Origin of the sequence: Mycobacterium hippophais, from assembly GCF_027529605.1 — a bacterium.
Classification (GTDB): domain Bacteria; phylum Actinomycetota; class Actinomycetes; order Mycobacteriales; family Mycobacteriaceae; genus Mycobacterium; species Mycobacterium arseniciresistens.
This window is the reverse complement of sequence record NZ_JAPZPY010000002.1, coordinates 286,923-402,265: the sequence shown is the minus strand read 5'-3', so window position 1 is coordinate 402,265 and position 115,343 is coordinate 286,923. Positions and strand designations below refer to the sequence as shown.

General features: G+C 69.1%; 94 protein-coding genes, 5 tRNA genes and 1 pseudogene (2 of these 100 cut by a window edge). 60 read left to right on the top strand and 40 right to left on the bottom strand.

The annotated features are described in order from the left end of the window. Together O6P37_RS07490 and O6P37_RS07485 are read left to right on the top strand one after the other, a co-directional pair. On the top strand, positions 1-1,189 hold the 3' portion of the coding sequence (locus O6P37_RS07490; RefSeq protein WP_269893658.1) for a low temperature requirement protein A. 20 nt of this gene lie to the left of the window's left edge; only the last 1,189 of its 1,209 coding nucleotides appear in the window; its start codon lies beyond the left edge, outside the window; the stop codon is at positions 1,187-1,189. 61 nt (positions 1,190-1,250) lie between these two features. Further along, positions 1,251-1,670 carry a ChaB family protein gene (locus O6P37_RS07485; protein WP_269893456.1) on the top strand — a complete coding sequence of 140 codons (420 nt, stop codon included), beginning with the start codon at positions 1,251-1,253 and terminating at the stop codon, positions 1,668-1,670. Here the strand turns inward: O6P37_RS07485 and O6P37_RS07480 are convergent, their stop codons facing one another. Further along, complete coding sequence (locus O6P37_RS07480; RefSeq protein ID WP_269893455.1) at positions 1,671-2,945, bottom strand: MFS transporter; 1,275 nt, start codon at positions 2,943-2,945, stop codon at positions 1,671-1,673. It lies immediately after the preceding gene. A gap of 340 nt (positions 2,946-3,285) precedes the next feature. On the opposite strand from O6P37_RS07480, the gene O6P37_RS07475 reads away from it, so the two are divergent. Beyond that, positions 3,286-4,032: a MerR family transcriptional regulator gene (locus tag O6P37_RS07475; RefSeq protein WP_269893454.1), complete on the top strand. Its 747-nt coding sequence runs from the start codon at positions 3,286-3,288 to the stop codon at positions 4,030-4,032. 15 nt (positions 4,033-4,047) lie between these two features. On the opposite strand, the gene O6P37_RS07470 is transcribed toward O6P37_RS07475, so the two are convergent. Beyond that, a complete protein-coding gene (locus O6P37_RS07470; RefSeq protein ID WP_408633131.1) occupies positions 4,048-5,226 on the bottom strand; it encodes an ABC transporter substrate-binding protein in 1,179 nt (392 codons plus the stop codon). A 97-nt stretch (positions 5,227-5,323) separates the two neighbouring features. On the opposite strand from O6P37_RS07470, the pseudogene O6P37_RS07465 reads away from it, so the two are divergent. The 4 genes and pseudogenes from O6P37_RS07465 (at position 5,324) to O6P37_RS07450 (ending at position 17,353) form a co-directional block, all read left to right on the top strand. Next, positions 5,324-5,813: pseudogene (locus tag O6P37_RS07465) on the top strand (glycoside hydrolase domain-containing protein). A gap of 486 nt (positions 5,814-6,299) precedes the next feature. After that, entirely contained in the window at positions 6,300-15,515 is a 9,216-nt protein-coding gene (locus tag O6P37_RS07460) for a type I polyketide synthase (RefSeq protein WP_269893453.1), read from the top strand. Between the two features lie 60 nt (positions 15,516-15,575). Continuing rightward, complete coding sequence (gene acpS / locus O6P37_RS07455; RefSeq protein WP_264015503.1) at positions 15,576-15,971, top strand: holo-ACP synthase AcpS; 396 nt, start codon at positions 15,576-15,578, stop codon at positions 15,969-15,971. A gap of 35 nt (positions 15,972-16,006) precedes the next feature. Next, entirely contained in the window at positions 16,007-17,353 is a 1,347-nt protein-coding gene (locus O6P37_RS07450) for a dipeptidase (RefSeq protein ID WP_269893452.1), read from the top strand. On the opposite strand, the gene bcp is transcribed toward O6P37_RS07450, so the two are convergent. After that, positions 17,350-17,823 carry a thioredoxin-dependent thiol peroxidase gene (gene bcp, locus O6P37_RS07445; RefSeq protein ID WP_269893451.1) on the bottom strand — a complete coding sequence of 158 codons (474 nt, stop codon included), beginning with the start codon at positions 17,821-17,823 and terminating at the stop codon, positions 17,350-17,352. The genes O6P37_RS07450 and bcp overlap by 4 nt on opposite strands. A 95-nt stretch (positions 17,824-17,918) precedes the next feature. On the opposite strand from bcp, the gene O6P37_RS07440 reads away from it, so the two are divergent. Continuing rightward, positions 17,919-18,143 (top strand): DUF3618 domain-containing protein, encoded by a 225-nt coding sequence (locus O6P37_RS07440; protein ID WP_269893450.1) that lies wholly within the window; start codon positions 17,919-17,921, stop codon positions 18,141-18,143. An 8-nt stretch (positions 18,144-18,151) separates the two neighbouring features. Here the strand turns inward: O6P37_RS07440 and O6P37_RS07435 are convergent, their stop codons facing one another. Together O6P37_RS07435 and O6P37_RS07430 are read right to left on the bottom strand one after the other, a co-directional pair. Beyond that, positions 18,152-18,316 carry a hypothetical protein gene (locus O6P37_RS07435; RefSeq protein ID WP_269893449.1) on the bottom strand — a complete coding sequence of 55 codons (165 nt, stop codon included), beginning with the start codon at positions 18,314-18,316 and terminating at the stop codon, positions 18,152-18,154. A gap of 398 nt (positions 18,317-18,714) precedes the next feature. Beyond that, positions 18,715-18,787, bottom strand: a tRNA-Lys gene (locus O6P37_RS07430). A gap of 155 nt (positions 18,788-18,942) precedes the next feature. On the opposite strand from O6P37_RS07430, the gene O6P37_RS07425 reads away from it, so the two are divergent. After that, positions 18,943-20,163 carry a L,D-transpeptidase gene (locus O6P37_RS07425; protein ID WP_269893448.1) on the top strand — a complete coding sequence of 407 codons (1,221 nt, stop codon included), beginning with the start codon at positions 18,943-18,945 and terminating at the stop codon, positions 20,161-20,163. 109 nt (positions 20,164-20,272) lie between these two features. Further along, complete coding sequence (locus O6P37_RS07420) at positions 20,273-22,519, top strand: fused MFS/spermidine synthase (RefSeq protein WP_269893447.1); 2,247 nt, start codon at positions 20,273-20,275, stop codon at positions 22,517-22,519. Between the two features lie 66 nt (positions 22,520-22,585). Here O6P37_RS07420 and O6P37_RS07415 read toward each other — a convergent pair. Together O6P37_RS07415 and orn are read right to left on the bottom strand one after the other, a co-directional pair. After that, positions 22,586-22,658 (bottom strand) — tRNA-His (locus O6P37_RS07415). 52 nt (positions 22,659-22,710) lie between these two features. Further along, a complete protein-coding gene (gene orn, locus O6P37_RS07410) occupies positions 22,711-23,358 on the bottom strand; it encodes an oligoribonuclease (protein WP_269893446.1) in 648 nt (215 codons plus the stop codon). Between the two features lie 82 nt (positions 23,359-23,440). Between orn and O6P37_RS07405 the strand changes: the two genes are divergently transcribed. Then, a complete protein-coding gene (locus O6P37_RS07405; RefSeq protein ID WP_269893445.1) occupies positions 23,441-25,021 on the top strand; it encodes a helicase HerA-like domain-containing protein in 1,581 nt (526 codons plus the stop codon). A 52-nt stretch (positions 25,022-25,073) separates the two neighbouring features. Here the strand turns inward: O6P37_RS07405 and cmrA are convergent, their stop codons facing one another. Next, positions 25,074-25,880 carry a mycolate reductase gene (gene cmrA / locus O6P37_RS07400; protein WP_269893444.1) on the bottom strand — a complete coding sequence of 269 codons (807 nt, stop codon included), beginning with the start codon at positions 25,878-25,880 and terminating at the stop codon, positions 25,074-25,076. Positions 25,881-25,967: 87 nt separating this feature from the next. Between cmrA and O6P37_RS07395 the strand changes: the two genes are divergently transcribed. Next, positions 25,968-27,284 (top strand): MFS transporter, encoded by a 1,317-nt coding sequence (locus O6P37_RS07395; RefSeq protein ID WP_269893443.1) that lies wholly within the window; start codon positions 25,968-25,970, stop codon positions 27,282-27,284. Here the strand turns inward: O6P37_RS07395 and O6P37_RS07390 are convergent. Beyond that, positions 27,281-28,003, bottom strand: a complete 723-nt coding sequence (locus tag O6P37_RS07390) for an MmpS family transport accessory protein (protein ID WP_269893442.1) — start codon at positions 28,001-28,003, stop codon at positions 27,281-27,283. The two genes, O6P37_RS07395 and O6P37_RS07390, sit on opposite strands and share 4 nt — an antisense overlap. Positions 28,004-28,090: 87 nt before the next feature. On the opposite strand from O6P37_RS07390, the gene O6P37_RS07385 reads away from it, so the two are divergent. The 3 genes from O6P37_RS07385 (at position 28,091) to O6P37_RS07375 (ending at position 30,492) form a co-directional block, all read left to right on the top strand. Next, entirely contained in the window at positions 28,091-29,983 is a 1,893-nt protein-coding gene (locus tag O6P37_RS07385; protein ID WP_269893441.1) for an alpha/beta hydrolase family protein, read from the top strand. 90 nt (positions 29,984-30,073) lie between these two features. Next, positions 30,074-30,340: a hypothetical protein gene (locus O6P37_RS07380; RefSeq protein WP_269893440.1), complete on the top strand. Its 267-nt coding sequence runs from the start codon at positions 30,074-30,076 to the stop codon at positions 30,338-30,340. Then, on the top strand, positions 30,337-30,492 hold the full coding sequence (locus O6P37_RS07375; protein ID WP_269893439.1) for a DUF6131 family protein: 156 nt from the start codon (positions 30,337-30,339) through the stop codon (positions 30,490-30,492). Before O6P37_RS07380 ends, O6P37_RS07375 begins: the two co-directional genes overlap by 4 nt. 12 nt (positions 30,493-30,504) lie before the next feature. Here the strand turns inward: O6P37_RS07375 and O6P37_RS07370 are convergent, their stop codons facing one another. Next, entirely contained in the window at positions 30,505-31,122 is a 618-nt protein-coding gene (locus O6P37_RS07370) for an SACE_7040 family transcriptional regulator (protein WP_269893438.1), read from the bottom strand. Between the two features lie 95 nt (positions 31,123-31,217). On the opposite strand from O6P37_RS07370, the gene O6P37_RS07365 reads away from it, so the two are divergent. The 8 genes from O6P37_RS07365 to O6P37_RS07330 all read left to right on the top strand — a co-directional run bounded on the left by O6P37_RS07365 (position 31,218) and on the right by O6P37_RS07330 (position 40,776). Then, complete coding sequence (locus tag O6P37_RS07365) at positions 31,218-32,822, top strand: carboxyl transferase domain-containing protein (protein WP_269893437.1); 1,605 nt, start codon at positions 31,218-31,220, stop codon at positions 32,820-32,822. Between the two features lie 8 nt (positions 32,823-32,830). Beyond that, entirely contained in the window at positions 32,831-34,813 is a 1,983-nt protein-coding gene (locus O6P37_RS07360; protein WP_269893436.1) for an acetyl/propionyl/methylcrotonyl-CoA carboxylase subunit alpha, read from the top strand. A 2-nt stretch (positions 34,814-34,815) separates the two neighbouring features. Then, a complete protein-coding gene (locus tag O6P37_RS07355; protein ID WP_269893435.1) occupies positions 34,816-35,976 on the top strand; it encodes an acyl-CoA dehydrogenase family protein in 1,161 nt (386 codons plus the stop codon). Continuing rightward, entirely contained in the window at positions 35,973-36,464 is a 492-nt protein-coding gene (locus tag O6P37_RS07350) for a MaoC family dehydratase (RefSeq protein WP_264015484.1), read from the top strand. Before O6P37_RS07355 ends, O6P37_RS07350 begins: the two co-directional genes overlap by 4 nt. Further along, entirely contained in the window at positions 36,464-37,276 is an 813-nt protein-coding gene (locus O6P37_RS07345; RefSeq protein ID WP_269893434.1) for an HpcH/HpaI aldolase/citrate lyase family protein, read from the top strand. The genes O6P37_RS07350 and O6P37_RS07345 overlap by 1 nt, the downstream gene beginning before the upstream one ends. A gap of 221 nt (positions 37,277-37,497) precedes the next feature. After that, a complete protein-coding gene (pdhA, locus tag O6P37_RS07340; RefSeq protein ID WP_269893433.1) occupies positions 37,498-38,565 on the top strand; it encodes a pyruvate dehydrogenase (acetyl-transferring) E1 component subunit alpha in 1,068 nt (355 codons plus the stop codon). A 1-nt stretch (position 38,566) separates the two neighbouring features. Beyond that, on the top strand, positions 38,567-39,625 hold the full coding sequence (locus O6P37_RS07335) for an alpha-ketoacid dehydrogenase subunit beta (protein ID WP_408633125.1): 1,059 nt from the start codon (positions 38,567-38,569) through the stop codon (positions 39,623-39,625). Then, positions 39,622-40,776 (top strand): dihydrolipoamide acetyltransferase family protein, encoded by a 1,155-nt coding sequence (locus O6P37_RS07330; protein ID WP_269893432.1) that lies wholly within the window; start codon positions 39,622-39,624, stop codon positions 40,774-40,776. Before O6P37_RS07335 ends, O6P37_RS07330 begins: the two co-directional genes overlap by 4 nt. Before the next feature lie 13 nt (positions 40,777-40,789). Here the strand turns inward: O6P37_RS07330 and O6P37_RS07325 are convergent, their stop codons facing one another. Beyond that, the gene (locus tag O6P37_RS07325) at positions 40,790-41,542 is read right to left on the bottom strand and encodes an enoyl-CoA hydratase (protein ID WP_269893431.1); all 753 of its coding nucleotides are present in this window, start codon (positions 41,540-41,542) and stop codon (positions 40,790-40,792) included. An 80-nt stretch (positions 41,543-41,622) separates the two neighbouring features. On the opposite strand from O6P37_RS07325, the gene O6P37_RS07320 reads away from it, so the two are divergent. Both O6P37_RS07320 and O6P37_RS07315 read left to right on the top strand, forming a co-directional pair. Next, positions 41,623-42,030 (top strand): DUF732 domain-containing protein, encoded by a 408-nt coding sequence (locus O6P37_RS07320; protein ID WP_269893430.1) that lies wholly within the window; start codon positions 41,623-41,625, stop codon positions 42,028-42,030. A gap of 42 nt (positions 42,031-42,072) precedes the next feature. Then, positions 42,073-42,510, top strand: coding sequence for a DUF5078 domain-containing protein (locus tag O6P37_RS07315; RefSeq protein ID WP_408633130.1), 438 nt, complete (start codon positions 42,073-42,075; stop codon positions 42,508-42,510). 147 nt (positions 42,511-42,657) lie between these two features. Here the strand turns inward: O6P37_RS07315 and O6P37_RS07310 are convergent, their stop codons facing one another. The 4 genes from O6P37_RS07310 to O6P37_RS07295 form a co-directional block, all read right to left on the bottom strand. Then, positions 42,658-45,543: an MMPL/RND family transporter gene (locus O6P37_RS07310; protein WP_269893428.1), complete on the bottom strand. Its 2,886-nt coding sequence runs from the start codon at positions 45,541-45,543 to the stop codon at positions 42,658-42,660. Continuing rightward, positions 45,540-45,926, bottom strand: a complete 387-nt coding sequence (locus O6P37_RS07305) for an MmpS family protein (RefSeq protein WP_264015602.1) — start codon at positions 45,924-45,926, stop codon at positions 45,540-45,542. The genes O6P37_RS07310 and O6P37_RS07305 overlap by 4 nt, the downstream gene beginning before the upstream one ends. A gap of 445 nt (positions 45,927-46,371) precedes the next feature. Further along, entirely contained in the window at positions 46,372-48,357 is a 1,986-nt protein-coding gene (locus tag O6P37_RS07300; RefSeq protein ID WP_269893427.1) for a molybdopterin-containing oxidoreductase family protein, read from the bottom strand. Between the two features lie 105 nt (positions 48,358-48,462). Next, positions 48,463-48,535 (bottom strand) — tRNA-Arg (locus tag O6P37_RS07295). 150 nt (positions 48,536-48,685) lie between these two features. Here O6P37_RS07295 and O6P37_RS07290 point away from each other — a divergent pair. From O6P37_RS07290 to O6P37_RS07250, 9 genes are all read left to right on the top strand, one after another. Next, positions 48,686-50,164 (top strand): wax ester/triacylglycerol synthase family O-acyltransferase, encoded by a 1,479-nt coding sequence (locus O6P37_RS07290; RefSeq protein WP_269893426.1) that lies wholly within the window; start codon positions 48,686-48,688, stop codon positions 50,162-50,164. Between the two features lie 62 nt (positions 50,165-50,226). Next, positions 50,227-51,858, top strand: a complete 1,632-nt coding sequence (locus tag O6P37_RS07285; protein WP_408633129.1) for an HAD-IB family hydrolase — start codon at positions 50,227-50,229, stop codon at positions 51,856-51,858. Continuing rightward, positions 51,855-54,200, top strand: a complete 2,346-nt coding sequence (locus O6P37_RS07280; RefSeq protein ID WP_269893424.1) for a glycerol-3-phosphate 1-O-acyltransferase — start codon at positions 51,855-51,857, stop codon at positions 54,198-54,200. Before O6P37_RS07285 ends, O6P37_RS07280 begins: the two co-directional genes overlap by 4 nt. A 33-nt stretch (positions 54,201-54,233) precedes the next feature. After that, positions 54,234-56,228 carry a cytochrome c oxidase assembly protein gene (locus tag O6P37_RS07275; protein WP_269893423.1) on the top strand — a complete coding sequence of 665 codons (1,995 nt, stop codon included), beginning with the start codon at positions 54,234-54,236 and terminating at the stop codon, positions 56,226-56,228. A 153-nt stretch (positions 56,229-56,381) separates the two neighbouring features. Then, on the top strand, positions 56,382-56,852 hold the full coding sequence (gene ssb / locus O6P37_RS07270; RefSeq protein ID WP_269893422.1) for a single-stranded DNA-binding protein: 471 nt from the start codon (positions 56,382-56,384) through the stop codon (positions 56,850-56,852). Between the two features lie 66 nt (positions 56,853-56,918). Then, entirely contained in the window at positions 56,919-58,592 is a 1,674-nt protein-coding gene (gene ettA / locus O6P37_RS07265) for an energy-dependent translational throttle protein EttA (RefSeq protein WP_269893421.1), read from the top strand. Between the two features lie 94 nt (positions 58,593-58,686). Continuing rightward, complete coding sequence (locus O6P37_RS07260) at positions 58,687-63,564, top strand: NAD-glutamate dehydrogenase (protein WP_269893420.1); 4,878 nt, start codon at positions 58,687-58,689, stop codon at positions 63,562-63,564. Then, positions 63,561-63,977, top strand: coding sequence for an acyl-CoA thioesterase (locus tag O6P37_RS07255; protein WP_269893419.1), 417 nt, complete (start codon positions 63,561-63,563; stop codon positions 63,975-63,977). Before O6P37_RS07260 ends, O6P37_RS07255 begins: the two co-directional genes overlap by 4 nt. Beyond that, positions 63,974-64,633: a hypothetical protein gene (locus tag O6P37_RS07250; RefSeq protein ID WP_269893418.1), complete on the top strand. Its 660-nt coding sequence runs from the start codon at positions 63,974-63,976 to the stop codon at positions 64,631-64,633. Before O6P37_RS07255 ends, O6P37_RS07250 begins: the two co-directional genes overlap by 4 nt. Positions 64,634-64,642: 9 nt before the next feature. Here O6P37_RS07250 and O6P37_RS07245 read toward each other — a convergent pair whose 3' ends face one another. Both O6P37_RS07245 and O6P37_RS07240 read right to left on the bottom strand, forming a co-directional pair. Then, positions 64,643-66,226, bottom strand: a complete 1,584-nt coding sequence (locus O6P37_RS07245) for a glycoside hydrolase family 13 protein (RefSeq protein WP_269893417.1) — start codon at positions 66,224-66,226, stop codon at positions 64,643-64,645. Positions 66,227-66,260: 34 nt separating this feature from the next. After that, positions 66,261-66,656 (bottom strand): globin, encoded by a 396-nt coding sequence (locus O6P37_RS07240; protein WP_269893416.1) that lies wholly within the window; start codon positions 66,654-66,656, stop codon positions 66,261-66,263. A 140-nt stretch (positions 66,657-66,796) separates the two neighbouring features. Here O6P37_RS07240 and O6P37_RS07235 point away from each other — a divergent pair, with 140 nt between their 5' ends. From O6P37_RS07235 to O6P37_RS07220, 4 genes are all read left to right on the top strand, one after another. Continuing rightward, positions 66,797-67,453 (top strand): HNH endonuclease, encoded by a 657-nt coding sequence (locus tag O6P37_RS07235; RefSeq protein WP_269893415.1) that lies wholly within the window; start codon positions 66,797-66,799, stop codon positions 67,451-67,453. Positions 67,454-67,493: 40 nt separating this feature from the next. Next, entirely contained in the window at positions 67,494-67,709 is a 216-nt protein-coding gene (gene ctaJ / locus O6P37_RS07230) for an aa3-type cytochrome oxidase subunit CtaJ (protein ID WP_269893655.1), read from the top strand. Beyond that, positions 67,696-68,169 (top strand): DUF5130 domain-containing protein, encoded by a 474-nt coding sequence (locus tag O6P37_RS07225; RefSeq protein WP_269893414.1) that lies wholly within the window; start codon positions 67,696-67,698, stop codon positions 68,167-68,169. Before ctaJ ends, O6P37_RS07225 begins: the two co-directional genes overlap by 14 nt. 112 nt (positions 68,170-68,281) lie before the next feature. Further along, positions 68,282-69,076, top strand: a complete 795-nt coding sequence (locus O6P37_RS07220; RefSeq protein ID WP_269893413.1) for a DUF1206 domain-containing protein — start codon at positions 68,282-68,284, stop codon at positions 69,074-69,076. 20 nt (positions 69,077-69,096) lie between these two features. Here O6P37_RS07220 and pepN read toward each other — a convergent pair whose 3' ends face one another. Both pepN and O6P37_RS07210 read right to left on the bottom strand, forming a co-directional pair. Next, the gene (gene pepN / locus O6P37_RS07215; RefSeq protein WP_269893412.1) at positions 69,097-71,682 is read right to left on the bottom strand and encodes an aminopeptidase N; all 2,586 of its coding nucleotides are present in this window, start codon (positions 71,680-71,682) and stop codon (positions 69,097-69,099) included. Between the two features lie 74 nt (positions 71,683-71,756). Then, complete coding sequence (locus O6P37_RS07210) at positions 71,757-72,128, bottom strand: DUF732 domain-containing protein (protein ID WP_269893411.1); 372 nt, start codon at positions 72,126-72,128, stop codon at positions 71,757-71,759. Positions 72,129-72,360: 232 nt separating this feature from the next. Here O6P37_RS07210 and O6P37_RS07205 point away from each other — a divergent pair, with 232 nt between their 5' ends. Continuing rightward, entirely contained in the window at positions 72,361-72,969 is a 609-nt protein-coding gene (locus O6P37_RS07205) for a mycothiol-dependent nitroreductase Rv2466c family protein (protein WP_269893410.1), read from the top strand. A 3-nt stretch (positions 72,970-72,972) separates the two neighbouring features. On the opposite strand, the gene O6P37_RS07200 is transcribed toward O6P37_RS07205, so the two are convergent. Continuing rightward, positions 72,973-73,461, bottom strand: a complete 489-nt coding sequence (locus tag O6P37_RS07200) for a glycine-rich domain-containing protein (RefSeq protein WP_269893409.1) — start codon at positions 73,459-73,461, stop codon at positions 72,973-72,975. A 45-nt stretch (positions 73,462-73,506) separates the two neighbouring features. Here O6P37_RS07200 and O6P37_RS07195 point away from each other — a divergent pair, with 45 nt between their 5' ends. The 7 genes from O6P37_RS07195 to O6P37_RS07165 all read left to right on the top strand — a co-directional run bounded on the left by O6P37_RS07195 (position 73,507) and on the right by O6P37_RS07165 (position 79,823). Beyond that, entirely contained in the window at positions 73,507-73,884 is a 378-nt protein-coding gene (locus O6P37_RS07195; RefSeq protein ID WP_269893408.1) for a hypothetical protein, read from the top strand. A 77-nt stretch (positions 73,885-73,961) separates the two neighbouring features. After that, positions 73,962-75,374, top strand: coding sequence for a purine-cytosine permease family protein (locus O6P37_RS07190; protein ID WP_269893407.1), 1,413 nt, complete (start codon positions 73,962-73,964; stop codon positions 75,372-75,374). Next, positions 75,371-75,820: a nucleoside deaminase gene (locus tag O6P37_RS07185; protein ID WP_269893406.1), complete on the top strand. Its 450-nt coding sequence runs from the start codon at positions 75,371-75,373 to the stop codon at positions 75,818-75,820. Before O6P37_RS07190 ends, O6P37_RS07185 begins: the two co-directional genes overlap by 4 nt. Beyond that, entirely contained in the window at positions 75,817-76,776 is a 960-nt protein-coding gene (locus O6P37_RS07180) for an isopenicillin N synthase family dioxygenase (protein ID WP_269893405.1), read from the top strand. The genes O6P37_RS07185 and O6P37_RS07180 overlap by 4 nt, the downstream gene beginning before the upstream one ends. 26 nt (positions 76,777-76,802) lie before the next feature. Then, positions 76,803-77,282 carry a ribose-5-phosphate isomerase gene (locus O6P37_RS07175; protein ID WP_264015453.1) on the top strand — a complete coding sequence of 160 codons (480 nt, stop codon included), beginning with the start codon at positions 76,803-76,805 and terminating at the stop codon, positions 77,280-77,282. Positions 77,283-77,284: 2 nt separating this feature from the next. Beyond that, positions 77,285-78,091: an Fpg/Nei family DNA glycosylase gene (locus O6P37_RS07170; protein WP_269893404.1), complete on the top strand. Its 807-nt coding sequence runs from the start codon at positions 77,285-77,287 to the stop codon at positions 78,089-78,091. Between the two features lie 43 nt (positions 78,092-78,134). Continuing rightward, entirely contained in the window at positions 78,135-79,823 is a 1,689-nt protein-coding gene (locus tag O6P37_RS07165; protein WP_264015451.1) for a cation:proton antiporter, read from the top strand. A 74-nt stretch (positions 79,824-79,897) separates the two neighbouring features. On the opposite strand, the gene O6P37_RS07160 is transcribed toward O6P37_RS07165, so the two are convergent. Both O6P37_RS07160 and O6P37_RS07155 read right to left on the bottom strand, forming a co-directional pair. Further along, a complete protein-coding gene (locus O6P37_RS07160; RefSeq protein ID WP_269893403.1) occupies positions 79,898-80,683 on the bottom strand; it encodes a DUF1542 domain-containing protein in 786 nt (261 codons plus the stop codon). 47 nt (positions 80,684-80,730) lie between these two features. Further along, positions 80,731-81,915: a serine hydrolase domain-containing protein gene (locus O6P37_RS07155; RefSeq protein WP_269893402.1), complete on the bottom strand. Its 1,185-nt coding sequence runs from the start codon at positions 81,913-81,915 to the stop codon at positions 80,731-80,733. Between the two features lie 251 nt (positions 81,916-82,166). On the opposite strand from O6P37_RS07155, the gene O6P37_RS07150 reads away from it, so the two are divergent. Further along, a complete protein-coding gene (locus O6P37_RS07150) occupies positions 82,167-82,553 on the top strand; it encodes a hypothetical protein (RefSeq protein ID WP_269893401.1) in 387 nt (128 codons plus the stop codon). 76 nt (positions 82,554-82,629) lie between these two features. Further along, positions 82,630-83,037, top strand: coding sequence for a hypothetical protein (locus O6P37_RS07145; RefSeq protein WP_269893400.1), 408 nt, complete (start codon positions 82,630-82,632; stop codon positions 83,035-83,037). Between the two features lie 65 nt (positions 83,038-83,102). On the opposite strand, the gene O6P37_RS07140 is transcribed toward O6P37_RS07145, so the two are convergent. Further along, positions 83,103-83,176, bottom strand: a tRNA-Gly gene (locus O6P37_RS07140). Between the two features lie 135 nt (positions 83,177-83,311). Here O6P37_RS07140 and O6P37_RS07135 point away from each other — a divergent pair. The 5 genes from O6P37_RS07135 (at position 83,312) to clpX (ending at position 87,933) form a co-directional block, all read left to right on the top strand. Next, a tRNA-Pro gene (locus O6P37_RS07135) sits at positions 83,312-83,385 on the top strand. Positions 83,386-83,424: 39 nt separating this feature from the next. Next, positions 83,425-84,861: a trigger factor gene (gene tig / locus O6P37_RS07130; protein ID WP_269893399.1), complete on the top strand. Its 1,437-nt coding sequence runs from the start codon at positions 83,425-83,427 to the stop codon at positions 84,859-84,861. 157 nt (positions 84,862-85,018) lie between these two features. Next, the gene (locus tag O6P37_RS07125; protein WP_264015442.1) at positions 85,019-85,615 is read left to right on the top strand and encodes an ATP-dependent Clp protease proteolytic subunit; all 597 of its coding nucleotides are present in this window, start codon (positions 85,019-85,021) and stop codon (positions 85,613-85,615) included. Next, the gene (locus O6P37_RS07120; RefSeq protein WP_269893398.1) at positions 85,615-86,262 is read left to right on the top strand and encodes an ATP-dependent Clp protease proteolytic subunit; all 648 of its coding nucleotides are present in this window, start codon (positions 85,615-85,617) and stop codon (positions 86,260-86,262) included. The genes O6P37_RS07125 and O6P37_RS07120 overlap by 1 nt, the downstream gene beginning before the upstream one ends. Before the next feature lie 390 nt (positions 86,263-86,652). Next, positions 86,653-87,933 (top strand): ATP-dependent Clp protease ATP-binding subunit ClpX, encoded by a 1,281-nt coding sequence (gene clpX, locus O6P37_RS07115; RefSeq protein ID WP_264015439.1) that lies wholly within the window; start codon positions 86,653-86,655, stop codon positions 87,931-87,933. A gap of 72 nt (positions 87,934-88,005) precedes the next feature. Here clpX and O6P37_RS07110 read toward each other — a convergent pair whose 3' ends face one another. The 6 genes from O6P37_RS07110 to O6P37_RS07085 form a co-directional block, all read right to left on the bottom strand. Continuing rightward, positions 88,006-88,410 carry a hypothetical protein gene (locus O6P37_RS07110; protein WP_269893397.1) on the bottom strand — a complete coding sequence of 135 codons (405 nt, stop codon included), beginning with the start codon at positions 88,408-88,410 and terminating at the stop codon, positions 88,006-88,008. Positions 88,411-88,455: 45 nt separating this feature from the next. Then, the gene (locus O6P37_RS07105) at positions 88,456-89,772 is read right to left on the bottom strand and encodes a nucleotide disphospho-sugar-binding domain-containing protein (protein WP_269893396.1); all 1,317 of its coding nucleotides are present in this window, start codon (positions 89,770-89,772) and stop codon (positions 88,456-88,458) included. A gap of 65 nt (positions 89,773-89,837) precedes the next feature. Next, the gene (locus O6P37_RS07100; protein WP_269893395.1) at positions 89,838-90,293 is read right to left on the bottom strand and encodes a DUF5994 family protein; all 456 of its coding nucleotides are present in this window, start codon (positions 90,291-90,293) and stop codon (positions 89,838-89,840) included. A 97-nt stretch (positions 90,294-90,390) separates the two neighbouring features. Then, complete coding sequence (locus O6P37_RS07095; RefSeq protein ID WP_269893394.1) at positions 90,391-91,623, bottom strand: fatty acid desaturase family protein; 1,233 nt, start codon at positions 91,621-91,623, stop codon at positions 90,391-90,393. Positions 91,624-91,850: 227 nt separating this feature from the next. After that, on the bottom strand, positions 91,851-92,675 hold the full coding sequence (fdhD, locus tag O6P37_RS07090; protein WP_269893393.1) for a formate dehydrogenase accessory sulfurtransferase FdhD: 825 nt from the start codon (positions 92,673-92,675) through the stop codon (positions 91,851-91,853). After that, a complete protein-coding gene (locus O6P37_RS07085; RefSeq protein ID WP_269893392.1) occupies positions 92,663-95,032 on the bottom strand; it encodes an FdhF/YdeP family oxidoreductase in 2,370 nt (789 codons plus the stop codon). Before O6P37_RS07085 ends, fdhD begins: the two co-directional genes overlap by 13 nt. A gap of 189 nt (positions 95,033-95,221) precedes the next feature. Here O6P37_RS07085 and O6P37_RS07080 point away from each other — a divergent pair, with 189 nt between their 5' ends. Continuing rightward, on the top strand, positions 95,222-97,396 hold the full coding sequence (locus tag O6P37_RS07080) for a glutamine synthetase III family protein (RefSeq protein WP_269893391.1): 2,175 nt from the start codon (positions 95,222-95,224) through the stop codon (positions 97,394-97,396). Between the two features lie 94 nt (positions 97,397-97,490). On the opposite strand, the gene O6P37_RS07075 is transcribed toward O6P37_RS07080, so the two are convergent. Then, the gene (locus O6P37_RS07075) at positions 97,491-98,579 is read right to left on the bottom strand and encodes a YncE family protein (RefSeq protein ID WP_269893390.1); all 1,089 of its coding nucleotides are present in this window, start codon (positions 98,577-98,579) and stop codon (positions 97,491-97,493) included. Between the two features lie 141 nt (positions 98,580-98,720). On the opposite strand from O6P37_RS07075, the gene O6P37_RS07070 reads away from it, so the two are divergent. Then, entirely contained in the window at positions 98,721-100,280 is a 1,560-nt protein-coding gene (locus O6P37_RS07070) for a Na+/H+ antiporter (RefSeq protein WP_269893389.1), read from the top strand. A 66-nt stretch (positions 100,281-100,346) separates the two neighbouring features. On the opposite strand, the gene O6P37_RS07065 is transcribed toward O6P37_RS07070, so the two are convergent. From O6P37_RS07065 to iolC, 8 genes are read right to left on the bottom strand one after another with little or no spacing between them, the layout of a single operon-like run. Beyond that, complete coding sequence (locus tag O6P37_RS07065; protein WP_269893388.1) at positions 100,347-101,837, bottom strand: CoA-acylating methylmalonate-semialdehyde dehydrogenase; 1,491 nt, start codon at positions 101,835-101,837, stop codon at positions 100,347-100,349. Next, entirely contained in the window at positions 101,834-102,715 is an 882-nt protein-coding gene (locus tag O6P37_RS07060; protein WP_269893387.1) for a sugar phosphate isomerase/epimerase family protein, read from the bottom strand. Before O6P37_RS07060 ends, O6P37_RS07065 begins: the two co-directional genes overlap by 4 nt. 1 nt (position 102,716) lies before the next feature. Then, positions 102,717-103,736, bottom strand: a complete 1,020-nt coding sequence (locus O6P37_RS07055; RefSeq protein WP_269893386.1) for a Gfo/Idh/MocA family protein — start codon at positions 103,734-103,736, stop codon at positions 102,717-102,719. A 6-nt stretch (positions 103,737-103,742) separates the two neighbouring features. Then, positions 103,743-104,660 (bottom strand): sugar phosphate isomerase/epimerase family protein, encoded by a 918-nt coding sequence (locus O6P37_RS07050; protein WP_269893385.1) that lies wholly within the window; start codon positions 104,658-104,660, stop codon positions 103,743-103,745. Between the two features lie 16 nt (positions 104,661-104,676). Continuing rightward, positions 104,677-106,620 carry a 3D-(3,5/4)-trihydroxycyclohexane-1,2-dione acylhydrolase (decyclizing) gene (iolD, locus tag O6P37_RS07045; RefSeq protein ID WP_269893384.1) on the bottom strand — a complete coding sequence of 648 codons (1,944 nt, stop codon included), beginning with the start codon at positions 106,618-106,620 and terminating at the stop codon, positions 104,677-104,679. Between the two features lie 2 nt (positions 106,621-106,622). Next, entirely contained in the window at positions 106,623-107,492 is an 870-nt protein-coding gene (gene iolB / locus O6P37_RS07040) for a 5-deoxy-glucuronate isomerase (RefSeq protein WP_269893654.1), read from the bottom strand. Between the two features lie 2 nt (positions 107,493-107,494). Further along, entirely contained in the window at positions 107,495-108,367 is an 873-nt protein-coding gene (locus O6P37_RS07035) for a Cgl0159 family (beta/alpha)8-fold protein (protein ID WP_269893383.1), read from the bottom strand. Beyond that, complete coding sequence (gene iolC, locus O6P37_RS07030) at positions 108,360-109,331, bottom strand: 5-dehydro-2-deoxygluconokinase (RefSeq protein ID WP_269893382.1); 972 nt, start codon at positions 109,329-109,331, stop codon at positions 108,360-108,362. The genes O6P37_RS07035 and iolC overlap by 8 nt, the downstream gene beginning before the upstream one ends. A 150-nt stretch (positions 109,332-109,481) precedes the next feature. On the opposite strand from iolC, the gene O6P37_RS07025 reads away from it, so the two are divergent. Then, positions 109,482-110,219, top strand: coding sequence for a GntR family transcriptional regulator (locus O6P37_RS07025; protein ID WP_269893381.1), 738 nt, complete (start codon positions 109,482-109,484; stop codon positions 110,217-110,219). Positions 110,220-110,276: 57 nt separating this feature from the next. Here O6P37_RS07025 and O6P37_RS07020 read toward each other — a convergent pair whose 3' ends face one another. Then, positions 110,277-111,050 carry a TIM barrel protein gene (locus O6P37_RS07020; RefSeq protein ID WP_269893380.1) on the bottom strand — a complete coding sequence of 258 codons (774 nt, stop codon included), beginning with the start codon at positions 111,048-111,050 and terminating at the stop codon, positions 110,277-110,279. Continuing rightward, complete coding sequence (locus O6P37_RS07015) at positions 111,047-112,033, bottom strand: Gfo/Idh/MocA family oxidoreductase (protein ID WP_269893379.1); 987 nt, start codon at positions 112,031-112,033, stop codon at positions 111,047-111,049. Before O6P37_RS07015 ends, O6P37_RS07020 begins: the two co-directional genes overlap by 4 nt. A gap of 93 nt (positions 112,034-112,126) precedes the next feature. On the opposite strand from O6P37_RS07015, the gene O6P37_RS07010 reads away from it, so the two are divergent. From O6P37_RS07010 to O6P37_RS06995, 4 genes are all read left to right on the top strand, one after another. Beyond that, entirely contained in the window at positions 112,127-113,134 is a 1,008-nt protein-coding gene (locus tag O6P37_RS07010; RefSeq protein ID WP_269893378.1) for a LacI family DNA-binding transcriptional regulator, read from the top strand. Positions 113,135-113,257: 123 nt separating this feature from the next. Then, a complete protein-coding gene (locus tag O6P37_RS07005; RefSeq protein ID WP_269893377.1) occupies positions 113,258-114,247 on the top strand; it encodes a substrate-binding domain-containing protein in 990 nt (329 codons plus the stop codon). A gap of 17 nt (positions 114,248-114,264) precedes the next feature. Beyond that, entirely contained in the window at positions 114,265-115,323 is a 1,059-nt protein-coding gene (locus O6P37_RS07000; protein ID WP_269893376.1) for an ABC transporter permease, read from the top strand. A 4-nt stretch (positions 115,324-115,327) separates the two neighbouring features. Further along, positions 115,328-115,343: the beginning of an ATP-binding cassette domain-containing protein gene (locus O6P37_RS06995; protein ID WP_269893375.1), read on the top strand. The gene runs 806 nt beyond the window's last position; only the first 16 of its 822 coding nucleotides appear in the window; it begins with the start codon at positions 115,328-115,330; its stop codon lies beyond the right edge, outside the window.

Genomic DNA, 115,343 nt, shown 5'->3' with positions numbered 1-115,343 from the left:
TCAGGAGAACCGGGCGGCCACCCCGCTGGAGTTGCTGTTCGACCTCACGTTCGTGGTGGCGTTCGGGATCGCCGCGTCCCAGTTCGCCCACCTGCTCGCCGAGGACCACGTCGCCGCGGGCCTGACCGGCTTCGCGTTCGCGACGTTCGCGATCTGCTGGGCGTGGATCAACTTCAGCTGGTTCGCCTCGGCGTTCGACACCGATGACTGGATCTACCGGCTGATGACGATGCTGCAGATGGTCGGCGTCATCGTCCTGGCCCTCGGCCTTCCGCAGATGTTCGCCTCGATCGAGCACGGCGGTCACGTGGACAACGCGGTCCTGGTCGCCGGATACATCGTGATGCGGATCGCGCTGGTGGGGCAGTGGTTGCGCGCGGCCTCCCAGGATCCCGCGCGGCGTCAGGCCTGCCTGACGTATGCGGTGGCCGTGACTGTGGCCCAGATCGGTTGGGCCGCACAGATCTTCGTACAGACCTCGGTAGCGGTGTTCTTCCTGTGCACCGTGGTGCTGATCGCGGTGGAGCTGTCCGGCCCGTTCATCGCCGAGCGGCGGATGGGCGGAACCCCCTGGCACGTCCACCACATCGTCGAGCGCTACGGCCTGCTGGCGATCATCGCGCTGGGCGAGGGGGTGGTGGGCACCGTCGCGTCGATCTCGGCGGCCGTCGAGATCCAGGGCTGGTCCACCGACGCGGTGCTCGTCGCGGTCGCCGGCATCGGGCTGACCTTCGGCATGTGGTGGGTGTACTTCCTGGTGCCGCACGCCGATCTGCTGCACGCCGACCGCGGCACGTCGTTCTGGTTCGGTTACCTGCACATTCCGGTGTTCGGCGCCATCGTCGCCACCGGCGCGGGCCTGCACGCCGCCGCGTACTACATCGAGCACCACTCGGAACTCGGCGCCGCGCCGACGGTGGCCACCGTCGCGGTGCCCGTCGCCATCTACCTGGTCGGCCTGTACGCCATCTACGGGCTGGTGGCACGCACGTGGGACCTGTTCCACGGCGCCCTCGTCACGGGCGCAGTCGCGGTGCTGGCCGTGGCGGTGTGGCTGGCGATGACCGACGTGCCGATGGCGGTGTGCCTGCTGGCGGTGACGCTGGCGCCGGTGGTCGTGGTGGTCGGCTACGAGGTCACCGGGCACCGGCGCGTGCCTGCGGCGGCAAGGACAGCCGGCGAGGCATGACCACCGGTTTGACCCCGTCGCCGACGGGCTAGTCCACCCGGACACGGCGAAAGGAGTCACCATGCCGAAGACGGGTAAGGGCGGACAGGCCAAGAAGAGTGAACTGCCCAGCACGCTGAAGAAGTCGGAAGCCAAGGCGCAGCGCACCTTCGCGAAGGCGCACGACTCGGCGGCCGAGGAGTACGGCGAGGGCGAGCGCGCCCACCGGGTGGCCTACAGCGCACTGAAGCACAGTTACGAGAAGGTCGGCGACCACTGGGAGGCCAAGTCGGCCAAGGGACCGTCGGATCAGCGTGCCCGCAGCGGCGGCCCGAACGCCAAGGGCGAGACCGCGGAAGGCGTCGACGCCAACGCGTCGAAGAAGCATCTCGTCGAGCTGGCGCGGCGCCTCGACATCTCCGGCCGGTCGACGATGAGCAAGGACGAACTGGTGTCGGCGATCAAGAAGGCCAACCGGCGGGAGTCCGCGCGCAACCGCTGATCACCGGTCCGGCGCGGGATCCGCCTCGAAACTCTCGAGGAGCATCCGCTCCTGTTCCAGGCGCATCCTGCGCCGAGTCTTGCTGCGCGTGATGAGGATGCCGGTGGTGGCCAGCGCCCAGATCACGTACTGCGCCGTCCACGCCCACCGGAACGATTCGAACGAGTAGCCGCCGGTGGCGTCGAGAATGATCCCCATCGCCTGCATCACGAGCAGCGATGCGATGAACCCGCCCATGTTGACCATGCCCTGTGCGGTGCCCAGCGTGGCGCTCGGATTGAAGGTCCGCGCGAAGTCGAAGCCGACCATCGAGCCCGGTCCGCCGACCGAGATGACCACGACCAGCAGTATCAGCAGCCACAAGGGAGCCGGGCCGGGCAACGCGAGCACCACCGTCCAGGCCAGCGCGTTGCTGCCGATGATGGCGAGCACCAGGCGGGACCGGCGATGCGGGTGGCGGCCGGTGAAGATGCCGATGACCACGCCCGCCGAGATCGCCGCGACCACCGAGAGGCTCAGCAGCGTCCCGGCCATGCCGGCCGACAGGCCCTGCGCCACCGTCAGGTACGGCACCCCCCACATCAGCGCGAAGACCGTCACGGAGAACTGCGTGCCCATGTGGGTGAAGAAGCCGAGCCGCGTGCCCGGCCGCAGCCACACCGTCTTGACGCTGCCCACCAACTCGCTCAGGGTGGCGGTCTTCGCCGGCCCGGCGCGTCCCGACGGAGTGTCCTTGACGACGAGCAGCGTGAGCACCATCGACAGCACACCGAATGCGGCGACCGACGTATAGGCCGCGGTCCAGCCTGTGCCGGTGAGCACGGCCAGGAACGGCACCGCCGAGAGCACCTGCCCGAGCTGGCCGCAGATGCCGGTGAGCTGGGTGACCAGCGGAACCTGTCGCGGTGCGAACCAGTGCGGTACCAGGCGCAGCACCGAGATGAACGTCAGCGCGTCCCCGAGGCCGAGAACCGCCCTGGCGGCGATCGCCGACGGCAGGGACTCGCAGAACGCCAGCACCAATTGACCGGACGCCATCAGCGCCGCGCCGCAGAGGATCAGCACCTTGGAGCCGTACCGGTCCAGCAGCACACCGGCGGGCACCTGGGCGCCCGCGTAGACGACCACCTGCAGCACGACGAACGTGGACAGCACGCCGGGGCTCACGGTGAACCGGTCCGCGGCGTCGAGTCCGGAGACGCCGAGAGTGGTGCGGTCCAGCACCGCGACGATGTAGGCCAGGAGTCCGGTGGCCCACACGATCCAGGGGCGCACACCAAACCCTTCGTCGTGGCTCTCGGTCGAGCCGATCCTCGATATCCGCCTTCCATGGTGGCCACCGCCGGCCGGGGAATCCAATCCCGGTGCGGTGACGTCACTCACGGTGAATCGCTCGTCGACCTAGAGAGTTGGCTGAAACTGCACGTCGATGTGCAGTAAATCGCAGCTATTTTGACAAATGTGCAGATTAAGGACAGAAAGCGGCGCCATGATCGAGGTTTCAGTGGAACGCACGTGGGTTCGCTCAGCACCGGTCTCACGGGTACAGTGTCGGCATGACGAACCGCGATGCCGGCTACCACCTGCCGCATGGCCGGCACGAAGGTGCGACGCGTTGAGCGAATACCGGCTCGAGGAACTCGCCGAACAGTCGGGGGTGAGTGCCCGCAACATCCGTGCCTACCGGGAGCGCGGGCTGCTCGACCCGCCTCGCCGATCGGGCCGTTCGGCGTTGTACGACGACTCCCACCTCGCGCAGCTGGACACCATCAATCAGCTCCTGCGGCGGGGCTTCAACTCCGCCCACATCGCCGAGTTCTTCGCCGGCATGCGCGACGGCGCCGATCTCGCCGACATCCTCGGACTGCAGCGTGCGGTGCCTGCGCCGCGAACCGACGCGCCCACCGCCGCCCCGGTCCCGTCCGTCCCGCGGAAGGACGGGCCGCTCGACATCGGTGTGGGTTCCGACGAGGCGCGACGGCTGATCGAGCTGGGCCTGGCCCGGCGGGTCGACGGCGCCGTCGCGCTCACCGACCCCGTGCTCAGCGAGATCGTCGCCCGCGCGGCGGACCAGATGCTCTACATCCGCGCGCTGCTGCGGATCGTCGAATCGACCCGACAGGACATCGACGTGCTGGCCGCGGCCGTCGTCACCGCACTGGAGGAATGCCTGACGGCGAGGTTCGGACCCGCGCACCAACCCGGGCCCGGCCAGCTCCCGGAGTACAGGCAGATCGTCCGGGACTTTCGCGAGCTGGCCACCCGGCTCGTGGTCGGCCACCTCGACGCGGTGCTGCACCGTCAGATGGTGTCCACGGCGCCGGGCGCCCTGCAAGACGGGCAGTGGCCGCCGCACGGCTGAGCAAGGCGTGCCGGTTCAGCGTCTGATGCGCTGCCAGCGCTCCACCCACTGGTCGTAGGTGGTGCAGTCGTCGCCACTGCCGTCCACACATTCCTTCTGCGGTGTGGTCCAGTAGTGGATCTTCGCGGCGAACTGCTCATCGGTGGCGTGGTAGAGGTCGCAGAAGTCGTATGCGGTGGTGTGGTCGCAGGCCAGGGATTGCGCGGGTGCCTCGCCGAAGTGCTCGGCGGCCTGGGCGTTGACCTCGGGTGAGGCGATCCAGTCCATCCACTTGTACATGCAGTTGGGATGCGCGGCCTTCGACGAGATCATCCAGGTGTCCGACCAGCCGGTCGAGCCCTCCTTGGGTAGCACGGTGTTGACCTGGACCCGGTTGTTGGCGCCGATGGTGTTGGCGATCACCTGCCAGGTGGTGCCGATCACGGCGGCGCCCGACTCGAACGCCTGCACCTCGGTGGTGTAGTCCGACCAGTACAGCCCGACGTTCTCGCGTTGCGCCTCGAGCAGCTCGGCGGCTGCGTCGAGTTGCGGGACGGTCAGCGAGTACGGATCGCCGATGCCGAGTTCCGGCCGGGACTTGGACAGGTAGAGCGCCGCGTCGGCGATGTAGATGGGGGAGTCGTACGCGGTCACCCGGCCGCGATACTCCGCCGCGTCGTCGAACACCGCCGCCCAGGAGTTCGGCGCATCGCGCACGACGCCGATGTTGTACATCAGCAGGTTCGCGCCCCACCCGTGCGGGATGCCGTACATCCGGCCGTCCACCGAGTTCCACGGCTGATCCTTGAGGAACGGCGAGATGGTCTCGTAGTGGGGTACCAGCGCGGTGTTGACCGGCGCCACGTCTCCGGCGTGGATCAGCCGCAGCGTGGCGTCGCCGGAGGCCGACACTCCGTCGTAGCGGCCGGTCCGCATCAGGTCGACCATCTCGTCGGAGGTGTGTCCGATCGTGACGGTGGTGCGGCAGCCGGTCTGCTGCTCGAACGGCGTCACCCAGTCGACCGCGCTGTCGCTGCTGCCGTCCTCGGCGTAGCCGGCCCAGGCAATGAGGTCGAGTTCGCCCTCGCCGTCGCCGACGGCGGACAACGGTTCCAGATCAGGCGCTCGCAGGCCGTCGGTGGCGTCCGGTGACGATCCCGAGCAGGCGACCAGCAGCGCCGCGCACGCCGTCAGCGCGAATCCGGCGCGAAGCAGAGTCGATACGGGCACGGTGAGAAAGGCCCTGGCGAAGGCACCGGAAGCGGCGGCGTTCACGTCGGATCCTCGCCGACCCGACCAACGGGCATGGTTCATGGTAGGAAACCGGCGCGCCGCACCGCAGGCCACTCGCCGTGGGACCGAGCAGGGAATTCCACAGGTTGTGCCACTCCGATCAGCAATCCTGCTCGATCACGCGGAAGGAGTGATCCGCGCGGCCGACATCCGCGCTTCCGAAGCGCTCGGAGCTATCCGGTGTGTGTCCGACCGCAGGACCGGCGGCGCGTCGATGCTGGAGTACAAACAGCAGGTCGTGCCGTTCCTGCGGGACTGGGAGGCGGTGCTCGGCCATCAGCTCGTCGGCGTCTACACGAACTCGAAGACCATCGAGTGGGCACTGCAGGACGGCCCCGGCGCCTGCTGCTGGCAGCACAACTGGGGGTTCGCCCGGGCGGGTCGCACACTCGGCGACACATCTGCACCGGGTGGAGATCGACACGCGTCAGGCCGGCGGTGTCGGCGTCGACCTCTACCACGTTCTCGAGCCGCAATTCGGTCAGTGGGACCGGAACCTTACTGACTAGTAATATTTCTAGCAAACTTCTGCGCGCCATCGCGAGGCGCGGGTGGACACTTTGGCGCCGAGTGTCGTCCCATCCATCAGCGGATCGGCCGCCCCGGCGGCCCGAAATTCTTAGATAACGATTGCATAACAATGCTGCTTTGAACAGCGCAGTTGTAGCTACTCGACCGTAACCACCTGCATGCAGGACGTTTGTCCCGCTTGCTGTCGCACGGCGAAGGGCGTCGCGTTATCTGGCGGTGGGTTACCCGGGCGTAGAACTCGCCAGTAACCAATTGCGGGCCGAAAGCACCCCTTCTTCTTATGCCACTCTTAGTGGGGTTGGACCGCCCGGACACGGACGGCCGCCAGCCCGGATTCGACGCAGAATCTTCCGCCGGCCCGACGCAGGGGAGCGCAGCCGGCGAGCCGACCACAGTCGGTCACGACCGCCAGTTCGACGAGCGAGACGACAAGCGCGCAGGCAGCGCCGAGGGAGATAGCAAGAGTGACGATTCACGAGCACGACCGGATGTCCACCGACCGCAGCGGCGATGTCGAGGCCACCAGATCCGCGCACGCGCTCGTCGATCGCCTCAACGCCGGCGAACCCTACGCGGTGGCCTTCGGCGGCCAGGGCAGCGCATGGCTCGAGACGCTCGAGGAGCTGGTCTCCTCCGCAGGCATCGAGGGCGAACTCGCGACACTCGCCGGCGAGGCCGAACTGCTGCTCGAACCCGTCGCCAAGGAACTCGTCGTCGTCCGGCCGATCGGCTTCGAGCCGCTGGCCTGGGTCCGCGCGCTGGCCTCCGAGGAGCCGCTGCCCACCGCCAAGCAGCTGACGTCGGCCGCGGTCTCCGTGCCCGGCGTGCTGCTCACCCAGATCGCCGCGGTGCGGGCGCTGGCCCGTCAGGGCATGGACCTCTACGCCACCCCGCCTGTCGCCGTCGCAGGGCACTCTCAGGGCGTCCTCGCCGTGGAGGCGCTCGCCGCCCGTGGCGCGAAGGACGTCGAGCTGCTCGCACTGGCTCAGCTGATCGGTGCGGCCGGCACGCTCGTCGCCCGCCGCCGTGGCATCACCGTCCTCGGCGACCGTCCGCCCATGGTGTCGGTCACCAACGCCGATCCCGAGCGCATCTACGAACTCATCGAGGAATTCGCCCAGGACGTGCGCACCGTGCTGCCGCCGGTGCTGTCCATCCGCAACGGCAGGCGCTCGGTCGTCATCACCGGCACCCCCGAACAGCTCTCCCGCTTCGAGCTGTACTGCGCCCAGATCTCGGAGAAGGAAGAGGCCGACCGCAAGAACAAGGTCCGCGGCGGCGCCGTGTTCGCACCGTCCTTCGACCCCGTGCAGGTCGAGGTCGGCTTCCACACGCCGCGGCTGTCGGACGGCGTCGACATCGTCGGCCGGTGGGCAGAGGCCGTCGGCATCGACGTCGACCTCGCCCGCGCCATGACCGAGGCGATCCTCGTCACCCAGGTCGACTGGGTCGACGAGATCACCGACCTGCACGAGGCCGGCGCCCGCTGGATCCTCGACCTCGGGCCCGGCGACATCCTGACCCGGCTGACCGCCCCGGTCATCCGCGGACTGGGCATCGGCATCGTCCCCGCCGCCACCCGCGGCGGGCAGCGCAACCTGTTCACCGTCGGCGCGGTGCCCGAGGTGGCCCGGCCGTGGTCGAGCTACGCGCCGACGACCGTGCGGCTGCCGGACGGTTCGGTCAAGCTCTCGACGAAGTTCACCCGACTGACCGGCCGCTCGCCCATCCTGCTCGCGGGCATGACGCCCACCACCGTCGACGCCAAGATCGTCGCCGCCGCCGCCAACGCCGGCCACTGGGCCGAGCTGGCCGGCGGTGGCCAGGTCACCGAGCAGATCTTCAACGACCGCATCACCGAACTCACCGGGCTGCTCGAACCGGGCCGCTCCGTGCAGTTCAACTCGCTGTTCCTCGACCCGTACCTGTGGAAGCTGCAGGTCGGTGGCAAGCGTCTGGTGCAGAAGGCGCGCCAGGCCGGTGCGCCGATCGACGGCCTCGTCGTCACCGCGGGCATCCCGGAGCTCGAAGAGGCCGTCGACCTGATCGACGAGCTCAACTCCATCGGCATCGGCCACGTCGTGTTCAAGCCCGGCACGGTCGAGCAGATCCGCTCGGTCATCCGCATCGCCGCCGAGGTGCCCACCAAGCCGGTGATCGTGCACATCGAGGGTGGCCGCGCCGGCGGCCACCACTCCTGGGAGGACCTCGACGACCTGCTGCTGGCCACTTACTCGGAGCTGCGGTCGCGGTCGAACATCACCATCTGCGTCGGCGGTGGTATCGGCACGCCCGAGCAGGCCGCCGAATACCTGTCCGGGCGCTGGTCGGAGTCCTTCGGCTTCCCGGCCATGCCCGTCGACGGCATCCTCGTCGGCACCGCGGCGATGGCCACTCTCGAGGCCACCACCAGCCCACAGGTCAAGCAGATGCTCGTCGAGACTCGTGGCACCGAGACATGGGTGGGCGCCGGAAAGGCGCAGGGCGGCATGGCCTCCGGGCGCAGCCAGCTCGGCGCCGACATCCACGAGATCGACAACGCCGCCTCACGCTGCGGACGCCTGCTCGACGAGGTGGCCGGCGACGCCGACGCCGTCGCCGACCGGCGCGACGAGATCATCGCGGCGATGGCCGTGACGGCGAAGCCCTACTTCGGCGACGTCGGCGAGATGACCTACCTGCAGTGGCTGCAGCGCTACGTCGAGCTCGCCATCGGGGACGGCAGCAGCAACGCCGACTCGAGGACGCCGGGCTCGCCGTGGCTGGACATCACCTGGCGGGACCGCTTCGAGCAGATGCTGCAGCGCGCCGAGGCCCGGCTGCACGCCGTCGACTCCGGCGAGATCCCCACGCTGTTCCCCGAAGGCCGGCTGCTCGAGGAGCCCGAGGCGGCGATCGCCGCACTCGTGAAGCGCTACCCGGACGCCGCGACGGTGCAGCTGCACCCGGCCGACGTGCCGTTCTTCGTCCAGCTCTGCAAGACGCTCGGCAAGCCGGTGAACTTCGTGCCGGTGATCGACAAGGACGTCCGCCGCTGGTGGCGCAGCGACTCGCTGTGGCAGGCCCACGACGCCCGCTACTCCGCCGACGAGGTGTGCATCATCCCCGGTACCGCCGCCGTCGCCGGAATCACCCGGGTCGACGAGCCCGTCGGCGAGCTGCTCGACCGCTTCGAGCAGGCCGCCGTGGACCAGGCGCTCGCCCGCAATGGCGACCCGGCGCCGGTGCTGTCCCGCCGTCAGGGCCGTGCCGACGTCACCGGTCCGCTGGCCGCGCTGCTCGACGCGCCCGACGTGCTGTGGGCCGGCCGCACCGCGACCAACCCGGTGCACCGCATCGCCGAGCCGCGGGACTGGCAGGTGCGGGACAACGGAGCCATCGCCACCCACGCCTCCACCGGTGCGCGCATCACCGTCGCCGACGACCAGCACGTCGTCCTCAGCGTGCCGCTCTCGGGCACCTGGATCGAGATCCGCTTCACCCTCACCGATGTCGTCCGCAGCGGCGGAGCGCCGCTGGTGTCCACCGAGGACGCCGCCACCGCCATGCGTGCGGTGCTCGCCATCGCCGCGGGCGTCGACGGCCCCGATGCCCTGCCGCCGGTCTCCGGTGGCTCGGCGACGGTCACCGTGGGCTGGGATCCCGAGCAGGTGGCGGACCACACCGGTGTGACCGCCACGTTCGGCGCCCCGCTGGCGCCCACCCTGACGGTGGTGCCCGACGCCCTCGTCGGCCGCTGCTGGCCCGCCGTGTTCGCCGCCGTCGGTTCCGCGGCCACCGAGTCCGGATTCCCGGTCGTCGAGGGCCTGCTGAGCCTGGTGCATCTCGACCACGCCGCCCGGCTGGAGGCACCGCTGCCCACCGAGGTGGCCGAATTGACCGTCACCGCAACCGCTTCGGTGGCTACGGACACCGAGGTGGGCCGGGTCGTCCCGGTCGCCGTGACGGTGACCACCGCCGACGGCACCGTGGTGGCCACGCTCGAGGAGCGGTTCGCCATCCGCGGCCGCACCGGTGCGGCCGAACTGACCGACCCGGTCCGGGCGGGCGGAGCCGTCTCCGGCAACGCCACCGACACGCCACGCCGCCGCCGTCGCGACGTCAGCGTCGGCGCCCCGGTCGACATGCGGCCGTTCGCGGTCGTCTCCGGCGACCACAATCCGATTCACACCGACCGCGCCGCGGCCCTGCTCGCCGGGCTGGAATCGCCCATCGTGCACGGGATGTGGCTGTCGGCGGCCGCCCAGCACGTCGTCACCGCGACCGACGGCAAGGCCGTCCCGCCGGCCCGCCTCATCGGCTGGACCGCCCGGTTCCTCGGCATGGTGCTGCCCGGCGACGAGATCGAGTTCCGCGTCGACCGCGTCGGAATCGACGTCGGCGCAGAGGTTCTCGAGGTCACCGCCAAGGTCGACAACAACCTGGTGATGTCGGCGACCGCGCGGCTGGCCGCACCGAAGACCGTCTACGCCTTCCCCGGCCAGGGCATTCAGCACAAGGGCATGGGCATGGAGGTCCGTGCCCGGTCCAAGGCGGCCCGCAAGGTGTGGGACTCGGCGGACAAGTTCACCCGCGAGACCCTCGGCTTCTCGGTGCTGCATGTGGTGCGCGACAACCCGACCAGCCTCATCGCCTCCGGCGTGCACTACCAGCATCCCGAGGGCGTGCTCTACCTGACGCAGTTCACCCAGGTCGCGATGGCGACGGTGGCGGCCGCCCAGGTGGCCGAGATGCGTGAGCAGGGCGCGTTCGTCGAGGGCGCCATCGCCTGCGGGCACTCCGTCGGCGAGTACACCGCGCTGGCATGCGTCTCCGGTGTCTACGAACTGGAGGCGCTGCTCGAGGTGGTGTTCCACCGCGGCAGCAAGATGCACGACATCGTGCCGCGCGACGAGCAGGGCCGGTCCAACTACCGGCTGGCCGCGATCCGGCCGTCGCAGATCGACCTGCCCGACGCCGACGTCACGGCGTTCGTCGACGAGATCGCCGCGCGCACCGGCGAATTCCTGCAGATCGTCAACTACAACCTGCGCGGATCGCAGTACGCCATCGCCGGCACCGTGCGCGGCCTCGAGGTGCTCGAGGAAGAGGTCGAACGGCGCCGCGAGATCAGCGGCGGCAAGCGGTCCTTCATCCTGGTGCCGGGTATCGACGTGCCGTTCCACTCGTCGGTGCTGCGGGTCGGCGTGGCCGATTTCCGCCGCTCGCTGGAGCGCGTCATGCCGCGCGACGCCGATCCCGACCTGCTGATCGGCAAGTACATCCCCAACCTGGTGCCCAGGCCGTTCACGCTGGATCGCGACTTCATCCAGGAGATCCGCGATCTGGTGCCAGCCGAGCCGCTCGACGAGATCCTCGCCGACTACGACACCTGGCGCAACGAGAAGCCGCGCGAGCTGTGCCGCAAGGTCGTGATCGAGCTGCTGGCCTGGCAGTTCGCCAGCCCGGTGCGGTGGATCGAGACCCAGGACCTGCTGTTCATCGAGGAGGCCGCGGGCGGACTCGGCGTCGAGCGGTTCGTCGAGCTCGGCGTGAAGTCCGCGCCGACCGTGGCGGGCCTGGCGACCAATACGCTGAAGCTGCCCGAGTACTCGCACAGCACGGTCGAGGTGCTCAACTCCGAGCGCGACGCCGCGGTGCTGTTCGCCAACGACACCGATCCCGAGCCCGAGCCCGAGGTCGACGACGCCCCGGCCGCACCCGCCGGCGAGGCTCCGGCGGCGGCAGCCGCGCCCGCGCAGGCCGCTCCGGCGGCGCCGTCGGGTGGCCCGCGTCCCGACGACCTGAGCTTCGACGCCGCGGACGCGACGGTGGCGCTGATCGCCCTGTCGGCGAAGATGCGTCTCGATCAGATCGAGGGGCTGGACTCCATCGAGTCGATCACCGACGGTGCGTCGTCGCGGCGCAACCAGCTGCTGGTCGACCTCGGCTCGGAGCTGAACCTCGGCGCGATCGACGGTGCGGCCGAGGCCGACCTCGCCGCGCTGAAGGGTCAGGTCACCAAGCTGGCCCGCACCTACAAGCCGTTCGGCCCGGTGCTCTCGGATGCGATCAACGACCAGTTGCGCACCGTGCTCGGCCCGTCCGGCAAGCGCCCGGCCTACATCGCCGAGCGGGTGAAGAAGACCTGGGAGCTCGGCGACGGCTGGGTCAAGCACGTGACCGTCGAGGTGGCGCTGGGCACCCGTGAGGGCAGCAGCGTGCGCGGCGGCGGTCTGGGCGGACTGCACGAGGGTGCGCTCGCCGACGCCGCGTCGGTGGACAAGGTCGTCGACGGCGCGGTGACGGCGGTGGCCGCGCGCAAGGGTGTCTCCGTGACGCTCCCGTCGGCCGGCGGCGCCGCGGGCGGTGTGGTCGATTCGGCCGCGCTCGGTGAGTTCGCCGAGCAGGTCACCGGTCGCGACGGCGTGCTTGCTTCGGCCGCCCGCCTGGTCCTCGACCAGCTCGGCCTCGACAAGCCGGTCACCGCGCCCGAGTCCGCGAGCGACGCGGAACTCATCGACCTGGTCACCACCGAACTCGGCTCCGACTGGCCGCGGCTGGTCGCACCGGTCTTCGACGGTCGCAAGGCGGTCGTCTTCGACGACCGCTGGGCAAGCGCCCGTGAGGATCTGGTGAAGATCTGGCTCGCCGAGGAGAACGACGTCGACGCCGAGTGGCCGCGACTGGCCGAGCGGTTCGAGGGCGCCGGCCACGTGGTCGCCACCCAGGCGAACTGGTGGCAGGGCAAGGCACTGGCGGCGGGCCGCAACGTGCACGCATCCCTGTTCGGCCGGATCGCCGCCGGCGCGGAGAACCCGGGCCGCGGCCGCTACAGCGACGAGGTCGCGGTGGTGACGGGCGCCTCGAAGGGCTCGATCGCCGCATCGGTGGCCGCGCAGCTGCTCGAGGGCGGGGCGACGGTGATCGCCACCACCTCGCGCCTCGACGACGCCCGGCTGGAGTTCTACAAGTCGCTCTACCGCGACAGTGCGCGCTTCGGCGCGACGCTGTGGGTGGTGCCGGCGAACATGGCCTCCTACAACGACATCGACGCACTGGTGTCGTGGGTCGGCTCGGAGCAGACCGAGAGCCTCGGGCCGCAGTCGATCCATCTCAAGGACGCCCAGACGCCGACGCTGCTGTTCCCGTTCGCCGCGCCGAAGGTGGCCGGCGACATGTCGGAGGCCGGTTCGCGCTCCGAGATGGAGATGAAGGTGCTGCTGTGGGCCGTGCAGCGGCTCATCGCCGGCCTGTCGGGCATCGGCGCCGAGCGTGACATCGCGTCGCGGCTGCACGTGGTGCTGCCCGGCTCACCGAACCGCGGCATGTTCGGCGGTGACGGCGCCTACGGCGAGGCCAAGTCCGCACTCGATGCGCTGGTCACCCGCTGGAAGGCCGAATCGTCCTGGGCGCAGCGGGTTTCGCTGGCGCACGCGTTGATCGGCTGGACCAAGGGCACGGGCCTGATGGGTCACAACGACGCCATCGTGGGTGCCGTCGAGGAAGCCGGCGTCACCACCTACACCACCGCCGAGATGGCCTCGATGCTGTTGGCGCTGTGCGACATCGACGCGAAGGTGTCCGCGGCCCGCGAGCCGCTCGAGGTGGACCTCACCGGCGGCCTCGGCGACGTCGAGCTCGACATGGCGGCGCTGGCGGCCAAGGCGCGCGAGGAGATGACCACCGAGACGCTGCCGGAGGACGGGCCCACACCGGGCACCATCGCCGCGCTGCCCGCCCCGCCGCGGCTGGACGGCCCCGCGCCCGCACCGGAGTGGGCCGACCTCGACGTCGACCCCGCGGACCTCGTGGTGATCGTCGGCGGCGCCGAACTCGGGCCCTACGGTTCGTCGCGGACCCGCTTCGAGATGGAGGTCGACAACGAACTGTCGGCCGCAGGCGTTCTCGAGCTGGCGTGGACGACCGGCCTGATCACCTGGGAGGACGACCCGAAGCCGGGCTGGTACGACGCCGCCTCCGGTGACCTCGTCCCAGAGGAGGAGCTCGTCGAGCGCTACCACGACACCGTCGTGGAGCGTTGCGGCATCCGCGAATTCGTCGACGACGGCGCGATCGACCCCGATCACGCCTCGCCGCTGCTGGTGAGCGTGTTCCTGGACAAGGACTTCTCGTTCGTGGTGTCGTCGGAGGACGAGGCCCGCGCGTTCGTCGAGTTCGATCCCGAGCACACCGTGGTGCGCCCGGTCCCGGACTCCGCCGACTGGCAGGTGATCCGCAAGGCGGGCACCGAGATCCGGGTGCCGCGCAAGACCAAGCTCTCCCGCACGGTCGGCGCGCAGATCCCCACCGGGTTCGATCCCACGGTGTGGGGCATCACGCCCGACATGGCCAACTCGATCGACCGGGTGGCGCTGTGGAACATCGTCGCCACGGTCGATGCGTTCCTGTCGGCGGGCTTCAGCCCGACCGAGTTGATGCGCTGGGTGCACCCGAGCCTGGTGGCCAGCACGCAGGGCACCGGCATGGGCGGCATGACGTCGATGCAGACCATGTACCACGGCAACCTGCTGGGCCGGAACAAGCCGAACGACATCCTGCAGGAGGTGCTGCCGAACGTCGTGGCCGCGCACGTCGTGCAGTCCTACATCGGCTCCTACGGCGCGATGATCCACCCGGTCGGCGCCTGCGCCACCGCGGCGGTGTCGGTCGAGGAAGGCGTCGACAAGATCCGGCTCGGCAAGGCCGAACTCGTGGTCGCCGGCGGCTTCGACGACCTGACGCTCGAGGCGATCATCGGCTTCGGTGACATGGCGGCCACCGCCGACACCCAGATGATGCGCGCCAAGGGGATCAGCGATTCGAAGTTCTCCCGCGCCAACGACCGGCGCAGGCTCGGCTTCGTCGAGGCCCAGGGCGGCGGCACGATCCTGCTGGCCCGCGGTGACCTCGCGGTGAAGATGGGTCTGCCGGTGCTGGCGGTCGTCGGCTACGCGCAGAGCTTCGCCGACGGTGTGCACACCTCCATCCCGGCACCGGGACTCGGCGCGCTGGGCGCCGGTCGCGGTGGCAGGGACTCGGTGCTGGCACGCTCGCTGGCCAAGCTGGGCGTCGGCGCCGACGACATCGCGGTGATCTACAAGCACGACACCTCCACGCTGGCCAACGATCCCAACGAGACCGAGCTGCACGAGCGGCTCGCGGACTCGATGGGCCGGTCGGCGGGGGCGCCGCTGTTCATCGTCAGTCAGAAGACGCTCACCGGCCACGCCAAGGGCGGTGCCGCGGTGTTCCAGATGATGGGCCTGTGCCAGGTGCTGCGCGACGGGGTCATCCCGCCGAACCGCAGCCTGGACTGCGTCGACGACGAGATGGCCACCTCCGGGCACTTCGTCTGGCCGCGCGAGACGCTGCGGCTGGGAGAGAAGTTCCCGCTGAAGGCCGGTCTGGTGACCAGCCTGGGCTTCGGGCACGTGTCCGGGCTCATCGCGCTGGTGCACCCGCAGGCGTTCCTCGCCACGCTCGATCCCGAGCAGCGCGAGGACTACAGCCGCCGCGCGGACCAGCGCACGCTTGCCGGCCGTCGCCGGCTGGCGTCGGCCATCGCCGGCGGTCGCCCGATGTACGAGCGGCCCGCGGACCGGCGCTTCGGCCACGACGGGTCGGAGAAGCGGCAGGAAGCGGCGATGCTGCTCGACGCGGCGTCGAGGCTCGGTGACGGCGACGTGTACGGCCGATGAGCGCTTGCGCGAAGAGCAACCAGCACCGATGAGCACACACGCGTGGGCTAGGGTCGCTGCGTGGCGATAGTGGGTGTGGGCATCGACCTGGTCTCCATCCCGGAGTTCGCCGAACAGGTCGACCGCCCGGGAACGGTGTTCTCCGAGACGTTCACGCCGGGGGAGCGCCGGGACGCCGCGGACAAGAGTTCGTCGGCGGCCCGGCACCTGGCGGCCCGGTGGGCGGCCAAGGAGGCCGTGATCAAGGCGTGGTCGGGATCGCGGTTCTCCAAGCGGCCCGCGCTGCCGGAGGGGATCCACCGCGACATCGAGGTGGTCACCGACATGTGGGGCCGGCCGAAGGTGCGGCTGTCGGGTGACATCGCCAAGCATCTCCAGGATGTGACGATCCACGTCTCGCTGACCCACGAGGCCGACACGGCCGCGGCGGTGGCGATCCTGGAATCCGCCGACTAGTCCTTTCCCGCGAGCGTGCCACTACCCTCGTCGCCATGAGTGATGTCGTCGAGCGCGTCCGCGACGTGCTGCCGTCGGTGCGCGCCGACCTCGAGGAACTGGTCCGCATCGAGTCGGTGTGGGCCGACCCGGCGCGCCGTCCCGAGGTCCAGCGCAGCGCCGAAGCGGTGTCGAAGCTGTTGTCGGAGGCCGGATTCGATGACGTCCGCATCGTCAGCGAGGGCGGCGCCCCGGCCGTCATCGCCCGCCATCCGGCGCCTCCCGGTGCGCCGACGGTGTTGCTCTACGCCCATCACGACGTGCAACCCGAGGGTGATCACACGCAGTGGCGCACAGCGCCGTTCGACCCCACCGAACGCGACGGGCGGCTGTACGGCCGCGGCACCGCCGACGACAAGGCGGGTATCGCGACGCATCTGGCCGCATTCCGGGCGCACGGCGGCGCCCCTCCGGTCGGGGTGACGGTGTTCGTGGAGGGCGAGGAGGAGTCCGGGTCGCCATCCCTAGGAGCACTGTTGGGGGCTCATCGCGATCTGCTCGCCGCCGACGTCATCGTGATCGCCGACTCGGACAACTGGAGTACCGAGGTACCGGCGCTGACGGTGTCGCTGCGCGGGCTGGCCGACTGCGTGGTAGAGGTCGCCACCCTGGACCACGGCCTGCACTCGGGCCTGTGGGGCGGCGTCGTGCCGGACGCGTTGTCGGTGCTGGTGCGCCTGCTGGCCGGCCTGCACGACGACGAGGGCAACGTGGCGGTCGACGGCCTGCACGTCGGCAGTGCCGCCGACGTGGACCGCGGCCCCGACTGGGTGCGCGCCGAGACGGGTCTGCTCGACGGCGTCGCCGAGATCGGTTCGGGCTCAGTGGTGCAGCGGCTGTGGGCCAAGCCCGCGATCACGGTGATCGGCATCGACACGACGCCGATCGACAAGGCCTCCAACACGCTGATCCCGCGGGCGCGGGCCAAGGTCAGCATGCGCGTCGCCCCCGGCGGCGACGCCCGTGCCCACCTCGACGCCCTGACCCGCCATCTCGAAGCGCACGTCCCGTGGGGCGCGCACGTCACCGTCACGCCCGGCGACGTCGGTCAGCCCTACGCCATCGACGCCGCAGGCCCGGTCTACGAGGCCGCGCGGGCCGCGTTCCGTGAGGCGTGGGGCAGTGAACCGGTGGACATGGGGATGGGCGGCTCGATCCCGTTCATCGCCGAGTTCGCCGCGGCGTTTCCGTCGGCGGCGATCCTGGTCACCGGCGTCGAGGACCCGGGGACGCAGGCGCACAGCGTCAACGAGAGCCTGCACCTCGGGGTGTTCGAACGGGCGGCCACCGCCGAGGCGCTGCTGCTGGCGAAATTGGGCGGAAGCGACGCGACCGGCAGCTAGACCGACAGGTCGCGCCGCAGCTTGGCGACGTGCCCGGTGGCCCGGACGTTGTACTGGGCCTCGGCGATCCTGCCCTCCTCGTCGACGACGAAGGTCGAGCGGATGACGCCCTGAACGGTCTTGCCGTACATCGTCTTCTCCCCGAACGCCCCCCACGCGGTGAGTACCGCCTTGTCGGGATCGGACAGCAGCGGGAACGTCAGGGCCTCCTGGTCCCGGAACTTCGCCAGTTTGGCCGGCTTGTCGGGGGAGATGCCCACCACGTCGAGGCCGGCGCCGTTGAGTTCACCGAGGCTGTCGCGGAAGTCGCACGCCTGCTTGGTGCAACCAGGCGTCGAGGCGGCCGGGTAGAAGTACACGATGACCTTGCGGCCCTTGTAGTCCGACAGCGCGACGGTGTTGCCGTCGGCGTCGGGCAGGCTGAACGACGGCGCCGTGTCGCCGACCTCGAGACGAGGAGTCTGTGGCATGCGTCTGGGTAACCCTTCTGTCGGCCGGTGCCCACCGATGGACACCGGCTGATCTAGGGTAGTGCGGCAGAGCAGCGACCGAGGTGGAGGCAGACGTGGCGGACCGAGATCCCGACACCATCAAGCAGGACATCGACCATGCCCGCGATCAACTGGCCGCCACGGTGGACTCGCTCGCCGAGCGCGCGAACCCACAGCGCGTCGCCAACGACGTCAAGGCCGGTCTGATCCGTTTCGTGAAGACGCCCGCGGTGGCGGCGTCACTCGCGGGCGTTGGTGTGGTGGTCGTGCTGGTGATCGTGCGCAGGTCGAGGCGCTGACGCGCTGATCAGCGGCGCCGGCCGGACAACAGCCAGTCGGCGATCGTCAACCGTGGCGGATTGGCGCGACGGCCGAGCCTGCTGCAGCTGTGCACGAACAGCGGGGCAGCTACCTCGTCGTCTGGCGTCGAGGCAGGTGCGCTCGCCGCCCGGGGTGCGCCTGCAGTGGACATCAGCTAAGCCTTCGATCTCGTCGGTTACCGCTGACCGAACCGTGTCGCGGAGTAATCAGCTAACTCGATGGTAGCAGCAGGTTCGGTGGTGAGGGTCCTTTGACTGCGAAAATGTGACCTGTGTGACGTGCTCCGCAACTGTTTACCCGTAGTGGACATACCGCCGGTATGCGCACGATCGTTGAATTACAGCACATTGGGGCCGCCGGATGGGGCGCACGGTTGACAAATTATCGCGAACGTCAACCGCAAAGTGGGCGAGTGTGACCTGCGCAGGAAGGGTCGGCGGCACCGTGCGCGGCGGTCAGAGGTGCCTGTGACACTGCCCGCAGTGGGGAGACCCGGGAGGAGGGGGCAGTGCGGGCTGGAACGCCCGCACCGCACCGGAGGAAAACGAGTGCGCCGTCAGGGTTTCGAACCCCGGACCCGCTGATTAAGAGTCAGCTGCTCTACCAACTGAGCTAACGGCGCGCGACAGCGAGAGTAACAGTTCGGGTGGCGGGGTACGAAATCAGTTCGGGACCTGAGGGACGGCTCAGCGCGAATGAGCCGTTGCCCGACTTTGCCCTTAGACTATTGCCAATAAGTCGTCGTTACCGACCGTAGGTCGTGAGGTGGAGGAGAGAATGAGGCAGGTCCGAGCCGTAACCGGTCCGCGTAAGAACCGGGTCTGGTGGCTGGCGATCGCCCTGATCCCCGTGCTCGCACTGGGCCTGAGCGGCTGCGGCGGGGAATCGGCGCCACAGCAGCCCCAGGTGATCTCCGAGAAGGGCACCCCGTTCGGCGACCTGCTCATGCCCAAGCTGACGGCGTCGGTCACCGACGGTGCGGTGGGCGTGGCCGTCGACAGTCCGGTCACCGTCAGCGCCGAGGGCGGTGTGCTCGGCGCGGTCAACATGACCAACGAGGACGGTGAGCCGGTCGCCGGTCAGCTCAGCCCCGACGGGCTGTCGTGGGCGACCACCGAGCCGCTGGGCTACAACAAGCGCTACTCCCTCAGCGCGGAGTCGCTGGGCCTCGGCGGCGCCACCAGCAGGGAGATGAGCTTCGAGACGCACTCGCCCGAGAATCTCACCATGCCGTACGTGCTGCCCAACGACGGCGAGGTCGTCGGCGTCGGCCAGCCGATCGCGGTGCGCTTCGACGAGAACATCCCGAACCGGCTCGCGGCACAGCGTGCGATCACCGTCAAGACCACGCCGCCGGTGGAGGGCGCCTTCTATTGGCTGAGCAACCGTGAGGTCCGTTGGCGCCCAGCGCAGTACTGGAAGCCCGGCACCACTGTCGACGTCGCCGTGAACACCTACGGCGTCGACCTGGGTGACGGACTGTTCGGCCAGGAGAACGTCAAGACCCGGTTCACCATCGGTGACGAGGTCGTCGCGACCGCCGACGATAACAACAAGACATTGACCGTCCGCCGCAACGGCGAAGTGGTCAAGACGATGCCGATCTCGATGGGCAAGAACAGCACTCCGACGAACAACGGCACGTACATCATCGGGGACCGGTTCTCCCACCTGGTGATGGACTCGTCGACCTACGGTGTGCCGGTCAACTCGCCGAACGGGTACCGCACCGAGGTCGACTGGGCCACCCAGATGTCCTACAGCGGCATCTACGTGCACGGGGCACCGTGGTCGGTGGGTAGCCAGGGCTACAGCAACGTCAGTCACGGCTGCATCAACGTCAGCACGTCCAACGCCAGGTGGTTCTACGAGAACACCAAGCGCGGCGACATCGTCGAGGTGGTCAACACCGTCGGCTCCGTCCTGCCCGGCACGGACGGACTCGGTGACTGGAACATTCCGTGGAGCCAGTGGAAGGACGGCAACGCCGCCATCTGATCCGTGGACCGACGACGAGGCCCGCGCCGCGAGCCCGAGAAGCTGGGAGTGTCCGATTTCAGCGGGACCGCGACGAGCAGTGCAGCGTTGACCGCGCGCCGGGCATGGCATGGCTGAACAGTCGGTGGCCGCCTCGCCGGCGGACCCTTCGGTAGCCGCCCCGCGGGCGAACCTGGCGGTTATCTGCGCCATCTTCTTCTGTTCGGGTGTCCCGGCGCTGATCTACCAGCTCGTCTGGCAGCGCTCGCTGTTCACCATCTACGGCATCAATGTCGAGAGCGTCACGGTGGTGGTGACGGCGTTCATGCTCGGGCTGGGCCTCGGGAGCTTCGCGGGCGGGCGGCTGTCGCGGCTGGGCCTACCGCTGCTCGGCGTGTTCGGCGCCGTCGAGATCGGCATCGGCGTCTTCGGCTTCTTCTCGCTGGGCCTCTTCCACGCCGTGGGCGAGTTGACCCTTCAGATGAGCGCGCCGCTGACCGCGCTGTTCACGTTCCTGCTCGTGCTGATCCCCACGCTGTTGATGGGCGCCACGCTGCCTCTGCTGACGGCGCACCTGGTGAAGCACTCGGGAAACGTGGGGCGCAGTGTCGGGCTGCTGTACTTCGTCAACACCCTCGGCAGCGCCTTCGCCTGCTTCATCGTCGCGGCGTTCCTGATGCGTCTGCTGGGACAGCAGGGCGCCGTCACGCTCGCCTGCGGCATCAATCTGGCCGTCGGTGTCGGCGCCCTGATCGCCCAGGTGAGGTCGCCAAGGGCCGACGTCGCGCCCGGCGGGCGGCTGACGCAGTTCAACACTCGCGGTTTCTGGTTCGCGCTGCTGCTGTCGGCGCTCTGCGGCTACATCGCGCTGAGCTACGAGATCCTCTGGTACCGCGTCTACTCGTTCGCATCGGGCGGCGTCGCGCAGGCCTTCGCGTTGCTGCTCGGCTGCTACCTGCTCGGCATCGCGCTCGGCGCGCTCGTCAGCCGGCGCTTCTGCCGTGAGCCGGCGGCGGGCGAGCAGGTGGCCTCGCTGTCCGGCTTCGTGCTGTTCGCCAATCTCGCCAGCTATCTGCTGGTGCCCGCGGCGGCGCTGATCACCAGCGTCCTGCACTGGGGCGCCTCGTTGCCGCTGGTGGCCGTCGCCGCGGGCCTGCTGGGCGCGATCTTCCCGCTGATCTGCCACATCGCCATCGCGCCGGACGCCCGCGCGGGGGAGGGATTGAGCTACCTCTACCTCGCCAACATCGCGGGTTCGGCGCTGGGCAGCCTGATCACCGGCTTCGTGCTGATGGACCACTGGACCCTCGGCGGCATCTCGCTCTTCCTGGCGCTGCTCGGCATCGCGCTCTCGCTCGTGCTCCTGCTGGCCGCCGGAGGCCGTACGCGGCAGAAAAAGGTGCTGACCTCGCGCGCCGCGGCCATCGCGCTGACGGCGGTGGTGATCGTCTTCGTGCAGCCGTCGCTCTTCGACGGTGTCTATGAGCGGCTCTACTTCAAGGACGACTATGCGGGGCAGCGCTTCGCGCACCTGGCCGAGAACAAGAGCGGCGTGGTCAGTGTCACGCAGGACGGCGAGATCCAGGGCGGCGGCGTCTACGACGGCGACTTCTCCACCGACCTGGTGGACGACCGCAACCTGATCGTCCGCGCCTACGCCCTGAGCCTGCTGCACGAAGCGCCCCGCGACGTGTTGATGATCGGGCTGTCGTCCGGTTCATGGGCGCAGGTGATCGCGAACAATCCACAGGTCGAGACCCTGACCGTGGTGGAGATCAATCCGGCCTACCTGAACGTCATGAAGAACTACCCCGGCGAGGCCGGCGTTCTGGACAACCCGAAGATGAACGTCGTCATCGACGACGGCAGGCGCTGGCTCGCCCGCAATCCCGACCGCAAGTTCGACTTCATCGTGCAGAACACCAGCTTCAACTGGCGCGCACACGCCACCGACCTGCTGTCGAAGGAGTATCTCGACCTGGTCCGCGGCCACCTCAAGCCCGGCGGGGTGTCCTTCTACAACACGACCGGGTCGGCCGAAGCGCAGCGCACCGGCGCGCTCGAATACCCGAACGCACTGCGCTTCATCAATTTCATGGCCGTCAGCGAATCTCCGATCGCGGTCGACCGCCGCCGCTGGGAACGCGTTCTGCGCGAGTACCGCATCGAAGGCAGGCCCGTCTTCGACCTCGCCGACACGAAGCACCAGGCGCGCCTCGATGAAGTCCTTGCCCTGGCCGATTCGCTGTCCGCCGGCTACGGCCCTGCCAAGAAGCCCGGCGAGAACATGGAGACGCGCGAGGGCATCCTGGCCCGCACCGAGGGCGCGCCGACCATCACCGACGACAACATGACCACCGAGTGGGGCTTCAACTGAGGCGGGACACCCGGACAAAGAACACCGCCCCACCTGCTACAGGCAGGTGGGGCGGTGTCTCTTCGGGGTGGCTGACGGGACTCGAACCCGCGACATCCAGGATCACAACCTGGTGCTCTACCAACTGAACTACAGCCACCATCGCCGCAGTGCCCATGGGGAACCCGGGGGCATTCGCGGCGTCGTCGATACTAGCCGCTCGATGCCTCGTCGGCCGAATCGTTATCGCTCGCGTCGGCGCCCGGGGGACCCAGCTCGGCGGCGATGTCGGCGATGTCGCTGGTCGACGGGCCCGGCGGCGTGACGAACGCGGTGCGGCGGTAGTAGCGCAGCTCGCGGATCGACTCGTGGATGTCGGCGAGCGCCCGGTGCGCCAGGCCCTTCTCCGGCTGGCCGAAGTAGATCCGCGGGTACCACCGCCGGCACAGCTCCTTGATCGAGCTGACGTCGATCATCCGGTAGTGGAGGTATTCGTCGAGTTCGGGCATGTCGCGGGCGATGAAGCCGCGGTCGGTGGCGATGGAGTTGCCGCACAGCGGTGCGGTCTTGGCCTGCTTGACGTGTCCGCGGATGTAGTCGAGCACGAGTCGCTCCGCGGTGGCCAGGTCGACGGTGGCGGCCCGTACCTCCTCGGTGAGGCCCGACCGCTTGTGCATCTGGGCGACGACGTCGACCATCGAGTCGAGCGCCTCGTCGGGCGCATGGATGACCACGTCGAGGCCGTCGCCGAGGATGTTCAGGTCGGCATCGGTGACCAGCACCGCGATCTCGATGAGCCGGTCGGACCTCAGGTTCAGTCCGGTCATCTCGCAGTCGATCCACACCAGTTCTTCGCGCACAGCGCTCCACAGTATTCGCACCCCCGCCGGACCGGCGGCCATACCCGTCGGGACCGTGATCTTGGCAAGTACTGTGTGGCCCATGTCGACCGAGTCGGGCGCCACCCCAGCCCAGCAGATCGCCGCCGGTTACGCCGTCGAGGGTCAGGCGCTGGAGCTGGGCACCGTGGTCATCGACGGCGCCGCCGATGCCGCGGCGAAGGTGCGCATTCCGCTCGCCACGGTGAACCGGCACGGTCTGGTGGCGGGCGCCACCGGCACCGGCAAGACCAAGTCGCTGCAGGTGCTCGCCGAACAGCTCTCCGCCGCCGGGGTGCCGGTGCTGATGGCCGACGTCAAGGGCGACCTGTCCGGGATGTCGCGGCCGGGGGAGGCCGGCGAGAAGACCGCCGAGCGGGCCCGCGACACCGGCGATGAGTGGACGCCGACCGCCTACCCGGTGGAGTTCCTGTCCCTCGGCACGTCGGGCGTGGGTGTGCCGGTGCGGGCCACCATCTCGAGCTTCGGGCCCGTCCTGCTGTCGAAGGTGCTCGGGCTCAACCAGACTCAGGAATCGACGCTGGGTCTGATCTTCCACTGGGCCGACCAGCAGGGCCTGGCACTGCTGGACCTGAAAGACCTGCGTTCGGTGATCCAGTTCCTCACCAGCGATGAGGGCAAGCCACAGCTCAAGGCGCTCGGTGCGGTGTCGACCACCACCGCCGGGGTGATCCTGCGCGCGCTGGTCAACCTGGAGGCCGAGGGCGCCGACACCTTCTTCGGCGAGCCGGAGCTGGAGCCGGCGGATCTGCTGCGGGTCGACGCGTCGGGACGCGGCATCGTCACGCTGCTCGAGCTGGGCGCTCAGGCCGCCCGCCCGGTGATGTTCTCCACGTTCCTGATGTGGGTGCTGGCGGATCTGTTCACCTCGCTGCCCGAGGTCGGTGACATCGACAAGCCGAAGCTGGTGTTCTTCTTCGACGAGGCGCACCTGTTGTTCGACGACGCGTCGAAGGCGTTCCTGGCGCAGGTCGAGCAGACGGTGAAGCTGATCCGGTCCAAGGGGGTCGGGGTGTTCTTCTGCACACAGCTACCCACCGACGTCCCCAACGAGGTGCTGTCCCAGCTCGGCGCCCGCATCCAGCACGCACTGCGCGCATTCACGCCCGACGACGAGAAGGCGTTGAACAAGACCGTCCGTACCTACCCGAAAACCGATGTCTACGAACTGAAGTCGGCGCTGATGTCGCTGGGTATCGGCGAGGCGGTCGTCACCGTGCTCTCCGAGCGGGGCGTGCCGACGCCGGTGGCGTGGACGCGCATGCGCGCGCCGCGATCGCTGATGGACACCATCGGCACCGAGGCGATCACCGCCGCCGCGAAGGCCAGTCCGCTTCAGGCGGAGTACGGCCAGACCATCGACCGCGACTCGGCCTACGAGCGGCTCGCCGCCAAGCTGGCCCCGCCGCCCGAAGTGGCCCCGCCCGCGGACCTGCCGCCGGTGCCGACTCAGGTCGACGTGCCGCCGATGCCCACACCCGCCGCCCCGGAGGAACCCGGCTTCTTCGAGAAGATGACCGACAGTCCCGCGTTCAAGAGCGCGATGCGCTCGGCGGGCACGGTGATCGGCCGCGAGATCACCCGCAGCATCTTCGGCACCGGCCGCCGCCGTCGCCGCCGCTGAGTGATTTCGGCGTGACTCGTCGCGCTCAGCGCGCGTTGTCACGCCGAAATGACTAGTCGCCGCCGAGTTTCTTGTAGACGGCGCCGACGATCGGCGTCACGATCGACCGCGGCGCGTAGCCGCTGGCCACCGACATCGCCTTGGACGTGACGCCGGGGACCACCCGCATCTTGTTGCGCTCCAGGCCGTCCAGCGACAACTTGGCGGTGTACTCGGTGGAGATCCACAGGAAGTCCGGGATGAGCTTCTCGACCAGCGACTGCTCCTCGGTGTCCGGCAGCGTCTCACGCACCGGTCCGGGCGCCAGCACCGTGACGTGCACACCGTCGCGCTTGAGTTCGCCGCGCAGCGACTCGCTGAAGGTGTTGACGAACGCCTTGCTCGCCGCGTAGGTGGCGTTGTTGGGGATCGGTGAGTTGCCGGCTGCCGAGCCGGAGATCAGGATGCCGCCTGCCCGTCGCGCCACCATGCCGGGCACCACGGCGAGCACCAGGTCGTGCACGCCGAGGACGTTCAGTTGCACCTGCGCCTTCTCGTCGGCCGGATCGAGCCGTGACAGCGGACCGAAGGTCGCGGTGCCCGCGTTGGCGCACAGGATCGAGATGTCACGTCCGGCGAGTTCGTCGCACAGCTCGGTGCGCGCGGTCGGGTCGGCCAGGTCGACGGCCCGGACCTCGACGGTCACGCCGTACTGCTCGGTCAACCGGTCGGCCAGCGCGGCGAGCACCTCGCCGCGGCGGGCGGTGATGATCAGGTGGTGTCCGCGGGCGGCCAGTTCGATGGCCAGGGCTTCGCCGATGTTCTGAGAGGCGCCGGTGACGACCGCGCGGGCTTCGGGGCGGGGAGCGGGAATCGGCATGGGCGGGACTATATCGCGGGCCGCACCGCGCCCTCCGGGCCTGCACCGGGGGCCGTGGACCGGCGGCTGGCACTAGGGTGGGCGGCGATGAGCGTGTCGTCGCGTCCGCCCGCATCACCCGAGCGGACCCCGCCGCGATCGGGAGTCGTCGCATGGGCGCTGTGGGACTGCGGCGCCACCGGGATGAACGCCATCGTCATCACCTTCGTGTTCTCGGTGTACCTCACCGGACAGGTCGGCGAGGGCCTCGCCGGGCCGACGACGCCGGCGGGCTGGCTCGGTAACGCGCTGACCGTGTCCGGTCTGATCGTCGCTCTGCTCGCACCGGCGACGGGCATCTGGGTCGACGCGGCGCACCGCAGGCGCCCGATGCTGATCGTGCTGACCGGCGTCGCGGTGACCTCGACCGCCTCGATGAGCCTGATCCGCGACGACCCCCGCTACCTGTGGCCGGGCCTGATTCTGCTGGCGTTCACGGCGGCGTGCAGCGATCTGGCGACGGTGCCGTACAACGCGATGCTGCGGAACCTGTCCACGCCGGAGAGTTCCGGGCGCATCTCCGGCTTCGGCGCTGCGGCAGGATATTTCGGCAGTGTCGGGCTGTTGCTCATCGTCTACCTCGGGTTGGTGCAGGGCGACGGCCCGACCCGCGGATTCTTCGGCATCACCGCCGCGGACGGCTGGCCGGTCCGCGCGGCCATGCTGCTCACCGCCGCCTGGTTCGTGCTGTTCGCCATCCCGCTGCTGCTCAAGCGCGGCGTCGAGGCCCCGGTCGACGTGCTGCCGCGGGTCGGCTTCCTCGGCGCCTACCGGAAGCTGTGGGCGGAGCTCAAGGACCAGTGGCGGCGCGACCACAACATCGTCTACTACCTGGTCGCCAGCGCTATCTTCCGGGACGGCCTCACCGGGGTCTTCCAGTTCGGCGCCGTGCTGGGAGGGGCGGTGTACGGCGTGTCACAGGCCGACCTGCTGCTGTTCGGTGTCTGCGCCTGCGTCGTGGCCGCATTGGGCGCGGTGCTCGGCGGACTGCTCGACGACAGGGTCGGCTCCAAACCCGTCATCGTCGGGTCGCTGGCGTCGATGGTGGTGGTCTCGATCGTGCTGATCACCCTCGACGGCACCACCGCGTTCTGGATCTGCGGACTGCTGCTGTGCCTGTTCGTCGGACCGACCCAGTCGTCGGCGCGCACCCAGATGCTGCGCATCACCGAGGAAGGCAAGGAAGGCGTGGCGTTCGGGCTGTACACCACCACGGGGCGGGCGGCGTCGCCGCTGGCGCCGTGGTTCTTCGCCTCGGCGATCGCGCTGTTCGGCACCGATCGCGCCGGGATGGGCGGGCTGGCCGCGGTGCTGGCGCTCGGCCTGATCGCGATGCTGTTCGTGCGCGTGCCGAAGCGTCGCTAGCCCAGTCCCGCGCAGATCGTGAGCCCGGCTCCGGTGCGCTGCTCGGTCGTCACGCCGTTGATCGAGACGGTGCAGGACACCTGGTTGCCGAGGTTGATGATGCTGATCCGCGCGGCACTCTGCGCGGGCGCGGGCAGGTCCACCTGCTTGCTCCACGGCAGCATCACGTTGAACTCGGTCTGCGGGAGCCCGCCGCTGTCGGTGTAAGTGATGCTGATCGCCCGGCCGTCGCCGGAGACGTCGTAGGTGACGGTCTCGGTCTGCCCGGACGCCGTCGTCGTCGGTGTCGGCGCCGAGGTGGTGGGCAGCGGGAGCACCGGCCTGGGGCTCGGCGAGGTGGTGGTGGTCGTGCGCGGGGTGGTGCTGGCGGTGGGCTCGGGCATCGCCGGCGCCGGTGCGACCACCGTCTGCTGGCGGGAGCTGTTCGAGATGACCAGGGCGATCACCAGTCCGACGACCACCAGTACCGCGGCCGCGGCCACCCACCAGAGCCACTGCGGCGACTTCGGCTCGCCGGGCGGGGGTTCGGCCGGTTCGTGGGGGGCGTACTGGCCGGCGGCGTACGGGTCGGCGGGGTCGTAGCCGTACTGCGAGTACTGCGGCAGCCGCTGGGTGGGGGCGGGCCCGGTGGGTGGCGGGTAATTGCCGTACGGCGGCTGATTGGCGTACGCGGGGTCGTGATAGCCCGGCTCCTCGCCGTCGCGACGCGATCCGGTCATGCCCACCTCATGGTCGCAGGGTACCCGCGTAAGCCGGTGTCGCGGCGGCTCGGTTCCGGGGGGAGGCCGACCCCGCCGCCGGACACGATGGACAATCAAGGCGTGAGACGGCAGGTGCGGGCGAACTACGGCGCGTCACTGTCGCCTGATGCGACGGCATTCGCCCACCTCGTCGACGACGGTGGCTTCCCACGGGCGGTGCAGCGGTTCCTGCGGGGCTGGCGCGCGAGTTCGTCGCGTGACGTCGAACTGCCGGTCGAGGGCCCGGTCACCCGGGTGATGCACTCCGCGGACGGTCACTGGCTGGCCTGCCAGGTCGCACCGGACGGCAGCGACCGATTCCAGATCTGGGTGGTGACAAACGATCCCGATGACCGCGACGCCCGTCGGATCGACAGCTGGCCCCACGGACATCCCGAGGGCAGCGCCGAGCTGATCGGCTGGGACGGCACGCAGGTCGCGGCGATCCTCACCGGCGAGGACGGGGTGGGCAGTTCGTGCCTGATCGACCCGGCCGACGGCAGCACGGTGGTGCTCGACCGCCGCACCGCAGGCCGGCTGGTCGACGCCTGGGCCGGCGCTGCGCTGGTGCGCGTCGGACCGCGCGGGTACCGAGACCTGATCCTGTTGCGGGGACTCACCGAGTTCGCCCTGCTGCCCTACGATCCCGGCTCGACCACCGACCTCGGCTTCATCCTCGACGACCACACCCCGCGGCGGCTGCGCGCCGGTACGACGGGCGAGTCCTTCGAGCTGTACCACCCGGCGAAGACCTATGGCCTCAACAGCACCGAGGGCTTCGTGCGGGCGCTGATCCGCAGTGACAACGGGGCATCGCACGCCCGGCTCATCGAGGTCACCAGCACCGAAGATGGCGTGTCGTACCACGTGGTCGCCGAGAAGCCGGGGTTCGATCTCGACGAGTTCGTCGTCAGTGACGACCTGTCGACCGTGGCGCTGCTGTGGAACAAGCACGGCTGCAGCGAGTTACAGATCCTGGAGTACGCGGACAACACGCTGAGTCCGCCGATCCCGCTGCCCGGTCTGGTGGCCACCGAGCTCACCATCAGCGCAGGCGGGTCGATGGTGGCGATGACGGTGGAGAGTCCGTCGCTGCCGCCGACCATCGAACTGGTCGACCCGCGCACCCGCGAATGGGAACGCGTGCACCGCGAGCCGAGCCTCGGGCCGTTGACCGCGGACCCGACACTGGAATTCGTCACCGCACGCGACGGGCTGGAGTTCAGCGGCTGGCTCTACCGGCCGCCCGCCCCGGTGGAGCCGATCGGCGCGATGATCTTCCTGCACGGCGGACCCGAGGGGCAGTCGCGGCCGGGCTACAACGAGTTCTACCCGCCGCTGCTGGAGGCGGGCATCACCGTGTTCACCCCGAACGTCCGTGGTTCCGGTGGCGGCGGCCGGGCGTTCATGCACGCCGACGACAAGGAGCTGCGTTTCGCGGCCATCGACGACGTCGCGGACTGCGTGCACTTCCTCATCGACCGCGAGGCGGTGTCGGCCGACCGGATCGCCTGCTGCGGCTGGTCCTACGGCGGATACCTGACCCAGGCCGCCCTGGCGTTCCACCCCGAACTGTTCGCGGCGGGCATCAGCATCTGTGGGATGAGCGATCTCAACACCTGGTACCGCACCACGGAGCCGTGGATCGCCGCCGCGGCCTATCCGAAGTACGGCCATCCGGTCGGCGACCGGGAGCTGCTGGAGCGGTTGTCGCCGCTGCTGCGGGTGCACGCATTGACCGCTCCGCTACTGCTGGTGCACGGTGCGAACGACACCAACGTGCCCCCGAGCGAATCGCAGCAAATGTTCGAGGCGTTGCGATCCCTGGACCGCACAGCCGAGCTCCTGACGTTCGACGACGACGGCCACGAGATCGTCAAGCGGGAAAACCGCGCGGTGCTGGTCAACGCGATGCGTCAGTGGCTCATGAAAGCGTTCGCCGCTACCGCCATCGGATGAGCCCTGCTCGCTGAGGCGAGGTTTGGAGAATTTGTCGGTTGGGTAAAACCGTGCTGCGCCACTAGGGCGTAAAAGGGATGGAGGCACGGCATGAGGGGCCTACTCGGCTTGATTGTGCTCATCTGGTTGCTGATCGGCGTCTTCGCTGCCTTTCAGCGCGATTATTTCAGGCAGGGCGACGCGAACTGCGCAACCGCAGCCAACATCGCCCTCACGGTGGTGGCGGGACCGCTCAACTACTTCGGCGTGAATCCGAAGGCTGACTGCAGCAAGGTCAATGTTCCGGAGCCAAGCGCAAGTGACCTGCCCGAACCCTCCGGGCAGACAATCGAATACAAGATTGGAGTGTTGGCATGATCATCCTCGGAATCATCCTGGCCTTGCTGGGGTACTTCATCAACATCTCGATACTGCTGTACATCGGCGTCGTGCTGATCGTCATCGGTGTCGTCCTGTGGATCCTGGGCTCGACCGGACGCGCGGTGGGTGGCCGAAAAGTCTGGTATTAGCTCTCAACCACCTCAGCGACCGGCCGAGGTCAGCGCAGCGACCGTCATCTTCTTCAGGACGGACCGCGAGCTGGCCTCGGCCGCTCTCGTCGTCGAGGGCTTCACGCTGTGCGGCGTCGAGTTCAGCAGCCCGAACGCGGCGTGCGCCATCAGCCGGGCGTCGGCCTCACCCACCGTCTCGTCCAACCGGCGCAGCACCGACACCCAGATCTCCACGTATTGCCGCTGCGCTCTTCGTACCTGCCGCTTGGCGGGATCGGGGAGATGGCCGAGGTCGCGGTCCTGGATCCGGATCAGGTCGGACTCGCCGAGTGCGAAGTCCAGATGGAAGTCGATGAGCCCCTCGAGCGCGCTTGCCGCGTCGTCGGTGCCGGCGACCACCTCCGAAGCCCCGGCGAGCAACCGGGTGCTGATGCCGACCAGCAGCTCGACCAGCATCGCTTCCTTGTTGGGGAAGTGCCGGTAGATGGCGGGACCGCTCACTCCCACCGCCGCGCCGATGTCCTCCAACCGCACGGCGAGATAGCCCTTTTCGGCCACCAGTCGCTCCGCCGCGGCGATGAGCTGACTGCGGCGGTCGGATTTCGCCCGGCTGCGGCGGGTGCCGTCCTGCGGCGCCGGAGAGGTCACACTGCGGCTCCTCGATTTCGGCGGTGGACATCTCGGTTAATCGCCACTAACATACCATGAGTTATTCCTCATTAACTCAAAAGATGGGTGCTGCGATGACGCCGCGGTCATCACACCGCGAGGATCACCTCGCCCTGGTGGCGCAGTTGCGCGACAAGTTGGCCACCGCCGCCCTCGGCGGTCCCGCCAAGGCACGGGAGCGCCACGTCGGGCGCGGCAAGCTGTTGCCGCGCGACCGGGTCGACGGCCTGCTCGACCCGGGCAGCCCGTTCCTGGAAGTGGCGCCGCTCGCCGCCGACGGCATGTACGACGACGAGTGTCCCGGCGCCGGGATGATCGCCGGCATCGGCCGGATCTCCGGGCGCGAGTGCATGATCGTGGCCAACGACGCGACGGTCAAGGGCGGTACCTACTACCCGGTGACGGTCAAGAAGCACCTGCGCGCGCAGGAGATCGCCGGCCAGAACCAGCTGCCGTGCATCTACCTCGTCGACTCCGGCGGCGCCTTCCTGCCGCGGCAGGACGAGGTGTTCCCGGACCGCGACCACTTCGGCCGCATCTTCTACAACCAGGCCACCCTGTCCGCGCGCGGCATCGCGCAGATCGCCGCGGTGCTCGGATCCTGCACCGCGGGCGGGGCGTACGTGCCCGCGATGAGCGACGAAGCCGTCATCGTGCGCAATCAGGGCACCATCTTCCTCGGCGGCCCGCCGCTGGTGAAGGCGGCGACCGGGGAGGTGGTGACGGCCGAGGACCTCGGCGGCGGCGACCTGCACTCCAAGACCTCCGGGGTCACCGACCATCTCGCCCACGACGACCGCGACGCCCTGCGCATCGTGCGGCGCATCGTCGCTACCCTGGGCCCGCGCAGCACGCCGCCGTGGGACGTGGCGCCGACGGTCGACGCGGTGGCCGACCAGACCGAGCTCTACGACGTGGTTCCCGTCGACGCCCGGGTGCCCTACGACGTGCACGAGGTGATCACCCGGATCGTCGACGGGCCTTCCCCCGGCGCTTCGCTTGCCCAAGGTGGCGAATTCTCGGAGTTCAAGGCCGAATACGGCACGACGCTGGTGACCGGCTTCGCCCGTATCCACGGCCATCCGGTCGGCATCGTCGCCAACAACGGGGTGTTGTTCGGCGAATCCGCACTCAAGGGCGCGCATTTCATCGAACTGTGCGACAAGCGCAGCACGCCCCTGCTGTTCCTGCAGAACATCGCCGGGTTCATGGTCGGCCGCGACTACGAGGCAGGCGGCATCGCCAAGCACGGCGCCAAGATGGTGACCGCGGTCGCCTGTGCGCGGGTGCCCAAGCTGACGGTGGTGATCGGCGGCTCGTACGGCGCGGGCAACTACTCGATGTGCGGCAGGGCGTACTCGCCGCGGTTCCTCTGGATGTGGCCCAACGCCAGGATCTCGGTGATGGGCGGCGAGCAGGCGGCGTCGGTGCTCGCGACGGTGCGTGCGGACGCCCGCGAGGCGGCGGGGGATCCGTGGCCTGTCGAGGAGCAGGAGGCGTTCAAGGCCCCGATCCGCGACCAGTACGAACACCAGGGCAACCCCTATTACTCGACGGCGCGGCTGTGGGACGACGGGGTGATCGACCCCGCCGACACCAGAACCGTGCTCGGACTGGCTCTCTCGGTTGTGGGGCAGGCCCCCCTCGAGCCGGTCTCCTACGGTGTGTTCCGGATGTGACGGGCGATATGACGACTCTCTTCGACACCGTTCTGGTCGCCAACCGCGGCGAGATCGCCGTGCGCGTTATCAGGACGCTGCGTGCGCTCGGCATCCGGTCGGTCGCGGTCTACAGCGCGGCCGACGCCGGCGCACGCCATGTCGCCGCGGCGGACGTCGCCGTGCACATCGGACCCGCGGCCGCGCGGCAGAGCTACCTCGACATCGCCGCGGTCATCGATGCGGCGCGGCGCACCGGTGCCCAGGCCGTACATCCCGGGTACGGATTCCTCTCGGAGAATGCGGAATTCGCAACGGCGCTGCACGAGGCGGGCATCGCATTCGTCGGTCCGCCCGCGAATGCGATCCGCACCATGGGCGACAAGATCGCCGCCAAGGCCGCGGTGTCGGCGTTCGGTGTCCCGGTGGTGCCCGGGGTGTCGCGTCCGGGGCTGACCGACGACGACCTGATCGCCGGCGCCGTCGACATCGGCTACCCGGTGCTGGTGAAGCCGTCGGCCGGTGGTGGCGGCAAGGGCATGCGGGTGGTGCACGAGGCCGCCGGCCTTCCCGCCGCGCTCACCTCGGCCCGGCGGGAGGCCGCCGCAGCATTCGGCGACGACACCCTGTTCCTTGAGCGGTTCGTGCTCAACCCGCGCCACATCGAGGTGCAGGTGCTGGCCGACGGGCAGGGCGCCGTGGTGCACCTCGGGGAACGCGAGTGCAGCCTGCAGCGCCGCCACCAGAAGGTGATCGAGGAGGCGCCGTCACCGCTGCTCGACGCCGCCACCCGGGACCGGATCGGCGCCGCCGCCTGCGACACCGCCCGCAGCGTCGACTACGCCGGCGCGGGCACCGTGGAGTTCATCGTGTCGGCCGACCGGCCCGACGAGTTCTTCTTCATGGAGATGAACACCCGTCTGCAGGTGGAGCACCCGGTCACCGAACTCGTCACCGGCATCGACCTGGTCGAGCAGCAGCTGCGGGTCGCCGCCGGGCACCCGCTCACCTTCGCGCAGAACGACATCGTGCTGCGCGGCCACGCGATCGAGGCACGCGTGTACGCGGAGGATCCCGTCAACGGTTTCCTGCCCACCGGCGGAACCGTGCTGGACGTGGCCGAACCCCGCAGCCCCGGCATCCGGGTGGATTCCGGCATCCGCGCCGGCTCGGTGATCGGCAGCGACTACGACCCGATGCTGGCCAAGGTCATCGGATACGGTGACGACCGGGCCGCGGCACTGCGCACCCTCGACCGCGCGCTCGCGGGCACCGCCGTCCTCGGCGTCACGACGAACATCGACTTTCTGCGCTTCCTGCTGGCCGATCCCGACGTGGCGGCCGGCCGCCTCGACACCGGCCTGCTCGACCGCCGGACACCGGATTTCGTGCCGGTCCCGATCGGCGACGACCAGCTGATCGCGTCCGCCGCCGTCGTGTGGCTGCGCGGGTGGCCGGCAGGCGGCGGCGACCTGTGGGCGGTCCCCACCGGGTGGCGGCTGGGGGAGGCGGCGCCGACGACCGTGCGCCTGCACGCCGGCCACCGCACCGATCACGTCCACATCACCGGCACCCCCGACAGCGCGGTGGTCGCGATCGAGGACGGTCCGGCGCGATCGCTGTCCGCCGCGCTCGACGGTGACCGGCTCGTCGTCACCGTCGACGGGCTGCGCGCCGAGTACGTCGTGGCCGCCGCCGACGGCCGGATCTGGCTGGCCGGCGCAGGGCGTATCGCCGTCGTCGACGAGGTGCCCGAGGAGCCGGTGCGGCCCGACGAGGCCCACAGCGGCGACGCCGAATTGACCAGTCCGATGCCAGGATCGGTGGTGGCGGTCGGGGTCTCCGGCGGCGAAACCGTCGCGGCAGGCGCCGTGGTGGTCACCGTCGAGGCGATGAAGATGGAACACGCGCTGACGTCCCCGGTCGACGGCGCGGTCGAACTGCTTGTCGCCGTGGGCGACCAGGTCAAGGTGGGCCAGCTGCTGGCCCGCATCACCGCGGAAGAGAGCTGATCATGGGTGACTTTCTGTCGACCGGCACACTGCCGGACCACTACGAGCAACTGGCCAAGACGGTCCGCGACTTCGCCCAGGGTGTGGTCGCGCCGGTCGCCGCCAAACACGACGCGGAGCACTCGTTCCCGTACGAGGTCGTCGCCGGGATGGCCGACATGGGCCTGTTCGGCCTGCCGTTCCCCGAGGAGTACGGCGGCATGGGCGGCGACTACTTCGCGCTCTGCCTCGCGCTGGAGGAGCTCGGCAAGATCGACCAGAGCGTGGCGATCACCCTCGAGGCCGGGGTGTCGCTCGGCGCGATGCCGGTGTACCGGTTCGGCTCCGAGGCGCAGAAGCAGGAGTGGCTCCCGCTGCTGGCCAGCGGCAAGGCGCTCGGCGCCTTCGGGCTGACCGAGGCGGGCGGCGGCACCGATGCGGGCGCCACCAGGACCACCGCCAAGCTCGACGACGGACACTGGGTGATCAACGGCTCCAAGCAGTTCATCACCAACTCCGGCACCGACATCACCAAGCTGGTGACCGTCACCGCCGTCACCGGTGAACGCGAGGGCAAGAAGGAGATCTCGGCGATCCTGGTGCCGGTCCCCACCGACGGCTTCACCGCCGAACCGGCGTACAACAAGGTCGGCTGGAACGCCTCGGACACCCACCCGCTGAGCTTCGACGACGTCCGCGTCCCGCAGGAGAACCTGCTGGGCGAGCAGGGCCGCGGGTATGCCAACTTCCTGCGCATCCTCGACGAGGGCCGGATCGCGATCGCGGCGCTGTCGGTCGGCGCCGCCCAGGGTTGCGTCGACGAATGCGTCAAGTACGCCAAGGAGCGCCAGGCGTTCGGTGCGGCAATCGGCACGTACCAGGCCGTGTCGTTCAAGATCGCACGGATGGAGGCCCGCGCCCACGCCGCCCGCGCCGCCTACTACGACGCGGCGGCACTCATGTTGTCGGGCAAGCCGTTCAAGAAGGCGGCCGCCGTGGCCAAACTGGTCGCCAGCGAGGCGGCGATGGACAACGCCCGCGACGCCACCCAGGTGTTCGGCGGCTACGGCTACATGAACGAGTACCCGGTGGCGCGGCACTACCGCGACAGCAAGATCCTCGAGATCGGCGAGGGCACAACCGAAGTGCAGCTGATGCTGATCGCGCGGGAGGCGGGCCTGTGAGCGAGGCGAAGCGGGTTGTCGTCCAGCGGGGGCTGTGGTTCGAGGAGTTCGAGACCGGCGTGCTCTACCAGCACCGTCCCGGCCGCACCATCACCGAGGCCGACAACGTGCTGTTCACCACGCTGACGATGAACACCCAGGCGCTGCACCTGGATGCCGCGTTCTCCGATGCGCTGCCGCCGTTCAACCAGCGACTGGTGAACTCGATGTTCACCCTCTCCACGCTCGTCGGGCTCTCGGTGGCCCAGCTGACGCAGGGCACCATCGTCGGCAACCTCGGCTTCGGCGAGGTGGCGTTCCCGAAACCGCTGTTCCACGGTGACACGCTCTACGCCGAGACCGAGGTGACCGACAAGCGCGAGTCGAAGAGCCGCCCGGGGGAGGGCATCGTCACCTTCTCCCACGTCGCCCGCAACCAGCACGGCGACGTGGTGGCGACCGCGTCGCGGAAGACGATGGTGCGCAAGCGTCCCGAGGCGGACGCCTGATGGCGCTGGGAACCAACGGCCCCGGCTGGCTGTTCTGCCCGGCCGACCGGCCCGAACGCTTCGATAAGGCCGCCGCCGCAGCCGATGTCGTGATCCTCGATCTGGAGGACGGCGTCGCGGCCAAGGACCGGGAGGCGGCGCGCAAGGCGCTGCTCGAGACCCGCCTCGACCCGGACCGGACCGTGGTGCGGGTCAACCCGGTGAGCACACCGGACCACGCGCTCGACATGACGACCCTGGCGCAGACCGGCTACACCACGATCATGCTCGCCAAGACCGAATCCGCCGACCAGGTGCGCTCACTCGCGCCGTTCGACGTCATCGTGCTCGTGGAGACCCCGCTGGGCGCGCTGGCCGTCACGGAGACCGCCCGCGTCGACAACGCCTACGCCGTCATGTGGGGCGCCGAGGACCTGTTCGCCGTCACCGGCGGCACGTCCAACCGCTGGCCCGACGGCAGCTACCGCGACGTGGCCCGGCACGTGCGGTCGCAGAGCCTGCTCGCCGCCAAGGCGTGGGGCCGGATCGCGCTGGACTCGGTGTACCTCGACATCAAGGACCTCGACGGACTGCGGGCCGAGAGCGACGACGCCGTCGCGGTCGGGTTCGACGCCAAGGTCGCCATCCACCCCAGCCAGGTCGCGGTCATCCGGGCGGCCTACGCGCCCACCGAGGAGCAGGTGGACTGGGCGCAGCGAGTCCTGGACACCGCGCGCAGCGAACGCGGGGTGTTCCAGTTCGAGGGGCAGATGGTGGATTCGCCGGTGTTGCGGCGGGCCGAGCGCATCGTCGCGCTGGCACCCCGCAGCTGAGTCCCGGCGCCGCGGCGGCGGGTCGGCCTGCGGACACCCGCTTCAGGGGCATACTGGAAGGTGCCCCGATACGGAGCGAGCAGTGCGCATCGTCGCGCCGGCGCCATACCCTGGCCGCCGGCCGACAGGCCTCACACCCGAGGCCCTGCTCTGACCGCCTCGTACCGAGCACCTCAGTCGCCTGACGGCGCGACCCGCCGCCAGTGACCCCAGGAGGCGGTATGGCCGGGTTCGTCGAACCGATTCGACTGGTGGCGCCCGACGGCGCGCCCACCGACGAGGCCCGGTACCGAAGAGACCTCCCGCCCGAGACCCTGGCCTGGCTCTACGAGTCGATGGTCGTCACCCGCGAGGTCGACACCGAACTCGTCAACCTGCAGCGCCAGGGCGAGCTCGCACTCTTCGCGTCCTGCCGAGGCCAGGAGGCCGCCCAGGTCGGCGCCGCCGCGTGTCTGCGCAAGACCGACTGGCTGTTCCCGCAGTACCGCGAACTCGGTGTCTTCCTCGTCCGCGGCATCCCCCCGGGCGACGTCGCAGCCGTGTGGCGCGGCCGCTGGCACGGCGGTCTCGGCTTCACCAGCAGGTGCTGCGCGCCGATCGCGATCCCGATCGGCACCCAGGGTCTGCACGCGGTCGGGGCGGCGATGGCCGCGCAGCGGCTCGGCGAGGACTCGGTGACCGTCGCGTTCCTCGGCGACGGCGCCACCTCCACCGGTGATGCACACGAGGCGCTCAACCTCGCCGCGGTGTTCGGCGCGCCCGTCGTGTTCTTCGTCCAGAACAACCAGTGGGCCATCTCGGTGCCGGAGCGACGACAGCACGCCGCCCCGTCGCTCGCACACCGCGCCGAGGGCTACGGCATGCCCGCGGTGCGGGTGGACGGCAACGACGTGCTGGCCTGCTTCGCGGTGACGGCCGAGGCCGCGCGGCGGGCCCGCGAGGGCGGCGGGCCGACGTTCGTCGAGGCGCTCACCTACCGGATGGGCCCGCACACCACCTCCGACGACCCGCGGCGCTACCGCACCGACGGCGAGGTCGACACCTGGCGGGCGCGCGACCCCGTCGACCGTTACCGGCGCTACCTGCAGGCCACCGGGGTGTGGTCCGACCGCCTCGACCAGCGGGTGGCGCACCGGTCGCAGCGCCTGCGGGCCGAACTCCGGCAGTCGGTGCTCGACACACCGGACATGGACGTCGCCGAGGTGTTCGACACCGTCTACCACGACATCACGCCCGACCTGATGCGCCAGCGCGACGAGCTGACCGCCGAACTCGCGAAGGAGGGATGAGATGACCCAGACCATCGAACGGCCCGCGGCCAACGGCGGTGACGATGTCCCCCGGCCGATGCTGAGCACCGTGCGCACCGACACCGAGTCGACCATGGCGCGGGCGGTGAACCGTGCCCTGCACGACGCGCTGGCCGCCGACGACCGGGTGCTGGTGTTCGGCGAGGACGTCGCCACCCTCGGCGGCGTGTTCCGGGTGACCGAGGGGCTGGCCGAGACCTTCGGTGAGCAACGGTGTTTCGACACCCCGCTGGCCGAGTCGGCGATCATCGGCATCGCCGTCGGGCTGGCCATCCGCGGCTTCGTGCCGGTGCCCGAGATCCAGTTCGACGGATTCGCGGCGCCGGCGTTCGACCAGATCGTCAGCCATCTGGCCAAGTACCGCATGCGCACGCACGGCGAGGTGGACATGCCGGTCACCGTGAGGATTCCGTCGTTCGGGGGAATCGGTGCGGTGGAACACCATTCGGAGTCCACCGAGAGCTACTGGCTGCACACCGCCGGGCTGAAGGTGGTGGTGCCCGCCACGCCGTCGGACGCCTACTGGCTGCTGCGCCATGCCATCGCCTGCCCGGATCCGGTGATCTACCTCGAGCCCAAACGCCGCTACTGGGAACGCGGTCCCGTGGACACCACGGTCCCCGGACCGCCGATCGGGAAGGCCGTGATCCGCAGGCCGGGTACCGATGTGACGGTGGTGACCTACGGATCCTTGGTGGCGACGGCGACCCGCGCCGCCGAGATCGCCGCCGACCGCTTCGGCTGGGACCTCGAGGTCGTCGACCTGCGGTCGCTGAACCCGCTCGACTTCGACACCGTGGCGGAATCGGTGCGCCGGACCGGCCGCGCCGTGGTCATGCACGAGGGCCCCCGCACACTGGGATTCGGCGCCGAACTGGCGGCACGCATCCAGGAGGACCTGTTCTACGACCTGGAGGCGCCGGTGTTACGGGCCACCGGCTTCGACACCCCGTATCCACCCGCCCGGCTGGAGAAGCTGTGGCTGCCCGGGCCGGACCGGTTGCTCGACTGCGTCGAGAAGGCGATGACGAGGCCATGACCACCACCGTCCGCGACTTCGCGGTGCCCGATCTGGGGGAGGGGCTCGCCGACGCCACCGTCACCGCGTGGCACGTCGCGGTCGGCGACGACGTCGAACTCAACCAGACGCTGTGCACGGTCGAGACCAACAAGGCCGAGGTCGAGATCCCCAGCCCGTACGCGGGCCGCATCGTCGCCCTCGGCGGCGCCGCCGGGGACACCCTCGACGTGGGCGCGCCGCTGGTGCGGATCGAGACCGCCGCGGCGCCGGCCCGCACGGCCGTGCTGGTCGGCTACGGCGCCGACGACTCGATGGACGGCAGCAGGCGGCGGGCCCGTGCGAAACCGCCGGTGCGCAAGCTGGCGGCCGACCTGGACGTCGATCTCACCGCCGTCGAACCATCGGGACCCGACGGGATCGTCACCCGCGCCGACGTCCTCGCGGCGGTCGAGGCGCCGGTCGAGCCACCCGGTGATGCGGCCGAGGCGGACGACGACCCGGTGCGCGGGGCGCGGCTGGAGATGGCGCGCCGGATGGCGGTGTCCCGCCGCGAGATCCCCGACGCCAACGCCTCGGTACAGGTCGACGGCACCCGGCTGCTCAGGCTGAGGGACCGGCTGGGTGCGGAGTCGGTCACGCCGTTCGTGCTGATGCTTCGCCTGCTGATCGTCGCGTTGCGCCATCACCCGCTGCTCAACGCCACCTGGATGGACACCGTCGATGGGCCCCGCATCCACCGGCACTCCGCCATTCACCTCGGAGTGGGCGTCGCGGCGCCGCGCGGGCTGCTGGTGCCTGTGGTGACCGACGCGCACGCCAGGACCACCCGCGAACTCGCGGCCGAGGTGTCGCGGCTGGCGTCCGGCGCGCGGGCCGGCACGCTCACGCCGGGCGAACTGCAGGGCTCGACGTTCACGGTCTCGAACTTCGGTGCGCTCGGCCTCGACGAGGGCGTGCCCGTCATCAACCACCCCGAGGCGGCGATTCTCGGGATCGGCTCGCTCAAGCCGCGCGCCGTCGTGCTCGACGGCGAGGTGGTGGCCCGCCAGACGATGACGCTCACGTGCGCGTTCGATCATCGTGTCGCCGACGGCGCCCAGGTGGCGGCGTTCCTGTGCGAGCTGCGCGAGCTCGTCGAGTCACCGGACCTGGCGCTCGCGGACCTGTAGTCGGGGATCGGCGTTACCGGCGTTTGGCCGCGGCCAGCCGGGCGGCGAACTCGGGTGACTCGATGGACGTGGCCTGCGGGCCGATCTCCACGTCGACGGCCGCCCGGTGCTGGTCGCTGTCGACCGTGCCGGGGTTGGCGGTCGCCCGCATCGACGCCTTCGTGGCGATGACGACGTCGCGGGGCGCCGAAGCCGGGCCCGCAGCGAGGGCGCGCGCCGCCGCGACCGCATCGTCGGCCACCTCGAGCGCCAGCCCGTGGCGGACGGCGGCCTCGGCGTCGAAGCGCATGCCGAACAGCAGCGCCGCCCGCGCGGCCTGCGGCCCGACGGCGCGGTTGAGCATCCACGTCGCGCCGCCGCCGGGATGGATGCCGAGTTTCTGGAACCGGGGATCGAACAGCGCCGCCGGCCCGGCGATGCGGACGTCGGCGGCCAGCGCCAGATTGAGCCCGGCGCCGACGGCTGCCCCGTTGACGGCGGCGATGGTGGGCAGTGCGCAGTCGGCGATCGCGAGAAAGCCGTCGTAGATGCGGCGCAGCCCGTCCTCGGTGGCCTCGCCCAGCGCGGTCAGGTCGGCGCCCGCGCAGAACGCCTTGCCCGCGCCGGTGACGATCACGGCGTGGACGTCGTCGTCGGCCTCGGCGGCGTCGACGGCCCGGCGCAGGCCGGCGGACATCTCGAAGGTGACCGCGTTGCGGCGATCGGGATCGTTGACGGTGATCAGGGCGATGTGGTCGGCGACGTCGACCAGGACCGGGTTGGACACGGCTGTGAGCCTATTCGCACCCGCTTTTTGCCACTGTCGAGTGGCTGCGTCGACCGGCCGGAGCAATGTAGTATCCACCCATGAAGTTAGCGGGACTCACCAAGGGACTGACCACCGCGGTCGCGGGTGCGGCGATCGCCGTTGGCCTGGCTGCGCCCGCGATGGCGCAGCCCGAACCGGACACCGCATTCGCCAAGCGCCTTCAGGCCTACGGCATTTACGGTCAGAAGGACTACAACGCCTGGATCGCGAAGATCGCCTGCAAGCGGCTGAACCGCGGCGTCGACAAGGACGCCGTGCAGTCGGCGAAGTTCGTCTTCGACCAGTTGCAGAGGGGCAGCACCACCGAGCAGTCGTGGCAGTTCCTCGGTGAAGCCATCCCCGTGTACTGCCCGAACCAGATGGTGGCCCTGCAACGGGTCGCCGACCCGGCGGCCCCCGCACCGGCACCGGTGCCGGCAGGCCCCCCGCTGCCGGCCGAGCGCTGACGTCAGGAAGGTAAGACAGACATGCGTAAGAGCATTCGCTCCATGGTCCACTCCGGGATGGTGGCGGTCGCCGCCGCCGGCCTGATGACGGTCGCGCCGGGCGTCGCCTCCGCGGACGCCACCGACGACTATCCGATCCCGAACCGGATCCTGCGGACGCCGTGCACGGCCGAGCAGATCCTGGCCGCCGCCCGCGACGTCGAACCGGTGTACTACGAGCGGTACATGATCGACTACAACAACAAGTCGCCCGAGGTGCACCGCGCGGTCCAGGACCGCATCCACTGGTTCTTCTCGATGGACTACAAGGGCCGTCGCCAGTACTCCGAGGACACCGTGACCAACGCGTTCTACGAGCAGCTGCACTGGAACTGGCCGAACTGGGCGAAGATCTTCTTCAACAACAAGGGCGTCGCCGCGCACACCACGGACATCTGCATGAACTACCCGCCGAACGACATGTCCGTCTGGGTCTGGTAACAACCCGAGCCACCAAGAGATCCGCCCGGCCGTATGGCCGGGCGGATTCTTTTTGCGCTCAGTGCAGCGGGGTCCACCGCAATCATGTGCGCCACAACGAGAACCGCCCGGTCGGATCGACCGGGCGGATCTCGTTTCGGGTGTCGCTCAGACGGACGTGAAGTTCTGCGGCGACTGCGGCCACGCCGTCGGGACCGGCCGCTGCCGAACCCGTTGCGGCCACCAGAACCACGGCCCGAGCAGGGCGGCGATCGAGGGCATCATCAGCGACCGCACGATCAGCGTGTCGAACAGCAGACCCAGTCCGATTGTCGTGCCCACCTGACCGATCACCGTCAGCTCGCTGACCGCCATCGATATCATCGTGAACGCGAACACCAGGCCGGCCGAGGTCACCACCGAGCCGGTGCCGCCCATCGATCTGATGATGCCGGTGTGCAGTCCGGCGTGGATCTCCTCCTTGAACCGCGACACCAGGAGCAGGTTGTAGTCGGCGCCGACGGCGAGCAGGATGATCACCGCCATCGCCATCACCATCCAGTGCAGTTCGATGCCGAGCAGGTGCTGCCAGATGAGCACCGACAGGCCGAACGAGGCGCCGAGCGACAACACCACCGTGCCCACGATCACCGCGGAGGCCACCACGCTGCGGGTGATGATCAACATGATGATGAAGATCAGTGCCAGCGCGGCGATCCCGGCGATCAGCAGGTCGAAGTTGTTGCCGTCCTGCATGTCTTTGAACGTCGCCGCGGTGCCGCCGAGGTAGATCGTCGAGCCCTCCAGCGGAGTGCCCTTGACGGCTTCCTTGGCTGCCAGCTTGATGGCGTCGATGCGCTTGATGCCCTCCGGGGACATCGGATCGCCCTCGTGGGAGATGATGAAGCGCACCGACTTACCGTCCGGCGAGATGAACTGCTCCATGCCGCGCTTGAAGTCCTCGTTGTCGAAGATCTCCGGTGGCAGGTAGAACGAGTCGTCGTTCATCGACGCGTCGAAGGCCTCGCCCATCGAGTTGTTCTCGTCCTGCATCGCGGCCATCTGATCCTGCATGCCCTTCTGGGAGGCATACATGGTCAGCATCATGGTCTTCATCGTCTTCATGGTCTCGATCATCTCGGGCATCATCGTGACCAGTTGCGGCATAAGGGAATTCAGCCGCTCCATGTCCGGCATGAGCGCCTTGATGTCGTCGGTCATCACGTTGATGCCGTCAAGGGTGTCGAAGACCGAGCGCAGCGCCCAGCACACCGGGATGTTGAAGCACTTGGGTTCCCAGTAGAAGTAGTTGCGGATCGGCCGGAAGAAGTCGTCGAAATCGGCGATGTGATCGCGCAATTCCTCGATGTCGACGACCATGCCCTTCATCTTGGTGACCATGCTGTGCGTGGTGTCGGCCATCTGGGCGGTGAGGTTCTGCATCCGCGTCATCGTGTCGATGGTGGATTGCATCTCGTCGGCCTGCTTGAGCATGTCGGCCATCCGGTCCTGCAGATACTTCTGGTTCATCTGCTGGGTGGTGCCCTGCATGCTGATCTGAAACGGGATCGACGTGTGCTCGATCGGCTTGCCGTCCGGCCTGGTGATCGCCTGCACGCGCGCCACGCCGGGCACGCGGAAGATGGCCTTCGAGATCTTGTCGATCACCAGGAAGTCCGCCGAGTTACGCAGGTCGTGGTCGCTGGAGATCATCATCAGCTCGGGATTCATCCGGGCCTGGTCGAAGTGCCGGTCGGCGGCCGCGTATCCCTCGTTGGCCGGCAGGTCGGCGGGCAGGTAGTGCCGGTCGTTGTAGTTGGTCCGGTACCCGGGAAGCGTGAGCAGGCCGATCAGCGCGAGGGCGACGGTGCCGATCAGGATGGGACCCGGCCACCGCACCACTGCCGCCCCGACCTTGCGCCAACCACGGGTCCGCAGTGCGCGTTTCGGCTCCAGCGCCCCGAACTTGCTGGCCACCACGACGATCGCCGAACCCAGTGTGAGCGAGGCGACCACCGCGACGACCATGCCGATCGCCAGCGGGACGCCCAGGGTCTGGAAGTAGGGCAGCCGGGTGAAGCTCAGGCAGAAGGTGGCGCCGGCGATCGTCAGGCCGGAGCCGAGCACGACGTGGGCCGTGCCCTTGAACATCGTGTAGTACGCGGTCACCTTGTCCTCGCCGACACTTCGCGCCTCTTGATATCGGCCTATCAGGAAGATGGCGTAGTCGGTGGAGGCGGCGATCGCGAGTGTGACAAGGAGGTTCGTCGCGAACGTGGAGAGTCCGATGATCTCGTAGTAGCCGAGGAAGGCCACCACGCCGCGGGACGCCGCGAGCGAGAGCACGACCATCACCAGGACGAGGATCAGCGTCATGATCGAGCGGTAGACCAGCAGCAGCATGATGATGATGACCGTGAACGTGACCGCCTCGATCAGTTGCATGCTGCGGTCGCTGGCGATGTGCTGGTCGGCCGCGAGTGCGGCCGGGCCGGTCAGGTAGGCCTTCACCCCGTCCGGCGGCGGAATGCTGTTGATGATCGCCTGGACCGCGTCCACCGACTCGTTGGCCAGTGACTCGCCCTGGTTGCCCGCCAGCTTCAGCTGGACGTAGGCGGCCTTGCCGTCGCTGCTCTGCGCGCCGGTGGCGGTGAGGGGGTCGCTCCAGAAGTCCTGCACGGACTGGACGTGGGCGGGATCGGCTTCCAGCTTGTCGATGAGCTGGTCGTAGTAGGCGTGTGCGTCGTCGCCGAGTGGGTTCTCGCCCTCGAGGACGATCATCACCTGGCTGTCGGAGTCGCCTTCCTCGAAGACCTTGCCCACCTGCTGCATCGAGATCATCGACGGGGCGTCGTCCGGGCTCATCGACACCGCGCGCAGCTGCCCGACCTCTTCGAGCTGCGGGACGACGACGTTGACGACGGCGATCACGGCGATCCAGGCGAGGATGATCGGCACCGCGAAGGCGCGGATCATCCTCGGGATGAACGGCTGCGAAGGGCGTCGGGCGGGCGGGAAAGCGTCGGTGGGCGCGTCGTAGGTGGGTGCGCTCATGCCGATTTCACGTAGCAGAAGGTCTGGGCGTTCACGCCGCTGGAAGTCCTCTCGTCTTTCACGACGTCATCGACGATGACTCGGCAGGAGATGAAGTCACCGTCGCCCTGGGCGACGATGTTGGGAGCCGCCGACGGAGCGGTCGTCTCCAGGGTCAGGCTCCAGGGCAGCGCTGCCCCGTCCACCCGCTGGTGCTTGGCGTCCAGGTCCAGGTAGTTGATGTCGGCGTAGCTGCCGTTGCCGGAGATCTCGTACCGGACGACCTTCGGGTCGAAGGGTTCGGGGTCGTCGGCGAACACCTTGGGTGTCACCGTCACGCCTTCGGCGCCGAAGAATCCCCGGATGCGGTGCACGGTGAATCCGGCCACCACCACGACGATCATGATGAGCAGCGGGATCCAGATCTTCTTGACGATGTCGACGGCCGTCGGCCGCCGCTTGGTCGGCTTCTGGTGCGACGGCGGCGCCGGCGCGGTCGCCGGTTGCTGCCCGACCGGCGGCTGGCTCACCTGTCCGGGACCGTCATAGGTGACGTTGTCCGTCCGAGACATGGTGACCCCTTACATTTCGACCCGATGAATGACGCCAGACAAACAGTCGTCGCGACAGAGATTAGCCTATTTAACTTGTCGTCCGGAAAACAGACGTGCCCGGCTACTGTGCGGTAGCTCACGAGATCCTGTGAGTGTGATGTGGCTCACACTTCGCACCTGGTCGATCGCCTGGTGCCGTGCCTGATGAGCCCTGTATCCGCACGCTGAACGGTGGGTGCAGATTACACGGGACCGGTGGCTGCGACCGGGCTACGTCCCGGGGGCGCTTTGCTGGTCAGGCGGGATGCAGGCTGACGGCGATCCCGGAATAACGCACCATCCCGGTGACCACGTCGATGTCGTCCTTACTGGTCAGCCGGTTGACATTGCAGTCGTGGTGACCGTGCGGAATCGAGACCACGCCCGTCCGGACCGAGTCGTCGAGCTTCGCGATGCCGGTGACCTCGCCGTTCGCGCTGCGCACTGTGACGCGTCCACCGCTCACGACGCCCGCGGCAGCGCCGTCATCGGGATGGACGATGATCTCCGCCGGCTCGCCGAGGAAGTCGAGTTGTCCGTTGAGCTTCTTGCGCTGCCGACGCGGGACCATCATCAATTCGGGCGGCGGCTCGAGGCCCGCCAGCTGCGCGACGAGGATCGGCGGAGCCAGTCGCCAGCCGCCCATCCGGTCGATGTGCCGGTCCACCCACTCCGCGGGCAGCTCGCGGGGGGCCTCCGCCCAGCCGGTCGCGACCACCTCGTCGAAGGGCGTCCGGCCGCCGGCCAGCAGGACGGCGAGGACGTCGTCGTCGGTACTGGTGTCCGGATTGGCGAGCGTGCCGACGTCGTAGCCGAGGCGCCGCGCCAGATCGGCGAACACCCACCACATCGATCGCCGCTCGCCGACCGGCCCCACAACGGCATGGGTGTGCTGGACCGACACCCGCGAGCTCAGGATGTCGTGCAGGGTGATGTCCGGACGTTCGAGCGGGTCCTTGGTCGGCAGGACGTGCGTCGCCAGCCGCGTCGTCTCGTTGTCGATGATCTCCGTGGTGGCGAAGACCTCGAGATTCTGCAACGCGGGGATGAGCTTTCCCGTCTCGGGGAAGCTGGTGACCAGACTGCCGCCCACGTTGATCAGCGCGCGGATGTTGCCCGCCTCGATCTCGTCGGGAAGGACCGCGCACGGCCATTCGTTGATGAACGCCTGCGCCTCCGGCCGGCTGCGCGGACCCGGGCCGAACGATCCCTCGATCGGGGTGATCGGCAGCAGATCACCGAAAGCCTCGAGTTGATAGGCGAACCCGGGGTGGAACCAGGTTCCGCCCGGCCGGTTCATCGCGCCGGTGAGGATCATCAGCACCCACGCCAGCCACTGGGTGACGTTGGCGCGCTCGGCGGTCATGGTCACGCCGGTCCCGGTCTCGATGGCGACGCACCTGGCGCCGCGGACCGCCCTCGCGAGCCGCATGAGGTCGGCTTCGGTGACGTCGGCGTACTTCGCCGTGTGGGCCAGGGTGAACGGCTCCACCGCCGCGGCGAGCTCGTCGATGCCCTGAACGGGGACATCGGGTTTCACGCCGTCGCGCAGGACCTCACGCACCAGGTGGGCCAGCACCGCGTGGTCGGTGCTGGGACGCGGCGCCAGGTGGCCGGTCGCCAGACGGGCGGTCTCGGTGCGCCGCGGGTCGATCACCCACACCTGTCCGCGTGCGGCGATGTCGCGCACGGTGCCCGTCGGGTTGGGCATCGAGATGGCGTGGCCGTGGGAGACCACCGGGTTGGCGCCGACGAGCAGCAGGAAGTCGGTGGTGTCGAGATCCGTCCGGCCGGACAGCCCCATGAATCCGCCGACCAGATCCGACACCAGCGGTTTGGCGGTGCCGTCGATGGTCAGCGGGCTGAACTTGGCCGGGGTGCCGATCGCCGCGTGCAACGCTTCGGCCATCCGGAAACCGGCGCTCTCCATGGTGCTGAAGTAGATGCCGACCGAGCCGGGGCCGTGCTCGTCGATGATCGCGCGCAGGCGGGTGGCCAGGTCATCCAGACAGGCGTCCCAGCTGACGTCCTGCTGGCGTCCGTCGATCCGCATGCGGGGCCGTTCGAGGCGGTCGGGATGGTGGTGCAGCAACGGCAGTGCGCGTCCCTTGGCGCATGTGTAGCCCTTGGAGAACGGATGCTCCTTGTCGCCGCGGACGCGCAGTACCTCGTCGCCGTCGACATCGACGAGGATGCCGCAGACGGATGTGCAGACCCGGCAGAAACTGCGGACGGTGTGCATGTCGGGAAACGTACTCTCGCCTGGCGGGAAGGGATGTGCATTTGAAGAGAACGGCTACGCAAAAACGAGAATGCGGTTTCCGTGGACCGCCCGGCGAATGGGAAGCGCCCCCGGCAGGGATCGAACCTGCGACCAACCGCTTAGAAGGCGGCTGCTCTATCCGCTGAGCTACGGGGGCAGCGGAGCTACTTTAACGCCACGGGCACTCCGGCCCGGTGGGGTGAAGGATTCGCGCGAGGCGCCTCGCCACCGCCATGAAAGCCGCAGCACCGGGACTACCCGCGGACTAGCGTGTTGGCAGCGGTCACAGGCGATGAGGGGGGACAGCGTGGCGACGAGCGACGTGCCGGAACCGGACACGGCGGCACTGCCCGAGGAACTGAGCCCGTTCGACCAGATCCTGCACCGCGGCGAGGCCAATCCCCGCACCCGCTCGGGGATCCTGACCGTCGAGATCCTCGACGTCACACCGGATTGGGACCGGTTCCGCACCCGCTTCGAATACGCCTCCCGCAAGGTGTTGAGGCTGCGCCAGAAGGTCGTCACCCCGACCCTGCCGACCGCGGCCCCACGCTGGGTCGTCGACCCGGACTTCAATCTCGACTTCCACGTGCGCCGGGTGCGGATCCCCGACCCGGGCACGATGCGCCAGCTGATCGACCTCGCCGAGATCGCCCTGCAGTCACCGTTGGACATCTCCCGGCCGCTGTGGACGGCCACCCTCATCGAGGGATTGGAGGGCGGTCGTGCCGCGACGATGTTGCACTTCAGTCACGCGGTGACCGACGGGGTCGGCGGAGTGGAGATGTTCGCCAGCGTCTACGACCTGGAACGCGATCCGCCGCCGCAGCAGGCGCCGCCGCTTCCCATCCCGCAGGACCTCTCGCCCAACGACCTGATGCGCGAAGGCGTCAACCGGTTACCGCTGTCGATCCTCGGCGGTGTCCGCGGGGTGCTCGGTGGCGCCCTCGGGGCCGTCGGCAAGGTGGTCCGCGACCCGGTGTCGACGGTCGGCGGGGTGGTCGACTACGCCCGGTCCGGCGCGCGGGTGGTGGGCTCGGTCGCGCAGCCCTCACCGCTGCTGCGGCGGCGCAGCCTGTCGACGCGCAGTGAGGCGATCGACATGGTGCTCAGCGACCTGCACAAGGCGGCGAAGGCGGCGGGCGGTTCCATCAACGACGCCTACCTGGCCGGCGTGTGCGGCGCGCTTCGCCTCTATCACGAGGCGTTCGGGATGCCGGTCGCGACGCTGCCGATGGCGGTCCCCGTCAGCCTGCGGTCGGATGCAGACCCGGCGGGCGGCAACCGCTTCGTCGGGGTCAACCTGGCTGCGCCGATCGGGGTCACCGACCCGGTGGCGCGCATCGGCAGAGTCCGGGCGCAGATGACCCGCAAGCGTGAGGAGCGTGCGCTCGACATGGTCGGCGCCGTCGCGCCCGTGGCGAGCCTGATGCCCGATTCGGTGCTCGAAGCCATGGCCGGGTCGGTGGTGAACTCCGACGTGCAGGCGAGCAACGTGCCGGTGTACGCGGGGGACACCTACATCGCCGGTGCGAAGATACTGCGCCAGTACGGAATCGGGCCGTTGCCCGGAGTGGCGATGATGGTGGTGCTGGTGTCCCGCTCAGGGTACTGCACCGTCACCGCCCGATACGACCGGGCGTCGGTCAGAGACCCGGACCTGTTCGCCCGCTGCCTCATCGACGGTTTCGACGAGGTGCTCGCGCTGGGCGGCCCGGGCCGGGCGTCACCCGCATCGGTCGCCGACCGGTCGAAGGCATCGTCGAATGGGAGCGCACAGCAGTGACGGCGGACGAGCAGCAATCCGACCCGCGGACCATCCGGCTGCCGGGATCGGTGGCCGAGATCATGGGCGGCCCCGGCGGCCCGGAGATCGGCGCCTTCTTCGACCTCGATGGCACCCTGGTGGCCGGATTCACCGGCGTCATCATGACCCGCGAACGGTTGCGCCGTCGGCAGATGGGCGTCGGCGAGTTCATGGGCATGGTGCAGGCCGGGCTCAACCACCAACTGGGCCGCTCGGAGTTCGAGGATCTCATCGGCAAGGGTGCGCGAATGCTGCGCGGCAGTTCGCTGTCCGACGTCGACGAACTGGCCGAGCGACTGTTCGACAAGCACGTCCGCGACCGCATCTACCCCGAGATGCGCGACCTCGTACGGGCGCACATGGCACGCGGGCACACCGTGGTGCTCAGCTCGTCCGCGCTGACGGTCCAGGTGGAGCCGGTCGCCGAGTACCTCGGCATCGAGAACGTGCTCAGCAACAAGTTCGAGACCGACGAGAACGACTGCATCACCGGCGAGGTGACTCGACCGATCATCTGGGGTCCCGGGAAGGCCAGGGCCGTCCAGGCGTTCGCCGCCCGCAACGGCGTCGACCTCGCCAAGAGCTACTTCTACGCCGACGGCGACGAGGACGTCGCGCTGATGTACCTGGTCGGCAATCCGAGGCCGACCAATCCCGCAGGCAAGCTGGCGGCCGTGGCCGCCAAACGGGGGTGGCCGGTGTTGCGGTTCACCAGTCGCTCCGGCAGCAGCCCGGTTTCGCAGTTGCGCACGGTCGCGGGCATCGCTTCGCTGGTGCCGGTCGCCGCGGGCGCCGTCGGATGGGGTCTGCTCAATCGCAACCGGCGCAGCGGGGTGAACTTCTTCACGTCGGCGTGGAGCCGGCTGGTGCTGACGACCGCCGGCATCAACCTCAACGTGCTCGGGCGCGAGAACCTGACCGCGCAGCGGCCGGCGGTGTTCATCTTCAACCACCGCAACCAGGCCGACCCGCTGATCGCCGGCCGGCTCGTCGAGACCGACTTCACCTCGGTGGGCAAGAAGGAGCTCGAGAACGACCCGATCATCGGCACCATCGGCAAGGTGATGGATGCGGCGTTCATCGACCGCGACGACCCCAAGAAGGCCGTCGAGGCGCTGCACAAGATCGAAGAACTCGCCCGCAAGGGACTTTCGATCCTCATCGCACCCGAGGGCACGCGCCTTGACACCACCGAGGTCGGCGAGTTCAAGAAGGGGCCGTTCCGGATCGCGATGTCCGCAGGCATCCCGATCGTGCCGATCGTCATCCGCAACGCCGAGGTGGTCGCCGCGCGCGACTCCAGCACATTCAACCCAGGCACCGTGGACATCGCGGTGTACCCGCCGATCTCGACCGACGGCTGGACGGTCGAGGACCTGCCCGAGCGCATCGACGAGATCCGCAAGATCTACCTCGACACGCTGAAAGCCTGGCCGCACCAGGAGTTGCCGACGCCTGCGCTGTACAAGCGACCGGCCGGGCAGTCCCCGGAGAAGCCCGAGAAGAAGGCCGCACCGGCGAAGAAGGCAGCGCCTGCGAAGAAGGCCACTGCCGGGAAGAAAGCCGCGCCTGCGAAGAAGACGACTGCCGCAAAGAAGGCGGCGCCGACGAAGAAGGCTGCCGCACAGAAGAACCCGGGCGCGAAGAAGCCCGGTGCGAAAGGCCGCCCGTGAAACGCCCAGCCGACTACTTCGACAGCTTCACCACCACCGACGACGCGCTGGTGCTGGCTGCGGCCTCCTCGCCGGCGGAGGTCCAGTTGCTCGAGGACTGGCTGCAGGCCCAGCGCCGTGACCATCCCGACGTGCGCGTCGAGGTGTTGCAGCTACCCGTCGTCGAGGACCCGCCGCCCGGCGTGCTGGCCCGGTTGGTCTCCGAACTCGAGGCCGACCAGGACCGCACCGTCGTGCCGGTGCGGGTGTTCTGGGTGCCCGGCGGCCTGCCGACCCGCTCGAAGGTGGTCTCGCTGATCTCCGGACGCGACACCTACCGCCCGCCGGAGATGCTGCAGCGGCGCATCCTGAAAAAGGATCCGTCGCGGGCCCGTGTGGTGGCCGGCGAGCCCGCCAAGGTCTCCGAGCTCCGGCAGCAGTGGAGTGACACGACGGTCGCGGAGAACCCAAGGGACTTCGCGCATTTCGTGCTCCGCCGGGCGGCGCTGGCCATCGAGCGGGTCGAGTACCGCCTTCTGGGTCCCGAGTACAAGTCGCCGCGACTGGTCAAGCCGGAGATGCTGGCATCGGCCCGGTTCCGGGCCGGACTCGAGCAGATCGACGGCGCCGACCTCGAGAAGGCCGGCGCGATGCTCGACGAGATGGCCACCGGGTGGAGCAGAGTGTCCATCGACCTGATCCCCGCGCTGAGCCGCGCCATCTTCAGCCGCGGTTTCGATCCGCGCATCGACTACGACCGCGAACAGGTCGAGACGATGCGGCGCAACCTGGAGAACCATCCGGCGGTGATGCTGTGGTCGCACCGGTCCAATCTCGACAACCCGGTGCTCACTGTCGCGCTGTACGAGAACCGGCTTCCGCCGGTGAGCACGTTCGGCGGCATCAACATGGACTTCCCGCCGCTGGGGTCGCTGCTCCGCCGCTCCGGGGTGATCTTCATCCGGCGCAACATCGGCGACAACGCGCTGTACAAGTACGTGCTCAAGGAATACATCGGCTATGTCGTCGAGAAGCGGTTCAACCTGAGCTGGTCGATCGAGGGCACCCGGTCCCGGACGGGCAAGATGCTGCCGCCCAAGCTGGGCCTGCTGTCCTACGTCGCCGACGCATATCTCGCGGGACGTACCGACGACCTTCTGCTGCAACCGGTTTCGATCAGCTTCGACCAGCTGCACGAGACCGCCGAGTACGCCGAGTACGCCCGCGGTGGAGAGAAGGCCGCCGAGGGTGTGAGCTGGCTGTACAACTTCATCAAGGCCCAGGGCGAGCGGAACTTCGGCAAGATCTACGTCCGCTTCCCCGAGGCGGTGTCGATGAAGCAGTACCTCGGCCCGGCGCACGGTCCGGCCGCCGAGGACCAGGCCGTCAAACGCCTTGCGCTGCAGAAGATGGCGTTCGAGGTGGCCTGGCGGATCCTGCAGGTCACCCCCGTCAACGCGACCGGACTGGTGTCCGCGCTGCTGCTGGCCACCCGTGGCGTCGCGCTGACCCTCGACCAGCTGCACCACACGCTGCAGGACTCGCTGGATTACTTGCACCGCAAACAGACTCCGATGACCAACAGCGCGCTGCGGCTACGCACGCCGGAAGGAGTGCTCGCCGCGGTCGACGCACTGTCCAACGGGCACCCGGTCACCAGGGTCGACAGCGGACGGGAACCGGTCTGGTCGATCGCACCGCAGCACGAGCACCAGGCCGCCTTCTACCGCAACACCCTGATCCACGCCTTCCTGGAGACCTCGATCGTCGAACTCGCGCTGGCCTATGCCAGGCGGAGCGACGGCGACCACCTGGCGGCGTTCTGGTCGCAGGCGATGCGGCTGCGCGACCTGCTGAAGTTCGACTTCTACTTCGCCGACTCCGCGGCGTTCCGCGACCACGTCGCCGAGGAGATGTCGTGGCACGCCGACTGGGAGGAACACGTCTCGGCCGGCGGTGAGGAGGTCGACCGCCTGCTGCGGGCCAAGCGGCCGCTGATCGCCGCGGCCATGCTGCGGCCGTTCTTCGAGGCCTACGAGATCACCGCCGACGTGCTGCGCGATGCGCCCGCGGAGATCGCGGAGAAGGACCTCACGAAGCTGGCGCTCGGCCTGGGACAGCAGTATGTCGCGCAGAACCGGGTGCGCAGCACCGAGTCGGTGTCGGCGCTGCTGTTCGCCACCGCCCGCCAGGTGGCCGCCGACCAGGATCTGCTGTCGCCCGCCGAGGACCTCGATCGGCGCCGCGAGGCGTTCCACATCGAACTGTGCGGCATCCTCGACGACATGGACAGCGTCGAGCAGCTCGCACGCTCCCAGTTCGGCGAGCGCGAGGCGCAGCGCCGCTCCGGACAGGACGGCTGAGGCGGCCGACTCCGCACCTCATACCCTGGACGCATGACGACCGTGGCGGCCCGGGTGCGCACCAGCGCAGTGTGGCCGGTGCTTGTCGGCGTCGGGCTGCTGGCGGGGGCGGCCGCCGCGGGCATCGGCGCGCTGTCGCTGGCCGACGCGCTCAGCGCCACCGGGCTGCCCGATCCCGGGCCGGTCACCACCTATGGGCTGCCGTTCGTGCGGGCTGCCGGGGAGATCGCGGCGGTGGTGGCGGTCGGTGCATTCCTGTTCGCGGCCTTCCTGACACCGCCGCAGGCCAGCGGTGTGCTCGACGCCGCGGGCTACCGCGCACTGCGGCTCGGCACCGCCGCGTCGGCGATCTGGGCGCTGTGCGCAGCGCTGCTCGTTCCGCTCACGGTGTCCGACGTATCGGGGCAGCCGCTGCGCGACCACCTCGGTCCGGCTGAGATCTGGGCGGCCGCCGACCTCGTCGACGTCGCGGGCGCGTGGCGCTGGACGGCGCTGCTTGCCGCCGCCGTCACCGTGGCGGCCATGCCGGTGCTGCGCTGGTCGTGGACCCCGGCGCTGCTGGCCGGCGCGCTGATCAGCCTGGTGCCGCTGGCGCTGACCGGACACTCGTCGTCGGGCGGTGCGCACGACCTGGCCACCAACAGCCTGCTCATCCACCTGATCGCCGGCGCACTGTGGGCCGGGGGACTGCTCGCGCTGCTGGCGCACGCCCTGCGCGGCGGCGACCACGCGGACCTGGCCGCCAGGCGCTTCTCGGCGCTCGCGCTGTGGTGCTTCGTCGCGATGGCGGTCAGCGGAATCGTCAACGCGCTGGTGCGGGTGCCTCCGGCTGAGCTGGTGCGCAGCGAGTACGGCGCGCTGGTACTGGCCAAGGTGACCGCCCTGGTGGTGCTCGGCGCGCTGGGGTGGCGGCAACGAACACGCGGCGTGGCGGCGCTGCGGGCCGATCCGTCCGCCCGCGGACCCCTGCTGCGGCTCGCACTCACCGAGGCGGTGGTGTTTGGCTTGACGTTCGGCATCGCCGTCGGGCTCGGCCGGACCCCGCCGCCGTCGCTGCGCACCCAGCCGAGTCCGGTGGAGGTGGAGATCGGCTACGACCTCGCCGGCCCGCCGACCGTGGCACGCATCCTCTTCGACTGGCGTTTCGACCTGATCCTGGGCACCGCGGCGATCGTGCTGGCGGCCGTCTACCTGCTCGGGGTGCGACGGCTGCGCAGGCGTGGCGACGCGTGGCCGGCCGGCCGGACCGCGGCCTGGCTGTGCGGCTGCGCCGCTCTGCTGATCACGACGTCGTCGGGCATCGGGCGGTACATGCCCGCGATGTTCAGTGTCCACATGGTCGCGCACATGCTGCTGTCGATGTTGGTGCCGATCCTGCTGGCGCTTGGCGGCCCCACCACGCTGGCGCTGCGGGCGCTGCCGACCGCGGGCCGCGGCGCGCCCGGTCCGCGCGAATGGCTGCTGGCCGCCCTGCATTCCCGGGTGTCGCGGTTCCTGACCAATCCGATCGTGGCGCTGGTGCTGTTCGTGGCCGGCTTCTACGGCCTCTACTTCGGCGGCATCTTCGACTCCGCGGTCACCAGCCACGCCGCCCACGTCCTGATGAACGTGCACTTCCTGGTGACCGGCTACCTCTTCTACTGGGTGGTGATCGGCGTCGACCCGACGCCGCGACCCATCCCGCAACTGGGCAAGCTGGCCATGGTGTTCGCATCCCTGCCGCTGCACGCCTTCTTCGGGGTCGTGCTCATGGGCACCCAGAGCGTGCTGGCCGAGCCGTTCTACCGGTCGCTGCAGCTGAGCTGGCACACCGACCTGCTCGGCGACCAGAAACTCGGCGGCGGCGTCGCGTGGGCCGCCGGCGAGATACCCCTGGTGCTGGTCATGATCGCCCTGCTGATCCAGTGGCGGCGCAGCGACCAGCGCACCGCCAAGCGACTCGACCGCGCCGCCGACCGCGACGACGACGCCGACCTGGCCGCCTACAACGCGATGCTGGCCGAACTGGCCCGCCGCGAGGGTCGCTGACCGGCCGACCGCCGGATCGATCCACAGTCCCGGGTTCATCCCCAGCCGCCGCCCCTCCGGCGGCGGGAACCCCGCTTCCGTCGGTGCCGCTGCGGTCAATGGGGGCAGCGGCGACGCACAGCCGCCGCATCAGGAAGCGAAAGGGCACACCGAATGTTCGAGACACCGATCACCGTGGTGGGAAACATCGTCAACAACCCGGTCCGGCACCGCGCCGGTGACCAGGAGGTCATGCGGTTCCGGGTGGCCAGCAACTCGCGCCGGCGCACGGCCGAGGGCGAGTGGGAGCCGGGCAACTCGCTGTTCGTCAGCGTCAGCTGCTGGGGCAAGCTGGTGACCGGCGTTGGAGCCGCCCTCGGGAAGGGAGACGCCGTCATCGTTGTTGGACAGGTGTACACCAGCGAGTACGAGGACAAGGAAGGTGTGCGCCGGACCTCGACGGAGGTGCGCGCCACCTCGGTGGGGCCCGATCTCTCCCGGTGCATCGTGCGGATAGAGAGCCGCAGGCACCCCGACATCGCCACCGACGACCAGCAGGCACGCGGCGCCGACGGCGACGACGCCGACAGCGACGCCGCCGAGGCTTCGCCGGACGAGTCCGAGCCGCTGCCACTGACCGCTTAGCGCCATCCGGCCACGCCTAGGATGGTCCGCGAGCATCACCCGCCAACCGAAAGGCACAACCCCGGCATGGCCGAATTCATCTACACGATGCGGAAGGTCCGCAAGGCGCACGGCGACAAGGTGATCCTTGACGACGTCAACCTGAACTTCCTCCCGGGAGCCAAGATCGGCGTCGTCGGCCCGAACGGGGCCGGCAAGTCGAGCGTCTTGCGGATCATGGCGGGCCTGGACCAGGCCAACAACGGTGACGCCTACCTGGCGCCCGGCGCGTCGGTCGGCATCCTGATGCAGGAGCCGCAGCTCGACGAGGACAAGACCGTCCGTGAGAACGTCGAATCCGGCGTCGCGATCAAGGGCAAGCTCAACCGGTACAACGAAGTGGCCGAGCTGATGGCCACCGACTACACCGACGAGCTCATGGAAGAGATGGGCACGCTGCAGGAGGAGCTCGACGCGGCCGACGCGTGGGACATCGACTCGCAGCTCGAGCAGGCGATGGACGCGCTGCGCTGCCCGCCGCCCGACGAGCCCGTCACGCACCTCTCCGGTGGTGAGCGACGGCGCGTCGCCCTGTGCCGGCTGCTGCTGTCCAAGCCCGACCTGCTGCTGCTCGACGAGCCCACCAACCACCTGGACGCCGAGAGCGTGCTGTGGCTCGAACACCACCTCGCCGCCTACAAGGGCGCCATCCTGGCGGTCACCCACGACCGGTACTTCCTGGACAACGTCGCCGAGTGGATCCTCGAGCTCGACCGCGGCCACGCGTACCCGTACGAGGGCAACTACTCGACATACCTGGAGAAGAAGGCCGAACGCATCGCCGTTTCGGGGCGCAAGGACGCCAAGCTGCACAAGCGACTGCAGGAGGAGCTCGCCTGGGTGCGCTCGGGTGCCAAGGCCCGTCAGGCCAAGAACAAGGCCCGCCTGCAGCGCTACGAGGAGATGGCCACCGAGGCGGAGAAGACGCGCAAGCTCGACTTCGAGGAGATCCAGATCCCGACCCCGCCCCGGCTGGGCAACGTGGTCGTCGAGGTCGACCACCTCGACAAGGGCTTCGAGGGTCGCACGCTGATCAAGGACCTGTCCTTCTCGCTGCCACGCAACGGCATCGTCGGGGTCATCGGGCCCAACGGCGTGGGCAAGACCACGCTGTTCAAGACGATCGTCGGCCTGGAGCAGCCCGACAGCGGGACCGTCAAGGTCGGCGAGACGGTCAAGCTGAGCTACGTCGACCAGAACCGTTCGCAGATCGATCCGAAGAAGAACGTCTGGGAAGTGGTGTCCGATGGGCTCGATTACATCGAGGTCGGGCAGAACGAGGTGCCGTCGCGGGCCTACGTGTCGGCGTTCGGGTTCAAGGGCCCCGATCAGCAGAAGCCGGCCGGCGTGCTGTCCGGCGGTGAGCGCAACCGGCTGAACCTCGCGCTCACCCTGAAGGTCGGCGGCAACCTGATCCTGCTCGACGAGCCCACCAACGACCTCGACGTCGAGACCCTGAGCTCGCTGGAGAACGCGCTGCAGAACTTCCCGGGCTGCGCCGTGGTGATCTCCCACGACCGCTGGTTCCTCGACCGCACCTGCACGCACATCCTGGCGTGGGAGGGCGACGACGACAACGAGGCCAAGTGGTTCTGGTTCGAGGGCAACTTCGGCGGCTACGAGGAGAACAAGATCGAGCGGATGGGCGCGGAGGCGGCGCGGCCGCACCGGGTCACCCATCGCCGGCTGACACGCGACTGATCGCACCGTGCGGGGCCGCGGGCGACCGGGGGGCGACTAAGGTCGCTCGTGCGTGCCAGTGCCGGTGCGCACGTGTGAGTCAGGAGTGATCCGCATGACGGGACGTGGCGCCGCGCAGGACGAGCAGCCCGCAACGGAGACACCCGATCCCGACACCGCGAAGGGGTTGGCCGGCGCGTTCGTCGCCGCGTTCCGCGGGATCCACGACGAGTCGTCGGAGCCCGGCGCCGACGACCCGGCCTCCGCAGAGCGGGCGGTGTCATCGAAACTGGTTGATTCGCACTACCGGCTCGGCCGGCGTCGCTCGCCGGGCGAGACGCTGGTCGCCACCCATCCCGTCGCCGACGACGCCGGAGTCGGTCCGGCCCTGCAGATCGTCACCGAAAACGCGCCGCTGCTGATGGATTCGGTGACCGTGCTGTTGCACCGTCTCGGCGTGGCCTACCGCGCGATCATGAACCCGGTCTTCCGGGTGCGACGCAACGCTGACGGAGACCTGCAGGACATCGCGGCCGCCGACGCCGACGCCCCGAACGACGACGCCTCGATTGACGATGCCTCGGACTCCGACACTCGCGAGGCATGGGTGCACATCGCGCTCAGCGGTGAGACCGACCGCGACGCGCTCGCCGAGGCGAAGCGCCTGCTCCCGGACATCCTGGCCGACGCCCGGCAGGTCGCCCTCGACGCGGACGCGATGGTGGCCACCCTCAACGGCCTGGCCGACGAGGTGGAGGACGACTCCGGCGGCCGTTTCCCCGGCGCCGAACGCAAGGACGTCGCCGCGCTGATGCGCTGGCTGGCCGACGGACACTTCGTGCTGCTGGGGTGCCAGCGCTGCCCGGTGACCGACGGCCGGGCGTCCGTCGACCCCGACAGCAGACTCGGGGTGTTGCGGCGCCGCACCGATGTGCTGCCGCAGCTCGCCGCCGACGACGACCTGTTGGTGCTGGCGCAGGCCACCATCCCGAGCTACCTGCGATACGGCGCATACCCGTACATCGTCGTGGTGCGCGAACGCGACGGCTCCGGCAGCGATGACACGGTCGAGCACCGCTTCGTCGGCCTGTTCACGGTGGCCGCGCTCAACGCCAACGTCACCGAGATCCCGCTGGCATGCCGACGGGTGAACGACGCGCTGGCGCTGGCCAAACGCGACCCCGGCCACCCCGGCCAGCTGCTGCTCGACGTCATCCAGACCGTGCCGCGCCCCGAGCTGCTCACGTTGAGCGCCCAGGAGCTGCTCGACATGGCGATGGCGGTGGTGGAGCTGGGATCGCGCCGCCGTGCGCTGCTGTTCCTGCGGGCGGACCACCTCGCGCACTTCGTGTCGTGTCTGGTGTATCTGCCGCGCGACCGCTACACGACGGCGGTCCGCCTGGAGATGCAGGACATCCTCGTTCGCGAACTCGGCGGCGAGAGCATCGACTACACCGCCAGGGTGAGCGAGTCACCCTGGGCGGTGGTGCACTTCAACGTCCGGTTGCCGCATTCGGAGCAACCCGCCCGCGTCGACACCTCGGCGGAGAACGAGAGCCGGATCCAGGACCTGCTGACCGCGGCGGCCCGCACCTGGGCCGACCGGCTGACCGGCGCGGTGCGCAGCGGGTCGATCGCCCAGGGCACCGCCGAGCACTACGCGGTGGCGTTCCCCGAGGACTACAAGCAGGCCGTCGACCCGCTGGACGCGATCGACGACATCGCGATCATCGAGGAACTCACCGACGATTCGGTCAAGCTGGTGTTCGCCGAGGGCGGCGAGGACCGGGTGGGGCAGTTGACCTGGTATCTGGGCGGCCGGTCGGCGTCGTTGAGCCAGCTGCTGCCGATGCTCCAGTCGATGGGTGTGGTGGTGCTCGAGGAGCGGCCGTTCACGGTGAAGCGGGCCGACGGCCTCGCCGTGTGGATCTACCAGTTCCGGGTGACGCCGCACCGCAGCATCCCCGACGCGCCGGCGGGCGCCGAGCAGGAGGCGATGGAGGCCCGTTTCGCCGACGCCGTCACCGCGATCTGGCACGGCCGCATGGAGATCGACCGCTTCAACGAACTGGTGCTGCGCGCCGGCCTGACCTGGCAGCAGGTGGTCATCCTGCGGGCCTACGCGAAATACCTTCGGCAGGCCGGGTTTCCGTATAGTCAATCCCACATCGAGTCGGTGATCAACGACAACGCCGGCACCGCACGCTCACTCGTCACGTTGTTCGAGGCGCTGTTCAACCCTGGCGCAGGGCAGGACGGCGGCTCGAACAAGCGCCGCGACGCACAGAAGGCCGCGGCGGCCGTCACCGCCGACATCGACGCTCTGGTCAGCCTCGACACCGACCGCGTGCTGCGGGCGTTCGCCTCGATGATCGAAGCGACCCTGCGCACCAACTACTTCGTCACCGCGGCGGACTCGGCACGGGCGCAGAACGTGCTGGCGCTCAAGCTGAACCCGCGCCTGATCGACGAATTGCCGCTGCCGCGACCGAAGTTCGAGATCTTCGTCTACTCGCCCCGGGTGGAGGGCGTGCACCTGCGGTTCGGGCACGTCGCCCGCGGCGGGCTGCGCTGGTCGGACCGGCGCGAAGACTTTCGCACCGAGATCCTCGGCCTGGTCAAGGCGCAGGCGGTCAAGAACGCCGTCATCGTCCCGGTCGGCGCCAAAGGTGGTTTCGTCGTCAAACAGCCCCCGGACCTGACCGGTGACGCGGCCACCGACCGGGATGCGCAGCGTGCCGAGGGCATCGCCTGCTACCGGCTGTTCATCAGCGGACTGCTCGACGTCACCGACAACGTCGACAAGGCCAGCGGCGACGTGGTCACCCCGCCTGAGGTGATCCGCCGCGACGGCGACGACGCCTACCTGGTGGTGGCCGCCGACAAGGGCACCGCCACCTTCTCCGACATCGCCAACGAGGTCGCCGGCTCGTACGACTTCTGGCTGGGGGACGCCTTCGCCTCCGGTGGGTCGGTGGGCTACGACCACAAGGCGATGGGCATCACCGCCAAGGGCGCATGGGAGTCGGTCAAACGGCACTTCCGCGAGATGGGAGTCGACACCCAGAGCGAGGACTTCACCGTCGTCGGTGTCGGCGACATGAGCGGAGACGTGTTCGGCAACGGCATGCTGCTGTCGAAGCACATCAGGCTGCTCGCCGCCTTCGACCATCGGCACGTGTTCCTCGATCCCGACCCGGACGCGGCGTCGTCCTGGGACGAGCGCAAGCGGTTGTTCGACCAGCCGCGCTCGTCGTGGGAGGACTACGACACCTCGCTGCTCAGCGAGGGTGGCGGCGTCTACCAGCGCCAGCAGAAATCCATACCGGTCAGCCCGCAGGTGCGTGCCGCCCTCGGTATCGAGGGTGATGCCGAGGAGATGTCGCCGCCCGAGCTGATCAAGGCGATCCTGAAGGCGCCCGTCGACCTGCTGTTCAACGGCGGCATCGGCACCTATGTCAAGGCCGAGACCGAGGCCGACTCGAACGTCGGCGACCGCGCCAACGATCCGGTGCGGGTCAACGGGAACCAGGTGCGCGCCAAGGTGATCGGCGAAGGCGGCAACCTCGGCGTGACCTCGCTGGGTCGGATCGAGTACGACCTCGCCGGCGGGCGGATCAACACCGACGCGCTGGACAACTCCGCCGGTGTGGACTGCTCCGACCACGAGGTCAACATCAAGATCCTGATCGACTCGCTGGTCACCGCGGGCAAGGTCGACCCCGCCGACCGCACCGATCTGCTGGTGTCGATGACCGACGAGGTCGGTCGGCTGGTGCTGGCGGACAACGAGGATCAGAACGACCTGATGGGCACCAGCCGCGCCAACGCCGCCAGCCTGCTTCCCGTGCACGCCCGGATGATCAAGGACTTCGTCGCCGACAAGGGGCTCAACCGCGAACTGGAGGCGCTGCCGTCGGAGAAGGAGATCCGCAGGCGGCTGGAGGCTGGGATCGGTCTGACCTCGCCGGAGCTCGCCACCCTGATGGCCCACGTCAAGCTGGCGCTCAAGGACGACCTGCTGGTCGGCGATCTGCCCGACCAGGAGGTGTTCGCGTCGAGACTGCCGACGTACTTCCCGTCCACGCTTCGGGAGCGCTACGGCGCCGACATCCGCAACCATGAGCTGCGCCGCGAGATCGTCACCACGATGCTCGTCAACGACCTGGTCGACACCAGCGGCATCACCTACGCCTACCGCATCACCGAGGACGCCGGCGTCGGGCCGACCGACGCGGTGCGCAGCTTCGTCGCCACCAACGAGATCTTCCGGATCGGCGAGGTGTGGCGGCAGATCCGCGCCACCGACCTGCCGGTGTCGGTGTCCGACCGGATGACGCTCGATCTGCGCCGGCTGGTCGACCGGGCCGGACGGTGGCTGCTCAACTACCGACCACAGCCGTTGGCCGTCGGCGCGGAGATCAACCGGTTCGCCAAGAAGGTGGAGTCGCTCACGCCTCGCATGCGCGAATGGCTGCGCGGCGACGACGAGGCGATCGTCGACAAGGAGGCTGCCGACTTCTGTCGCAACGGCGCCTCGGAGGACCTGGCCTACATCGTGGCCAGCGGGCTGTACCAGTTCAGCCTGCTCGACATCATCGACATCGCCGACATCGTCGACCGTGAACCCGCCGAGGTCGCCGACACCTATTTCGCCCTGATGGACCACCTCAACACCGATGCACTGCTCACCGCGGTGTCGCAGCTGCCGCGCGGCGATCGCTGGCATTCGTTGGCGCGGTTGGCGATTCGGGACGACATCTACGGATCGCTGCGGGCGCTTTGCTTCGACGTGCTGGCCGTCGGTGAGGTCGAGGAGAACGGCGAGGAGAAGATCGCCGAGTGGGAGGCGACCAACAGTTCACGGGTTGCGCGGGCGCGGCGCACCCTCACCGAGATCTACGAGGATGACGAGCGCGATCTGGCCACGCTGTCGGTGGCGGCGCGCCAGATCCGCAGCATGACTCGCACGAGCGGAACAGGAGCCGGATGACGGCAGTAGGGTTCACCGCACCGGTGCATGTGCGCTGGTCGGACATCGACATGTACCAGCACATCAACCACGCCACCATGGTCACCCTCCTGGAGGAGGCGCGGATCCCGTTCCTGCGCGAGCCTTTCGGCGACAACATCACGACCATCGGACTGCTGATCGCCGAGGTGAACATCGTCTACAAGGGTCAGCTGCGGCTGGTGGATTCGCCGCTGCAGGTGACGATGTGGTCGAAACGCGTTCGCGCGGTGGACTTCACGGTGGGGTACGAGGTGCGCTCCGTCGGCGCCGCGCCGGACTCCAAGCCGGCGGTGATCGCCGACACCCAGCTCGCGGCCGTGCACATCCAGGAGCAACGGCTCGAGCGCCTGACCAGCGCGCAGAGGGATTACCTGCAGCGTCATCTGCGATGAGTGCGCACGAACGCGGCATCTGGCTTGACGACGCCCGGCACCGCGACGACCTCGCCATCTTCGTCGACCGTGCGCTGCGCCTCGACGAAGCAGCCGTCATCCGGTTGCGGGAACGCTCACCCGACCACATCGTCGCTTGGGTGGCAACCGGTTTCGACGTGCTGGCCAGCCGGGTGGTCGCCGGGCGGGCGCGGCCCGCGGACCTCAGTGCGGGCGCCGACGCACTCGCTCACGGCTTGACTGCGGCGGGTGCCGACGGGTTCGTCGACACCGGATTCCCGATGGACTCGGCGTGGCGGGGCGGGCTGCCGCCCGACAGCGGCTTCGTCCATCTCGACGACGTGCCCGCCCGGGCGGTACTGGACTTGGCGGCCCGCGGCGCCGAACTGGCCAAGGAGCACAGCAGCGCCCACGGCCCGCCCGCCTCGCTGCTCGACCAGGAGGTGGTGGCGGTCAGTTCGGCCGACGACAGCGTCGGCATCCCGATGCGGTGCGTCTTCGCGCTGACGGCGATGGGATTCCTGCCGCAGTCGGGGGAGGCGGTGGCCGCCGACGAGATCGTCCGGGTCCGGGTGCTGCCGACGTGGCTGCGCATCGACGCCCGCTTCGGATCGGTCTACCGCCGCCGCGGCGATCCCGCCCTGGTGCTGCGCTGACGCCGGGCGTCAGACCAGCCAGGCGGCGGCGTCGGGCGGCAGCGCGCCGGCCACCAGCGGTGCGCTCGCGAACAGCAGCTCACCGTCGGGCAGCTCGGCCGGCTCTGTGCCGGCGTTGAGCACGCAGCTCAGGCCGCCGGGCAACCGGAACGCAAGGGCGCCGGGCGCCGACTCGAGCCACTCGACCGTCCAGCCGTCGAATTCCGTTCTCTCGCGCCGCAACCGGAGGGCGGTGGTGAAGAACGCCAGCGTCGATCCGTCGTCGGCGGACTGCTTCTGCACCGTGAGCTGCGACCATTCCGGTGGGATGGGCAGCCACGTGTCGGCCGACTCGGAGAACCCGAACGGCGGCGCCTCACCCGACCATGGCATCGGCACCCGGCAGCCGTCGCGGCCGCGTTCGGTGCCACCGGAACGCAGCCACACCGGATCCTGCAGCGCCTCGTCGGGCAGCTCGACGTTGGGCAGGCCCAGTTCCTCGCCGTTGTAGACGAACACCGCCCCGGGCAGCGCCAGCATCACCAGCGCCATGGCCTTCGCCCGCGCCAGCCCGACCGGGCCGCCGCCGTAGCGGGTGACCTCGCGCTCGACGTCGTGGTTCGACAGCGTCCAGGTCGGCGTCGCGTTCTGGAGTGCCACCGCGGCCAGCGAGTTCTCGATGGCGTCGCGGATCTCGGCGGCGTCGAACTCCGCGCGCACCAGCCGGAAGTTGAAGCCCAGGTGCAGCTCGTCGGGGCGCAGGTACGCCGCGAACTCGGCGTTGTCGTACACCCAGACCTCGCCGACGGCGACGGCGTCGCGGTATTCGTCGAGTACCGCGCGGATGCCGCGGTGGATGTCGTGCACGCCGGAGTGGTTGAAGCGGGGGTCTCGCTCGGTGTCGGAGAGCAGCTTGTTCGCGGCACTGGTCATGTCGGGCAGGTCCGCCGGTTTGGACATGCCGTGCGCAACGTCGATGCGGAAGCCGTCGACGCCGCGTTCGAGCCAGAACCGCAGCGTCTTCTCCAGGTCGTCGAACACTTCGGGGTTGTCCCAGTTGAGGTCCGGCTGTTCGGAGTCGAACAGGTGCAGATACCACTGGCCGGGATTGCCGTCGGCCTCGACGACCCGGGTCCACGCCGGACCGCCGAACACCGACACCCAGTTGTTGGGCGGGTGCAGGCCGTCCTGGCCGCTGCCGTCGCGGAACAGGTAACGCGCCCGCTGCTCGCTGCCGGCGCTCGACGCCAGTGCCGCCTGGAACCACGGATGAGCCGAGCTGGTGTGGTTGGGCACCAGGTCCATGGTGATCTTGATGCCGCGGCCGTGCGCCGCCTCGATCAGCCGGTCGAGTGCGTCGATGCCGCCGAACAGTGGGTCGACGTCGCGTGGGTCGGCGACGTCGTATCCGTGGTCGGCCATGGGGGAGACGGTGACCGGGTTCAGCCAGATCGCGTCGACGCCGAGGCGCTGCAGATGGTCGAGTCGCGCGGTCACCCCGTCCAGGTCGCCGACGCCGTCGCCGTCGCTGTCGGCGAACGACCGCGGATACACCTGATAGAACACCGCTCGGGACCACCAGGGCCGTTGTTCGCTCGTCGCACTCTCAGTCATTGCATCAATTGTGCCGACGTCGCGCGGGAGCCGCTCAGAACGACGAATTGACCATGCTCTGGGCCGCCATCTCCAGGTAGGCCAGCAGCTCGCGGCGATGCGCGTCGTCCAGGGTGTTCGAGTCGATCTCGGCGACGGCGGTGTGCATGCAGCGCAACCAGGCGTCGCGTTCGATGAAGCCGATCCGGAACGGCGCGTGGCGCATCCTCAGCCGCGGGTGGCCGCGCTGGTCGGAATAGGTCCGTGGGCCGCCCCAGTACTGCTCGAGGAACATCCGCAGCCGCACCTCGGCGGCGTCGAGCTCGTCCTCCGGGTAGAGCGGGCGCAGGATCTCGTCGTCGCGGACCAGCTCGTAGAACCGCCGCACCAGGGCGTGGAAGGTCTCGTGGCCACCGACTTCGTCGTAGAACGAGCGTTGTGGTTGCGTCACGCATCCATTGTGGCCCCTGGCCCGTATCGGCCGGTCAGCCGGTGATGTCACCCGGAATTCACCGGACTGACCTGCGAACACTCGCAGAATTGTCGTGCGATCGGCGGCGATCCATGGTGGACTGTCTCCTCGGAGGACGAATGGCGCAGCGCAAGAAAAGCCGCGGTCACCGGAGTCCCGGAACCGCGGCGGGTCCCACAGGGTCCGCGACCACGACTGCGCCGACGCGCGCCCTGCACAGTGTCGAGACGTCCCCACCCGTCGTCCGCGAAGCCTCGGTGTGGGGTCGCCGCCGGGTGCTGCTGCTGAACTCGACTTACGAGCCGTTGACCGCCCTCCCCATGCGGCGAGCGGTGATCATGCTGATGTGCGGCAAGGCCGACGTGGTGCACGACGACCCCAACGGGCCCGTGATCCACTCGGCCACCCGCACCATCGTGGTGCCCTCGGTGATCCGGTTGCGCAGCTTCGTGCGGGTGCCGTACCGCGCCCGCATCCCGATGACGCGGGCCGCGCTGATGCACCGTGACCGGTTCCGCTGTGCCTACTGCGGCGGGAAGGCCGACACCGTCGACCACGTGATCCCGCGCAGCCGCGGTGGGGACCACTCCTGGGAGAACTGTGTGGCGGCCTGCTCGGAGTGCAATCACCGCAAGGCCGACCATCTGCTCACCGAACTGGGCTGGAGCCTGCGGTCGACGCCGCTGCCCCCGAAGGGGCAGCACTGGCGTCTGCTGTCGTCGGTGAAGGAGCTCGATCCGGCCTGGGTGCGATACCTGGGTGAGGGCGCGGCCTGAAGCCGGTGTGGGATACGGTTTGCTCGTGAGCACACCGCTGATGCACTCTCTGTTCGTCCTGGTGCCGTTGGGACTGACCGCCGTGCTGGCCCTGCTGATCTGGCGCGGCAAGGGTCCTCATCCGGCGAGCTACAAGATGTCCGAGCCGTGGACGCATGCGCCGATCCTGTGGGCGGCCGAAGAACCTGCCGACCACGGACACGGTGGACACGGCGATCACCTGACTGTGGGAGGCGGCGCAAGTGGCAAGTGGTGAGATCGCGCCCGTCACGCGCGGTGAACTCGACCTTCCCCACGGCTGGGCGCTGACCTCGAGCGGACGGTTGTCCGGGGTGACCGAACCCGGCGAGTTGTCGGTGCACTACCCGTTCCCGACCAAGGACCTGGTGGTGCTCGACGACGCGCTGAAGTACGGCTCGCGGGCGGCCAAGGCTCGTTTCGCGGTCTACATCGGCGATCTCGGCGCGGACACCGCGGCGACGGCGCGGGAACTCCTGGCGAAGGTGTCGACGCCCGACAATGCCGTGCTGCTGGCCGTCTCGCCGGATCAGCGCGCCATCGAGGTGGTGTACGGGTCGGCGGTGAAGGGCCGCGGTATCGAGGAGGCCGCCCCGCTGGGGGTGTCGGCCGCCGCCGCGTCGTTCAAGGACGGCAACCTGATCGACGGCTTGATCAGCGCGGTGCGGGTGCTGACCGCCGGCGTCTCACCCCGCTGACCTCCCGCAACTTCCCGCTCCGCCGGCTGTTTTCGCACTGACCGCAACGGGTATCGCTTGGCCCGCGGGTGCAGGGGCTGCCGCGGAGAGGTGATCGATGCGGCGAGGTTCGGTGGTCCACAGGGCTACCCGCCATGACGGCCTGCAGACCGCGGCGCGGTCCGGGTACGTCGTCAGCGGGCTGCTGCATCTGCTGATCGCCTACGTCATCGTGCGGATCGCCCTCGGCCACCGCGGCGACGCCGACCCCTCGGGTGCGCTGGCGACGGTCGCGGAGACCCGCGGCGGTGAGATCGCGCTGTGGGTCATCGTGGTGGCGCTGGTGCCGCTGATGTTGTGGCGGCTCGCCGAGTCGCTGATCGGTCTGCACCCGGCCGAGAGCCATGACCCGAATCGTGATGACGCGGGAAAGCTGAACCGGCTGAAAGCCTTCGGGCTGCTCCTCGTCTACTGCGGCGTCATGGTCACCGCTGTCCGGTTCGCCGCCGGCGACCGCGAGTCGAGTCGCGACCAGAACACCGGCATCAGTTCCCGGTTGATGCACACCGTGCCGGGTCAGACCGCGTTGATCGTGACCGGCGTGGTGGTCGCCGTCATCGGCGGGTACTACGCCTACAAGGGCGCGTCGCGGCGCTTTCTCGCCGACCTGACGGGTCCGGTGAGCCCGCTGATCGTCGTCCTCGGCCTGTTCGGCTACGTCGCCGAGGGAACCGTGCTCGCCATCGCGGGGGTGCTGCTGGTCGTCGCCGCCGTCGACGTCGACCCCTCGAAGGCGGCCGGGCTCGATGCCGCGGTCAAGGCGCTGGGTGGGACGCAGGCCGGCACGATGCTGCTGATCGGCGCGGCCGTCGGCTTCGGCGCGTACGGGCTCTACAGCTTGACGCTCACCCGCTATTCACGGATGTAGCGCGGGAACGTCCCGCGCCGTTACGACAGGTCGAACTTCCGGGCTCGCAGGGCGCGCTCCACGCCGGCGCGGCCTTCGACCACCAGCCGGCGCAGAGCGGGCGGAACGTCGCCGGCGAGGAAGCGGTCGGCGGCGTCGATGGCCTCCTGGCTGATGTCCGATGCCGGGTACAGCCCGACGACCACGGTCTGGGCCACCTCGCTGGACCGCCGCTCCCACACTCCGGAGATCGCGTCGAAGTACCGCTGGGTGAACGGCGCCAGCAGCTGCTGCTGACCCGGCCGGACGAAGCCGCCGATGATGGCGCGGGCGGTGATGTTGGCCAGCGTGTCGTCCTCGACCACCTGCTGCCACGCGGCGTCCTTCACGGCGGTCTGCGGACGGGCCGCAGCGGCCGCGGCGGCGTTGCGCCTGCCCGCCGCGGTCGGGTCGGACTCGGCCTCGGCGTCGATGAACGGCGTCTCGACCCCGTCGCCGTCCAGATCGCCGCTGGCGGCCAGCGCGGTGACGATCCGCCAGCGCAGGTCGGTGTCGATGACCAGGCCGGACAGATTGACCGCCGCCGGTTCGTTGTCCAGCAGCGTCGCCAGCACGGCGACGTGGTTGCGGGACAGCACCGACGCGCACAGGGCGTTCACGAACGCCAGCTGGTGATCCGACCCCGGAGCCGCTTCACGCGCCAGGTCGAGCAGCCGGTCGCCGAAAGCCGGCCACCCGTCGGCGCTCGCCCACGCCGGGTCGGCGTAGGAGTTCAGCGCCGTCTGCGCCTGCAGCACCAGACGCTGGGCCACGCCCACCTCGGACTCGGCGTGCAGTCCGCTCATCACCAGGGCGACGAAATCGCGCGCCTTGAGTTCGGCCTCGCGGGTCATCTCCCATGCGGCCGACCACGCCAGGGTGCGCGGCAGCGGTTCGCCGATGTCGGCGATGCGGGTGAGCACCGTCTGCAACGAATCCGGGTCGAGCCGCAGCGAACAGTACGTCAGGTCGTCGTCGTTGACCACGATCAGCTTGCCACGCGAAACGCCTTGCAGTGCAGGCACATCGGTCGTCGGACCCTCGATGTCGAGTTCCTCGCGGTGCACCCGCACCAGCTTGCCGGTGACCTCGTCGTCGTCGTACACCCCGACCGCGAGCCGGTGCACGCGGGTCTCGCCGGCACCCGGCGCGGCGCCGCTCTGGTCGATGGCGAACCGGGTGAAGCGTCCGTCGGCGTCGAGGTCGAAGTCGGCGCGCAGCGTGTTGAGCCCGGTGGTCTTGAGCCACTGCCTGCCCCAGCCGGACAGATCACGCCCCGACGCCTTCTCCAGCGCGCCCAGCAGATCGCCGAACGTGGCGTTGCCGAACGCGTGATCGCGGAAGTAGTCGCGCAGACCGGCGAGGAACGACTCCAGCCCGACGTAGGCGACGAGCTGCTTGAGCACGCTCGCGCCCTTGGCGTAGGTGATGCCGTCGAAGTTGACCTCGACCGCGTGCAGGTCGGGGATGTCGGCGGCGACCGGATGTGTCGAGGGCAACTGGTCCTGGCGGTAGGCCCACGACTTCTCCACGTTGGCGAACGTGGTCCACGCCTCGGTGAACTCCGTCGCCTCGGCCTGGCACAGCACCGAGGCGAACGTCGCGAACGACTCGTTGAGCCACAGGTCGTCCCACCACTGCATGGTCACCAGGTCGCCGAACCACATGTGCGCCATCTCGTGCAGCACCGTCTCGCAGCGGCGTTCGTAGGACGCGCGGGTGACCTTGCTGCGGAACACGTAGTCCTCGAGGAACGTCACCGCGCCTGCGTTCTCCATAGCGCCCGCGTTGAACTCCGGCACGAACAGCTGGTCGTACTTGCCGAAGGCGTAGGGCACGCCGAAGTTGCGGTGATAGAAGCCGAAACCCTGCTTTGTCTGGGTGAACAGCCGCTCGGCGTCCATGAACTCGCCGAGCGACCTGCGGCAGAACAGGCCGAGCGGGATCTCGCCGTGCTCGTCGCGGTAGAGGTCGTCCCAGCGGGCGTACGGCCCGGCGATCAACGCCACCAGGTAGGTGCTCATCCGCGGCGTCGTCACATAGCTGTGGGTCTTGGACGCGCCGTCGTCGCGGGTGGCCTCCAGGGCGCCGTTGGACACCACCTCCCAGTGCGCCGGCGCGGTCACGGTGACGTCGAAGGTGGCCTTGAGGTCGGGCTGGTCGAAGCACGCGAACATCCGCTTGGCGTCCGCGGTCTCGAACTGTGAGTACAGGTACACCTCGCCGTCCACCGGGTCGACGAAACGGTGCAGACCCTCACCGGTGTTGGAGTAGCGGCAGTCGGCGTCGACCACCACGACGTTGTGCTCGGCCAGCCCGGTCAGCGCGATGCCGGTGGCCTCGTCGTAGCCCGAGACGTCGAGGTCCCGGCCGTTGAGGGTGGCGCCGCGGATTGTGTCGGCGGCCAGGTCGAGATAGGTGTCGGCGCCGGCCAGGGCGTCGAACTCGACGGTGGTCACCGAGCGGAACGTGCCCTCGCCGGGTTTGCCGTCACCGTCGGTGAGGTCGAGGTCGATGCGGTAGGAGTTCACCGTGACGAGGGCGGCGCGCTCGGCGGCCTGATCGCGGGTCAGATTCGGGAGTGCCACGACCGCCAACCCTAGTGGGCGCGGCGCCGGAAGGTCGGGGCAGAGGGCCGGGCGAGGTCAGTCGCGGTGCGGCCTCACCGCAGACCCGGGTTCCCCAGCCATCCGAGGAAGTCGCCGGTGCCCACCTTGGACATCATCGACGGGCAGTACATCTGGATGGCGATGCCGGCGAAGAACGCGGCCATCTCCGGTGGGACGCCGTCGTTGCGGACGGTGGAGACCACCTTGGCGAAGTTCTTGCCGGGTTCCACCAGCATCGGGCACACCCGCTTGCCGAGTTCGACGGTGTCGGCGGGATTGCCGTAGCCCACCCCGGCCCGGTTGAGCGCGGTGAGGAAGGCGTCGTCGACCGGGTCGGCCGCGGCCGGCGGTGCGAAAAGTGTGGCTCCCGCGACCAGCGCGGAGGCGCCGATGAGCGCCCATCGTCGATTGACTGCTGCCGGCATCGCTGCTCCTCGTCCAGGGGTGGGAGTCCGGTCGAGGCCGCTCCGTGTACTCGAGCAACACTGGTTCACTTCAGTCACAGCAACAACACGCTTCGGTCAAGATTCACCCACCAAAGCGCGTCGCGTCGCCGGCGAAACCGCGATGCGTGCTGATCGCCGCCGAGGGGAACACCGGCGACACGAGCTCAGTTGTGTTGAGCGGAGTGCACCCGTGAAACCGAGAGGACTGTCAATGGCCGGGAAAGATGTCGCAGGATTCTGGTTCGACCCGCTGTGCCCGTGGTGCTGGATCACCTCGCGCTGGATCCTCGAGGTCGAGAAGGTGCGTGATATCGAGGTCGAATTCCGGGTGATGAGCCTCGCGGTGCTCAACGAGGGACGCGACCTGCCCGAGGAGTACCTCGAGATGATGAAGAAGGCCTGGGGACCGGTTCGCGTGGCCATCGCCGCGGAGCAGCTCAAGGGCCGCGAGGTCCTGCGTCCGCTCTACACCGCGATGGGCACGTTGATCCACAACGAGGGCAACAAGGACTTCGACGACGTGATCGCCAAGGCGCTCGAGCAGGTGGGTCTCCCGGCCGAGCTGGCCGAGGCGGCGAACAGCGACGAGTACGACGAGGCGCTGCGCACCAGCCATCACGAGGGGATGGACGCCGTCGGCGAGGACGTCGGCACCCCGACCATCCACATCAACGGCGTCGCCTTCTTCGGTCCGGTGCTCTCCCGCATCCCGCGCGGCGAGGAGGCCGGAAAGCTGTGGGACGCGTCGGTGATCTTCGCGTCGTACCCGCACTTCTGGGAACTGAAGCGCACCCGCACCGAGGCGCCGGAGTTCGACTGACCGTCAGCGCAGCCCGGCCACGGCGGCCTCGATCTCCGCGACCCGCCCGAGGTCGAGGCCCCACGGTTCGGCAACGCCTACCCGGCGATCGAGTTCCCACAGCACGCAGCTCTCGCCGGGTCGGGCGACCATCGACCAGGCGATGACGGTGCGCCGCAACTGATCCGCGAGCGGGTCATGGCGCGCACCCGGCGGAGCGCCGCCCTCGGGGTGGTGGTGCAGGAAGCGGCCGTACGCCTCGTCGCAGAACGCCGAATACCGTGCCGTGCAGAGGATCAGGCCGTGCCACGCCTCGTCGACGGCACGCGACGGCATGCCGATCACCTGGTCGTCGCGCATCGCAGCGGCACAGCAGCGCAACCACTGCCGCAAACCGGTCTCCACCAGCTCGCGAGGTTGCCACGGACACGTCTTGAACACCGCTGGGGGCAGCTCGAGCCGGGTCACCGCGGAGTCCGCCCGGGTCAACGGATCCACCCGCCGCCGCCACATGTTTTCACTGTATGCGCAGGGGCTGTCGCGGCGTAATCTTCAGCCATGAGCACGGGGGTGATCTTGACGGCGGTCGCCGTCGGGGGAGTGGCGATGATCGTCGCCGCATATTTGCTGATGCAACGGCGGCGGCGGCTGACGACCGCACCGGGCCGCGCTGAGGACGTCTGGGCCGCCGGGCTGGTCAACGAACGCGCTGCGCCGGCCGCGCGGAAGAAGGTCAAGGACCGGCGCGAGCTGTGGGCCCGCCGCTACGGTGCCGGTTCGGCCTGGGCCGCGGGGGGAACGGGCGGCGCGTACTACGTCAACTACGACGGCGGGACGCCGACCGTCGACGGCGGCGCGGGCGGCGCTCCCGACGGCGGTGCCGGGTGCGGCGGCGGTGGCTGCGGCGGCGGAGGCGGTGGCTGCGGGGGTTCCTGACACCCGCGCCGATCCCAATTGTTTCGATTGCGTTTACTCCGGTTGCGGTCCAACGCATCCGACCCCACCGTTGACCGATGACAGTCGCCGAACCCGCCGACATCCTCGAACAGTCCGACGGCACCTACCGTGACCGGGTGGTGGCCGTCGAACCCGGCGGCAACGAGGCCATCGCCGAGGCCGATCGGCACGGCAGGCCCAGCCAGCTGTTCTGGACCTGGGCGTCGCCGAATCTCGAGTTCGCGACGGTGTTCGTCGGCGTGCTGGCCGTCGCCGCCTACGGCATGACCTTCTGGCAGGCCGTCGCCGGCCTCGCCCTCGGCACCGGCCTCGGCGCCCTCGCGCACTACTTCCTGTCCGCCCGCGGGCCGCTGCACGGGGTGCCGCAGATGGTGTTGGGACGGTTGGCTTTCGGCTTTCGCGGCAACGCTGTGCCCGCGGTGCTGATGTCGATCACCGCAGGGGTGGGCTGGTTCGCCACCAACAGCGTCAGCGGCGCGTACGCGCTGTCCACCCTGTTCGGCTTCGGACCCCTGGTGGGGCTGGTCATCATCGTGCTGCTGCAGACCGGGCTGGCGTTCTTCGGCCACAACCTGGTGCAGGCGTTCGAACGCTGGACGTTCCCGCTGCTCGCGGTGATCTTCACGGTCGCCTCGGTGGTCATCCTGTGGCAGGCCGACCTCGGCGCACCCGCGGCCGAGGGCGGTGTCGGCGGCACGGGCGGCTTCCTGCTCACCGTCGGAACGGCTTTCGGCTATGCGGCGGGATGGACGCCGTACGCGGCCGACTACACGCGGTATCTGCCGGCGAGCGTATCGACCCGACGGACCGGATCCTTCGCCTCCGCCGGGCTCTTCCTCGGGTGCATCGGCCTGATGAGTGTCGGCGCCGCCTCGGTGACCATCGGCGCCGGTGACGCGCTGGGGGACCCCACCGCCTCCTTCACGGCCCCGCTCGCCGGATGGCTGGCCGGTGCCACGCTGCTGGCCATCGCGATCGGCGCGATCGCGGCGAACTCGATCAACGTCTATTCGGGCGCAATGGCTTTCGTGACCATCGGGATCAAGTTGCCGCCGCACATCGCCCGCGCGCTGGTGACGGTGTTCTTCGGCGTGGCCGGGTTCCTCGTCGCGTGGTGGGCCCTGCCCGACGCGGCGCACAGCTACGAGGCGTTCCTGCTGATCATCGCCTACTGGATCGGTCCGTGGCTGGGAGTGGTGTTCGCCGACCAGTACCTGCGCCGCGGCCAGCGGGTGGCCGGATTCCTCTACGACCGTTCGTACACCAACTGGCCGGGCCTGCTGTCCTTCGGCATCGGACTCGTCGTGTCGGTGCTGCTGTTCTGCAACCAGCAGAAGTTCGTCGGCTTCGCCGCACGCGAGCTGCCCGGGCTGGGCGACGTCACGTTCTATGTCGGCTTCCTGCTGGCCGGTGGCTGCTATCTGCTGATGTGCCGCGCCCGTATCGCCGCGGAGCGTCTCGCGGTATGACGTCACCGCAGGACATGCTCGAGGTCGCGTATCGGGAAGCGCGACAAGGGCTTGCCGAGGGCGGCATCCCGATCGGTGCGGCGCTGTTCGCGGTGGACGGCACACTGCTCGGCAGCGGACACAACCGAAGGGTGCAGGAGGACGATCCCTCCATCCACGCCGAGACCGACGCATTCCGGGCCGCGGGCAGGCAGCGCGACTACCGGTCCACGGTGATGGTGACCACGCTGTCGCCGTGCTGGTACTGCAGCGGACTGGTGCGGCAGTTCAACATCGGCGCGGTGCTGATCGGCGAGGCCCGCACGTTCTCCGGCGGCCACGAGTGGCTGGCCGAGTACGGTGTGTCGGTGACCGTCCTCGACGACGACCGATGTGCGGACATGATGCGCGAGTTCATCGCTGCCCGACCCGGTCTGTGGAACGAAGACATCGGAGTCGCGCAGTGAGTTCGATTGCCACCGTGGACCTCTCCCGCTGGCGCGCGGGCGGTTCAGGTGCCCAAAGGGTGGCCACCGAGGTCGACGACAGCCTGCAGCGCGCCGGTTTCATCCTGGTCACCGGTCACGGCGTGGACGCCGCACTGGCGGCCGACGTCCGTGCCGCCGCCCGCGCCTTCTTCGCCCAGCCGGTGGCAGTCAAGCAGCGTTATGCGGTGCCGGTGGGCGGGCACGGCTGGATCGGCCCCGGCGCCGAGGCCAACGGCTACGCCGAGGGCACCGAGACGCCGCCGGATCTCAAGGAGAGCTTCAGCCTCGGCGCGGAGACGCAGACCGGCGATGCCGACGTGGACCGGATCTGGTTCGCGCCCAACGTCTGGCCCTCCGAAGTGCCGGGTCTGCGCGCCCTGGTGACCGCCTACACCGACGCGGTGCGGCAGGTGGCCGACGAGTTGCTCGCGTTGTTCGCCCACGCGCTGAGGCTGCCGGACAACCCGTTCGCGACGCTCGCCGACCGGCCGACGTGGACGATGAACATCAACCACTACCCGCCGGTGAGCGTGGTCGGCGAGCCCGAGCCGGGCCAGTTCCGGATCGGCCCGCACACCGACTTCGGCACCGTCACCATCCTCGACCGCGAACCGGGGGCAGGCGGCCTGCAGATCTACTCGGAGGCCGACGGCTGGACCGACGCGCCCTACGACCCGGACGCGCTGACCGTCAATATCGGCGACCTGCTCGAGTACTGGAGCGGACGGCGCTGGCCGTCGGGCCGGCACCGCGTCCTGCCGCCTCAACCGCACGCCCCCGAGGAGGACCTCGTCTCGCTGATCTACTTCTACGAGGCCAACCACGACGCCCGGGTGACGCCGCTCGCGCCACCGGTCGGGCGGGTGGCGGGGCTGGCGCCGGTCACCTGCTCGGATTTCATCAAGGAGCGGCTGGACGCGATCACCGTGTCCTGACACCGGCGTCTGCCACAATGGCCGCCATGCGTGTCTACCTCGGTGCCGACCATGCCGGTTTCGAACTCAAGCAGGCGATCATCGAGCACCTCGAGGCCGGCGGTCACGAGCCGATCGACTGCGGCGCCCACAGCTACGACGCCGAGGACGACTACCCGGCGTTCTGCATCGCCGCCGCCTTGAAGACCCTGGCCGACCCGGAGAGCCTGGGCATCGTGCTCGGCGGCTCGGGCAACGGTGAGCAGATCGCGGCCAACAAGGTGCCCGGCATCCGCTGCGCGCTGGCGTGGAGCACCGAGACGGCGTCACTGGCCCGCCAGCACAACAACGCCCAGGTGATCGGCATCGGCGGCCGGATGCACACCCGCGAGGAGGCGCTCGCCATCGTCGACGCCTTCGTCACGACGCCGTGGTCGGAAGCCGAGCGGCACCAGCGCCGCATCGACATCCTCGCCAAGTACGAGCAGACGCACGTCCCCCCGCCGGTGCCGGGGGCGCCGGAGTAGCGATGCCTGAGGGGCACACTCTGCACCGGCTCGCCCGGTTGCATCAGAAGCGCTACAAGGGCCGTCGAATGCGGGTGAGCAGCCCGCAGAGCCGGTTCGCCGACGGCGCCGCGATGGTCGACGGTCGCACCTTCACCGGTGCCAGCGCGTGGGGCAAGCACCTGTTCCACCATTACGACGGCGGCCGGATCGTGCACGTGCACCTGGGGTTGTACGGCCGGTTCGACGACTTCACCCTCACTCCCGGCGACCCGCCGCCCGATCCGGTCGGCCAGGTGCGCATGCGCATCTTCAGCAGTGAGTACGGCGCCGACCTGCGCGGTCCGACGGCCTGCGAGGTGGTCGACGAGGCGCAGGTGTCCGACATCCTGGCCAGGCTGGGGCCCGATCCGCTGCGCCGGGACGCCGATCCGAGCACCGCGTGGGCGCGGATCGCCAAGTCCCGTCGGCCGATCGGCGCGCTGCTGATGGATCAGACGGTGCTCGCCGGCGTCGGCAACGTGTACCGCAACGAGCTGCTGTACCGGCACCGCATCGACCCGTACCGCACCGGAATCGACGTCGCTTCAGGTGAATTCGACGCCATGTGGGCCGACCTGGTGGACCTGATGAAGGTCGGCGTGCGGCGCGGCAGGATCATCACACTGGAACCGGACGACGACCACGGCGCACCGTCGTACCGCAAGGGCAGACCGCGCACCTACGTCTACCGCCGGGCGCTCGAGCCGTGCCGGATCTGCGACACCCCGATCCGCACCGCGGTGCTGGAGGGCCGCAACCTGTTCTGGTGCCCGCACTGCCAGCGCTGAAGGTGAGCGGGCGCGGCGCCGCTTTTGACGAGAGAATCGGCGCGTGGAACTGATCCTGGTAGTCGTCGGCGCCATCGTGGTCACCGCCATCGCCCACCGGCGCGGCCTGGAACCCGCGCTGATCATCGTCGTCATCGGTGGCGCGGTGTCCTTCCTGCCGGAGTTCGAGCCGCCCGAACTGGATTCGCACATCCTGCTCACGGTGGTCCTGCCGCCGCTGCTCTACTCCGCGGCGCTGAACTTCTCCTTCCCGACGTTCCTGCGCAACATCCGCCCGATCCTCGGCCTCGGCGTCGGCCTGGTGGTGGTGTCCGCGTTCGCGGTGGCGATGGTGTCCTCCTGGCTGGTGGTGGTGCCGCTGACGTTCGCCACCGCGCTGGTGCTCGGCGCGATCGTCGCGCCGCCCGACGCCGTCACCGCCGTGGCGGTGGGACGCAAGCTCGGCCTGCCCAAGCGGGTGATGGCGATCCTGACCGGCGAGAGCCTGATCAACGACGCCGCGGCGCTGACGTTGTTCTCGATCGCGGTCGCGCAGGTCGCCGGGAGCCACACATTCATCGAGAACCCGTTCCTGCTGTTCGGCTACAGCGCGCTCGTCGGCCCGGTCGTCGGCGGCGTGCTGGGGTACGTCACGCTGTGGATCCGCCGCAGGCTGGCCAATCCCGGGCTGGAGACGGTGCAGGGCCTGGTGGTGCCGTTCGCCGCCTTCATCGCCGCCGAGGAACTGCACGCCTCCGGGGTGCTGGCCGTCGTCGTCGCCGGCTTCGTGGTCGGCAACGGCACCCTGGACGCCGGCTACCAGACGCGGCTGCAGGAGCGCTACGTGTGGAACTCGGTGGACGTACTGCTCGAGGCGTTCGTCTTCGCCTACATCGGCCTTCACCTGCGGTTCGTGCTGGAGGACCTGCGGGAGGCGCACGAGTCGCTGGTCGAGGTGGCCGTCGCATCGGTGATCGTGCTGCTGATCGTGCTGGTGATCCGGCCGCTGTCGGTGTTCGCGATCTTCGGCCGCAACAAGCTGTCCAGCCACGTCGGGAACCGGCTGAGCGTGCCGGTCCCGGTCGGTGGCCGCGGCGCGCTGGGCACGCGGCAGCGCAAGAGACCCAGTGCGGGTTGGCGCGCCCGCATCGACCGGCGGTCGCTGTCGTGGCAGGAGAACGTGGTGGTGTCGTGGACCGGGATGCGCGGCGTGGTCACGCTGGCCGCCGCGGCCGCCATCCCGGCGACGACGGCGGCGGGGGATCCGTTCCCCGAGCGCGCCACCATCCAGGCCATCGCCTTCGTGGTCAGCGTCGGCACCCTGCTCATCCAGGGCTGGACGCTGCCGGTGCTCATCCGCAGGCTGCAGATCTCCCGGTTCTCCGACGACCACGCCGCCGACCGCGAGGAGGAGCTCAAGGCCGAACGCGTCGTCCACGATGCGCTGGACGCCGTGCTCGCCGAATTCCGCGCCAACCCGCCGGAGAACATGGACCCGCGGGTACTCGCCGAGATCCGCGCGGCGATCACCCGGCAGTCCGAGGAGATCGACGAGATGCCCGACCCCGAGGCGCCGACCAAGCGGGCGAAGGTCTACTCGGCGCTCTACCGTGACGTGCTCGCCGCCCAGCGGGCCGCGCTCATCGCCGAGCGTGACGAGGGGCGCATCGAGGACGAGGCCGTGCGCGCGATGCTCGAGCGGCTCGACCTGCAGGAGGCCGGAGTCTCGGCGCGACTCGAGAGCCGCTTCTAGCGTCGCGAGGGCTCGAACCTGAGCTCCTGTGCGCTAATTCGAGGACTTCGCGCACACAAGTTCAGACTCGGCGGTCAGAAGCCGCCGAAGTCGCCGCCACCGAAGTCGCCGCCACCCCAGCCGCCGCCGTCACCGCCGCCCCAGCCACCGCCGTCACCGCCGCCGCCGTCGAAGCCACCCGCGTCGCCGCCGTCGGCACCCTCCGCACCTTGGTCGTAGCCCTGGGCGAACCCCTGCTCGTAACCCGTACCGGCCATCCCGGAGAACAACGCGCTGAACAGGAGCACCGAGCCCACACCCCACGCGCCGGCGACCAGCGCCGGCTTCCACCACGGCTCGGAGTACCAGCCCGCAGGCACCGGGCGACCCGCAACGGTGCCTCCCGGGTAGTAATTCGGGGTGCGTTGCGACGGGCTCGGCGACGCCTGGATCTCGCGGCCCTCGAACTCGACGCTGCGGGACTCGGTCACCGAGCCTGCGGTGCGCTGGCCGGCCAGCGACTCGAGCTCCGGCCCGGGGTCCATGCCCATCGCGACCCGGGCCGCCCGCACGTAGTAGAGGCCCTCGACCGCGCTCTCCTTGGCCAGCAGTGCCTGCTTCGCCGTCGTCGCCTGGTCGATCTGTGACGAAGCGGCGGTGTAGCGCTCCGACGCGTCGGCCATCGCCTGCTTGGAGGCGTCGTCGTTGCCGCTGAGATTGAGCACCTGGCCGCCGAGGCGTTCGATCACCCGGCGGGCGTCGGCCTTGGCGTCGGCCAGGGACTCCGCCGAACGCTTGCCCGCCGACTTCGAGGCGGCGTACACCACGACGGCGATCGTCGCGACGACCAGGACGATGAGCACGAGCAGAACGCCGTTCATGCCTTTCAGCGTACCGACAGGAACGGTCGAGACCGGGTGCGCGAGATTCAGCCCTGAGCGACTCTCAGGGCGGCGTAGACCTCGTCGGAGAGCGCCAGGCTGCGCGGGTCGGCGTTGCACTTCGTGGCGTCGAACCGGTTCATCACGTAGGCGTAGCCGATGCGGTGTTCGAGGTCGGCGAACGCGAAGGAGCCCCCGGACCCGCCGTGCCCGAACGACCGCGGGTTCGGCCCGGCGACGCGGCGCTGGTTGGGCATGTAACCCAGTCCCCACCCGTGATCGGCGACGCGCGATCCGAGCACCAGGTCGGTGTCGTTGCCGCCCTGACAGATTCGCACCAGATCGAGGTGCTCGGCGGAGAGCAGCTTGCCCTGGGCCAGTGCGTTGTAGAAGGTGGCCATGCCGATCGCGGACACGTGGGCGTTGGTGGCGGGGAACTCGCCGCGGCGCCACCGCGTCAGCGCGTGTGAGCCCAGCTCGTCGTCGGGGATGTGGCCCATGGCGACCGACAGCCCGGCCTTCGGGTGCTCGGCCAGCGAGACCGGCAGGGCGGGTGCGTCGCCGGCGGCGAGCACGTCGCGGATGTGCGGCTTGCCGATCATGTCGGCGCACCGGTGGTGTTCGGCGGCGGGCAGACCGATGTGGACGTCGATGCCCAGCGGCTCGGCGATCTCGGTGCGCAGGTACTGGCCCAGGGTTCGGCCGGTCACCCGGCGGACCAGTTCGCCGAGGATGAATCCGAAGCTGACCATGTGGTAGCCCTGCGCGGTGCCCGGTGACCACCAGGGTTCGGTTGCGGCCAGCCGCGCGCACACCGCGTCCCAGTCGGTGGTGTCCGACCAGTGCAGCGGGGTGCGCGGTCCGATCACCCCCGAGCGGTGCGACAGCACCATGGCGACCGTGATGTCCTGCTTGCCGGCCTGCGCGAACTCGGGCCAGTAGGCGGCCACGGGCGCAAACAGATCGAGCTCGCCGCGGTCAGCCAGCAGGTGGATGCAGGTGCTCGTCAGGCCCTTCGATCCGGAGAAGACACTGGCGAGGGTGTCGCGCCGCCACGGTCGTCGCGCGGCGGCGTCGGCGTGCCCGCCCCACAGGTCGACGACCAGGTCGCCCTCCACCCAGACGACCACCGCGGCGCCCACGTCGCCGCGTTCGGTGAAGTTCGCCTCGAACGCGTCGCGGACCTTGGCGAACAGCGGATCACAGCGGCCGTGCACGGGCTTGTCTGTCACTGTTCCCCTGTCCGGGCGCCGCCGGGCCCGTCGGGTCGAGGCGAAAAGCCAACTCGCGCAATTTGACTGACGATGCTATCGGCCGAAATGGCGACGGCGGCCGAGGCGATCGGATCGTTACGCGGTCGGTACCGATCGGTGTCACGGCATGATTGCTGGTGGCCGCTTCAGCGAATCGAGGGATTCGCACGGTGCTGCCGTCGGGAAGGCCGCATACTGAGCTCCTGCGCTCGACCACAATGGGGAGAATCATGAAATTTCAAGCGATTTCGGGTGTGGCGGGGGCCGCCGCGGTATTCGCGACCGCGGCCGTGGCATCGCCGGGTGTTGCGAATGCGGCGAACGACGGATTGTTCAGCGGCACGTACGTCATCGCCCCGTTCGGCGACACCGTTCACGTCACGTCCGATTGCCCCGAGTGCGACGCCGTCGGCACGGGTCCGTCGAGGACGGTGGTCATGAACTGGAACGGCGTCGGCTGGCAGCACACCCACGAACTGGCGGGCTGTGGTGTGGCCACCGGCACCGGGACGCCGACCGTCGTGGCCGACGGCTACGTCCAGGAGCTGACGCTGGTGTCGGTGAGCAGCTGCCCGGCGGCGAATACCACGGCGGTGTGGACGCGCGTCGGCCCCTGATTCCGATTGCCGCGCCGGGCCCTGATCCCGCCTACCTGATCTAGCTTCGAGCGAAGCAAACCGAAGGGACGACCTCGTGTTCAAGCTTTCCACCGCCAGCGCAATTCTCGCCGGGGTGGGCGCGTGCGGCGTCGTCGCATTCGCTCCGATCGCCGGTGCGCAGGATCCGCCGTGTGAACAGCGGCCGCCGGACCAACAGCAGCAGTGCCAGCAGGACCGGGCCGCCGGCATCGCCGACCAGGTTGAGGGCGCCCTGGAACAGGGGCAAGACGCCCTGGAACAGGGGCAAGACGCCGTGCGACAGGGCCCAGTCAAGCCGTTGATCGACCCGGCAACGGGCAAGGTCAACCCCGGCCCAACTGGCCTGCGCGCACTGATCAATGGCGTTGACACCTGTTTGCCGGTCGGGGTACCTGCTCCTATAGGAGCGGACGTGCGGATCGTTCCGGGCGATACGACCGGCAGCTGCATCTTGGGGCCGTAGAAGGTCCGACGCCGGCGCAGGAAACTGCTAACTACCTGCGTTAACGGGCCTGTCAAGCCGTGCTGTGGAGCGGGCGACGGGAATCGAACCCGCGTAGCTAGTTTGGAAGACTAGGGCTCTACCATTGAGCTACGCCCGCATGTTGTGCACCGCAGATCGTACCGGCGCGCCGTCGATCAAGGCCAATTGGCTGCCGCGCGCGCATGCGTGCCGCCGGCAACACGTAGTATCTCGCGTGGTCAGTGACGCGCGTGCGGGCGACGAGGACCACCTTCGGGGTGTAGCGCAGCTTGGTAGCGCATCCGCTTTGGGAGCGGAAGGCCGCAGGTTCAAATCCTGTCACCCCGACAGCACCACCCGTATTCAGACATCGAGGAGTCAAAGAGCGTGAAGAGCACCGTCGAGAAGTTGAGCCCCACCCGGGTGCGCATCAACGTGGAGGTGCCCTTCACGGAACTGGAGCCCGATTTCGACCGCGCTTTCAAGCAGCTGGCCCAGCAGGTCCGGCTGCCCGGCTTCCGGCCCGGCAAGGCGCCCCGCAAGTTGCTCGAGGCGCGCGTCGGCCGTGAGGCGATGCTCGACCAGGTCGTCGGCGAGGCCGTTCCCGGCAAGTACTCCGAGGCGATCACCACCTCCGAGGTGCAGCCGCTGGGCCAGCCCGAGATCGAGATCACCAATAAGGAGTACGGCGAGGACCTGGTCTTCACCGCCGAGGTCGACATCCGGCCCGAGATCGAACTGCCCGATCTGGCATCCCTGGCGATCACCGTCGACCCGATCGAGGTCGGCGACGACGAGGTGGACGCGGAGCTGCAGAACCTGCGCGCCCGGTTCGGCACCCTCACCGGTGTCGACCGGCCGGCCGCCGAGGGCGACTTCGTGTCCATCGACCTGTCGGCCACCGTCGACGGCGAGCCGGTGCCCGAGGCCGCCACGGAGGGCCTGTCCCACGAGGTCGGCTCCGGTCAGCTCATCGACGGCCTCGACGAGGCGATCACCGGGCTCTCCGAAGGCGAGAGCAAGGACTTCACCACCACGCTCGCCGCGGGTGAGTACGCCGGCCGCGAGGCCGTGGTGACCGTCACCGTCAAGTCGGTCAAGGAGCGCGAGCTGCCCGAGCCCGATGACGAGTTCGCCCAGTTGGCAAGCGAATTCGACACCTTCGAGGAGCTGCGCGAGAGCCTGGTCGAGCAGGTCCGCCGGGTCAAGCGCGTCACCCAGGCCGAGCAGATCCGGGACCGCGCGCTGGAGGCGCTGCTGGAGCAGACCGAGATCCCGCTGCCCGAGAAGGTGGTGCAGGCCCAGGTCGACGACACCGTGCACAACGCGATCCACGGCTTCGACCACGACGAGGAGCGGTTCGCCGAGCAGCTCGCCGAGCAGGGCAGCACCCGCGAGGAGTTCGACGCCGAGACCCGCAGCGACGCCGAGAAGGCCGTCAAGACCCAGCTGCTGATGGACGCGGTGGCCGACAAGCTCGACATCCAGGTCGGCCAGAACGACCTGACCGAGCGCCTGGTGCTGATGTCACGCCAGTACGGCATCGAGCCGCAGCAGCTGCTGCAGGTGCTGCAGCAGAACAACCAGCTGCCGGCGATGTTCGCCGACGTGCGGCGCGGGCTCACCATTGCCGCGGTGGTGCACGCCGCGACGGTCACCGACACCGAGGGCACGGTCATCGACACCACGGAGTTCTTCGGGCCCGCCGGTGAGGCTGACGCCGGGGACGACGTCACCGCCGAGGCCGACGACGTCACCGCCGAGGACGATACCGCCGACGAGGCCGATGACGACGCCGCCGAGGACGCCGCCGACAACAAGTGACGCGTCCGGCGGGCGCGAGCGAAGCGACCGGGGACACGCTGTGAGCGAACGCGCCCCCGTCAGGGAGTGCGGCGCGGCGCGGTTTGGTTAGTGTCGGTGAAGACAACCGATGAAGTTCGAGAGCGACGAAGACGTACGAGAAAGAGGTACTCAGCCGATGACGGAAATGCGTGGCGGGTCGCCAGGGCTCACGCTGCAGGACTCGGTCTACGAGCGGTTGCTCGCCGAGCGCATCATATTCTTGGGCTCTCAGGTCGACGATGACATCGCCAACCGGATCTGTGCGCAGATCCTGTTGCTGTCGGCCGAGGACCCCGTCAAGGACATTCACCTGTACATCAACTCGCCCGGCGGCTCGATCAGCGCCGGCATGGCGATCTACGACACCATGGTGCTCGCGCCGTGCGACGTGGCGACCTATGGCATGGGTATGGCCGCATCGATGGGTGAGTTCCTGCTCGCAGCGGGCACCAAGGGCAAGCGCTACGCCCTGCCGCACGCCCGCATCCTGATGCACCAGCCGTTGGGCGGCATCACCGGCGGCGCGGCGGACATCGCGATCCAGGCCGAGCAGTTCTCCTCGATCAAGAAGGAGATGTTCCGGCTGAACGCCGAGTTCACCGGTCAGACCATCGAGCGCATCGAAGCCGACTCCGATCGCGACCGCTGGTTCACCGCGCAGGAAGCCCTCGAGTACGGCTTCGTCGACCACATCATCACCAGCGCCAGCATCAACGACGGAGTGGCACCCTGATGACCAATCACACTGACCCCCGCGTCATGCCCCAGGCCCGCTACATCCTGCCGTCGTTCATCGAGCACTCGAGCTTCGGCGTCAAGGAGTCCAACCCGTACAACAAGCTGTTCGAGGAGCGCATCATCTTCCTCGGCGTGCAGGTCGACGACGCGTCGGCCAACGACATCATGGCCCAGCTGCTGGTCCTGGAGTCGCTGGATCCCGACCGCGACATCACCATGTACATCAACTCGCCCGGTGGCTCGTTCACCTCGCTGATGGCGATCTACGACACCATGCAGTACGTGCGTGCCGACATCCAGACCGTGTGCCTGGGCCAGGCCGCCTCGGCCGCGGCGGTGCTGCTGGCCGCGGGCACCCCGGGCAAGCGGCTCGCGCTGCCCAACGCCCGGGTGCTGATTCATCAGCCCGCGCTGTCCGGCGTGATCCAGGGCCAGTTCTCCGACCTGGAGATCCAGGCCAAGGAGATCGAGCGGATGCGCACCCTGATGGAGGTGACGCTGGCGAACCACACCGGCAGGTCCCCGGAGCAGATCCGCAAGGACACCGACCGCGACAAGATCCTCACCGCGGCCGAGGCCAAGGATTACGGCGTCATCGACACGGTGCTCGAGTACCGCAAGCTGTCGGCGCAGAAGGGCTGACCACCGCCGCGGAGAACCCCGACAGTCGGTCGGGGCAATCCGCGGAGCTGAACGGCCAGTTGGCGGAAACGGCCGGGTGAACGTCTGCCGACGGCGGTCCGAGCGCCCGGTATCGTGGGGTCAGCGAACACACGACGCGACTGGCGGGTGCTTCGAGGGACGTCCTCTCGGTCTGGTAACGGCGGCGACACGCCAGCGCGTCCGGAGCGTTCCAACGGTTGTCAGGCGATATGTTGGCGCGACAGTTGAATACCAACGACGCGATTCGGCTCTAAGGTCGCACCGCGCCGGAGCAAGCGGGTAGCGTCGGGATGAACGCCTCGGCGACGCCCGAAGTGAACCACCAGTCCGATTCACCGACTTGTGAACAGGAAGTAGGCCTCCACCACCATGGCACGTATCGGAGACGGCGGTGACCTGCTGAAGTGCTCGTTCTGTGGCAAGAGTCAGAAGCAGGTGAAGAAGCTCATCGCGGGTCCCGGGGTGTACATCTGTGACGAGTGCATCGACCTGTGCAACGAGATCATCGAAGAGGAGTTGGCCGACGCCGACGACGTCAAACTCGATGAACTCCCCAAGCCCGCGGAGATCCGCGACTTCCTCGAGGGCTATGTCATCGGGCAGGACACCGCCAAGCGCACGCTCGCAGTGGCGGTCTACAACCACTACAAGCGCATCCAGGCGGGGGAGAAGTCGCGCGATTCGCGCGCCGAGGCCGTCGAGCTGACCAAGTCCAACATCCTGATGCTCGGCCCGACCGGCTGCGGCAAGACCTACCTCGCCCAGACGCTGGCCAAGATGCTCAACGTCCCGTTCGCGATCGCCGATGCCACCGCGCTCACCGAGGCCGGCTACGTCGGTGAGGATGTCGAGAACATCCTCCTGAAGCTGATCCAGGCCGCCGACTACGACGTCAAGCGCGCCGAGACCGGGATCATCTACATCGACGAGGTCGACAAGATCGCCCGCAAGAGCGAAAACCCGTCGATCACCCGCGACGTGTCCGGTGAGGGTGTGCAGCAGGCGCTGCTGAAGATCCTCGAGGGCACGCAGGCATCGGTGCCCCCGCAGGGCGGCCGCAAGCACCCGCACCAGGAATTCATCCAGATCGACACCACCAACGTGCTGTTCATCGTGGCCGGCGCGTTCGCCGGGCTCGAGCGGATCGTGCAGGACCGAGTCGGCAAGCGCGGGCTGGGCTTCGGCGCCGAGGTGCATTCGAAGGCCGAGATCGACACGCAGGACCACTTCGCGGAGGTCATGCCCGAAGACCTCATCAAGTTCGGTCTGATCCCCGAGTTCATCGGTCGCCTTCCTGTCGTCGCGTCCGTGACGAACCTGGACAAGGAATCGCTGGTGCAGATCCTGTCCACGCCGAAGAACGCGCTGGTGAAGCAGTACACCCGGCTCTTCGAGATGGACGGCGTCGAGCTCGAGTTCGATGAGGACGCCCTCGACGCGATCGCCGACCAGGCGATCCATCGCGGCACCGGTGCCCGTGGTCTGCGCGCCATCATGGAAGAAGTCCTGCTGCCGGTGATGTACGACATCCCCAGCCGCGATGACGTCGCCAAGGTGGTCGTCACCAAGGAGACCGTGCAGGACAACGTGTTGCCGACGATCGTGCCGCGCAAGCCGACGCGCGCCGAACGCCGCGACAAGAGCGCCTGATCTGACGCGCTGAGCAGAGCGGGACGGCAGCGTCGTCCCCTCCTCGACGCTGCCGTCCCTTCTGCTGGTGGCTCATGCCGTGCCGACGGCGGCCACCTCTTCCCCCTGGCGTATCGCGACCGGCGCGCAGACACAGACGACTGCCGGTGCGGTGTGGATCCCCTCCAGTGAGCGGTGCACGACGGCGAACTGGACGGCATCGCTGTCATCCCTGCGGGTCTGCTGCAGCACGGCCTCGGTGAGGCCGGCCCGGTCCGACTCGGTCAGTTCAGTGGCATGTGCCTGTTCGACAGCCCGCCGGTCGGCGCCCGTCAGCCCGAAATGGACCTCGCGCCAGCCGTCCCAGCCGTCCGGGCGGTGTTCCCGCCAGACCAGCACCGGCTCGGGGGCCGACGGTGTGAGCAGGCCGCACACGGAGCTGACGAGTCCCCAGATCAGGAACGCGGTGATCGCGACGAACTGCAGCTCGGTCAGCATGGTTCGAGCTTGCGGGCCGCGGCGTGCAAGCGCATGAGTAGTCGACTACGCGACTTCGCGCGGCGCCGCATCGCCGCGCTCGGCGATCACGTCGTGCACGAGCGCGGCGATCTCGGCGACGCCGTCGCGCCGGGCATAGCCGGCGGCGAGGTCGCGGGCTCTGCGCCCGTAGCGGTCGTCGTCGAGCACCGCACGAACCGCGGTGCGCACCGCTTCCGGTGACGGTGTGCCGGTGCGCAGGTCGATGCCCGCTCCGGCCCAGGCCACCCGGGCCGCCACCTCCGGCTTGTCCTCGGTGTCACCGGCCACCACCAGCGGCACTCCGGCGCTGAGTGCGCGCTGCACGGCGCCGTAGCCGCCGTTCGTCACCATGACGTCGACCTTGGGCAGCAGCAGGTCGTGCGGGATGTATTCGGCGACATGAACATTGCTGGGCAGCGGAATCCTCAGGTCGGTCACCGGCCTGCCACCGGTGGTGGCGATCACGGTGACGTCCTCACCGCCCAGTGCGGCGATCGTCGGTGCGAGCAGTCGGCCGAGGTCGGCGTTGTCGATGGTGCCCTGGGTGACGTGCACGATCGGGCGCGCCGTGTCGAGCTGTTCCCACCAGGACGGAAGCGTCACGCCGGATGACGGTGCGGGATGAACCGCGCCGACGTATCGCACGGTGGTGGGCAGATCGCTGCGCGGATAGTCGAATTCGGGGATGGTCGGCGCGATGTAGCGGTCGGCCAGCAATCCCGCGTCCAGGACGAAGGTCCGCAGCGGGCCGGCGCCGAGGCGGTTCACCACGTCCTCGGCCGCCCGCTGCGACTCCCGCAGTAGCACCTTCTGAGCGAGGACGGTGAGCGCCCGGTTCCGCAGCCGGCCCGGCCAGGACGACGAGGGCGCCATGCCGAGGCCGCCCGGTGCGGTGTCGCGGCTGGTGATCATCAGCGGTGTGGTGGTGTAGGCGAGCACCGGCGGCCGGCCGGCCCGGTCGCCGAGCAGCAGCGGTAGCACACCCAGGAAGGCGGCGTCGACGATCACGGCGTCGAACCTGTTGTGCGCCAGGACTTCAGATAGCGCGCGGGCCTGGTGCGGCATCGGTGCGACGAACAGGTGGGTGATGTCGAAGTTGACGCGTGCGACACCCGTCGTCTCGGCGCGCCCGGGGAAGTCGATGTCGAGGCGCGACAGATCGAAGTCGGCCTCAGCGGGTATGGCGGCCGGGGTGGCGCCGACGGCACGGACCCGTTCGGCGTGGGTGGCCGACGTCAGCACGGTGACGCGGTCGCCTCGGTCGATCAGTCCGGCGGCGACGCTGAGCAGCGGGCTCACGTGGCCGATCGGGGGCATCGCGACGATCAAGATCTCCGCCATGGGAGGGCTCCTTCGAGTGGTCGATTGTGTTCCGACCACTTCGACGAGCCACCACAGTCAAAGGTTCACTGACCGCCCATGCTGAGCAACTGGGCGATCGGCAATCTGCTGTCCGGCGCCGCGGCGGCCATCATCGCCCGGTGCGCCTGTTCCGCGCCGGTGGCAGGCGGAATCACCAGCAGTAGGCACTGGGTCCGGTTCAGGCCACGCACTGCTAGCGTGTCGACCGGCTGACTGACGTATCCGTCGAGACGCACCACCCGGTCACCGACGGTGGCTTTGGCGGGCGCGACGGCCCACTCGCCGAGGTGGTACATCACGCGCTCGATGCGGCCGAGGCGGACCGACAGCACCGCCAGCAGATCCGGCAGTTCCGCCTGCAGGTCGTCACTGTGCGGCCACCACGCTCCGTCGACAAACCCGGTTGGCGCCGCCTTGGGCTTCAGTCGCAGCCGGGGTGTGTAGTCCGGCGGGCTCGGGTGGCGGCTGGCTGTCGTTGCTGTTGAATCTCTTTGCGTCATGGCGACGCTCCTGTCCGGGCCGTGACACGACCCGATTCCGTCGACAGCGACACGACCTCTGAACGGTCACATGCGAACGGCCGTCGACTCCCTCACGCTACCCGCCGGTCCGCCACGGCATCCGCGAACGCCGGGCCTGACGCCGCCGCTCCAGGGCGCTGCGCAGCCCGTATCGCACGTGGGGATCCGCCGGCCATGCGGGGTCACCGTCGAATCGCCGCTCGGACGCGGTCTCCGGGGCGTCGTCCACCGTGGCGGTCAGGAACCGGTCCGGCAGCGCGAGTTTGTGGATGGTGCGCAGGGTGAGGAAGTACTGCCGGGCCAGCGGGCCGGTGGTGTAGGGCAGGTCGTACTTCTCGCACAGCTGCCGCACCGACACCGCGATCTCAGGAAGGCGGTTGCTGGGCAGGTCGGGGAACAGGTGGTGTTCAATCTGATAGCAGAGGTGGCCGCTGAGGAACGCCATCAACGGGCCGGCGGTGAAGTTGGCACTGCCGAGCATCTGGCGCAGGTACCAGTGCGGCTTCGTCTCGTCGGTCAGCACCGCGGGATCGAACTTCTCCGCCCCGTCGGGGAAGTGGCCGCAGAAGATCACCAGGTAGGCCCACAGGTTGCGCAGGACGTTGGCCGCGGTGTTGGCGCCCAACGTCCGTCGCCAGCGCCGCCCGCTCAGCGCGGGGAAGACCACGTAGTCCTTGGTGACCTGACGTGAGATCTTGCGCAGCAGCGCTTTCCGTCCCGCTGTTCGCTCGGCGGCGGTGTCCACACGGTCCCGGTTGGAGTGCACCCCGTGCAGCGCGATGCCCCATTCGAAGATGAGTGCGAGCAGCACGTTGCGCACCGGCTGGATGAGGTGCTCCGGTTTCCAGGTCTGGTCCCGGGTCACCCGGATCACCCCGAAACCGATATCGTCGTCCATGTCGAGGATGTTGGTGAAGACGTGGTGGGTGTAGTTGTGCGAGTAGCGCCACTGCGAGGACAGTCCCGCCATGTCCCACTCCCAGGTGTTGGAGTGGATCTCCGGGTCGTTCATCCAGTCCCACTGGCCGTGGCCGACGTTGTGCCCGATCTCCATGTTCTCGATGCTCTTGGCGGTGGCCAACGCGACCGTGCCCAGCAGCCAGCCAGCACGGCTGCGGCTGCACTGGATCGTCAGCCGCGCCGCGATGTCCAGCGTGCGCTGCAGGAAGATGGTCCTGCGGATGTAGGCGGCGTCACGGGCGCCGAGATCGTCTTCGATGCGGGTGCGCAGGGTGTCGAGTTCACTGCCGAATGCGTCGAGGTCTGCGTCGGTCAGATGCGCGTAGGCGCGGACCTGGCTGATCACCATGGGTCAATCCTTGTTCGATGGGACGAAGCGCGCGTGTCACCGGGACGCGCGAATGGGGTTCCTTCCCATCCGTGATTGCGCTCGCGTGGTGAACGCATCCACGAGTCAGAAGCGGTGTCCGCCGAGCCAGGTATCGCCCCGGCGGAACGACCGACGTTCAGTTCCGTGCCCTTGCCACTCTACGGGTGCGCGTCGTGTGTCGCACGGGCCCGCCGGTACCTGCGGACTCACCGCGTGACGCGGTCCGGCCGGGTGTACACGTTCATCGAGTCGCCCCGCAGGAACGCCACCAGCGTGAGTCCGGACTGGCTGGCCAGGTCGACGGCGAGCGACGACGGCGCCGACACCGCGGCGAGCACCGGGATGCCGGCCATCACCGCTTTCTGGGTGAGCTCGAACGATGCGCGACCGCTGACCAGCAGCACCGTGCCCGTCAGCGGGACGCGGTCCTGTTCGGTCGCCCAGCCGATCACCTTGTCGACGGCGTTGTGCCTGCCGATGTCCTCGCGCACCACCAGCAGCGTGCCGTCGGTGGTGAACAGCGCGGCGCCGTGCAGGCCGCCGGTGCTGGCGAACACCTTCTGCGCCCGGCGCAACTTGTCCGGCATGGCCGACAGCGTCCCTGCGGGAACGGTCGACGGATCGTCACCCGGACAGTGCCTGCTCGACAGCTGCACGGCCTCCAGCGACGCCTTGCCGCACACCCCGCAGGACGACGTGGTGTAGAAGTTGCGCCGCACGTCGACGTTCGGCATGGGCACCGTCGGCGCCAGGGTGACGTCCAGCACGTTGTAGGTGTTGGCGCCGTCCTCGTCCGCGCCGCGGCAATAGCGGACGGTCAGCACGTCGTCGCGGTGGCCGATGACGCCTTCGGTGAGCAGGAAACCCTGCGCGAGTTCGACATCGGAGCCCGGTGTGCGCATCGTGACGGTGATCGGCGTGCCGTTCAGGCGGATCTCCAGCGGCTCCTCGACCACCAGCGTCTCCGGCCGGGCGACGGTGTCCTCGCCGGTGAGGTGGTGCGCCCGTCGGCGGGTGGTCACTCGTCCCATGTCGAACCGCTCACCAGATCGCTGGGTGCGCTGGCCCTCTCGAGCCGGATGACGACGGCCTTGGAGACCGGGGTGTTCGACCTCGCGGCGACGTGGTCGAGGGGCACCAGCGAATTCGTCTCCGGGTAGTAGGCGGCGGCGTTGCCCGCCGGTGTCGAGTACGGCACCACCATGAAGTCCTTGGCCCGGCGTTCCTGCGTCTCGCCGCCGACGGCGAACTCCGACACCAGGTCGACACGGTCACCTTCGGTCAGCCCGAATTCGGCGAGGTCGGCGGGGTTGACGAAGACGACGCGCCGGCCACCCTCGACACCGCGGTAGCGGTCGCTCAGCCCGTAGATCGTGGTGTTGTACTGGTCGTGGCTGCGCAGGGTCTGCAGCACCAGCCGGCCGGGCGGCACCGGCACCCATTCGAGCGGGTTGACCGCGAAGTTGGCTTTGCCTGTGCTGGTGGGGAACTCGCGCGAGTCGCGGGGGCCGTTGGGCAGCTGGAAGCCGTCGGGTGCGCGCACCCTGGCGTTGTAGTCGTCGCATCCGGGCACCACGGCGGCGATGGCGTCGCGGATGGTGTCGTAGTCGGCGTTGAACCGCTCCCACGGCACCGGATGGTCGGGGCCGAGCAGCTCGCGGGCCAACTGACAGACGATCGCGACCTCGCTGCGCACCTCGTCGCCCGGCGGGTGCAGGCTGCCGCGCGACAGGTGCACCATCGACATCGAGTCCTCTACGGAAACCTGTTGTTTCACCCCGTTCTGCAGATCACGGTCGGTGCGGCCGAGCGAGGGCAGGATGAGCGCGGTGCGGCCGTGCACGATGTGGCTGCGGTTGAGTTTCGTCGACACCTGCACGGTGAGCGAGCAACTGCGCAGCGCGGCCTCGGTGACCGCGGTGTCCGGCGTCGCGAGCGCGAAATTGCCGCCCATGCCCATGAACACCTTGGCCCGGCCGTCGCGCATCGCCCGGATCGCGTCGACGGTGTCCACGCCGTGGTCGCGCGGGCTGTCGATCCCGAAGTGGGCGTCCAGCGCGGCGAGGAACGCCTCCGGCATCTTCTCCCAGATGCCCATCGTGCGGTCGCCCTGCACGTTGGAATGGCCACGCACCGGGCACAATCCGGCCCCGGGCTTGCCGATCATGCCGCGCATCAGCAGCACGTTGGCGATCTCGGAGATCATCGCCACCGCATGCCGGTGCTGCGTGAGCCCCATCGCCCAGCACGCCACGGTGCGCTGCGAACCGGCGATCATCGCCGCCACCCGTTCCAGCTGTTCGCGGTCGATGCCGGTGGCCTCCAGCACGGTGTCCAGGTCCACCGCCCGGGCGTGCGCCTCGTACTCGGCGAAGCCTGCGCAGTGCTTGTCGATGAATTCGCGGTCGACGACGGTGCCGGGCTGCCGGTCGTCGGCCTCCAGCAGCAGGCGCGCCACGCCTGCGAACAGCGCCATGTCGCCGCCGAGGCGGATCTGGACGAACTCGTCGGCGATCGGCACCCCGTGCCCGACCACGCCGTGCACCTTCTGCGGGTCCTTGAAGCGGATCAGGCCGGCCTCCGGCAGCGGGTTGACGGCGATGATCTTTGCGCCGTCGGCCTTCGCCTTCTCCAGCACCGACAGCATCCGGGGATGGTTGGTGCCGGGATTCTGGCCGGCGATGATGATCAGGTCCGCGGTGGCGACGTCCTCGACGCTGACCGATCCCTTGCCGATGCCGATCGCATCGCCCAGCGCGGCGCCCGAGGACTCGTGGCACATGTTCGAACAGTCCGGCAGGTTGTTGGTGCCGAAGCTGCGGACCAGCAGCTGGTACAGGAATGCGGCCTCGTTGCTGGTGCGGCCCGAGGTGTAGAACACCGCCTCGTTCGGGTCGGCGAGGGCCCGCAGTTCGGCGGCGATCAGCCGGTACGCCTCGGCCCAGCCGATCTCGCGGTAGTGGTCGTCACCGGGACGCAGCACCACCGGGTGGGTGAGCCTGCCCTGCTGGCTCAGCCAGTATTCGGGGCGGGCCTCCAGGTCGGCGATCGAGTGCCGGGCGAAGAACTCGGGCGTCACCACCCGCTTGGTGGCCTCCTCGGCGACGGCCTTCGCGCCGTTCTCGCAGAACTCGGCGAACTTGCGGCCGCCGGGCTCCTCCGGCCAGGCGCAACCGGGGCAGTCGAACCCGTGCCGCTGGTTGAGCCGGACCAGCGACGCGGCGGTGCGCAGCGGACCCATCGACTTGAAGCCGCGCTGCAGCGACACCAGCACGGCCTTGACGCCCGCGGCCTCGCCTTCCGGTCCGGTGGTGACCGCGGCGTGCTCGTCGTAGTCCGCCTCGATGTCGCGGGTGACACCGCGTCCTCTGCGTAGTCGAAGCCCCATGAAACCAGCGTAGGCGTCGTCGCAACGCCGCGGCCGCGGGTCGGGGTGCCGAGGTGGTGACGCCGCGGGACGGCGATTGAATTCTGCCGGTGACGGGCGCGTAACAAGTTTGCCATCGACCGTTCCTAGTGTTGGCCGGTCAACCGTCGGCGTGAGACACGCGCGGACCATGCAGTGATAGGAACTTCATTGAGCGGAAATGCCGTGCGTCTGCAGGCCATCAACAACGTCGAGGCGTACGTGCCGCCGGCGATCAGCTTCGATCCCGCCGAGGCGCCCGGCGAGATCTTCGGATCGAACGTGTTCACCAAGGCCGAGATGCAGTTGCGGCTGCCCAAGTCGGTGTACAAGTCCGTGGTCGCCACCATCGAGAAGGGCGCCAAGCTCGACCCGGCCGTCGCCGACTCCGTCGCCTCGGTGATGAAGGACTGGGCGCTGTCCAAGGGGGCCACCCACTACGCCCACGTCTTCTACCCGATGACCGGGTTCACCGCCGAGAAGCACGACAGCTTCCTCGAGCCGGTCTCCGACGGGCAGACGCTGGCCGAGTTCGCCGGCAAGACCCTGATCCAGGGTGAGCCCGACGCGTCGAGTTTCCCGTCCGGCGGCCTGCGCAGCACCTTCGAGGCGCGCGGCTACACCGGCTGGGACGTCACCAGCCCGGCGTACATCCTGGAGAACCCGAACGGCAACACGTTGTGCATCCCGACGGTGTTCGTCTCGATGACCGGTGAGGCGCTGGACTTCAAGACGCCGCTGCTGCGCAGCCAGCAGGCGATGGGCGCTCAGGCCGAGCGCATCCTGAAGCTGTTCGGTCACAGGGACTTCGATCACATCGTGTCGTTCTGCGGTCCTGAGCAGGAGTACTTCCTGATCGACCGGCACTTCTTCCTCGCCCGCCCGGACCTGATCAACGCGGGCCGCACCCTGTTCGGCACCAAGCCGCCGAAGGGCCAGGAGTTCGACGACCACTACTTCGGCGCCATCCCCGAGCGCGTGCTCGGCTTCATGATGGACACCGAACGCGAGCTGTTCAAGCTGGGCATTCCGGCCAAGACCCGCCACAACGAGGTCGCGCCCGGCCAGTTCGAGATCGCGCCGATGTTCGAGCGGGCCAACATCGCCGCCGATCATCAGCAGTTGCTGATGACCACGTTCAAGACCATCGCCAAGAAGCACGGCATGGAGTGCCTGTTCCACGAGAAGCCGTTCGCCGGGGTCAACGGTTCGGGCAAGCACGTGAACTTCTCGATGGGCAACGCGCAGTTCGGCAGCCTGCTGGTGCCCGGCGACACCCCGCACGAGAACGCGCAGTTCCTGGTGTTCTGTGCCGCGGTGATCCGCGCGGTGCACAAGTACGCCGGCCTGCTGCGGGTGTCGGTCGCGTCGGCCACCAACGACCACCGTCTCGGCGCCAACGAGGCGCCGCCGGCGATCATCTCGATCTTCCTCGGCGATCAGCTCGCCGACGTCTTCGACCAGATCGCCAAGGGCGCGGCGACGTCGTCGAAGGGCAAGGGCACCATGATCATCGGCGTCGACACACTGCCGATCCTGCCCACCGATCCGGGCGACCGTAACCGCACCAGCCCGTTCGCGTTCACCGGCAACCGCTTCGAGTTCCGCGCGCCCGGTTCGGGCCAGACGATCAACGTGCCGATGATCATCCTCAACACGATCATGGCCGACTCGCTGGACTACATGGCTACGGTGCTGGAGAAGGCCGTGTCCGAGGGCGAGGCGTTCGACACGGCGGTGCAGACGCTGCTCACCGAGATCATCACCGAGCACGGCGCGGTGGTGTTCAACGGCGACGGCTACTCGGAGAACTGGCACATCGAGGCGGCCGAGCGTGGACTGCCCAACCTCAAGACCACCCTCGACGCGGTTCCCGAGCTGATCAAGCCGGAGGCGATCGAGGTGTTCGAGCGGTACGGCGTGTTCAGCGAGCGCGAACTGCACAGCCGCTACGAGGTCCGCCTCGAGCAGTACGCCCTGACCGTCGCGGTCGAGGCGAAGCTGGCGCTGGAGCTGGGATCGACGGTCATCCTGCCCGCGGCGGTGCGCTACCAGACCGAGCTCGCGCAGAACGTCGCGACGCTCAAGGCGGCCGGCATCGAGCCCGACATGACGCTGCTGCAGAGTGTTTCGGAGCCGATCGGCGAGCTGACCGCGGCGGTGTCGGCGCTGAAGGCCGCGCTGGCACATCACCCCGAGGGCGCACTCGAGGAGGCGACCCACGCCCGTGACGGCCTGCTTCCCGCGATGGACGCGGTGCGTGCCGCCGCGGACGCCCTCGAGGGCATCGTCGCCGACGACCTGTGGCCGCTGCCGACCTACCAGGAGATGCTCTACATCCTTTGATCCGTGTGCCGCGTACCCGTACCGCCGCCGGGTGTGAGGGTTCCCGTCCTGCACGGGCCCTGGTAACCGCAGCCCTCACACTCGGCGGCCACGCTCACGCGGGGTCGATGATCTGCACTACTCCGCCGGACACCCCGGCGACGAACAGCCGGCCGGTTGTCGCGTCGACACCGAGGGTGTACGGGTTCTGCACGGTTGGCAGCCGCTGGATCTCGCGTGGCTGCGCCGACGCCATGTCGTAGCCGACGAGCTCGTTGGTGCCCGACGAGGCGACCCACAGCCGGTCGCGTGTCGGGTCGTAGGCGATGCCGTAGGGCCCGCCGGCTTGCGGCACCGAGGCGACCTCGCGCGGCGTCGGCCGCGGCTCGAACACGCGCACCGCGTCGCCGCGGGTGTCGGTGGCGATCATCCGGCCGTGCCGGTCGGCGACCAGATGGGTCGGTCCCTCTCCTGCCGGTGTCGACCCGACGATGGTCAGCCTGTCGCTGTCGTAGACGGTCAGGTCGTTCTTGCGCACATCGAGCAGGCCCATCGAGGCGCCCACCGGCGCGAGCCCGGCCGGCTGGACGCTGTCGGTGAAGACCTTGACGATGTCGTCGCCACGCACCGCGGCGACGGTGCCGCCCAGTTCGTTGGCGACGAACACGGTGCCGTTCGGGGCCTGCGCGGCGTCGTGCGGGACCGTCCCGGTGATCACCTGCCGTTCGGCCCGGCCGCCGGGCAGCTCGACCCGGACCAACGCGTCGGCGCTCTCGACGGGCACCAGGACCGGTCCGCCGGGCGCGGCGAGCTGCAGGTGGCGCACGAAGCCGGGCAGCGGAGTGCGCGACACGATGTCACCGCTGTCGGCGTCGAGCAGCACCAGTGCGTCGGGTTTCCGGGTGGCCACCGCGACGATGCGGGTCTGCGCGTCGACGACGACACCTTCGGGGGCGGTGCCGACCGCCACCGTGCGGCCGGGCACCGGCGCGGTCTGTGGCGGCGCCTGTTGCGGTTCGGCGGGCGGTGGCAGGTCGCCGGCAGGCGGGCGGCTGCCCTCGGTCGGCACCCCGGAGGGCAGCAGGCCGGTGGTCGTCGCTGCCGCACCGGACGTCGATGGCTCGGCGGGGGGCTGCTCTGCGGCCTCACCGCCGCAGCCCGCGAGGATCAGCACCAGGATCAACAGCAGTGGCCGCAGGGTCATGGCGGTCGGATAGCCACGGCCGCCCGCACCGAGACGGCCCGCCCCGGATCGTAAGAATTCCGCAACCAGGAGGTTCCCGCGTCCGGGAATGGGGAATGTGCAGGTCGACATGAGACCCACACCCCACCGAAACCGGTACCGATGGCCGGCCTGACGCTGCTGCTCGGGCTGGCGGCGGCCACCGTGCTGCTGGCTCCGCTCGCCGAGCGCATCAACCTGCCCTACCCCGTGGTGCTGCTGATCTTCGGCCTCGCCCTGGCCTACGTGCCGGGGCTACCGCCGCCGACGGTGAACCCGGAATTGATCCTGCCGCTGGTGCTGCCGCCGCTGCTGTTCGCCGCGGCCCGGCGCACGTCGTGGCGGCAGTTCCTGGACAACCGTCGCGCCATCGGCCTGCTCGCCATCGCGCTGGTCGGAGTGACCGCGTGCACGGTCGGCGTGGTGCTGCAGGCGGTGGTGCCCGGGCTGCCGCTGATCGCCGCGCTCGCACTGGGCGCCGCCGTGGCGCCGCCCGACCCCGTCGCCGCCACCGCGGTGGCGCACAAGCTGAAACTGCCCCGCCGGTTGCGCACCATCCTCGAGGGCGAGGGGCTGTCCAACGACGCGACGTCGCTGGTCCTCTACGAGGTGGCCGTCGCGTCGACGGTCACGGGGGCGTTCGTGCCGTGGCATGCCGGTGCGACGCTCGGGGCGGCGGTGGCGATCGGGATCGCGGTGGGCCTGGCGATCGCCGTGGCGACGCGCTGGCTGCTGAAGAAGTTGCCGGCCCACCCCGCGGGCAGCGCACTGGTGCTGGTGATGCCGTTCGCGGCGTACGTGGCCGCCGATGCGGCGCACGGTAGCGGGGTGCTCGCGGTGGTCACCATCGCGCTGGCGCTCAGCCGCTACGCCGATCAGGAGTCCGCGCAGACCCGGCTGGTGTCCGGGACGACGTGGGAGATCATCGAGTTGTTGGTCACCGGCGCCGCATTCGCGTTCGTCGGCCTGGAACTGCGGGCCGTCGCCGAGCAGGTGTCCGGGTCACTCGGCACGCTGATCGGGCAGGCGCTGCTGATCACGGCCGTGGTCGTGGTGGTGCGGTTCCTGTGGATCTTCCCCGTCGCCTCGATCGACGAGAAGATCATGCGGCGACGCAGCGACAGACCCGAACCCGTCGGCTGGCGGGAGATGACGGTGGCGTCGTGGGCGGGCATGCGCGGGGTGGTCACGCTGGCGGCGGTGCTGGCACTGCCGCCCGGCTTCCCGGAGCGCGAGCGGCTGATCTTCATCGCGTTCGTGGTGATCATCGGCACGATGCTGGCCCAAGGCCTCACCCTGCCGGTGCTGGTCCGCGTTCTCGGTGTCACCGTGTCGGGCGACGAGCAGGACGCCGAGGAACAGGAGCTGCTGCAGCGGGCCCGGGACGCCGGATTCCGCCGCCTCGACGAGGTCCGCGACCGCGGCGACGTCGACTCCGAGGTGATCGACGAGGCCTGCGAGAACGCCACCCGCATGTGGCACTCGCTCGGGTTGACCCGAGACGAGGCCGACCGGCAGGACACGGTGCACGTGCACGACGCCTGCACGGTGAACGCGCTCAAGGAGGAGGTGCTCGAAGCCGCTCGCGACGCGGTGGTGGGCGCCCGCGCGAAATCGGGGACCGACCCCACCGTCGTCGATCGCGTGTTGCGCCGCCTGGACGCCCGCGGCACCTCGGACTGAGCGCCGAAAGTACGGTTGTTGACGCCGTTACTCGCGATTCGCGTCAACAACCGTACTGTCGGCGCCTTACTGGTTTTGCGGGAAGCCCAACTCGATGCCGCCGTGGCTGGGGTCGAGCCAGCGGCTGGTGATGGCCTTCTGCCGGGTGAAGAACTGCACGCCGTCCATACCGTGGGCGTGGGAGTCGCCGAACAGCGAGGCCTTCCAGCCGCCGAAGCTGTAGTACGCCATCGGCACCGGGATCGGCACGTTGATGCCGACCATGCCGACCTGCACCTCGTTCTGGAAGCGCCGGGCGGCGCCGCCGTCGTTGGTGAAGATCGCGGTGCCGTTGCCGTAGGGGTTGGTGTTGATGAGATCGAGTGCCTCGTCGTAGGTTTCGACGCGCACGACCGACAGCACGGGGCCGAAGATCTCGTCGGTGTAGACGCTCATCTCGGGGGTGACGTGGTCGATCAGGGTGGGCCCGAGCCAGAAACCCTGCTCGCCGCCGTCGGCTTCGACGGAGCGGCCGTCGACGACGATCTTGGCGCCGTCGGCCTCGCCGGCGTCGATGTAGGACGCCACCTTGTCGCGGTGGGCCTTGGTGACCAGCGGGCCCATGTCGGAATCCTTTGTGCCGTCGCCGATCTTCAACGGCGTGGTGCGTTCGGCGATCTTGGCGACCAGGTCGTCGGCGATCGGGCCGACGGCCACGCAGGCGCTGATGGCCATGCACCGCTCACCGGCGGAGCCGAAGCCGGCGTTGACCATCGCGTCGGCGGCCAGGTCGAGATCGGCGTCGGGCAGGATCACGGCGTGGTTCTTGGCGCCGCCGAGGGCCTGGACCCGCTTGCCCGCCGCGGTGCCGGTCGAGTACACGTACTGCGCGATGGGCGTCGACCCGACGAAGGAGACGGACTTCACCTTCGGGTTGGTCAGCAGTTCGTCGACGGCGGTCTTGTCGCCCTGCAGCACGTTGAACACCCCGTCGGGCAGGCCGGCCTCGGCCCACAGCGCGGCGATCCACAGTGCCGCGGACGGGTCCTTCTCCGAGGGCTTGAGCACGACGGTGTTGCCCGTGGCGATGGCGATCGGGAAGAACCACATCGGCACCATCGCCGGGAAGTTGAACGGGCTGATGACGCCGACGACGCCGAGCGGCTGGCGGACCGAGTAGACGTCGACCTTGGTCGAGGCGTTCTCGGTGAACCCGCCCTTCAGCAGATGCGGGATGCCGCAGGCGAACTCGACGACCTCCTGGCCGCGGCTGACCTCGCCGAGTGCATCGGAGACCACCTTGCCGTGCTCAGCGGTGATGATCCGGGCCAGCTCGCCCTTGCGGGCATTGAGCAGTTCCCGGAAGTTGAACAGGATCGCGGTGCGCTTCGCCAGCGAGGTGTCGCGCCACGCCGGGAACGCCGCGGCGGCGGCGTCAATGACGGCGCGAGCGTCCTCGACGCCGGCCAGGGCGACCTCGCCGGTGACCTGACCGGTGGCCGGGTTGGTCACCGGGGCCGTACCGGTGCCGGTGCCGGTGAACGGCGCGTTGTTCATCCAGTGGGTGATCGTGCTCATGGTCGGGCTCCGTACTTCGAGACGTACTCGGTCATGGTCTTCAGTTGGTAGCGGGACACGTCGTGGGCGGTCTCGTCCTCGGCGAACACCGACGACACCATCACGGTGTCATCGCGGTCGTAGAAGCCGAGTTCGGCCAGGCCGCCGAAGAATTCGTCCCAGTCGACGTCGCCGTCGCCGATCTTGAGGTGCTGGTGCACCCGCACCGGATTGCCCGGCGGGTTGGTGATGTAGCGCAGGCCGTGGCTGCGGTGGTGGTCCATGGTGTCGGCGACGTGCACCAGGCGCAGTTTGTCACCGGCGGCCCGCATGATGGCTGACATGTCGGCGCCCATATGGAAGGTGTGGCAGGCGACGTAGACCATGCCGATGTTCGGCGAGTTGACCCCGCGGATGATGCGCACGGCTTCGAGGCCGTCCTCGACGAAATCGTCGGGGTGCGGGTCGATTCGGACGTCGATGCCCTCGCGCTCGAAGATCGGCACCAGTTCCTCCATCGACCGGAAGAACGCCCGCTCGGATTCCTCGGCTTTCTCCGGGCGGCCGGAGAACTCGGTGTTGATGACGTTCACCCCGAGGTCGACGGTGATCTGGACGACCCGCTTCCAGTTGCGCACCGCTGCTTCGCGGGCATCCTCGTCGGGGCCCGACCACCGCAGCACCGGTAGCACCGACGCGATGCCGACACCCGCGTCGGCGCACGCCTTGCGGAAGTTGGCCACCAGGTCGTCGTCGGCGCGGGGGTGGTTGAAGAACGGGATGAAGTCCCGGTGCGGGGTGAGTTGCAGGTGCTCGTAGCCGAGTTCGGCGACCAGCGCCGGGAACTCGAGCAGGTCGTGGTCGTGGTGGAACGGTGTGGGGTCCAGGGCGATCTTCACGTCAGGCCCCCGGGATCGACGCGCGGTCGACCATCGTCACGTCGACGGGCAGTCCGCTGTTCAGCGACTCCACGCCCGCCTCACACACCGCGGCGGCGGCGTACCCGTCCCAGGCCGACGGCCCGTCGACATTCACACCGCTACGGACCGCGTCCACCCAGCGCTGGAACTCGGTGTCGTAGGCCTGGCCGAACCGCTCGCGGAACCCGGGCGTGATCTGCCCGCCCCACGTGCCGTCGCCGCGCTTGCGGATCAGTCCGACGTCGAGACCGATCATCGCGCTGCCCTTCTCGGCCACCACTTCGGTGCGCACCTCGTAGGCGACGCCGGTGGTGACGAACAGTTCGACGTCGACGTGCCTGCCCGACGCCGTCCGCATGATCGCGATCTGCGGGTCGGCAAGCCCCTGTGGTGCGCCGGGATTGGCGGCCGGCTTGATGATCTGGATCGAGGTGATCTCCTCGTCGAAGAGGAAGCGGGTGACGTCGACCTCGTGCACCAGCGAGTCGCGGACCACCATCGCGCTGTCGAACGTCGGTGGCACGGCGGGGTTGCGGTGCGCGCAGTGCAGCACCAGCGCGCGGCCCAGCTCACCTCCGTCGAGCAGCGCCTTCAGCTGGGCGTACTCGTGGTCGAACCTGCGCATGAAGCCGACCTGGATCAGCCGGCGGCCCAATTCGGCCTCACGTCTGACCACGCCGAGGGCGGTCTCCACGTCAGTGGTCAACGGTTTCTCGCACAACACCGGCTTGCCGTGCTCGAGGCAGGCCAGGAGTTGCTTCTCGTGGGTCGGGCCCGGGGTGGCGAGCACGACGGCGTCGACGTCGGGATCGGCGATGGCGTCGAGGGGGTCGACGACCGCGCGGCATCCGGGGATGGTCGCGGCGATCTGTTCGGCTTTCTCGGTGACGTAGTCGTTGACCACGGCCACCCGGGCCCCGGAGATCCGGGTGCTGAGTCGCGCCACGTGGTCGGCGCCCATGACGCCCACACCGAGGACGGCTACACGCAAGTCAGGCATGGCTTCTCATTCCTGGTTGAAGCGGACGGAGGGGACACCGCACGAGCCCAGGTAGGACCGGGTGCGCTGGGCGATGGGCAGGGGAGCGTCGACCTCGCACGGGTACATGTCCTGTTCGACGATCGCGAAGACGTCGATACCGAGCCGTTCGATCTCCGCGAGCAGCGGTGGCATCTCCGGAACACCCAGCGGCGGTTCGATCATCGCGCCGAGCCGGACGGCCTCACCGAACGGAAGGTCCTCGGCCTCGACCTTGGCGACCACCGCCGGGTCGACCTGCTTGAGGTGCAGGTAGCCGATCCGTTCGGGCGCCCGGCGGATGATGGCGATGTTGTCGCCGCCGCAGTAGCTGATGTGCCCGGTGTCCAGGCACAGGTTGACGAACTCGCCGTCGGTGCCGTCGAGGAACCGGTAGACGTTCTCCTCGGTGTCGACGTGGCTGTCGGCGTGTGGGTGGTACTGCGCACGCACGCCGTACTTCTCGAACATCGCCCGGCCGAGTTCGTCCATGCCCTTGGTCTTCTTGCGCCACTGCTCGGCGGTGAGATCGCGGTCCTCGAGCACCTCGCCCGTCGCGGGGTCACGCCACATCTCGGGAATGACGACCACGTGCTTGCCGCCGACGGCGGCGGTCAGCTTGGCGACGTCCTCGACCTGGCTCCACACCGCTGACCACGAGTCGTCGCCGTCTTTGTGCAGATGCTCGAACACCGTGCCGGCCGACAGCTTCAGGTTTCGCTTGGCGAGCTCGTCGGAGAGCACGGCGGGTTCGGTGGGCAGGTAGCCGAACGGACCGAGTTCGATCCACTCGTAACCGGATGCCGCGACCTCGTCGAGGAAGCGGGTGTAGGGCGTCTGCTGCGGGTCGGCGGGGAACCACACGCCCCAGGAGTCGGGGGCGCTGCCGACGAGAATGGTGCTCACGCTGTGTCCTTCGTGCTCAGGAGGGTCGGAGGTGGGGCCGCTGGATCGTCTTCCAGTCGGCGTAGGTGCGGTGGGCGGCCTGTGTGGACTCGAGGGTGGAGACCTCGCTCACCGGTACGTCCCACCAGGATTCGCTGTCCGGCGCGGGGATCAGCGGGTCGGTCTCGACGTGGATGACCGTGGTGCGGTCGTTGGCCTTGGCCACCTTGACGGCGTCACCGAACTCGGCCGCGGTGCTCACCTTGATCACCTCGGCGCCGAGGCTGGCGGCATTGGCGGCGAGGTCGACGGGCAGCTTGTCGCCGTCGAGCCGGCCGTCGCGGCCACGGAAGCGGTACGCGGTGCCGAACCGCTGCGAGCCGAGCGCCTCGGACAGCGACCCGATGGACGCGAAGCCGTGATTCTGCACGAGCACGACGATCACCTTGATGCCCTCCTGGACGGCGGTCACCAGCTCGGTGGCCATCATCAGGTAGGAGCCGTCGCCGACCATCACGAAGACGTCGCGGGTCTCGTCGGCCATCCGCACGCCGAGGCCGCCCGCGACCTCGTAGCCCATACAGGAGTAGCCGTACTCGACGTGGTAGCCCTTGGGATCGCGGGTGCGCCACAGCTTGTGCAGATCGCCGGGCATCGACCCGGCCGCGCACACCACCACGTCACGCGGATCGCTGAGCGTGTTCGCCAGGCCGATGACCTGGTTCTGGTTCAGCGCGACACCGTCTTCCACCGCGTAGGCGGCCGAGACGGTGTCGTCCCATTCCGCGGCCAGCGCGGCAGCGCGGGCGCGGTAATCGTCGCTCACCGCATACCCGTCCAGTGCCGCACCGAGCGCATCGAGCGCCTCGCGCGCGTCGGAGACGACGCTGATGCCGCCCTGCTTCACCGAGTCCAGCGACGCCACGTTGATGTTGACGAACCGCACGTCGGGGTTGTTGAACGCGGTGCGCGACGCGGAGGTGAAATCGCTGTAGCGGGTGCCGATCCCGATGACGACGTCGGCCTCGGTGGCCAGGGCGTTCGCCGCGGTGGTGCCCGTCGACCCGATGGCGCCCATGCACTGCGGGTGGTCGTAGGGCAGCGCCCCCTTGCCTGCCTGGCTCATCCCGACCGGGATTCCGGTCCTCTTGCTGAATGTGGCGAGCGCGTCGGTGGCCCCGGAGTACACGACGCCGCCACCGGCGACGATGAGCGGGGTACGCGCCGACCGGATCACCTCGGCGGCGCGCTCGATCACCGAGCGTTCCGGCAGTGGCCGCGCGACGTGCCAGGTGCGTTCGGCGAAAAACGATTCCGGCCAGTCATGGGCCTCGGCCTGAACGTCCTGCGGGATCGCGACGGTGGCCGCGCCGGTCTCGACGGGATCGGTGAGCACGCGCATCGCGCCGAGCAGCGCGGCGGGCAGCTGCTCGGGCCGCCACACCCGGTCGAAGTACCGCGACAGCGGTTTGAACGCATCGTTGACGGTGACGTCGCCGCTGGACGGCAGTTCGAGTTCCTGCAGGACGGGCGCGCTGGCGCGGGTGGCGAAGGTGTCGGCCGGAAGCAGCAGCACCGGGAGCCGGTTGATCGTCGCCAGTGCGGCGCCGGTCAGCATGTTGGTCGCCCCGGGGCCGACACTGGCGGTGACCGCCCAGGTCTGCAGCCGGTCCTTCTGCCGCGCGTACGCGACGGCGCTGTGCACCATGGCCTGTTCGTTGCGGCCGAGTACGTAGGGCAGCTTCGGGGCGGTGCCGGCTTCGTGCGCGGTCACCTCGTCCTCGAGCAGCGCCTGCCCCAGGCCCGCGACGTTGCCGTGGCCGAAGATGCCGAAGCAGCCGGCGAAGAACTTCGTGCGTTCGCCGTCGCGTTCGACGTACTGGTTGCCCAGGAAGCGGATGGTGGCCTGCGCCACCGTGAGTCGGACGGTTGCTTCTGTGTCGGGCGTCTTCTCGGCCCGCTTCGGTGCGGTGGAGACCACGATCAGTGTCCTCTCGGTGCGTGCAGGGGAAGGCGGGGGTCGACGGCCTGGTCGGCCCAGGTGCCGCGCAACCAGGTGTGCTCGGGATCGTCGACGATCTTCCAGGCGCGTTCCTCGCCCGGTCCGGCCATGACGTTCAGGTAGTACATGTGGTAGCCGGGGGCGGCGACCGACGGGCCGTGGTAGCCGTGCGGCACCAGCACGACGTCGCCGGTGCGCACCTCTTCGAGCACTTCGATGGGGCGGTCCGGCGTGCCGTACACCCGGTGGTAGCCGAAGCCCCGCGAACCGTCCGGGCCGGGGGCGATCTCGAAGTAGTAGATCTCCTCGAGTTCGCTTTCGGTCGGTGTGTTCTCGTCGTGCTTGTGTGCGGGGTAGCTCGACCAGTTGCCGCCGGGGGTGATGACCTCGCAGGCGATCAGCGAGTCCGCTTCGAAGACGTCCGCGGTGCCGAAGTTGTGCACCTGGCGGCTGCAGTTGCCCGCACCCCGCAACTCCACCGACACGTCCGCCGCGGCGACCCGCCGGTTCGGGAAGGACCGGGTGGCGTGGGCTCCGCAGATCGCGAAGCGGCCCTCGCCGGAGAGCACGTACGTCTGGCCGACTCCGAGATAGACCATGTCGGACGGACCGTCGAACACCGAGGCTCGGGGCGCGAGTTCGAAGCTCTCGCCGCCACAGTCGACGGCGCCGCCGCCGGCCAGCGGCAGGATCATCACCTCGGTGTCACCGGTGGCGAACTCGGCACGCCCGGTGCCGTCGAGTTCGAGCACCTGGAGCGAGGATTCGGTCCAGCCCGCCGACTCCGGGGTGACGTCGACGGTGTGGGGCGGCGTCGCGCTGCGGGCCGGGATGTAGAGCTTGCTGTGCATCGTCACCTCACCATCGACACGGCGGTGGCGACGGCCGTGCGGACGTCGTCATCGGGGGGGTACAGCAGGGTGCGGCCGACGATGAGGCCGCGCACCGCGGGCAGCGCGAGCGCCTTCTCCCAGCTGGCGAATGCCTCGTCGGGATCGGTCGGATCGCCGCCGAGCAGCAGCGTCGGCATCGTCGTCGCCTCCATGACGCGGTCCATCTCGTCGACGACGGGAAGCTTCATCCAGGTGTAGGCGGAGGTGGAGCCGAGCCCCTGAGCGATGTGGATGGACTTGATCACCGCGTCGGGGGACAGGTCGTTGCGGACCTTGCCTGCGACCCGGCCCGACATGAACGGTTCCACCATGGCGACCAGTCCGTGCGCGGCCAGTTCGTCGACCGCCCGCGCACACGCCACCATGGTCGACACGGTGCCGGGATCGTCGACATCGATGCGGCACAGCATCTTCCCACCGTTCATCCGCGCCGCGGCGGTGGAGGCGGCGGTGGCCCCCGTCATCCGGTCGTCGAGTTCGAACGCCGCGCCGGCCAGCCCGCCGCGGTTGAAGGACGAGAACACCACCTTGTCCTCCAGCGCGCCGAGCAGCACCAGGTCGTCGAGGATGTCGGCGGTGGCCAGCACGCCGTCGACGCCGGGGTCGGCGAGCGCGGCCCGCAACCGGTCGAGCAGATCGACGCGGCTGTTCATCGCCGTGACACGCGATCCGACGGCGAGCGCGCCGCGCGCCGGGTGGTCGGCCGCCACGATCATCAGCCGGCCGTCGCCGCGGACGGTCGGGCGGGTGACGCGGTCCGCCCAGGCTCTGGCGACCGCGCCGGGATCAGCAGCACGTAAGCCGGTGATGTCGGCGTAGGTGAGGTCAGACATTGACGGCCTCCACGGCGGTCTGTTCGGCGAGCGACGCGACCTCGGCCGTGGTCGGCATCGCGGTCGAGCACTCGAGCCGGGTCGCCACGATGGCGCCTGCGGCGTTGGCATAGCGCAATGTCTTCTCCAGCGGCCAGCCGTTCAGCAGGCCGTGGATGAGGCTGCCGCCGAACGCGTCGCCGGCGCCCAGGCCGTTGACGACGTCGACGTCGTTGGGCGGCACGGTGACCGAGCTGTGCCGGGTCTTGCCGAGCACGCCGCGTGGCCCCTGCTTGACGATGGCGAGCTCGACACCGACGTCGAGCAGCGCCTCGGCGGCCTTGCGCGGATTCGACTCGCCGACGGCGATCTCGCACTCCTCGCGGTTGCCCACCGCGACGGTGACGTGGGGCAGGGCGCGCTGCACCTGTTCGGTCGCGGCGGCGGGCGACTCCCAGAACATCGGCCGGTAGTCGAGGTCGAGCACCGTCAGCGGGCTTCTGCCGCGAGCCTCCCAGGCCGCGAAATGGGCGGTGCGGCTGGGTTCTTCGGAGAGCCCGGTCACCGTCGACCAGTACAGGCGGGCGGTCCTGATCGCCTCGGTGTCGAGTTCCTCGGTGCTGATCTGCAGGTCGGGAGCCGACGGCTTGCGGTAGAAGTACAGCGGGAAGTGGTCGGGCGGGAAGATCTCGCAGAAGGTCACGGGCGTTGGATATTCGCCGTGCACGGAGACGAATCGGCTGTCGACGCCCAGGCGTTCGAGCTCGGCGCGCACGAACCGGCCGAACGGGTCTGCCCCGACTCCGGAGACCAGCGCGGTGCGGTTGCCGAGCCGGGCGGCAGCAACCGCGACGTTGGCGGCGCTGCCGCCGAGGAACTTGCCGAACGACTCGACATCTTCGAGCCCGACACCGGTTTGGAGAGGATAGACGTCGACGCCGCTGCGCCCGATGGCCACGACATCGAACGGTTCCGTGCTGGTCAATTCGGCTCCCAGGGATCGGGGGGCGGTAGGTGTCTACGACTGTGCCTCGCGTCACTCGACGCTGTCAATAGTTTGTCCTGACATTCTAACTTTCAGTCATGCGGATGTTAACCTTCAGCTACTCTTTCCTGACCGAGGCCGGAGATCGGAGTGGACGTGCCCCTAGCCGTCGAGCTGGACAGGTCGAGTCCTGTGCCGCTCTACTATCAGCTCGCCCAGGCGATCGAGGCCGCCATCCGCAACGGCGAGCTGGCGCCCGGTGATCGCTTCGAGAACGAACTCGCCCTCGCGAGTCGCCTGACGCTGTCGCGGCCGACGACCCGGCGGGCCATCCAGGAACTCGTCGACAAGGGTCTGCTGGTGCGCAAGCGGGGTGTCGGCACCCAGGTGGTGCAGAACCCGGTGCACCGCAGGGTGGAGCTCACCAGCCTGTTCGACGACCTCGTCCGGGCCGGCCAGGAGCCGACCACCAGGCTGCTCGAGTACCACGCCGGCGTCGTGGACGAGGAGATCACCACCGAGTTGAGCCTGGCCGAGGACCATGAGGTCGTCACGATCCAGCGGCTGCGGAGCGCCAACGGCGAGCCGCTGGCCGTGATGACCAATTACCTGCCGGTCGAACTCGCGCCCGACGCCGACGAACTCGAGGCCAGCGGCCTCTATCAGGCGCTGCGCGGTCGCGGCGTGCACATCCGGCTGGCCCGGCAGCGCATCGGGGCCAAGCCCGCCACCAGGACCGAGGCCCGGCTGCTCGACGAGAAGGCCGGCGCACCCCTGCTGACGATGGCTCGCACCGCTTTCGACGACTCGGGCAAGGCCGTGGAGTTCGGCAGCCACTGCTACCGGGCCTCGCGCTACTTCTTCGAGACCACCCTCGTCGACCGCTAGAACCCCCGCGATTCGTGCACCCGCGAGCGGTCGGCGCTCCTGCAGGTGCGCAAATCGCTAGGAGAAGGCGGCTCGAAACGCCTCCAGGGCCGCGGTGCTGTCCATCGAGGCGAACGCCTCCAGCCCCACCGTGCCCGTATAGCCGATGTCGCGCAGCGCCGTCGCGATCGCCGGGTAGTGGATCTCGCCCGAACCCGGTTCGCACCGACCGGGCACGTCGGCCACCTGGACCTCCCCGATCGCGTCGCCGCACCGCCGGACCAATTCGACGAGGTTCCCCTCGCCGATCTGCGCGTGATAGAGGTCCAACATCATCTTGACGTTCGGGTGGCCGATGCCCTCGACCAGTGCGAGCGTGTCCTTCGCGCGGGCCAGGGGTACGCCCGGATGGTCCACCACGGTGTTCAGGTTCTCGACGCAGAACGTCACGCCTGCGGCCGCACCGAGTTCGCCGATGCGTTCCAGGGCCCTCGCGGCGGTCAGCCACATCTCCCCGGTGGCGCGCTGCCGGGGTCGTGCGGCCCGACCGTCGACCAGTTCCGCGGTGTGCAGGTTGAGTCGCGGAACCCCCAGCGTCTCGGCGGCTTTGATGGCCAGCGAGGCGGTGCGGACGACCTCGTCGGCCCCGTCGCGGTCGACCAGGTCGCCACTGAGGTATCCGGTCATGGACGAGAAGCGGGCTCCGGTGGCGGCCAGCTGATCGAGGTCCTTGTCGTGCCAGCTCCAGATCTCCACGTCGAAGCCGAGTTCGTCGATGCGCCTGACGCGCTCGTGGATTGGCAGGTCGGTGAAGACCATCTCCGAACACACCGCCAGCGTGAGGCCGCTCATGCCGGCACTGGATTCGGCGGGACGGGGGTCAGGCCGACGGGTGCCTTCGTCTCCACAGATCGACGCGCAGCCAGAGCTATCTCGAGCGCGATCCGGGCGTCCACGCCGGTGACCGAGGGCTCGGTGCCCGCCAGCACACTGTCCGCGAAGTGCGCGAACTGGGCGGTGTAGGCGTCGGCGAACAACTCGGTGTTGACCCGCCCGGCGTGCTCCGGGGCGAGCCCGGCCTGCAGGACGCCGCCGGAGCCGAAGACCTCGCCGCGGATGTCGTAGCCGTAGACGGCTTGGAAGCTGGCCTCCGCAACGGCGAAGGCGCCGTTGTCGAAACGCAGTTGCACGACCGAGGTGTCGAGGAAGCCCTGCTCCGCGAACTGGGGGTGAACCAGCGCGTCGGCCTGCGCGTATACCTCGGTGACCCGCGCGCCCGGATTGAGCCAGGCGAGCGTGTCGAAGTCGTGGATCAGCGTCTCGTTGAAGATCGTCCACGGCTTGACGCGTGCGGCGACCTCGGCCGAGATGCCGGGATCGCGGGTCAGCGACCGCAGGAGATGCGGTGTGCCCACCGCTCCCGCGTCGACGGCGGCGCGCATGGCGGCGAAGTCGACCGCGAAGCGACGGTTGAAGCCGACCTGCAGGGCCACCCCCGCGGCGCGGGCCGCATCGACGGCCCGGTCGGCGTCGTCGAGTGTCAACGCCATCGGCTTCTCGCAGAACACGTGCTTACCCGCCTGTGCGGCGGCGACGACCAGGTCGGCGTGGCTGGCGGCGGGCGAGCAGATCGCCACGGCGTCGACGTCGGGGTCGGCGATCAGTTCCAGCGGGTCGCGGTAGTAGCGCTGATCCGGGAAACGTTCCACTGCCGCGGGTGTCGGATCGGCGACGGCGGCCAGGCGGGTGTTCGGCAGTCGGGACGCCAGTGTCTGCGCGTGGAAGCTGCCGATCCAGCCGGCGCCGATGAGGCCGAAGGACAACGGTGAGGACATGGAGGGCTCCGATCGACTAGAACGTTCTAGTCACGCTAGAGCGATCGACCGGGTTTCGTCAACGAGCGCGCTAGAACGATCTAGAATCGACTCGTGGATCGCAGACCGACACTGCAGGATGTGGCCGCACGCGCCGGCGTCTCACGCGCCCTGGTGTCGATCGTCATGCGTGACGCGCCGGGGGCCGGTGCGCAGACTCGGGAACGCGTACGCCGGGCCGCCGACGAACTGGGGTATCGCCCAGATCCCCGCGCGCAGCGGCTTCGTCAGCACCGCTCGAGGCTCATTGGGGTCACCTTCACCGTGGGTCAGGAGTTCCACGCCGATCTGGTCGACGGCGTGTACGTCGCCGCGGAAGCGCTCGGCTACGACGTGGTACTCAGCGGGATCACGCCGCACCGCGACGAGCCCCGCGCGCTGCGCACTCTCGTCGATGATCGATGCGAGGGCCTCGTTCTCGTCGGCCCGGAGATCCCGGCGCGCCGGCTCGAGGAGTTGGCTGCGAGTACTCCCGTCGTCGTGCTCGCTCGGCGGGTCCGCGGCGTGGACGCGGTCCGCAGCGACGACGTCGCCGGCGCGGCGCTCGGCGCTCGCCACCTCATCGACCTGGGACATCGCGACATCGTCTACCTCGGTGGAGGGCGGGCGGCTGGCGCGGCCGAACGCCTACGCGGCTACCGCCGCGAGATCCGCTCCGCGAACCTCGTCGAGGACGTGCGCGCGGGCGGGCTCACAGAGCGCGAGGGTGCGGCGGCCGCAACCGCCATGCTGGCCGAATCCGAATTGCCGAGTGCGGTGTTCGCCTTCAACGACCGGTGCGCGCTGGGTGTCATGGACGTGCTCATCCGTGCCGGATTCGCTGTTCCCGAAGAGATTTCGGTGCTCGGTTTCGACGACAGCCCGCTCGCCGGCCTCGCCCACATCGATCTGAGTACCGTTCGCCAGGATTCCGCCGGGTTGGCGCGAGCAGCGGTGCAGCGCCTGGTGTCCCGGCTCGATGGGGACGCCGGCGCACCGGATCTCGTCGACCTGGTGTGTGAGCCGTCCCTGGTGGTGCGCGGAACGACGCGCGCGCCTCGACAGCTGGCTGCCCGCATATGACTTGCAGTCCTAATGTCAGGACAAAGTATTGACTTTCCGGTGTGAGCCGTATTACATCAACGGCGAGGCGTGTCGGCCGCCACTGGCGGGCGCCGCGGCGATCTGACAGCGAGGAGACAGACAATGGCGTTCAAGCGGCTCGCGGCGATCACGGGGGCGGGCGTTCTGGCGCTGGCCGTCGCGTCGTGTTCATCCACCGGCGGGCGACCCGATTCGGCCGGGGGCGGAGACGGCGGAGGCACGGTCGACACCCCCCGCAAGACCATCGCGATGATCACCCACGAGGTGCCCGGCGATTCGTTCTGGGACCTGATCCGCAAGGGCGCCGAGACGGCCGCCAAGAAGGACAACATCGAGCTGCGCTACTCGAACGATCCCGAGGCGCCCAACCAGGCCAACCTGGTGCAGAGCGCCATCGACAGTGGTGTCGACGGCATCGCCGTCACGCTCGCCAAGCCCGACGCCATGGCCCCCGCGATCAAGGCCGCCATCGACAAGGGCATCCCGGTGGTCGCGTTCAACTCCGGATTCGACAACTTCAAGCAGATGGGCATCCAGGAGTACTTCGGGCAGGACGAGAAGCTGGCCGGCATCGCCGCCGGCGAGCGCCTGACCAAGGACGGCGCGAAGAAGGTCGTCTGCATCATCCAGGAGCAGGGCCAGGTCGCGCTCGAATCACGTTGTGCGGGTGTCAAGCAGGGTTTCAAAGGGCCGAGCGAGATCCTGAACGTCAACAGTAAGGACATGCCGTCGGTCGACGCGACGATCACGGCCAAGATGCAACAGGATCCGGCGGTCGACACCTTCGTCGCGCTCGGTGCGCCGATCGCGCTGACCGCCGTGCAGTCGAAGACCAACGCGGGCAGCAACGCCAACATCGTGACGTTCGACACGAACGCCGCGCTCGTCGACTCCATCAGTCAGGGCGACGTGCAGTGGGCCGTCGACCAGCAGCCGTACCTGCAGGGCTATCTCGCCATCGACGGGCTCTGGCTGTTCCTCAACAACAAGAACCTGATCGGCGGTGGTGAGCCGACGCTGACCGGCCCATCCTTCATCGACAAGTCCAACATCGACGCCGTGGCCGAGCTGGCCAAGGCCGGCACTCGGTAGCGGCAGGAGAAGACGACATGACCACACAGGCAGATCTGGACCTCGGCGACCACAAGGTCGTGCGCGACGAGCGTGTCAAAGAGCGGAACCGCCTGCAGCGGTTGCTGATCCGTCCGGAGATGGGCGCCGGCATCGGCGCGATCGGCATCTTCGTGTTCTTCCTGGTCGTCGCCGCACCGTTCCGCGAGGCGGGATCGCTGGCGACGGTGCTCTACGCAAGCTCCACGATCGGCATCATGGCGTGCGGCGTGGCGGTGCTGATGATCGGCGGCGAGTTCGACCTGTCGGCGGGCGTGGCGGTGACCTTCAGCTCGCTCGCCGCGTCGATGCTGGCCTACAACCTGCACCTCAACCTGTGGGTCGGCGCGCTCCTCGCGCTGGTGCTCGCGCTGGTGGTGGGATTCTTCAACGGGTATCTGGTGATGAAGACGAAGATCCCCAGCTTCCTGATCACGTTGAGCACGTTCTTCATGCTCGCCGGCATCAACCTCGCGGTGACCAAGCTGGTTTCCGGCCAGGTCGCCACGCAGAGCGTGAGTGACATGCAGGGCTGGGACTCCGCGCAGAAGGTCTTCGCCTCGTCGTTCACCGTCTTCGGCGTCAGTATCCGCATCACCGTGGTCTGGTGGCTGGTGTTCACCGCGGTGGCCACCTACGTGCTGTTCAAGACGAAGATCGGCAACTGGATCTTCGCGGTGGGTGGCGACGCCGACAGCGCACGCGCCGTGGGCGTCCCGGTCACCAAGGTCAAGATCGGGCTGTTCATGTTCGTCGGCTTCTGCGCCTGGTTCGTGGGCATGCACCTGCTGTTCGCGTTCAACACCGTGCAGTCCGGTCAGGGCATCGGCAACGAGTTCTTCTACATCATCGCCGCGGTGATCGGCGGCTGCCTGCTGACCGGTGGCTACGGCACCGCGATCGGGGCCGCGATCGGTGCGTTCATCTTCGGCATGACCAACCAGGGCATCGTCTACGCGGGGTGGGACCCCGACTGGTTCAAGTTCTTCCTCGGCGCGATGCTGCTGTTCGCGGTGATCGCCAACAACGCCTTCCGCAACTACGCAGCGAAGAAGTGATCTGATGACCATCTCTGTCG

What these genes read in the sequence shown, in the direction of transcription:
- O6P37_RS07485 (WP_269893456.1), top strand. Translation starts at nt 1,251, where the DNA reads ATGCCGAAGACGGGTAAGGGCGGACAGGCCAAGAAGAGTGAACTGCCC.
- O6P37_RS07450 (WP_269893452.1), top strand. Translation starts at nt 16,007, where the DNA reads ATGAGTGATGTCGTCGAGCGCGTCCGCGACGTGCTGCCGTCGGTGCGC.
- bcp (WP_269893451.1), bottom strand. Translation starts at nt 17,823, where the DNA reads ATGCCACAGACTCCTCGTCTCGAGGTCGGCGACACGGCGCCGTCGTTC.
- O6P37_RS07435 (WP_269893449.1), bottom strand. Translation starts at nt 18,316, where the DNA reads ATGTCCACTGCAGGCGCACCCCGGGCGGCGAGCGCACCTGCCTCGACG.
- O6P37_RS07425 (WP_269893448.1), top strand. Translation starts at nt 18,943, where the DNA reads ATGAGGCAGGTCCGAGCCGTAACCGGTCCGCGTAAGAACCGGGTCTGG.
- O6P37_RS07420 (WP_269893447.1), top strand. Translation starts at nt 20,273, where the DNA reads ATGGCTGAACAGTCGGTGGCCGCCTCGCCGGCGGACCCTTCGGTAGCC.
- O6P37_RS07405 (WP_269893445.1), top strand. Translation starts at nt 23,441, where the DNA reads ATGTCGACCGAGTCGGGCGCCACCCCAGCCCAGCAGATCGCCGCCGGT.
- cmrA (WP_269893444.1), bottom strand. Translation starts at nt 25,880, where the DNA reads ATGCCGATTCCCGCTCCCCGCCCCGAAGCCCGCGCGGTCGTCACCGGC.
- O6P37_RS07395 (WP_269893443.1), top strand. Translation starts at nt 25,968, where the DNA reads ATGAGCGTGTCGTCGCGTCCGCCCGCATCACCCGAGCGGACCCCGCCG.
- O6P37_RS07390 (WP_269893442.1), bottom strand. Translation starts at nt 28,003, where the DNA reads ATGACCGGATCGCGTCGCGACGGCGAGGAGCCGGGCTATCACGACCCC.
- O6P37_RS07385 (WP_269893441.1), top strand. Translation starts at nt 28,091, where the DNA reads ATGGACAATCAAGGCGTGAGACGGCAGGTGCGGGCGAACTACGGCGCG.
- O6P37_RS07380 (WP_269893440.1), top strand. Translation starts at nt 30,074, where the DNA reads ATGAGGGGCCTACTCGGCTTGATTGTGCTCATCTGGTTGCTGATCGGC.
- O6P37_RS07375 (WP_269893439.1), top strand. Translation starts at nt 30,337, where the DNA reads ATGATCATCCTCGGAATCATCCTGGCCTTGCTGGGGTACTTCATCAAC.
- O6P37_RS07365 (WP_269893437.1), top strand. Translation starts at nt 31,218, where the DNA reads ATGACGCCGCGGTCATCACACCGCGAGGATCACCTCGCCCTGGTGGCG.
- O6P37_RS07360 (WP_269893436.1), top strand. Translation starts at nt 32,831, where the DNA reads ATGACGACTCTCTTCGACACCGTTCTGGTCGCCAACCGCGGCGAGATC.
- O6P37_RS07355 (WP_269893435.1), top strand. Translation starts at nt 34,816, where the DNA reads ATGGGTGACTTTCTGTCGACCGGCACACTGCCGGACCACTACGAGCAA.
- O6P37_RS07345 (WP_269893434.1), top strand. Translation starts at nt 36,464, where the DNA reads ATGGCGCTGGGAACCAACGGCCCCGGCTGGCTGTTCTGCCCGGCCGAC.
- pdhA (WP_269893433.1), top strand. Translation starts at nt 37,498, where the DNA reads ATGGCCGGGTTCGTCGAACCGATTCGACTGGTGGCGCCCGACGGCGCG.
- O6P37_RS07335 (WP_408633125.1), top strand. Translation starts at nt 38,567, where the DNA reads ATGACCCAGACCATCGAACGGCCCGCGGCCAACGGCGGTGACGATGTC.
- O6P37_RS07330 (WP_269893432.1), top strand. Translation starts at nt 39,622, where the DNA reads ATGACCACCACCGTCCGCGACTTCGCGGTGCCCGATCTGGGGGAGGGG.
- O6P37_RS07320 (WP_269893430.1), top strand. Translation starts at nt 41,623, where the DNA reads ATGAAGTTAGCGGGACTCACCAAGGGACTGACCACCGCGGTCGCGGGT.
- O6P37_RS07315 (WP_408633130.1), top strand. Translation starts at nt 42,073, where the DNA reads ATGGTCCACTCCGGGATGGTGGCGGTCGCCGCCGCCGGCCTGATGACG.
- O6P37_RS07310 (WP_269893428.1), bottom strand. Translation starts at nt 45,543, where the DNA reads ATGAGCGCACCCACCTACGACGCGCCCACCGACGCTTTCCCGCCCGCC.
- O6P37_RS07305 (WP_264015602.1), bottom strand. Translation starts at nt 45,926, where the DNA reads ATGATCGTCGTGGTGGTGGCCGGATTCACCGTGCACCGCATCCGGGGA.
- O6P37_RS07300 (WP_269893427.1), bottom strand. Translation starts at nt 48,357, where the DNA reads ATGCACACCGTCCGCAGTTTCTGCCGGGTCTGCACATCCGTCTGCGGC.
- O6P37_RS07285 (WP_408633129.1), top strand. Translation starts at nt 50,227, where the DNA reads ATGGGCGGCCCCGGCGGCCCGGAGATCGGCGCCTTCTTCGACCTCGAT.
- O6P37_RS07275 (WP_269893423.1), top strand. Translation starts at nt 54,234, where the DNA reads ATGACGACCGTGGCGGCCCGGGTGCGCACCAGCGCAGTGTGGCCGGTG.
- ssb (WP_269893422.1), top strand. Translation starts at nt 56,382, where the DNA reads ATGTTCGAGACACCGATCACCGTGGTGGGAAACATCGTCAACAACCCG.
- ettA (WP_269893421.1), top strand. Translation starts at nt 56,919, where the DNA reads ATGGCCGAATTCATCTACACGATGCGGAAGGTCCGCAAGGCGCACGGC.
- O6P37_RS07260 (WP_269893420.1), top strand. Translation starts at nt 58,687, where the DNA reads ATGACGGGACGTGGCGCCGCGCAGGACGAGCAGCCCGCAACGGAGACA.
- O6P37_RS07255 (WP_269893419.1), top strand. Translation starts at nt 63,561, where the DNA reads ATGACGGCAGTAGGGTTCACCGCACCGGTGCATGTGCGCTGGTCGGAC.
- O6P37_RS07250 (WP_269893418.1), top strand. Translation starts at nt 63,974, where the DNA reads ATGAGTGCGCACGAACGCGGCATCTGGCTTGACGACGCCCGGCACCGC.
- O6P37_RS07245 (WP_269893417.1), bottom strand. Translation starts at nt 66,226, where the DNA reads ATGACTGAGAGTGCGACGAGCGAACAACGGCCCTGGTGGTCCCGAGCG.
- O6P37_RS07235 (WP_269893415.1), top strand. Translation starts at nt 66,797, where the DNA reads ATGGCGCAGCGCAAGAAAAGCCGCGGTCACCGGAGTCCCGGAACCGCG.
- ctaJ (WP_269893655.1), top strand. Translation starts at nt 67,494, where the DNA reads ATGCACTCTCTGTTCGTCCTGGTGCCGTTGGGACTGACCGCCGTGCTG.
- O6P37_RS07210 (WP_269893411.1), bottom strand. Translation starts at nt 72,128, where the DNA reads ATGCCGGCAGCAGTCAATCGACGATGGGCGCTCATCGGCGCCTCCGCG.
- O6P37_RS07205 (WP_269893410.1), top strand. Translation starts at nt 72,361, where the DNA reads ATGGCCGGGAAAGATGTCGCAGGATTCTGGTTCGACCCGCTGTGCCCG.
- O6P37_RS07200 (WP_269893409.1), bottom strand. Translation starts at nt 73,461, where the DNA reads ATGTGGCGGCGGCGGGTGGATCCGTTGACCCGGGCGGACTCCGCGGTG.
- O6P37_RS07195 (WP_269893408.1), top strand. Translation starts at nt 73,507, where the DNA reads ATGAGCACGGGGGTGATCTTGACGGCGGTCGCCGTCGGGGGAGTGGCG.
- O6P37_RS07190 (WP_269893407.1), top strand. Translation starts at nt 73,962, where the DNA reads ATGACAGTCGCCGAACCCGCCGACATCCTCGAACAGTCCGACGGCACC.
- O6P37_RS07185 (WP_269893406.1), top strand. Translation starts at nt 75,371, where the DNA reads ATGACGTCACCGCAGGACATGCTCGAGGTCGCGTATCGGGAAGCGCGA.
- O6P37_RS07175 (WP_264015453.1), top strand. Translation starts at nt 76,803, where the DNA reads ATGCGTGTCTACCTCGGTGCCGACCATGCCGGTTTCGAACTCAAGCAG.
- O6P37_RS07170 (WP_269893404.1), top strand. Translation starts at nt 77,285, where the DNA reads ATGCCTGAGGGGCACACTCTGCACCGGCTCGCCCGGTTGCATCAGAAG.
- O6P37_RS07160 (WP_269893403.1), bottom strand. Translation starts at nt 80,683, where the DNA reads ATGAACGGCGTTCTGCTCGTGCTCATCGTCCTGGTCGTCGCGACGATC.
- O6P37_RS07150 (WP_269893401.1), top strand. Translation starts at nt 82,167, where the DNA reads ATGAAATTTCAAGCGATTTCGGGTGTGGCGGGGGCCGCCGCGGTATTC.
- O6P37_RS07125 (WP_264015442.1), top strand. Translation starts at nt 85,019, where the DNA reads ATGACGGAAATGCGTGGCGGGTCGCCAGGGCTCACGCTGCAGGACTCG.
- O6P37_RS07120 (WP_269893398.1), top strand. Translation starts at nt 85,615, where the DNA reads ATGACCAATCACACTGACCCCCGCGTCATGCCCCAGGCCCGCTACATC.
- clpX (WP_264015439.1), top strand. Translation starts at nt 86,653, where the DNA reads ATGGCACGTATCGGAGACGGCGGTGACCTGCTGAAGTGCTCGTTCTGT.
- O6P37_RS07110 (WP_269893397.1), bottom strand. Translation starts at nt 88,410, where the DNA reads ATGCTGACCGAGCTGCAGTTCGTCGCGATCACCGCGTTCCTGATCTGG.
- O6P37_RS07105 (WP_269893396.1), bottom strand. Translation starts at nt 89,772, where the DNA reads ATGGCGGAGATCTTGATCGTCGCGATGCCCCCGATCGGCCACGTGAGC.
- O6P37_RS07100 (WP_269893395.1), bottom strand. Translation starts at nt 90,293, where the DNA reads ATGACGCAAAGAGATTCAACAGCAACGACAGCCAGCCGCCACCCGAGC.
- O6P37_RS07095 (WP_269893394.1), bottom strand. Translation starts at nt 91,623, where the DNA reads ATGGTGATCAGCCAGGTCCGCGCCTACGCGCATCTGACCGACGCAGAC.
- fdhD (WP_269893393.1), bottom strand. Translation starts at nt 92,675, where the DNA reads ATGGGACGAGTGACCACCCGCCGACGGGCGCACCACCTCACCGGCGAG.
- O6P37_RS07085 (WP_269893392.1), bottom strand. Translation starts at nt 95,032, where the DNA reads ATGGGGCTTCGACTACGCAGAGGACGCGGTGTCACCCGCGACATCGAG.
- O6P37_RS07075 (WP_269893390.1), bottom strand. Translation starts at nt 98,579, where the DNA reads ATGACCCTGCGGCCACTGCTGTTGATCCTGGTGCTGATCCTCGCGGGC.
- O6P37_RS07070 (WP_269893389.1), top strand. Translation starts at nt 98,721, where the DNA reads ATGGCCGGCCTGACGCTGCTGCTCGGGCTGGCGGCGGCCACCGTGCTG.
- O6P37_RS07065 (WP_269893388.1), bottom strand. Translation starts at nt 101,837, where the DNA reads ATGAGCACGATCACCCACTGGATGAACAACGCGCCGTTCACCGGCACC.
- O6P37_RS07055 (WP_269893386.1), bottom strand. Translation starts at nt 103,736, where the DNA reads ATGCCTGACTTGCGTGTAGCCGTCCTCGGTGTGGGCGTCATGGGCGCC.
- iolB (WP_269893654.1), bottom strand. Translation starts at nt 107,492, where the DNA reads ATGCACAGCAAGCTCTACATCCCGGCCCGCAGCGCGACGCCGCCCCAC.
- O6P37_RS07035 (WP_269893383.1), bottom strand. Translation starts at nt 108,367, where the DNA reads ATGTCTGACCTCACCTACGCCGACATCACCGGCTTACGTGCTGCTGAT.
- O6P37_RS07020 (WP_269893380.1), bottom strand. Translation starts at nt 111,050, where the DNA reads ATGAGCGGCCTCACGCTGGCGGTGTGTTCGGAGATGGTCTTCACCGAC.
- O6P37_RS07015 (WP_269893379.1), bottom strand. Translation starts at nt 112,033, where the DNA reads ATGTCCTCACCGTTGTCCTTCGGCCTCATCGGCGCCGGCTGGATCGGC.
- O6P37_RS07005 (WP_269893377.1), top strand. Translation starts at nt 113,258, where the DNA reads ATGGCGTTCAAGCGGCTCGCGGCGATCACGGGGGCGGGCGTTCTGGCG.
- O6P37_RS07000 (WP_269893376.1), top strand. Translation starts at nt 114,265, where the DNA reads ATGACCACACAGGCAGATCTGGACCTCGGCGACCACAAGGTCGTGCGC.